At 36.3% G+C, this 115,343-nt stretch carries 121 protein-coding genes and 1 other RNA gene (2 of these 122 running past the window's edge); 28 read left to right on the top strand and 94 right to left on the bottom strand.

The window, feature by feature from the left end; all coding sequences use genetic code 11:
• Nucleotides 1-1,396, top strand: partial view of an alkaline phosphatase family protein gene (locus tag MHH88_RS08765; RefSeq protein WP_339262470.1) — the 3' portion only. It extends 584 nt beyond the left edge of the window; 1,396 of the gene's 1,980 nt are visible here — the last part of the coding sequence; its start codon lies beyond the left edge, outside the window; it ends in the stop codon at nt 1,394-1,396.
• Nucleotides 1,397-1,445: 49 nt separating this feature from the next.
• On the opposite strand, the gene MHH88_RS08760 is transcribed toward MHH88_RS08765, so the two are convergent.
• From MHH88_RS08760 to MHH88_RS08720, 9 genes are all read right to left on the bottom strand, one after another.
• Nucleotides 1,446-2,594 (bottom strand): cyclically-permuted mutarotase family protein, encoded by a 1,149-nt coding sequence (locus MHH88_RS08760; protein WP_339262468.1) that lies wholly within the window; start codon nt 2,592-2,594, stop codon nt 1,446-1,448.
• A gap of 301 nt (nt 2,595-2,895) precedes the next feature.
• Nucleotides 2,896-4,083 (bottom strand): N-acetylglucosamine-6-phosphate deacetylase, encoded by a 1,188-nt coding sequence (nagA, locus tag MHH88_RS08755; protein WP_339263020.1) that lies wholly within the window; start codon nt 4,081-4,083, stop codon nt 2,896-2,898.
• Between the two features lie 52 nt (nt 4,084-4,135).
• Complete coding sequence (locus MHH88_RS08750; protein ID WP_339262467.1) at nt 4,136-4,990, bottom strand: MurR/RpiR family transcriptional regulator; 855 nt, start codon at nt 4,988-4,990, stop codon at nt 4,136-4,138.
• Nucleotides 4,991-5,006: 16 nt separating this feature from the next.
• Entirely contained in the window at nt 5,007-5,900 is an 894-nt protein-coding gene (locus MHH88_RS08745; protein WP_339262465.1) for an ROK family protein, read from the bottom strand.
• 38 nt (nt 5,901-5,938) lie between these two features.
• Nucleotides 5,939-6,628, bottom strand: coding sequence for an N-acetylmannosamine-6-phosphate 2-epimerase (locus MHH88_RS08740; protein WP_339262464.1), 690 nt, complete (start codon nt 6,626-6,628; stop codon nt 5,939-5,941).
• Between the two features lie 26 nt (nt 6,629-6,654).
• Nucleotides 6,655-7,494, bottom strand: a complete 840-nt coding sequence (locus MHH88_RS08735; RefSeq protein WP_069511421.1) for a carbohydrate ABC transporter permease — start codon at nt 7,492-7,494, stop codon at nt 6,655-6,657.
• A gap of 12 nt (nt 7,495-7,506) precedes the next feature.
• Nucleotides 7,507-8,382 (bottom strand): sugar ABC transporter permease, encoded by an 876-nt coding sequence (locus MHH88_RS08730; protein WP_069511423.1) that lies wholly within the window; start codon nt 8,380-8,382, stop codon nt 7,507-7,509.
• Between the two features lie 78 nt (nt 8,383-8,460).
• Nucleotides 8,461-9,858 carry an extracellular solute-binding protein gene (locus MHH88_RS08725; protein WP_339262462.1) on the bottom strand — a complete coding sequence of 466 codons (1,398 nt, stop codon included), beginning with the start codon at nt 9,856-9,858 and terminating at the stop codon, nt 8,461-8,463.
• Nucleotides 9,859-10,005: 147 nt separating this feature from the next.
• Entirely contained in the window at nt 10,006-10,917 is a 912-nt protein-coding gene (locus tag MHH88_RS08720; protein ID WP_339262461.1) for a dihydrodipicolinate synthase family protein, read from the bottom strand.
• Between the two features lie 394 nt (nt 10,918-11,311).
• Between MHH88_RS08720 and MHH88_RS08715 the strand changes: the two genes are divergently transcribed.
• Nucleotides 11,312-12,208 (top strand): helix-turn-helix domain-containing protein, encoded by an 897-nt coding sequence (locus MHH88_RS08715; RefSeq protein WP_339262460.1) that lies wholly within the window; start codon nt 11,312-11,314, stop codon nt 12,206-12,208.
• A gap of 113 nt (nt 12,209-12,321) precedes the next feature.
• Complete coding sequence (gene ugpC / locus MHH88_RS08710) at nt 12,322-13,473, top strand: sn-glycerol-3-phosphate ABC transporter ATP-binding protein UgpC (protein WP_339262459.1); 1,152 nt, start codon at nt 12,322-12,324, stop codon at nt 13,471-13,473.
• Between the two features lie 111 nt (nt 13,474-13,584).
• On the opposite strand, the gene MHH88_RS08705 is transcribed toward ugpC, so the two are convergent.
• The 11 genes from MHH88_RS08705 to MHH88_RS08655 all read right to left on the bottom strand — a co-directional run bounded on the left by MHH88_RS08705 (nt 13,585) and on the right by MHH88_RS08655 (nt 26,264).
• Nucleotides 13,585-14,238, bottom strand: a complete 654-nt coding sequence (locus tag MHH88_RS08705) for a methyltransferase domain-containing protein (protein WP_339262458.1) — start codon at nt 14,236-14,238, stop codon at nt 13,585-13,587.
• Nucleotides 14,239-14,242: 4 nt separating this feature from the next.
• A complete protein-coding gene (locus MHH88_RS08700) occupies nt 14,243-15,355 on the bottom strand; it encodes a hypothetical protein (RefSeq protein WP_103976960.1) in 1,113 nt (370 codons plus the stop codon).
• A 4-nt stretch (nt 15,356-15,359) separates the two neighbouring features.
• The gene (aroA, locus tag MHH88_RS08695; protein WP_339262456.1) at nt 15,360-16,718 is read right to left on the bottom strand and encodes a 3-phosphoshikimate 1-carboxyvinyltransferase; all 1,359 of its coding nucleotides are present in this window, start codon (nt 16,716-16,718) and stop codon (nt 15,360-15,362) included.
• Entirely contained in the window at nt 16,696-17,787 is a 1,092-nt protein-coding gene (locus tag MHH88_RS08690; RefSeq protein WP_339262455.1) for a Gfo/Idh/MocA family oxidoreductase, read from the bottom strand. Before MHH88_RS08690 ends, aroA (MHH88_RS08695) begins: the two co-directional genes overlap by 23 nt.
• A gap of 32 nt (nt 17,788-17,819) precedes the next feature.
• Nucleotides 17,820-18,767, bottom strand: coding sequence for an ROK family protein (locus MHH88_RS08685; RefSeq protein ID WP_103976963.1), 948 nt, complete (start codon nt 18,765-18,767; stop codon nt 17,820-17,822).
• A gap of 10 nt (nt 18,768-18,777) precedes the next feature.
• Nucleotides 18,778-19,431 carry an HAD family hydrolase gene (locus MHH88_RS08680; protein ID WP_339262453.1) on the bottom strand — a complete coding sequence of 218 codons (654 nt, stop codon included), beginning with the start codon at nt 19,429-19,431 and terminating at the stop codon, nt 18,778-18,780.
• A gap of 62 nt (nt 19,432-19,493) precedes the next feature.
• Nucleotides 19,494-20,696, bottom strand: a complete 1,203-nt coding sequence (locus MHH88_RS08675) for a nucleotidyltransferase family protein (protein ID WP_339262452.1) — start codon at nt 20,694-20,696, stop codon at nt 19,494-19,496.
• A gap of 233 nt (nt 20,697-20,929) precedes the next feature.
• Nucleotides 20,930-22,120, bottom strand: a complete 1,191-nt coding sequence (locus MHH88_RS08670) for an MFS transporter (RefSeq protein WP_339262451.1) — start codon at nt 22,118-22,120, stop codon at nt 20,930-20,932.
• Between the two features lie 43 nt (nt 22,121-22,163).
• Nucleotides 22,164-23,330, bottom strand: a complete 1,167-nt coding sequence (locus MHH88_RS08665) for a DegT/DnrJ/EryC1/StrS family aminotransferase (RefSeq protein WP_339262450.1) — start codon at nt 23,328-23,330, stop codon at nt 22,164-22,166.
• A 34-nt stretch (nt 23,331-23,364) separates the two neighbouring features.
• Complete coding sequence (gene aroA, locus MHH88_RS08660; RefSeq protein WP_103976967.1) at nt 23,365-24,726, bottom strand: 3-phosphoshikimate 1-carboxyvinyltransferase; 1,362 nt, start codon at nt 24,724-24,726, stop codon at nt 23,365-23,367.
• Between the two features lie 1,004 nt (nt 24,727-25,730).
• Nucleotides 25,731-26,264: a hypothetical protein gene (locus MHH88_RS08655; protein WP_103976969.1), complete on the bottom strand. Its 534-nt coding sequence runs from the start codon at nt 26,262-26,264 to the stop codon at nt 25,731-25,733.
• A gap of 279 nt (nt 26,265-26,543) precedes the next feature.
• Here MHH88_RS08655 and MHH88_RS08650 point away from each other — a divergent pair, with 279 nt between their 5' ends.
• Nucleotides 26,544-27,032: a flavin reductase family protein gene (locus MHH88_RS08650; protein ID WP_025219215.1), complete on the top strand. Its 489-nt coding sequence runs from the start codon at nt 26,544-26,546 to the stop codon at nt 27,030-27,032.
• A 110-nt stretch (nt 27,033-27,142) separates the two neighbouring features.
• Entirely contained in the window at nt 27,143-27,559 is a 417-nt protein-coding gene (locus MHH88_RS08645) for a hypothetical protein (protein ID WP_339262448.1), read from the top strand.
• 110 nt (nt 27,560-27,669) lie between these two features.
• On the opposite strand, the gene MHH88_RS08640 is transcribed toward MHH88_RS08645, so the two are convergent.
• The 3 genes from MHH88_RS08640 to MHH88_RS08630 all read right to left on the bottom strand — a co-directional run bounded on the left by MHH88_RS08640 (nt 27,670) and on the right by MHH88_RS08630 (nt 29,843).
• Nucleotides 27,670-27,825 carry a YezD family protein gene (locus tag MHH88_RS08640; RefSeq protein ID WP_080653350.1) on the bottom strand — a complete coding sequence of 52 codons (156 nt, stop codon included), beginning with the start codon at nt 27,823-27,825 and terminating at the stop codon, nt 27,670-27,672.
• Between the two features lie 386 nt (nt 27,826-28,211).
• The gene (locus MHH88_RS08635; protein ID WP_107894136.1) at nt 28,212-28,886 is read right to left on the bottom strand and encodes a phosphopantothenoylcysteine decarboxylase; all 675 of its coding nucleotides are present in this window, start codon (nt 28,884-28,886) and stop codon (nt 28,212-28,214) included.
• A gap of 90 nt (nt 28,887-28,976) precedes the next feature.
• Nucleotides 28,977-29,843, bottom strand: a complete 867-nt coding sequence (locus MHH88_RS08630; protein WP_069511442.1) for a LysR family transcriptional regulator — start codon at nt 29,841-29,843, stop codon at nt 28,977-28,979.
• A gap of 131 nt (nt 29,844-29,974) precedes the next feature.
• On the opposite strand from MHH88_RS08630, the gene MHH88_RS08625 reads away from it, so the two are divergent.
• Nucleotides 29,975-30,874, top strand: coding sequence for a DMT family transporter (locus MHH88_RS08625; protein WP_339262445.1), 900 nt, complete (start codon nt 29,975-29,977; stop codon nt 30,872-30,874).
• 118 nt (nt 30,875-30,992) lie between these two features.
• Here the strand turns inward: MHH88_RS08625 and MHH88_RS08620 are convergent, their stop codons facing one another.
• Nucleotides 30,993-31,502, bottom strand: a complete 510-nt coding sequence (locus MHH88_RS08620) for a general stress protein (RefSeq protein WP_339262443.1) — start codon at nt 31,500-31,502, stop codon at nt 30,993-30,995.
• Nucleotides 31,503-31,700: 198 nt separating this feature from the next.
• Nucleotides 31,701-32,150 carry a DNA starvation/stationary phase protection protein gene (locus MHH88_RS08615; RefSeq protein WP_069511448.1) on the bottom strand — a complete coding sequence of 150 codons (450 nt, stop codon included), beginning with the start codon at nt 32,148-32,150 and terminating at the stop codon, nt 31,701-31,703.
• A 275-nt stretch (nt 32,151-32,425) separates the two neighbouring features.
• On the opposite strand from MHH88_RS08615, the gene MHH88_RS08610 reads away from it, so the two are divergent.
• Nucleotides 32,426-32,953 (top strand): GNAT family protein, encoded by a 528-nt coding sequence (locus MHH88_RS08610; protein WP_339262441.1) that lies wholly within the window; start codon nt 32,426-32,428, stop codon nt 32,951-32,953.
• A 181-nt stretch (nt 32,954-33,134) separates the two neighbouring features.
• Here MHH88_RS08610 and MHH88_RS08605 read toward each other — a convergent pair whose 3' ends face one another.
• The 4 genes from MHH88_RS08605 to MHH88_RS08590 all read right to left on the bottom strand — a co-directional run bounded on the left by MHH88_RS08605 (nt 33,135) and on the right by MHH88_RS08590 (nt 35,007).
• Nucleotides 33,135-33,479 carry an IS3 family transposase gene (locus MHH88_RS08605; RefSeq protein ID WP_339262439.1) on the bottom strand — a complete coding sequence of 115 codons (345 nt, stop codon included), beginning with the start codon at nt 33,477-33,479 and terminating at the stop codon, nt 33,135-33,137.
• A 23-nt stretch (nt 33,480-33,502) separates the two neighbouring features.
• On the bottom strand, nt 33,503-33,826 hold the full coding sequence (locus tag MHH88_RS08600; RefSeq protein WP_339262437.1) for a helix-turn-helix domain-containing protein: 324 nt from the start codon (nt 33,824-33,826) through the stop codon (nt 33,503-33,505).
• Between the two features lie 125 nt (nt 33,827-33,951).
• On the bottom strand, nt 33,952-34,476 hold the full coding sequence (locus MHH88_RS08595; protein ID WP_069511456.1) for a general stress protein: 525 nt from the start codon (nt 34,474-34,476) through the stop codon (nt 33,952-33,954).
• A 90-nt stretch (nt 34,477-34,566) separates the two neighbouring features.
• Nucleotides 34,567-35,007 carry a DNA starvation/stationary phase protection protein gene (locus tag MHH88_RS08590; protein ID WP_339262435.1) on the bottom strand — a complete coding sequence of 147 codons (441 nt, stop codon included), beginning with the start codon at nt 35,005-35,007 and terminating at the stop codon, nt 34,567-34,569.
• 229 nt (nt 35,008-35,236) lie between these two features.
• Here MHH88_RS08590 and pepF point away from each other — a divergent pair, with 229 nt between their 5' ends.
• Both pepF and MHH88_RS08580 read left to right on the top strand, forming a co-directional pair.
• Nucleotides 35,237-37,042 (top strand): oligoendopeptidase F, encoded by a 1,806-nt coding sequence (gene pepF / locus MHH88_RS08585; RefSeq protein WP_339262434.1) that lies wholly within the window; start codon nt 35,237-35,239, stop codon nt 37,040-37,042.
• Between the two features lie 224 nt (nt 37,043-37,266).
• The gene (locus tag MHH88_RS08580; protein ID WP_339262433.1) at nt 37,267-38,250 is read left to right on the top strand and encodes an SEC-C domain-containing protein; all 984 of its coding nucleotides are present in this window, start codon (nt 37,267-37,269) and stop codon (nt 38,248-38,250) included.
• A gap of 490 nt (nt 38,251-38,740) precedes the next feature.
• Here the strand turns inward: MHH88_RS08580 and MHH88_RS08575 are convergent, their stop codons facing one another.
• Nucleotides 38,741-38,932: a zinc-finger domain-containing protein gene (locus tag MHH88_RS08575; RefSeq protein ID WP_024363446.1), complete on the bottom strand. Its 192-nt coding sequence runs from the start codon at nt 38,930-38,932 to the stop codon at nt 38,741-38,743.
• A gap of 184 nt (nt 38,933-39,116) precedes the next feature.
• On the opposite strand from MHH88_RS08575, the gene MHH88_RS08570 reads away from it, so the two are divergent.
• Complete coding sequence (locus MHH88_RS08570; RefSeq protein WP_024363445.1) at nt 39,117-39,509, top strand: ribonuclease HI family protein; 393 nt, start codon at nt 39,117-39,119, stop codon at nt 39,507-39,509.
• Nucleotides 39,510-39,583: 74 nt separating this feature from the next.
• On the opposite strand, the gene MHH88_RS08565 is transcribed toward MHH88_RS08570, so the two are convergent.
• From MHH88_RS08565 to MHH88_RS08480, 18 genes are all read right to left on the bottom strand, one after another.
• Entirely contained in the window at nt 39,584-39,784 is a 201-nt protein-coding gene (locus MHH88_RS08565) for a hypothetical protein (RefSeq protein ID WP_339262432.1), read from the bottom strand.
• A gap of 294 nt (nt 39,785-40,078) precedes the next feature.
• On the bottom strand, nt 40,079-40,591 hold the full coding sequence (locus tag MHH88_RS08560; RefSeq protein ID WP_339262431.1) for a hypothetical protein: 513 nt from the start codon (nt 40,589-40,591) through the stop codon (nt 40,079-40,081).
• Between the two features lie 228 nt (nt 40,592-40,819).
• Entirely contained in the window at nt 40,820-41,068 is a 249-nt protein-coding gene (locus tag MHH88_RS08555) for a hypothetical protein (protein WP_339262429.1), read from the bottom strand.
• On the bottom strand, nt 41,050-41,211 hold the full coding sequence (locus MHH88_RS08550) for a hypothetical protein (RefSeq protein WP_339262427.1): 162 nt from the start codon (nt 41,209-41,211) through the stop codon (nt 41,050-41,052). The genes MHH88_RS08555 and MHH88_RS08550 overlap by 19 nt, the downstream gene beginning before the upstream one ends.
• 73 nt (nt 41,212-41,284) lie before the next feature.
• Nucleotides 41,285-41,833 carry a hypothetical protein gene (locus MHH88_RS08545; protein ID WP_339262426.1) on the bottom strand — a complete coding sequence of 183 codons (549 nt, stop codon included), beginning with the start codon at nt 41,831-41,833 and terminating at the stop codon, nt 41,285-41,287.
• 21 nt (nt 41,834-41,854) lie between these two features.
• Complete coding sequence (locus MHH88_RS08540) at nt 41,855-42,808, bottom strand: SAR2788 family putative toxin (protein WP_339262425.1); 954 nt, start codon at nt 42,806-42,808, stop codon at nt 41,855-41,857.
• A gap of 133 nt (nt 42,809-42,941) precedes the next feature.
• Complete coding sequence (locus MHH88_RS08535) at nt 42,942-43,475, bottom strand: hypothetical protein (protein WP_339262423.1); 534 nt, start codon at nt 43,473-43,475, stop codon at nt 42,942-42,944.
• A 19-nt stretch (nt 43,476-43,494) separates the two neighbouring features.
• Complete coding sequence (locus tag MHH88_RS08530; RefSeq protein ID WP_339262421.1) at nt 43,495-44,448, bottom strand: SAR2788 family putative toxin; 954 nt, start codon at nt 44,446-44,448, stop codon at nt 43,495-43,497.
• 18 nt (nt 44,449-44,466) lie between these two features.
• The gene (locus tag MHH88_RS08525) at nt 44,467-45,252 is read right to left on the bottom strand and encodes a S8 family serine peptidase (RefSeq protein WP_339262419.1); all 786 of its coding nucleotides are present in this window, start codon (nt 45,250-45,252) and stop codon (nt 44,467-44,469) included.
• A 347-nt stretch (nt 45,253-45,599) separates the two neighbouring features.
• On the bottom strand, nt 45,600-46,346 hold the full coding sequence (locus MHH88_RS08520) for an amino acid ABC transporter ATP-binding protein (RefSeq protein WP_103976992.1): 747 nt from the start codon (nt 46,344-46,346) through the stop codon (nt 45,600-45,602).
• Nucleotides 46,347-46,358: 12 nt separating this feature from the next.
• Nucleotides 46,359-47,015, bottom strand: a complete 657-nt coding sequence (locus MHH88_RS08515) for an amino acid ABC transporter permease (protein ID WP_025219199.1) — start codon at nt 47,013-47,015, stop codon at nt 46,359-46,361.
• 100 nt (nt 47,016-47,115) lie between these two features.
• The gene (locus MHH88_RS08510) at nt 47,116-47,928 is read right to left on the bottom strand and encodes an amino acid ABC transporter substrate-binding protein (RefSeq protein WP_339262417.1); all 813 of its coding nucleotides are present in this window, start codon (nt 47,926-47,928) and stop codon (nt 47,116-47,118) included.
• 243 nt (nt 47,929-48,171) lie between these two features.
• Nucleotides 48,172-48,381, bottom strand: coding sequence for a M20/M25/M40 family metallo-hydrolase (locus MHH88_RS08505; protein WP_339262416.1), 210 nt, complete (start codon nt 48,379-48,381; stop codon nt 48,172-48,174).
• Nucleotides 48,382-48,392: 11 nt separating this feature from the next.
• Nucleotides 48,393-49,040: a M20/M25/M40 family metallo-hydrolase gene (locus MHH88_RS08500; RefSeq protein WP_339262414.1), complete on the bottom strand. Its 648-nt coding sequence runs from the start codon at nt 49,038-49,040 to the stop codon at nt 48,393-48,395.
• A gap of 234 nt (nt 49,041-49,274) precedes the next feature.
• Nucleotides 49,275-49,922 carry a GntR family transcriptional regulator gene (locus tag MHH88_RS08495; RefSeq protein ID WP_024363433.1) on the bottom strand — a complete coding sequence of 216 codons (648 nt, stop codon included), beginning with the start codon at nt 49,920-49,922 and terminating at the stop codon, nt 49,275-49,277.
• Nucleotides 49,923-50,061: 139 nt separating this feature from the next.
• A complete protein-coding gene (locus MHH88_RS08490; protein WP_339262412.1) occupies nt 50,062-50,781 on the bottom strand; it encodes a metallophosphoesterase family protein in 720 nt (239 codons plus the stop codon).
• Nucleotides 50,782-50,805: 24 nt separating this feature from the next.
• The gene (locus MHH88_RS08485) at nt 50,806-50,964 is read right to left on the bottom strand and encodes a hypothetical protein (protein ID WP_339262410.1); all 159 of its coding nucleotides are present in this window, start codon (nt 50,962-50,964) and stop codon (nt 50,806-50,808) included.
• Between the two features lie 307 nt (nt 50,965-51,271).
• Entirely contained in the window at nt 51,272-51,475 is a 204-nt protein-coding gene (locus MHH88_RS08480; RefSeq protein ID WP_339262409.1) for a transcription initiation factor TFIIIB, read from the bottom strand.
• 348 nt (nt 51,476-51,823) lie between these two features.
• Here MHH88_RS08480 and hmpA point away from each other — a divergent pair, with 348 nt between their 5' ends.
• Both hmpA and MHH88_RS08470 read left to right on the top strand, forming a co-directional pair.
• Nucleotides 51,824-53,032 carry an NO-inducible flavohemoprotein gene (hmpA, locus tag MHH88_RS08475; RefSeq protein WP_339262407.1) on the top strand — a complete coding sequence of 403 codons (1,209 nt, stop codon included), beginning with the start codon at nt 51,824-51,826 and terminating at the stop codon, nt 53,030-53,032.
• A 193-nt stretch (nt 53,033-53,225) separates the two neighbouring features.
• A complete protein-coding gene (locus MHH88_RS08470) occupies nt 53,226-53,852 on the top strand; it encodes an NlpC/P60 family protein (RefSeq protein ID WP_069511486.1) in 627 nt (208 codons plus the stop codon).
• A gap of 128 nt (nt 53,853-53,980) precedes the next feature.
• Here the strand turns inward: MHH88_RS08470 and MHH88_RS08465 are convergent, their stop codons facing one another.
• Nucleotides 53,981-55,171 (bottom strand): MFS transporter, encoded by a 1,191-nt coding sequence (locus MHH88_RS08465; RefSeq protein WP_339262406.1) that lies wholly within the window; start codon nt 55,169-55,171, stop codon nt 53,981-53,983.
• Nucleotides 55,172-55,176: 5 nt separating this feature from the next.
• A complete protein-coding gene (locus MHH88_RS08460; protein WP_339262404.1) occupies nt 55,177-55,575 on the bottom strand; it encodes a MarR family transcriptional regulator in 399 nt (132 codons plus the stop codon).
• A gap of 257 nt (nt 55,576-55,832) precedes the next feature.
• Here MHH88_RS08460 and MHH88_RS08455 point away from each other — a divergent pair, with 257 nt between their 5' ends.
• Nucleotides 55,833-56,387, top strand: a complete 555-nt coding sequence (locus MHH88_RS08455; RefSeq protein ID WP_025219190.1) for a DJ-1/PfpI family protein — start codon at nt 55,833-55,835, stop codon at nt 56,385-56,387.
• Nucleotides 56,388-56,417: 30 nt separating this feature from the next.
• On the opposite strand, the gene MHH88_RS08450 is transcribed toward MHH88_RS08455, so the two are convergent.
• The 3 genes from MHH88_RS08450 to MHH88_RS08440 all read right to left on the bottom strand — a co-directional run bounded on the left by MHH88_RS08450 (nt 56,418) and on the right by MHH88_RS08440 (nt 57,291).
• On the bottom strand, nt 56,418-56,744 hold the full coding sequence (locus MHH88_RS08450; RefSeq protein ID WP_339262403.1) for a DUF3889 domain-containing protein: 327 nt from the start codon (nt 56,742-56,744) through the stop codon (nt 56,418-56,420).
• A gap of 165 nt (nt 56,745-56,909) precedes the next feature.
• Nucleotides 56,910-57,050: a hypothetical protein gene (locus MHH88_RS08445; protein WP_162832722.1), complete on the bottom strand. Its 141-nt coding sequence runs from the start codon at nt 57,048-57,050 to the stop codon at nt 56,910-56,912.
• A gap of 16 nt (nt 57,051-57,066) precedes the next feature.
• The gene (locus MHH88_RS08440) at nt 57,067-57,291 is read right to left on the bottom strand and encodes a hypothetical protein (RefSeq protein WP_081327935.1); all 225 of its coding nucleotides are present in this window, start codon (nt 57,289-57,291) and stop codon (nt 57,067-57,069) included.
• 209 nt (nt 57,292-57,500) lie between these two features.
• On the opposite strand from MHH88_RS08440, the gene MHH88_RS08435 reads away from it, so the two are divergent.
• Nucleotides 57,501-59,981, top strand: a complete 2,481-nt coding sequence (locus tag MHH88_RS08435) for a LuxR C-terminal-related transcriptional regulator (protein WP_339262400.1) — start codon at nt 57,501-57,503, stop codon at nt 59,979-59,981.
• Between the two features lie 61 nt (nt 59,982-60,042).
• Here MHH88_RS08435 and coaW read toward each other — a convergent pair whose 3' ends face one another.
• The gene (gene coaW / locus MHH88_RS08430) at nt 60,043-60,879 is read right to left on the bottom strand and encodes a type II pantothenate kinase (protein ID WP_339262399.1); all 837 of its coding nucleotides are present in this window, start codon (nt 60,877-60,879) and stop codon (nt 60,043-60,045) included.
• 437 nt (nt 60,880-61,316) lie between these two features.
• The gene (locus MHH88_RS08425) at nt 61,317-62,051 is read right to left on the bottom strand and encodes an SDR family oxidoreductase (protein ID WP_339262397.1); all 735 of its coding nucleotides are present in this window, start codon (nt 62,049-62,051) and stop codon (nt 61,317-61,319) included.
• 266 nt (nt 62,052-62,317) lie between these two features.
• On the opposite strand from MHH88_RS08425, the gene MHH88_RS08420 reads away from it, so the two are divergent.
• Nucleotides 62,318-63,139, top strand: a complete 822-nt coding sequence (locus tag MHH88_RS08420) for a squalene/phytoene synthase family protein (RefSeq protein ID WP_258041052.1) — start codon at nt 62,318-62,320, stop codon at nt 63,137-63,139.
• A gap of 96 nt (nt 63,140-63,235) precedes the next feature.
• Here MHH88_RS08420 and MHH88_RS08415 read toward each other — a convergent pair whose 3' ends face one another.
• A complete protein-coding gene (locus MHH88_RS08415) occupies nt 63,236-63,724 on the bottom strand; it encodes a metal-dependent hydrolase (protein ID WP_103977000.1) in 489 nt (162 codons plus the stop codon).
• Between the two features lie 217 nt (nt 63,725-63,941).
• On the opposite strand from MHH88_RS08415, the gene MHH88_RS08410 reads away from it, so the two are divergent.
• On the top strand, nt 63,942-65,186 hold the full coding sequence (locus MHH88_RS08410; RefSeq protein ID WP_339262396.1) for a ferric reductase-like transmembrane domain-containing protein: 1,245 nt from the start codon (nt 63,942-63,944) through the stop codon (nt 65,184-65,186).
• A gap of 59 nt (nt 65,187-65,245) precedes the next feature.
• Here MHH88_RS08410 and MHH88_RS08405 read toward each other — a convergent pair whose 3' ends face one another.
• The gene (locus MHH88_RS08405; RefSeq protein ID WP_339262394.1) at nt 65,246-66,451 is read right to left on the bottom strand and encodes an MFS transporter; all 1,206 of its coding nucleotides are present in this window, start codon (nt 66,449-66,451) and stop codon (nt 65,246-65,248) included.
• A gap of 440 nt (nt 66,452-66,891) precedes the next feature.
• On the opposite strand from MHH88_RS08405, the gene MHH88_RS08400 reads away from it, so the two are divergent.
• Entirely contained in the window at nt 66,892-67,380 is a 489-nt protein-coding gene (locus MHH88_RS08400) for a hypothetical protein (RefSeq protein WP_339262392.1), read from the top strand.
• Between the two features lie 207 nt (nt 67,381-67,587).
• On the top strand, nt 67,588-68,760 hold the full coding sequence (locus MHH88_RS08395) for an alanine--glyoxylate aminotransferase family protein (protein WP_339262390.1): 1,173 nt from the start codon (nt 67,588-67,590) through the stop codon (nt 68,758-68,760).
• Nucleotides 68,761-68,844: 84 nt separating this feature from the next.
• On the opposite strand, the gene MHH88_RS08390 is transcribed toward MHH88_RS08395, so the two are convergent.
• The 4 genes from MHH88_RS08390 to MHH88_RS08375 all read right to left on the bottom strand — a co-directional run bounded on the left by MHH88_RS08390 (nt 68,845) and on the right by MHH88_RS08375 (nt 71,494).
• Nucleotides 68,845-69,249: a DUF1963 domain-containing protein gene (locus tag MHH88_RS08390; RefSeq protein ID WP_339263018.1), complete on the bottom strand. Its 405-nt coding sequence runs from the start codon at nt 69,247-69,249 to the stop codon at nt 68,845-68,847.
• A complete protein-coding gene (locus MHH88_RS08385; RefSeq protein ID WP_339262388.1) occupies nt 69,174-69,545 on the bottom strand; it encodes a DUF1963 domain-containing protein in 372 nt (123 codons plus the stop codon). Before MHH88_RS08385 ends, MHH88_RS08390 begins: the two co-directional genes overlap by 76 nt.
• Before the next feature lie 163 nt (nt 69,546-69,708).
• Entirely contained in the window at nt 69,709-71,031 is a 1,323-nt protein-coding gene (locus MHH88_RS08380) for a D-serine ammonia-lyase (RefSeq protein WP_103977005.1), read from the bottom strand.
• On the bottom strand, nt 71,021-71,494 hold the full coding sequence (locus MHH88_RS08375; protein WP_339262386.1) for a DUF188 domain-containing protein: 474 nt from the start codon (nt 71,492-71,494) through the stop codon (nt 71,021-71,023). Before MHH88_RS08375 ends, MHH88_RS08380 begins: the two co-directional genes overlap by 11 nt.
• Before the next feature lie 187 nt (nt 71,495-71,681).
• On the opposite strand from MHH88_RS08375, the gene gdhA reads away from it, so the two are divergent.
• The 3 genes from gdhA (at nt 71,682) to MHH88_RS08360 (ending at nt 74,810) form a co-directional block, all read left to right on the top strand.
• The gene (gene gdhA, locus MHH88_RS08370; RefSeq protein WP_069511515.1) at nt 71,682-73,055 is read left to right on the top strand and encodes an NADP-specific glutamate dehydrogenase; all 1,374 of its coding nucleotides are present in this window, start codon (nt 71,682-71,684) and stop codon (nt 73,053-73,055) included.
• Between the two features lie 242 nt (nt 73,056-73,297).
• Nucleotides 73,298-73,984, top strand: coding sequence for a phosphoribosylaminoimidazolesuccinocarboxamide synthase (locus MHH88_RS08365; protein ID WP_025219181.1), 687 nt, complete (start codon nt 73,298-73,300; stop codon nt 73,982-73,984).
• Nucleotides 73,985-74,156: 172 nt separating this feature from the next.
• Entirely contained in the window at nt 74,157-74,810 is a 654-nt protein-coding gene (locus tag MHH88_RS08360) for a Yip1 family protein (RefSeq protein WP_339262383.1), read from the top strand.
• 60 nt (nt 74,811-74,870) lie between these two features.
• Here the strand turns inward: MHH88_RS08360 and MHH88_RS08355 are convergent, their stop codons facing one another.
• The 4 genes from MHH88_RS08355 to MHH88_RS08340 all read right to left on the bottom strand — a co-directional run bounded on the left by MHH88_RS08355 (nt 74,871) and on the right by MHH88_RS08340 (nt 81,990).
• Nucleotides 74,871-76,073 (bottom strand): malic enzyme-like NAD(P)-binding protein, encoded by a 1,203-nt coding sequence (locus tag MHH88_RS08355; RefSeq protein ID WP_339262382.1) that lies wholly within the window; start codon nt 76,071-76,073, stop codon nt 74,871-74,873.
• A gap of 500 nt (nt 76,074-76,573) precedes the next feature.
• Nucleotides 76,574-77,398 (bottom strand): MBL fold metallo-hydrolase, encoded by an 825-nt coding sequence (locus tag MHH88_RS08350; protein ID WP_339262380.1) that lies wholly within the window; start codon nt 77,396-77,398, stop codon nt 76,574-76,576.
• 160 nt (nt 77,399-77,558) lie between these two features.
• The gene (locus MHH88_RS08345) at nt 77,559-78,368 is read right to left on the bottom strand and encodes a sulfurtransferase (RefSeq protein WP_339262378.1); all 810 of its coding nucleotides are present in this window, start codon (nt 78,366-78,368) and stop codon (nt 77,559-77,561) included.
• A gap of 10 nt (nt 78,369-78,378) precedes the next feature.
• A complete protein-coding gene (locus MHH88_RS08340; RefSeq protein ID WP_339262377.1) occupies nt 78,379-81,990 on the bottom strand; it encodes a dynamin family protein in 3,612 nt (1,203 codons plus the stop codon).
• Nucleotides 81,991-82,344: 354 nt separating this feature from the next.
• Here MHH88_RS08340 and MHH88_RS08335 point away from each other — a divergent pair, with 354 nt between their 5' ends.
• Together MHH88_RS08335 and MHH88_RS08330 are read left to right on the top strand one after the other, a co-directional pair.
• Entirely contained in the window at nt 82,345-82,770 is a 426-nt protein-coding gene (locus MHH88_RS08335; RefSeq protein ID WP_339262376.1) for a DUF4183 domain-containing protein, read from the top strand.
• A 25-nt stretch (nt 82,771-82,795) separates the two neighbouring features.
• On the top strand, nt 82,796-83,116 hold the full coding sequence (locus MHH88_RS08330) for a DUF4183 domain-containing protein (protein ID WP_024363402.1): 321 nt from the start codon (nt 82,796-82,798) through the stop codon (nt 83,114-83,116).
• 95 nt (nt 83,117-83,211) lie between these two features.
• Here the strand turns inward: MHH88_RS08330 and MHH88_RS08325 are convergent, their stop codons facing one another.
• The 4 genes from MHH88_RS08325 to MHH88_RS08310 are packed head-to-tail and all read right to left on the bottom strand — an operon-like array spanning nt 83,212 to nt 86,104.
• Nucleotides 83,212-83,946 carry a 5-oxoprolinase subunit PxpA gene (locus MHH88_RS08325; RefSeq protein ID WP_339262374.1) on the bottom strand — a complete coding sequence of 245 codons (735 nt, stop codon included), beginning with the start codon at nt 83,944-83,946 and terminating at the stop codon, nt 83,212-83,214.
• On the bottom strand, nt 83,936-84,808 hold the full coding sequence (locus MHH88_RS08320) for an allophanate hydrolase subunit 2 family protein (RefSeq protein ID WP_339262373.1): 873 nt from the start codon (nt 84,806-84,808) through the stop codon (nt 83,936-83,938). The genes MHH88_RS08325 and MHH88_RS08320 overlap by 11 nt, the downstream gene beginning before the upstream one ends.
• A complete protein-coding gene (pxpB, locus tag MHH88_RS08315; RefSeq protein ID WP_339262371.1) occupies nt 84,805-85,506 on the bottom strand; it encodes a 5-oxoprolinase subunit PxpB in 702 nt (233 codons plus the stop codon). Before pxpB ends, MHH88_RS08320 begins: the two co-directional genes overlap by 4 nt.
• The gene (locus tag MHH88_RS08310) at nt 85,490-86,104 is read right to left on the bottom strand and encodes a pyroglutamyl-peptidase I (RefSeq protein ID WP_339262370.1); all 615 of its coding nucleotides are present in this window, start codon (nt 86,102-86,104) and stop codon (nt 85,490-85,492) included. The genes pxpB and MHH88_RS08310 overlap by 17 nt, the downstream gene beginning before the upstream one ends.
• A gap of 381 nt (nt 86,105-86,485) precedes the next feature.
• Between MHH88_RS08310 and MHH88_RS08305 the strand changes: the two genes are divergently transcribed.
• A protein-coding gene (locus MHH88_RS08305) for an IS3 family transposase (RefSeq protein ID WP_339259661.1) occupies nt 86,486-87,636 on the top strand; the annotation gives its coding sequence in 2 pieces (ribosomal slippage) (nt 86,486-86,759 and nt 86,759-87,636; 1,152 coding nt in all).
• Between the two features lie 84 nt (nt 87,637-87,720).
• On the opposite strand, the gene MHH88_RS08300 is transcribed toward MHH88_RS08305, so the two are convergent.
• The gene (locus MHH88_RS08300) at nt 87,721-88,050 is read right to left on the bottom strand and encodes a hypothetical protein (protein ID WP_339262368.1); all 330 of its coding nucleotides are present in this window, start codon (nt 88,048-88,050) and stop codon (nt 87,721-87,723) included.
• 399 nt (nt 88,051-88,449) lie between these two features.
• Between MHH88_RS08300 and MHH88_RS08295 the strand changes: the two genes are divergently transcribed.
• The 4 genes from MHH88_RS08295 (at nt 88,450) to MHH88_RS08280 (ending at nt 91,482) form a co-directional block, all read left to right on the top strand.
• On the top strand, nt 88,450-88,917 hold the full coding sequence (locus MHH88_RS08295) for a chemotaxis protein CheX (RefSeq protein WP_069511537.1): 468 nt from the start codon (nt 88,450-88,452) through the stop codon (nt 88,915-88,917).
• A 239-nt stretch (nt 88,918-89,156) separates the two neighbouring features.
• A complete protein-coding gene (locus tag MHH88_RS08290; RefSeq protein ID WP_255313800.1) occupies nt 89,157-89,279 on the top strand; it encodes a hypothetical protein in 123 nt (40 codons plus the stop codon).
• A gap of 69 nt (nt 89,280-89,348) precedes the next feature.
• Nucleotides 89,349-89,840 carry a cytochrome b5 gene (locus tag MHH88_RS08285; protein ID WP_024363396.1) on the top strand — a complete coding sequence of 164 codons (492 nt, stop codon included), beginning with the start codon at nt 89,349-89,351 and terminating at the stop codon, nt 89,838-89,840.
• Nucleotides 89,827-91,482, top strand: coding sequence for a b(o/a)3-type cytochrome-c oxidase subunit 1 (locus MHH88_RS08280; RefSeq protein ID WP_339262365.1), 1,656 nt, complete (start codon nt 89,827-89,829; stop codon nt 91,480-91,482). Before MHH88_RS08285 ends, MHH88_RS08280 begins: the two co-directional genes overlap by 14 nt.
• A 49-nt stretch (nt 91,483-91,531) precedes the next feature.
• Here MHH88_RS08280 and MHH88_RS08275 read toward each other — a convergent pair whose 3' ends face one another.
• The 24 genes from MHH88_RS08275 to MHH88_RS08160 form a co-directional block, all read right to left on the bottom strand.
• Nucleotides 91,532-93,028 (bottom strand): carboxypeptidase M32, encoded by a 1,497-nt coding sequence (locus MHH88_RS08275; protein ID WP_339262363.1) that lies wholly within the window; start codon nt 93,026-93,028, stop codon nt 91,532-91,534.
• Between the two features lie 314 nt (nt 93,029-93,342).
• On the bottom strand, nt 93,343-94,287 hold the full coding sequence (gene mdh, locus MHH88_RS08270) for a malate dehydrogenase (protein WP_103977016.1): 945 nt from the start codon (nt 94,285-94,287) through the stop codon (nt 93,343-93,345).
• Nucleotides 94,288-94,298: 11 nt separating this feature from the next.
• A complete protein-coding gene (locus tag MHH88_RS08265) occupies nt 94,299-94,646 on the bottom strand; it encodes a BMC domain-containing protein (protein ID WP_103977017.1) in 348 nt (115 codons plus the stop codon).
• A complete protein-coding gene (locus MHH88_RS08260; RefSeq protein WP_024363391.1) occupies nt 94,639-94,923 on the bottom strand; it encodes a EutN/CcmL family microcompartment protein in 285 nt (94 codons plus the stop codon). Before MHH88_RS08260 ends, MHH88_RS08265 begins: the two co-directional genes overlap by 8 nt.
• A gap of 36 nt (nt 94,924-94,959) precedes the next feature.
• A complete protein-coding gene (gene pduL, locus MHH88_RS08255) occupies nt 94,960-95,829 on the bottom strand; it encodes a phosphate propanoyltransferase (RefSeq protein WP_339262360.1) in 870 nt (289 codons plus the stop codon).
• Nucleotides 95,830-95,841: 12 nt separating this feature from the next.
• Complete coding sequence (locus MHH88_RS08250) at nt 95,842-96,432, bottom strand: phosphate propanoyltransferase (RefSeq protein WP_103977019.1); 591 nt, start codon at nt 96,430-96,432, stop codon at nt 95,842-95,844.
• A gap of 100 nt (nt 96,433-96,532) precedes the next feature.
• Nucleotides 96,533-96,811: a BMC domain-containing protein gene (locus MHH88_RS08245; RefSeq protein WP_024363388.1), complete on the bottom strand. Its 279-nt coding sequence runs from the start codon at nt 96,809-96,811 to the stop codon at nt 96,533-96,535.
• A 15-nt stretch (nt 96,812-96,826) separates the two neighbouring features.
• A complete protein-coding gene (locus MHH88_RS08240; RefSeq protein ID WP_339262358.1) occupies nt 96,827-98,317 on the bottom strand; it encodes an aldehyde dehydrogenase family protein in 1,491 nt (496 codons plus the stop codon).
• Between the two features lie 15 nt (nt 98,318-98,332).
• A complete protein-coding gene (eutL, locus tag MHH88_RS08235; protein ID WP_339262357.1) occupies nt 98,333-98,983 on the bottom strand; it encodes an ethanolamine utilization microcompartment protein EutL in 651 nt (216 codons plus the stop codon).
• A 12-nt stretch (nt 98,984-98,995) separates the two neighbouring features.
• On the bottom strand, nt 98,996-100,003 hold the full coding sequence (gene eutC, locus MHH88_RS08230; protein ID WP_339262356.1) for an ethanolamine ammonia-lyase subunit EutC: 1,008 nt from the start codon (nt 100,001-100,003) through the stop codon (nt 98,996-98,998).
• A gap of 9 nt (nt 100,004-100,012) precedes the next feature.
• Nucleotides 100,013-101,383: an ethanolamine ammonia-lyase subunit EutB gene (locus tag MHH88_RS08225; protein WP_069511556.1), complete on the bottom strand. Its 1,371-nt coding sequence runs from the start codon at nt 101,381-101,383 to the stop codon at nt 100,013-100,015.
• 5 nt (nt 101,384-101,388) lie between these two features.
• Entirely contained in the window at nt 101,389-102,810 is a 1,422-nt protein-coding gene (locus tag MHH88_RS08220; RefSeq protein WP_339262354.1) for an ethanolamine ammonia-lyase reactivating factor EutA, read from the bottom strand.
• A 20-nt stretch (nt 102,811-102,830) separates the two neighbouring features.
• Nucleotides 102,831-103,328 carry a EutP/PduV family microcompartment system protein gene (locus MHH88_RS08215; protein WP_339262352.1) on the bottom strand — a complete coding sequence of 166 codons (498 nt, stop codon included), beginning with the start codon at nt 103,326-103,328 and terminating at the stop codon, nt 102,831-102,833.
• Nucleotides 103,329-103,338: 10 nt separating this feature from the next.
• Complete coding sequence (locus MHH88_RS08210; RefSeq protein WP_024363381.1) at nt 103,339-103,680, bottom strand: BMC domain-containing protein; 342 nt, start codon at nt 103,678-103,680, stop codon at nt 103,339-103,341.
• 19 nt (nt 103,681-103,699) lie between these two features.
• Entirely contained in the window at nt 103,700-104,944 is a 1,245-nt protein-coding gene (gene eutH / locus MHH88_RS08205; RefSeq protein WP_339262350.1) for an ethanolamine utilization protein EutH, read from the bottom strand.
• Nucleotides 104,945-105,028: 84 nt separating this feature from the next.
• Nucleotides 105,029-105,607, bottom strand: a complete 579-nt coding sequence (locus MHH88_RS08200) for a response regulator (protein ID WP_069511564.1) — start codon at nt 105,605-105,607, stop codon at nt 105,029-105,031.
• The gene (locus MHH88_RS08195) at nt 105,600-107,006 is read right to left on the bottom strand and encodes a histidine kinase N-terminal domain-containing protein (protein ID WP_339262348.1); all 1,407 of its coding nucleotides are present in this window, start codon (nt 107,004-107,006) and stop codon (nt 105,600-105,602) included. The genes MHH88_RS08200 and MHH88_RS08195 overlap by 8 nt, the downstream gene beginning before the upstream one ends.
• A 279-nt stretch (nt 107,007-107,285) precedes the next feature.
• The gene (locus MHH88_RS08190) at nt 107,286-109,193 is read right to left on the bottom strand and encodes an ATP-dependent DNA helicase (protein ID WP_339262347.1); all 1,908 of its coding nucleotides are present in this window, start codon (nt 109,191-109,193) and stop codon (nt 107,286-107,288) included.
• Between the two features lie 84 nt (nt 109,194-109,277).
• A complete protein-coding gene (locus MHH88_RS08185) occupies nt 109,278-110,414 on the bottom strand; it encodes a class I SAM-dependent RNA methyltransferase (RefSeq protein WP_025219161.1) in 1,137 nt (378 codons plus the stop codon).
• Between the two features lie 3 nt (nt 110,415-110,417).
• Nucleotides 110,418-112,157: an EAL domain-containing protein gene (locus tag MHH88_RS08180; protein ID WP_339262344.1), complete on the bottom strand. Its 1,740-nt coding sequence runs from the start codon at nt 112,155-112,157 to the stop codon at nt 110,418-110,420.
• A 282-nt stretch (nt 112,158-112,439) separates the two neighbouring features.
• Nucleotides 112,440-112,818: RNase P RNA component class B (rnpB, locus tag MHH88_RS08175), an RNA gene on the bottom strand.
• A gap of 59 nt (nt 112,819-112,877) precedes the next feature.
• Nucleotides 112,878-113,177: a cell division regulator GpsB gene (gene gpsB / locus MHH88_RS08170; RefSeq protein ID WP_024363374.1), complete on the bottom strand. Its 300-nt coding sequence runs from the start codon at nt 113,175-113,177 to the stop codon at nt 112,878-112,880.
• Between the two features lie 121 nt (nt 113,178-113,298).
• Nucleotides 113,299-114,546 (bottom strand): ribonuclease H-like domain-containing protein, encoded by a 1,248-nt coding sequence (locus tag MHH88_RS08165; protein ID WP_339262342.1) that lies wholly within the window; start codon nt 114,544-114,546, stop codon nt 113,299-113,301.
• 577 nt (nt 114,547-115,123) lie between these two features.
• Nucleotides 115,124-115,343 carry the end of an InlB B-repeat-containing protein gene (locus MHH88_RS08160; RefSeq protein ID WP_339262340.1) on the bottom strand. 3,086 nt of this gene lie beyond the right edge of the window, so only the last 220 of its 3,306 coding nucleotides appear in the window; its start codon lies beyond the right edge, outside the window; its stop codon occupies nt 115,124-115,126.

Here is a 115,343-nt window from a genome sequence, read left to right as displayed (position 1 = left end):
GTCTATTGACATGAAAAATGAAAAAAATCGTCTTCTCCATATTTTAGCGATTGACTCGTCTAACGATCAAATACAAAACTATGACACCTTTATAGTATCTGCAGATAAAAAGGTAGATGCGGAAGACGTGATGGTAACAGCAAAGGAATGGGGAGCTCTTTCCTTCCAGTTAAAAGACTCTCTATCCGCAGGTTTTTACTTTAAAGTAAAAGCCGAGAAGCAAGACCTTAGCCATCCTGTAAAGTTTTACCGAACGGCCGTAACTTCTAGCTTAATTAGTGGTCCTAAAGGATTTTCCGATGAGATTGAGCAACAATTTGGTTTTTATCCTGTACAAGATGACGACAGTGCCCTAGAAAAAGGATGGATTACAAGAAAAGAATATGAAGAAATCAGTACCCGATCTGTTATGTGGGTTACAAAAGTGGCTCTTTATATAAAACAGCAATACAACCCTGATTTACTTATGTTTTATACGCCCCATATAGATCATGAACAGCATAAGTATTTATTAATTGATCCGCGGCAACCAGACTTTTCAGTTAAAAAGTCTGAAAAATATATGGACTACATCGAATGGGCATATCGTTTAGCGGATCAGGTAGTTGGTGAAACATTGAATTCCTTGCAAGAGAATGATACTTTATTTGTCGTCTCGGATCATGGAATGGAACCAGCCCATACTACTCTTTTCCCTAATAAAGTATTAAAAGATGCTGGGTTATTAACTGTAGATGAAAAAAACAACATAAACTATGCGCAATCAAAAGCTTACGCCATCCCTAGTGGCTCCGCGGCACATGTCTATATTAATTTGAGAAACCGTGAAAAGGAGGGAATTGTAACACCTGAACAATATGAACATGTCCGTAGCCAAATAATGCAAGCTTTTAAAGAGGTAAAAGTTTCGGATAATAAGGAAGCACTTATTCAATATGATATACAAAAAATCAAATCTGCCATTAAAGTAGACAACTTCTCATTCCCTACTATTCAACAACATGTCAAAAATCTTTGGCACCATATTTTGAAACCAAAAATTCATCCGTATGAAAGGGTCATAAAAAATACAGACGACAATAGTACCCTTTTAGAACATCAAAACGCAGGGGATATTCTATTAATTGGCGCTCCTGGCTATGTGATGGGCAGTGACATGGAAAAAAATAGTGCACCACCGATTGAATTAGGGACACATGGAGGAGATGCTGATAGAAAGATGTTACAACCTATTTTTATCGCTACTGGGACAGCTATTGCAAAAGGGAAAGAAATAAACACCACATCTAATTTAGATATTGCGCCAACGATTTATCATGTACTTGGCTTAGATATCCCTTCATTTGTTGAAGGCGAAATTATTGAAGACATTGTTGCCGCCAAAAAAAGGGAATGATTCATGCAATCATTCCCTCAAAGTATGAGCAAGACGCAGCCGTTTTTTCTTAATCGAACAATAGTGTACCCGCATAAATTGCATTTGTTCTTACCCCTGGTTTAATTTCTCCATTTATAGAATAAATGTTGTTATCCATTAACACTAAGCCCTCACCACAAGGTGCATCAAATGGAACCTTGCCTACAGAACGCCAAGTATCCTTTTGCGCATTATAGATGAGTACATCTTTATTCCACTTAAATTCATAAGGATCTGCAGTAAAGTATTTAGTTCTAAATGCCAATAGTTCATCATCTTTTAATGTCCCTAAATTTTTTACTGCATCATCATAAACTTCTTTATTGAAACCGCCAATGACCATCATTTCATTGTTATTTAATTTGACTGAATTAGCGCCAAGTAAAGATAGCTCTTTGTCATCCATTTTTACAGAGGAGGCTTTGGACCATTGATTTTTTTCAATATTATATTGGTAGCCATCTGTATAGGCAACAGATCCGCCGCCACTAAATACATAAAGGTTTCCATTTAATATTTGGGCCACACTTTGGTTTCGAACACTTTCCCCTGGTATCGAAGCTAGCTCTTTTATTTTCAATGTTTTTAAATCATATTCATATAATTTATTACTTTCTTTTGCATTTTGCTTACCAAGTCCAATATACAATTTACCATTCTTTTCAGCCGCTATCCCATCACTAAATGTAAATGGCAAATCCCCTATTTTCTCTACTTTCAATTTTTGATTTTTGTCAACCGTCAATAATGTGATATCATCTGCATATTCTTTGTCAGGACTGCCACCAATATAATAGATTCCCTTTCCTGTCGTGATAGACGCTCCATACCCAATCTCATGATTAAGATTCGTATGTTCTACCAACGTTAACTTGTTGTTATCTTTTTTATAGACATAGACATCGGAGTAATGTTTCTTTGCCCCTCCATTTAAAACTGTATCATAAGGGAAATTAGCACCGCCTCCTACGATTAAATAATCTTTATAAGAGCCAGCTAAGACGCCAGCTGTTCCAATATTCTTGTCAAATCCTTTTTGTGCCTCAAGTTCTCCTGCATATTCCCATGTTATTCTTTCCACTGATTCTCCGCCCTTAGAAGCTTCTACTTTTTTATTTGCCATACCAACACCTAAAACCAACATTGATGCCATAGCTACTACCAAAAATTTTTTCATACGTTCGCCTCCTCATTTGGAAATAATAAATTTCTTATTATGGATATAAAAAATAGTGCGCAAATCACCTCCTTTGGGGGATTGCTTTTATTTCTAAATAGCCTTATAAAAATCTAAATATTCCGAATATTTAAGCGTGAAAAAGATTACTCTTTTAAAGGAAAACGATAAGAGAAAAGAGGTGAAAATATTGAACGACGGACATCGTAACAACATCCAGTTTGAAACTATACTTACTAGTTTTTAAGAAAACAATCCGCTTCTTCGACAACAAAACTCCGTAGATAAATCAATGCTAGTCCTACATTGATAATTCTTTTTGATAAGATAAGACGCCTCTACAAAAAGTCATTAGCACTTCGTAATGATCGTCTAAAACTACTACATCTGCATCCTTCCCTACTGCAATACTTCCTTTTCGATGACTAATATTTAACTGCTTTGCAGGATTCCTTGACGTCATGTTAATAACATCTTCCAGTGTACAGTCATCACAGTAATGCAGCATATTTTTCATTGCATCATCCAGTTTTAACACACTGCCCGCTAATGTGCCATTTTGTAATTCAGCCGTACCATCTTTCACGATGACTAACTGACCGCCTAAATCATAATTGCCATTTTTCAAACATTTTGCACGCATGGAATCTGTAATTAAAATGAGCTTCTCACTTTTTTTACTTTGATATGCTAACTGAATCATTTCAGGACATACGTGAATGCCATCTACAATTAACTCAGCGTATAATTCTTCCAGCAACAAAGCAGCCCCCGCGACGCCCGGCTCTCGGTGATGCAATCCTTTCATTTGATTAAATAAATGCGTCACTTGCGTAGCCCCCGCAGCCATCGCCTTTTGGACTTGCGCAAATGTCGCATTCGAATGGCCGATTGAGATAACAACACCAAGTTGTTTCAGATATTGGATTAGTTCCAAGCCACCTTTTTGCTCAGGGGCCAACGTAACCAGTTTAATGGTTCCTTCGGCTAGCTTTTGCCATTTTTCAAATAGTGAGATCTCTGGCATCACGATAAAATCCACTGGTTGAGCCCCTGCCATGCTAGGGTTCACAAATGGCCCTTCTAAATGAACCCCTAGCACCTCTGCCTGACCTGGTTGTTGATGATTTTTTATAAAATTTGCTGCATTTTTTAACGCCTGTGAAATATGGTCGTCCGATTGTGTCATGGTCGTCGCTAAAAAACTCGTTGTCCCTTCCTGTGGCAATGCTTGGACAATTGTTTTCAGCGATGCAATTTCTCCATCCATTACATCAGCGCCAGACGTACCGTGAATATGAATATCAATGAGGCCAGGTATTACGATATGTCCCTGTAAATCAATGATAACGGCTTGCTCATCCGTTCTATAATTGTGCATCCATCCTATAGCTTGAATTTTCATTCCCATCATCTTTATATATCCATCATCAATAATGCCATTTTCCGCATATATTTTGGCATTCGTTAAAACAATTGATTGTTCCATCAAACTCACTATCCCTCCAATCAATTTACTTGGCCTAATATGTTGCCTCCCTTTATAACATCTTTTCAATAACCGCTTGTGCAGTCAGTTCTTTGTTATGAACGGATTCCTTATTTGTTTGCTTAAAGTATTCTAAATAGAGTAAATCTAAAAGATAGAGCTGTGATATTTTTGCAGATAAACTGCCCCCTTGAAGCGGCCCTTCATTCGCACCGCAAAGCAATGTAATATCAGAGAAACTTGTTAAAGGAGATTTCGCAAATCTCGTGATTGAAATAATTTTTGCCCCTCGTTCTTTTGCTACTTTTGCTACTTCAATGGTATCCTTCGTTGAACCCGAATAAGAGATAAGCACGGCTACATCCTGCTTTGTCATTAAAGCAGCAGACATAATTTGCAGATGTGAATCGAGCGAGCACTCGGTTTTATTCGTAATTCTCATAAACTTGTTTTTGGCTTCCATTGCTGTCATTAAGGACGAGCCGACGCCAAAGAAGTGAATTCTTTGGGCATTAATCATGCTCTCAACAGCTAGTGCAATATCCTGTTCCGATAGTAAATTAAAGGTTTCCGTTAGCGCTTGAACGTTTGAAGATAAAACCTTCGACGATAGTTCCGCAATCGTATCTTGCATCGTAATGGCACTAGAAAGTTGCGGGGTTTCATTATCGAGAGAAATGCTATGAGCTAACATAATTTTAAATTCCTGATAGCCTTTTAGGTCCATTGTTTTACAAAATCGAAATACACTTGATTCTCCTACATGACACGCATCAGCCAAATCGGTAATCGACATGTAAATTACATCTTTAATATTTTCGAGAATATAATCAGCTACCTTTTTTTCCGTGTTAGTAAAAGAATTGTATCTCGAATGAATAAGTGAAAATATATCTTGTTTTGCCATTTTAATACTCCTTCTATTAATCGCCTCGTAAATGAAGTGACACAGCACCTAAAACGCCGGCTTTATTGCCAAGTGAGGCTTGCATAATTTTAACATCTGCGAAACTCTCCATCGTTAACGCTTTCACTTGATGTGCTATAATCTCAACAAGATGATCTTGCTCCATAACACCACCACCTATTATAATCGCTTGAGGATTAAAAATGTGAATGAAGGAAGTTAACCCTAATGCTACTTCTACTATCCAATCTTGAAAAACCTTTTCTAAGCTTTTTTCTCCCTGATGCATTCTTTCGAAAATGACTCTACCATTTATAAAGTCAGCGTTTATTTGCTGTGCTTTTTTGATTAAAGCTGTTGTAGAAGCGTACGTTTCATAACACCCCTCCTTACCACAGTTACACTTATTACCGAAAGGATGCGTAATCACGTGCCCAAATTCTGCTGCTAAGCCATTATGCCCTTTATAAATTTTAGAGTCTATGATAATGGCACCACCAATACCTGTACCATAAGTTAAACAAATAAAATCATGATAGTTCTGTGCTGCACCAAAATACTTTTCGCCTAGTGCAGCTGCATTAACATCATTTTCAACTTTAACAGGCACTTTAAAATGCCTCTCGAGAATTTCCTTTAATTGAGTTCCCGTATAGTTTGGAATATTATCATTAGCATAAATAATAGAACCATCTGCACTATTAACCTGACCTGCCGTACTAATGCCTATTGCTTGAAAGCCTTGAAACTCTTGGATTATCTTAATTAGTTTTTCAACTAAATACTTTCCGCCTTTTTTACTTTCCGTATCATATTCTTTAAATACTTCCAAGCGCCCATCATAATCTGCGATCCCTACTTTTATCGATGTTCCACCAATATCAGCGGCTAATATTTTCACTTGCATCATCCTTTAAAACACTATTCTTCTTCGTCTAGCAATCTTCCCTATTGTATAGCCTGAACAAATCTTTTCGTAATTTCCATCGGTCTAGTGATTGCTGTACCGACCACTGCTGTATGAACACCTAAATCAAAAACGCGTTTCAATTCGTCTGGAGTCCAAATACCACCTTCCGCAATAACAGGAATCGGAAAACTTTGGACTAATCTTTTGATTAACGCTATATCTGGCAATTTTTTATCATTTGTATATTCCGTATAACCGCTTAATGTTGTACCTAAGCAATCAAACCCTAGTTCATAGGCAACTTTTGCTTCTTCATACGTGGAGCAATCAGCCATAAAAATTTGATCTTTAAATGTTTCCCTAATTTTAGGGAAACATTCGCTGATAGTGGTGCCATCAGGTCGTATCCTTTTCGTTGCATCTAACGCAATAATATCTACCCCCTCCTGATAAAGCAATTCAACCTCATGAGCAGTTGGTGTGATCACTACGTCGGACCCATTGCACGTCTTTTTTATAATACCAATAATCGGCAGTTCAACCATATGCTTAATTTCTCTAATATCTTCAATACTATTTGCTCGAATGCCCTTAGCTCCCCCAAGCATAGCAGCATAAGCCATTTTACCCATAATAAAAGGGCTGTGAAGAGGTTCTTCTGGAAGTGCCTGACATGAAACAATCAGTTGTCTTTTAATACTGTCAAATACTTTTTGTTTTTTATTCATTTGCATACATCTCCATGGATAAACATTTACTTATCTGCTCCAATCGTTATTCCTTTTGTAAAGTACTTCTGGAAGAAAATAAATATCAGTAACATCGGAATTGCTGCTACAGTAGCACCAGCCATCTTATAAGCAAAGTTCGGATTTAAATCTTGCATTAAGGTTGCGATTCCTACCATTAATGTTTTGGAATGAACGTCTTGCCCAACAACAAGCTGCCATAAATAGTCGTTCCAAACTTGCACAAAGTTAAGAATAAATAAAGCACCTATACCCGGTTTAACTAATGGCAACATAATCTTAAAAAATATACGGAATTCGCTTGCGCCATCGATTTTGGCCGCTTCTCTCAATGAATCTGGAATTGTATCAAAAAATCCTTTTAGTAAAAATACCCCGAAGGCTGTTGCGACATTAGGCCAAATCATACCACTTAATGTATTGACCATATTCATATCTTGAATAATTCTAAATAGCGGAACAATCATAACCTCTTTAGGTATCATTAAACTTGAAATAAAAATAATGAAAATAATGTTTTTCCCTTTAAATTTCAATTGGGAAAAGGCATACGCCGCAAGTGAACTAACAACAATTAAAGCAAATGTGGACATTAAAGCCACAAACAAACTATTATAAGTCCATATAAAAGCTGGCTGATTGTTAAATACATCTACATAGTTACTAAAGTTTAAGCTTTTAGGAAACCAATCTGGTGGCATTTTTACGACATCCGCACTGTTCTTAAAGGAACTTGTCACAAGCCAATAGAGCGGGAAAAGACTTAAACCAGCAAAAAATAGTACAATGCAATTTGTTATGATTTCTATTTTTTCTCTTTTCCTCTTGTTTTTCTTTCTTCGCATACTCGTTCACCTCTAATTCTTCTTGAGCATTGTTCTTAGCTGTGGAGTAGATAAAACTAATGTAATGAGGAACATAATTACACCTACTGCAGAAGCAATACCAAGCTGATTATACTTAAATGCATTATTGTATAAGTAATACATGAGTGTGGTAGAGGCGTTGTTTGGCCCTCCACCTGTTAATAACTGAATAACGACAAATATTTTAAGTACTGCGATAATATTCATAATAATAATGTAAATCGTCGTCGGTTTAACCATTGGAATAATGATTTTGAATATGATTTTCATGCGACTTGCACCATCGACTTCAGCCGCTTCAAAAAGTTCCTTTTGCACCCCAATCATAGAGGCAATATAAAGGATAATAGCCTGCCCCACATTTGTCGCAAAGGTAACGAAAATAATGACTGGTAATACCCAATTCGTATCCCCTAAAAAGTTGACGGAGGCTAGTTCCATTTTTCTTGCTATAAAAGGAATAAGTCCATTTGCAGGGTTTAGCAAAAAGCTCCATATCATACTCATAACAACCGCCGAGACCATTACCGGAATATAATATGCACCTTGTATAAAAGACACATATTTCGCATTTTTATCAAATACAGTAGAGGCAACGAACAAGGCGAAAAACACCGTCAACGCGACAATACATACTACAAAAATAACGGTGTTGATTGTAGACTGAACGAATACAGGATCACTAAATAATTTTTTATAGTTATCAAAACCAATAAACACTTCATCTTGATAATTTATTTTAAATAAACTTAAACGGATTCCTTCTATAATAGGGTAAACTAAAAATATTAGAAAAAGTAACATTTGAGGTGCGATAAACAAGTATCCTGTCATATTTTCTTTAAACGATTTTTTATTGATTTTCATCGGTATCATTTACCTTTCTACAATTTAAGCCCCAGTATCCAGGGGCTTAAATTGTTGTAAAGTTGTATACACGCCATGCTATTTTTTATAAATTACAGAATCTGCTTTTGATTCTTCAATCACTTCATTGCCTTTTGTTTCATAATCTTTCACAGCCTGCTCCGCCGTTTTCCCACCCGTGTATAGTGCTTGTAATTCTGGATATAAAACTTGTCTTAATTGGCTGTAGCCCGGTACGTTACCTGTGAAGTTAAACATGTAAGGGTCGTTAGCAGAATACGCCTCGAAATAAGGCTTTTCAGATTTGAACTCATTGGCAACTGATGTTCTAACAGGGACACCATTTTTAGAAGCTTTGACAAGTTCAGCATCTGTGGAAATAAATTTCACAAAATCTTTACTAACTTTTATTCTCGTTTCATCTTTTGTGTCAAATACAGTTGCACCTGTTACATACGTGAACGATAATGGATCGCCACTTTCAGAAGGAATGTTTGCTAGTCTTATATCAAACTTAGGAGCTTTTCCACTTTCCATATCAGCCTTTGCGTTATTGAATAATATTGCGTTAGTAAAACTAATCGCAAGCTGTTGATTTTGGAACATTGCATTCACGTCATTTGAAGAAACAGATTCTACCCCTGGATTTGTTAAGCCATCATCGTAAATTTTCTTTAACCAATTGGCTGCTTTCACACCGTTAGCATCATCAATGATTAAATTGCCGTTGTTATCAAAAAATGGATTGCCAAACATTCTTAAATAAGCAAGATTCCAAGTATCTCCTTGATTATTTAACGCATATAATCCCATAGGATACGCATTGGAATATCGATCTTTCGGTATATCCGACTTTAACTTGTTGAGAATTTTTTCATAGTCAGCGAGTGTCCAAGTTTTAATTTCATACTCTCCACCAATGTACTCGTCAATTCCTGCAGCTTTAAACATATCCGCATTGTAAGCTAAAGTACCTGGGTTATGTGAGAACGGGAAGAAGTACACATCTTCACCAAATGTCACACTGTCCCAATAGCCTTGAGCAATATCTTTTTTTGATTGCTCATCCACAATATCATTTAATGGTACTAAAGCTCCTCTATGAGCGTAGTCTCCCATGGCAAATACACTTTCAAAGAATACATCTGGAGGTGTTCCACCATTCAGATTGACATTTAATAGTTCATCTCGTTGCTCCCCTGCAATTACTTCTACATTCACCTTAACGTTATGCTCCTTATACTCAGCAGCAAAACGCTCCCCAGCATGTTTGAAGAAGCTATCATAATCTGCTCCATCTTCAGAAGCATCTAAAACCCCTTTCCATTGCGGAGTTAACCATACTTTTAGCTCTACCACATCAGATGAACTAGAACTAGATTTTGAACTATCAGTAGAATTACTTGTACATCCTGCTAGCACCGAAAGCACAAACAAAATTGCTATTGCAGTTGCGAAATAACGCCTTTGAAACATAAACGACTCCCCCTTATGAATGTCATTAAAATAAAATTGCCTTTATGAAAGACAAGCTACGGTATTAGCTTGTGTCCTCCCCTATGTGAAATTACGCTTGTAATTATCGACAACCTTTATTACTAACGGCTGTCCTTTTCAAGTGGACTACCCTTTATACTTTTGGATGGCGTTGTCGATTAACGCTTTAATACCAGCGATTTTATTTAAATCGTCACCTGATACTGACTCTAATGGACCTCTGACACTGCCTATATAAACCCCCTTTAGTTTTAACACTTCTTTAATCGTGGAATATAAAGAACCATTTAACGAACATAAAGCAACGATAATATCATTAATATCATGTTGAATTTTTCTAGCATTTTCGAAATCCCCTGCTGACACAAATTTTTCTGCCATTAAAAATAGCTCAGGCATCACGCCATATGTTCCACCAATTCCGCTATCGGCACCGATTATTCTACCTGAAACGTATTGCTCATCAGGTCCATTAAAGACGATAAAATCCTCACCAGCAGTGGCCTTAAATCTTTCAATATCCATAACAGGCATAGAAGAATTTTTTACCCCTATCACTTTTTGATTTTCTATTAGTCTCTTAAAAAGATTGATTGAAAGGTCAAAACCTGTCGTTTGTGGGATATTGTAAATAATAAATGGCATTTTCGTTGCATCCATAATTTCCGTCCAATACTTATAAACTGAACTTTCCGAAAATTTAAAGTAAATAGGTGGAATAGCTGAGACAGCATCATAGCCTAATTCTTCTGCATATTTTGCTAAAATTACACTATCTCTTGTTGATGGTGCCCCCACATGTGCGATTAATGTAAGCTTCCCTTTTAGTTGTTGTGCCACATATTTTAGGGTCGCTTTTCTTTCTTCCAAGCTGTGATAAATACATTCTCCTGAACTTCCACCAACGTAAAGCCCTTTAACACCTTTTTTGTATAAATAGTTACACAATTCTTTCGTTCTACTTTCAGATATTTCTCCTAGCTCATCATAACAAGCATAAAAAGCAGGAATGATACCTTTATACCTTTCTAAATTCACCTTTGAACACCACCTAAAAAGTTTTTATATCATTGTCCGTTGACAAAACACCACGAAAATAGCATGGTTCATTGCCTCTATTTTCGAAATGTTAAAGCATGGCATTAACCTCTTCCATTTATCAAATTCCAATCATTACTGTTAACGCTTACAAGTAATATTATAACAAGTCAAAAAAGTTGTAAATAATTTTCTTTATTTTTTATATTTACGGAGAAAAATTCCACCTACGTAAACAATAATAAAAAATGCCCCCATATAGACACGACTGAAAACTATTTAGAAAGTCCGATATAAAGGGCTCCAGACTAGCCTACTTCATGTCTAGGAGTATTTAAATTGTTTTACAGATGGAGATACAATTGTTTACAATCAGTCTAAAAAGGAGAAACCAATGCTTAAGAAATTAGAAAATTATTTTCAGACTGCCTTTACAACTACATATAATGCACAAGACAACAGTAAATATTGGTTTATAACAGAGGATAATTGTAAATTCGGCATCGTCAAAACAGCCCTTTCAGATGCCGAACGTAATCTCTTACTGACTTTATTTCTTCCCATAGATAATACGATAAATGGACAAAATAACTCTAGCGTTCAACAAAAATGGTATGATTTTTTAAACAACGATGGAAAAGAGCTACCCTTTTTACAAGATGTAAAAACTTTGCGTTTTTGCTATTTCTATCTCAAACAACCTATTGATGATTTATATAATTTTAAAGAGGCCATTACAGGAGGATTTCAGCAACCGGTAATATTTATGATGGACGATACACATGGCATTATCGTAGATGAAAAGCCCCAAGTCGTTTTTGATAAAGAGGCGTTTAGCCAACTAAGTGATACATTAACGAGTGATTTTTTTGTTAAAATTTATAGTTATATCGGTCAACTGCATCAAGCTGATTTATTCGTAAAAGAAAAGTTTAGCTATGAATACCAATGTTTCAAAGCAATCCATCGATTCGCTGATCGGGAAAAATCACTCACATTTCACGAAGCATTGCCTTTACTACTCATTCATGCTCCATCACTCGTTAACAAAAACATACTTTCCAATTTGTTTGTTGAAAATATGCAAGGGCAGGAGATGCTTGATACAATTCAAGTCTTTTTACAATGTAATTTAAACGCGTCTTTGACTGCAAAAAAACTTTATATTCATCGCAATAGCCTACAGTATCGATTGGATAAGTTTATAGAAAATACAGGAATCGATATTCGTTCCTTTGCCAATGCTACATTTGTTTCACTTGCTATGTTGTTAATAAAATCAGAAAATTAATAATAGTTGTTCAATATGCCCAATGACATTTTGTGTAATGTATACATATACATTTTGCATAATTTTCTCTTATACTCTAAAAAAACCATTACATTTTAAGGGAGATGAACCAAATGGCAGAACTAAAATTACAACATATTTATAAAATCTATGATAAAAACGTCACGGCAGTAAAAGATTTTAATTTGGATATTGAAGATAAGGAATTCATTGTTTTCGTAGGTCCTTCAGGTTGCGGTAAATCTACCACATTACGTATGGTCGCGGGTCTCGAAGAAATTTCTCAGGGAGATTTAATCATTGATGGGAAACGCATGAATGATGTTGCACCAAAAGATCGTGATATCGCCATGGTATTCCAAAACTACGCCCTTTACCCACATATGAGCGTATATGAAAATATGGCATTTGGATTAAAACTGCGCAAATTACCGAAGGATGAAATTAATCGTCGTGTCAACGAAGCCGCACGCACTCTAGGTCTTGAGGAATACTTAAATCGTAAACCGAAAGCACTTTCGGGCGGTCAACGGCAACGTGTGGCATTGGGACGTGCCATTGTTCGGGATGCGAAAGTATTTTTAATGGATGAGCCTTTATCGAACTTAGATGCCAAACTACGCGTTCAAATGCGTGCAGAAATTACTAAACTTCATCAACGTCTACAAACGACAACGATCTATGTTACCCATGACCAAACGGAAGCTATGACGATGGCAACGCGCCTCGTTGTAATGAAAGATGGCGTTATTCAACAAGTGGGTGCACCAAAAGAAGTTTATGAACAACCTAAAAATGTTTTTGTTGGCGGTTTTATCGGCTCCCCTGCCATGAACTTCTTTACAGGTACGCTTACCGATGGCAAACTCAACATTGGCAGTACTTCTATTGCCATTCCACAAGAAAGAATGAAATACTTACTAGCGCAAGGTTACAACCATAAAGAAATTATAATGGGCATACGTCCAGAAGATTTCCACGATGAACAGGCGTTTATTGAATCATCGCCAGGGTCTAGAATCGAGGTAACGATTGAAGTGGCGGAATTAATGGGGGCTGAAATCATGCTCTATTCACAGGTCGAAGGGCAGCAATTTATTGCACGTGTGGATTCACATGCCAATGTTAAACCTGGTCAAGTTATCCCACTAGCACTCGATATGAACAAAGTCCACTTCTTCGATAAAGACACTGAAAACCGAATTATTCCAGGTGATAACAAACATAACGAAGACAATGAGGGCAATGAAAACCACTTGTTGTAAACTAAAAGAAGGCAACTATTCTATCAGTATTGAATGAATAGTCGCCTTTCATTATGATATGATTTACTTTATCTACCATTGCAAAATGATATCTATTGCCCAAATTTTTATTTATTTTTGAGCAAAAATATACCAATGCCATCTATCTTTAAAAAGTTTTCCCCCAACCTCCTCTTCATCTTCCGATAAACATAACACTTTAAAGTTTCTTAATAATCTATCTACTTCACCTTTATCTGAATAATGATGTGGGTGTTCTCCGTCTAACTTCTTTTGATTAATAAAGGTATTTCTCTCTATTTCTATACCTTTTCCATAATGAATATTATTTGTTGAATTTAAAGTTAGTAGTAATTTTCCACCAGTCACTAAAATTCTATAAAACTCCTTCAAAGCATCCTCTAGTTCGGATAAAGTATTATGATATATTACATTCCAACTTACAACTAAATCAAATGAATTATCTTCTACTGACTTTAGCCATGTTAAATCTCCTTGAAATATCTGTACAGGAAAATTTTCATCAATACTTTTTTGTTGCAAGTAGTTAATCGCAGTAAGGCTTGGATCTACAGCAGTTACGATGAATCCCTTTTTAGCTAAATACTCACTATGTCTCCCAATTCCACATCCCATATCTAACGCTTTTAACTGATTAAAATTATTTTCCACTTCCATTATATAATCTGTAAAATGATAATCAGGGATTGACCACCTTTTTATTTTATCTGAATTTTTCCATAATTCATCCCACTTTTGCGGCATAGATTTATTCCTTTCTATAATATAAATAATTATCCTTTTCTCTAAAAACAAAAATTTTTTTAGAATAATCCACTAGTCTTTTCTTTAGATTTTCCATATTAATTTTATAAAGATTACTATTAATATTTATAGCACCTGACCACTCACGCCTACAAATATCATCGTAATTAATAATATTATTATGAATAATCTTATTTGAATTCACTTTGTTGTCTGGAGAGGAAAGCAGCGGAAATACAATCTCATTTAATGTCCCTTCTTGGACTGCCTCACAACCAAAAACTTTACAAATTTCTTTATAATGGGATTTAATTTTATCTCTAGGTTGGCAATTTTCATCATATAATTTTCCAACTTCTATTTCACATTCAGGCAAAACAGATAGAATTTCAGGAAAATTTCTAAAAGAAATTGGACGAATATAGATACTTTCAGGAGTACCTAAAACGAGTAAGTTTTCTTTGATAGGCTTTAGATATACCCTGCCATTAGAAACTAAATTATATTTTTGTTTGAGATAATCAAATAATATTGTCGTTTTTCCACTATTTGAATTTCCACATATTATATTTACTTTGCCTTGAGAATTAGCGACAGCACTAGCATGGACTTCAACAAAGCCTTCATTTATTAACCCTATATTTAAAATATCCCTTATTAAAACCCTTATATCTTCTAATTGACTTATTAAACTAGAACCTGTAATTAAAAAGCTATTTGATTCCTTGTCAAAAACGATAATATTCTTAGATTTTTTCATGATAAATATATTAAATCTTTTCAATGCTAACTTCCTGCACTGAATACTTTTTCTATTATCTTTTTCATTTTTCACTATATCTACGTCTTCAAAAGCGAACTTACAATCTAAGTCTATTGGTGCACAATTCAAATAAATGCTAAATGCTTTTACATTGAAGCTATCTGCAGATAAGGAACCCTCTTTTACTATTGTGTAAGGGATAAATTTATAGCTAAAGAAATCTAACACCTCTACATCTGAATACAAAATAAATTCTATTGTTCTTCTTTGAACTACACAACTACAAATGTAAGCTTTGTTAAAGTATTTTTTTGAGTACTCTAGTAGTTTATCTTCAAACCCCTTTACAATCATTTTATTACATGTCCCCCTCCCTAATGTATTGCACATCAATCCCTGTTTTGCTTAGTATTTCAAAAAATTCAGGACATGTTTTAGATACGCAACTAGGGTTCTCTATCACAATGTTTGGAATAACACTACCTAACAATGCAAATGCCATTGCAACTCTATGATCATTATACGGATTAATTATTCCATCTGTAGGAGTCCCAGGATAAACTGTAAATCCGTCATCATTCTCTTCCACTTTAATACCAATATTCTTTAAATTAGTGGACAAAGCCATAATTCGATCTGATTCATGCCTTCGTATGTGTGCGACTCCTGTTATTGTAATTGGCAAGGTTGAGAAAACAGATAATATTCCTATTGTTAATGCTTGATCTGATATTTCTTTAAAGTTAAAGGTGAAGCCACCTTTTAATTGTTTTGGTCCTCTAACTTCAACTTGCTGTTGAGTATGTAAAATGTCGACTCCACAGCCCATTTCCTTTAAAAAATCTAAAAACTTTAAATCCGGTTGTAAAGTATTACAATTAACATTATTTACAACAACTTTTCCTCCAGTAAGAGCTGCTAATGCAAAAAAGTAACAAGCTGTTGAAATATCAGATTCTAATACAATATTTTGTGATGTATAAGGTTTATTGTTTACAATGATTTTTGTCAGATGTTCATCATATTGTAAAGAAGCTCCAAACTGTTCCATCATGTTCAACGTAATCTTTATATAAGATATTTGTACAACTTCATCAACAACCTTTATGGTTGTTTTCTCTTTAGCATAAGGAGATGCAATTAATAACCCACTAATAAATTGACTAGAAATCTTTCCAGAAGCAATAATCTCGCCTCCTCTAAGACCCCTTCCCTTTACTTTCAGTGGGAAATGACCATCCATATTTAAAAAACTGACTTCCCCACCCAAAGCATTCAAGTAATTGACAATATCTTTAATAGGTCTTTTGCTCAACTGTTCATCTGCATATACTTCCCATTCACCAATAGCCGCTTGTGCTAAAGCGCCTGGTAAAAATCTACCGACAGTCCCAGCGGCTCCAATAAATAATTGTGAATTCTTTTTCACCCATTTGCCATTCATACCTTCTACGTAGACCTTGTCATCAACCAAATCTATTTTTACTCCTAATTCTCTTAATGCCTCGATACACCAATAAGAATCATCACTTTTTAAAATTCCAGCTATTTCTGATTTTCCATCTGCCAATGCAGCAATAATTAATGCCCGATTTGTCATACTTTTACTTCCTGGTACAAATAGATTGCTATCAACTTTATATTTTGAAGGCTTTATTTTAACATGACTATATTCAATATTATTTGACCAACCACTATATTGATGACTTTTTGACATTCTTAATAATCTCCATTCCATTATAAATTTGCATAATCAATTTCATGGCAATTAATGCTGAATTAACATCGTTATCAATGTCATTTTCATCAGGTGATTCGATAAGACTGATATAGCAATTTAGCATATTCATATAAGGTTTTAAACGTTCCATATTATTAAAGACATATTTTTCACTGTTTTCTTCTTTATTATAGTAAAGTAATGAATGCTTGTTTTTTGAATTTTCACTAAAGCCAAATAAAGTATCTAATTTCACGAAGCCTTTGTCACCATAAAACTCCAACACAGTCTCATCATTCATTTGATTTCCAGCCCAACCAATTTCTAGATACCACGAAGTAAAATTATCTAGCTCAATTAACGCTGTAACGTTGTCTTCTACATTAATTAATTCAGTACATCTGTCAAACTCTCCTTTATGCCAAGTTGCATATTTGTCTTTTTTTCCTGTGAAAATATTATGTCTCTTTGAGCCTAAAACTTTAAATTTCTTTGCTTTCACCAACCACAAGACTAAATCTACAATATGTGGTCCTAAATCAATTAAAGTACCTCCTCCAGATTTTTGACTATCCAAAAACCATGAACTGCTAGGAATTCCATTACGTCTTATCCATTTGCTTTTTATTTTATATATATTCCCTATCGAGGAAATTTTACTACTCAGATTTTGAACATCTTCTCTAAATCTATTTTGTAATCCAATAAACAGCTTTCTTGAATATTTTTCAATGATGCATTGTAATTTTTCACATTCGTCAATTGTTATACATAATGGCTTCTCACAAAGTACATACTTTCCTGCTGATAAGCATTTTATGGTTTGCTCATAGTGGAGGTAATTAGGAGTTGCAATAATTATCAAGTCAATTTCTTCACATTTCAATAGAGCCTCGATAGAATCAAAAATCCAACGAACGGGCTTTTCTTTACAGAATTCTGTAATTTTTTCTTTATCTGAATCATAAATCCCGATATTTAAATGCTTATTCATAGATTTAAAAATTGGATAATAAACTTGTGTTGTAATCCATCCTACACCCAAAAAAGCTATATTATTGAGCATCTACTTTTCATCCTTTTGTAACTCATTTCACTTTATATTTTCTTACTTCTCGAATTTATTAGTTTTATTATGGATTTTAAAGGATTTTGCTGATACTTCGGTAAATGATTATATCCTGAAGCAATTAGTATGCCCCCTACTAAAGAGGGGTTTCTTAAAACATTTAATTGTATATTTAACTTTCTATTGAGAAACTTAGATTCATTTTCGTATAAGACATTAAGAAGACTATTAGTATAATAAGGATTATTTATTACACTTCCTCCAAAATGTAAATTCGTTATATCCATTATATTTATTAAATTTGACATTGTTATTCCCAATAATTCACCTCCCTCTTTCAATACTACTAAAAGGTGTTGATCATACTTTGGAATTTCACTTAATGTTTTATATCGCCTGTAGTATTTATCTATTTCCAACAATCTATCCAACATTCCCTTACCAGATGAAAACAGCTGTAAACAATTAATCTTCCCGCAGCTACAATTTATCGTTTTTGAACTTTGTACTTGAGTATGACCCAGCTCTCCTGCATAGTTATTATTTCCTAAGTAAAGTTGTTGATTTAATAATAGTCCCAATCCAATTCCTGTTCCCACATTTATATATATTGAATTTTCAGAATTATCAAAAATATAAAAATTAGAAATAGCTCCCATGTTAGAATCTTCAAATATTTCTACCGGATTACTTATATAATCATGTATCGATGATTTTAAATCATATCCTTCCCAATATGGTTTATTTGGCCATTTTTTTATTATGCCTTCTTCTATTAAACCTGGGAAAGAAATTGTGATTTTTGTAACATTACTCCTAATTTTAGGAATTATAAATTTAATCAATATTTCTAAATCTGAATGAAAATTTTTCGAATTAGGTGTTTTCATAATATCTGTTTTATATGTTAAATTATCAAAAATGTAAATGGATTCAATTTTGGTCCCACCTATATCTATTACAAAAATATCTTGCATCTTATTCACCTTAACATTTAAATAGCTCTAATGGGGTACTACAAATGTATTTAGGCTTTAATTGTTGAACTTGTCCCATACTTTTTTTCCATGTTACTAAAACACTATCAATCTTTGCAGCGTTTGAAGAATAGACATCATAAGCACTATCTCCAATAAATAATGTCTTTGATGGTGAAACATCAAATTTCTTAATAATCTGAAATATACCTTGAGGATCAGGCTTTGGATACTCTACTTTGTCCGATGTAAGTATATAATCAAAATAATGATCAATTTCTAAATAGCTTAGTATCTTTTTAGCTCTTTGCCAATCCTTTCCTGTGTATATCGTAATGATTTTGTTTTCATTAGCTAAAAATTCAATAACTTTTAATGTATCCTGAAAAACTTTTATTTCGTTAATATTTTCATCAGAAATTTTCTTATATAATGTTATTAGTTCTAGTGGCAAATCTAATTTATTAAAAATATTTATTATAGAATCACCCATCATTGAAAAAAATAAATCAAAATCTGGATCTTTATCTACTATTCTATAACACTGTCCTATACACTTTTTCATTAAATCATGACTGTCTATAATAGTTCCGTCTAAATCAAAAATATACAAATCATATTTTTTTCCTAGCAAATAAGACCCTCCTACTAATACAGCTAACATATCAATACATATTTGATTCTATTTTCCTAATCTATTCAGTCCAGGTCCATTAACAATTAAAATTATTCATTTCTTTCTTTATACTTCTCACTAAAAATTTTATTTATTTCATCTAATTCATCTTCATAAATACCAAAGATTGTTCCAAGAAAAACTCCTAATGGTGTGCCAATTAAAAGATAATTATTTTCTTCCCATACTTCAAACTCTACTTTTAATAAACTATTTAAGTAGACCGTATTAATGATTCCTCCTGATTCAAATTTAATCCTAGGCTTAAATACCCTTTGCGATTTCAAAAAAAAGTCTATTATTTTATCATTCTCCAAAAGAGAATCTGCTATGCTTTCAAGTAAAATAAAAAAAATTAATTTTAATCTTCTTGGATGCTTAATAACATGTATCATATCGTGGTAAAAAAACCTGTAAATATTCCTTTTTCTTTCCCAAGATGACAGGTTACGAATTTTACTTTTATTATTAAATGACTCTAATTTTAAATATAAAGTTTTCAAATCTTTATAATCTTTTTTTAGATGTAATCTTTTTATATGATACCTAAACAAATTCCAATCTATATTTGTATTTAACAAATACCTATAATCTATGAAATCCCTTACTCTTAATTTATGGTTTCCCCCAGCTTCAGCTACTAAAATTAACAAATTCATAGTATCAGAGGGCATGTAAAAATTTAAACCTTCAAATGAATAGTGTTGTTTTTGTTCCCAAAGATGCTTAAAATTTAACCAACTATAATAGCTTACAGGAAATCCACCACAGTTCAGTTCTATAAAATTTTTTATGTTATCATTTAATTCTTTATATACTTCAACTACTCCAAATATTTCATTCTCCCTTTGACATATAGCAGGAGTAAACTTATATTTATAACCCAACTCAAGTAATATTTTTAAAATATCACAAAATTCATCGAACTCTTTAACTACAATATCAAGATCATGAAATTGCCTTTTTATATTATTTGGGTAATATTTTTGTATTGAAATACCTTTTATTATTATAAATTTTCGTTCTTGTTTATTTAAAACTCTTATTACATTTTTTATTTCTTTTAAACGTAGCTCCCTCTTTTTTATTAAATATTTCCTATTTTCATTATCAAGATCCTTTATGTTATAGCTCGAATAAATTAATTGATCAATAAGTTTATTTTCTGAAATGCAATTAAAAGAAAACTTTTTGTTTAAGCCTGTTGTTTCATTAATGCACGCTTTATATAAATCTATTTTTTCCTTTAACATTACTCTCACCTATATTTAAAATTTAAAGTAAAAAGGAGAAAAAACGTTTCTCCTTTTTACTAAAACCCTTGCTCTCAAAACTACCAATCATTTTTTCGTTGGACGAATTCGAGTCAATTTACGAGTCGTTTTGATTAATGACATCCGCCTCACCTCCTTTAAAATTTTCAACCGATTAATATTAGGAAATATATAATTATACTTTGATATAAAAAATCGATGTGTTATGCAAATTAGTAAATTCTAACACTTATTTTTATATAAAGATTTACTAAAATTAAAAACAAACCAACGAGTAGAAAAATATACTTTACTTCAATATTGCTAGCAAGAAAACCTGATATTAAATATGCAATAGGTACCGTAACTTTCATTAACATAGAAGAAGTTCCTGTTACTCTCCCTAATAAATGTTCTGGTGTACTAGACTGTCTAAGCGTTAAATAGTTAATGCTAAAAATTGCTACGGCAAATTCAAATATAATGATACCTATACACAGAAAATACCAAGAATTAAAAATAAAAAGTATGAAAGGTGCTATTGTCGCCAATGTAATTGAATATTTAAATATTTCATTTTGTGTAAATAATTTTGCAATATATCCCGAAAATACAGATGCTATGACTCCTCCCAATGCTAAAACTGCTAGTATTAAACCTATGCTGCCTTTGTAAATTGATAAATCATTTAATAAATAGAAGATTAAAATTCCTCCAATTAATGAGGAAGCAAAATTAAAAGCCATAACTATCAACGTAATAGTCCAAAGTCTATTATTTTGAACTAAGGCTAGCCACCCTTCTTTTATATCCAATTTGAAAGATTTAGATTTTTTGATTGATTTAGCTTTAGGAATCTTCAAAGCTAAAACATTAATAAATAAAAATAAATAACCTAAGATAGGGATTAATAAGCTATTTTTAATCCCCAAATATACTATTAACATACCTGCTATCGAAGGACCTACGATATCAACTATAATACTCATAAAACTAATAGCAGCATTTGCTGATCGAAGGTGATCATTTGAAACAATAAACTTTAATGTCACATGATAAGAGTTTCTAAAAATATAGATACATAGATAAAATATAAAACCTAAAATATATACAATCATTACCGAATTGTTAATAAAATACATTATATTAATCAAAACCAATAGTTGAGTTAATATGGAGAAAATCATAATATTTTTTTTACTATACCTATCTATTATCACACCGATTAACATACCAAATAAAATAGTTGGGAGTATTTCAATTGCCTTCATCAGACTCATATAAACTGAAGATTTAGTTTTTTCATAAATATAGATTGGTAATACTAAGGAATATGTTCTTAAAGTAAGATTTGCAATTGTATTACCCAACCATAAATGCAAAAATTGTTTATTATTCCAAATAGAATCGCTTTTAACTACCATTATTCGGTATAATATCTCCCTTTATATTATATGAAATTCAAATTTAATGGCTTGAACTAACTTTTGAATCAGTATAAGTCTGGTAAATTAGGTCGATAAATTTATCAATGGTTTTTTGATCTGATAGTAAAAATGTATGTGGCAACCATAAAACCTTCGATGATATCAAATCAGAAGATTCATAATGAAGTTTTGAATAATCAATTTTATTTTGAATGAATTGGAATTGTTTGTTGTTTTTATATAAATTCTCAAACATTTTTGTCTTATAAAAAACTGGATAAGTAGTGCGTACCGGAAACCCAGCAGTATTCATTTTTTCTATAAATAGTTGTTTAGAATACCCATTAAAAGTATCTTCACAGAACTTGAACATATACATTGAATACCCTTGAATACTCGCATATTCTTTTCTACCTTGTGGGGATATACCAGGTAAGCCTTTTAACTTTTCATTCAAGTATTTTACAATATTAGATCTGATAGTTATGTCATTTTCTAATCTATTTATTTGCCCGATAAGTAAGGCTGCTTGTATCTCAGACATCCTATAATTTGAAGCAATACTTTTATGTTCATATGGATTTCCAAAAACAGTTCTACCACAATTAAAATAACTGTACGCTTTTTCATACAATTTTTTACTACTAGTTACTATCATGCCCCCTTCTCCCGCTGTCATTGTCTTTATTGCTTGAAAACTAAAAGTTCCTATATCCCCTATAGAACCTAATGCTTTATCTTTATAAAAACTTCCATGTGCATGAGCACAATCTTCAATAACAGCAATGCTATTTTCTTTTGCAATTTTCATTATTTCATCCATCTCGCAGGCATGACCGGCTATATGTACCACAATAAGTGCTTTTGTATGATTAGTAATTTTCTCATTTATTGATTTAGGATTAATACAATATGTTTCTCTATCAACTTCTATGGGAACTGGTAATGCATTCCTCATCAATACCGCACTTGCAGTAGCAATAAAAGTATAGGCGGGTATTAATACTTCATCTCCAAAACTAATATCTAAGGCGGCTAATGCAATTTCAAGTGCATGCGTTCCATTCGTTACAGCTAGAGAATATTTACTTTGATGCAAATTACTAAAAGCTTCTTCAAATTCAAAAAGATATTTCCCGTTACCTCTCCATAAATTTCCTGATTCTAGACACTCTAAAACTCTTTGTTTATCTTCATCTGTAATCATTGTTTTTATATTGTTCATGCATTTAATCCCTACTTTATTCAAAATTAATAATGCTTTCTTTCCCACATATATTTATTATCTCATCCCAAATTTTCGGATAAGAAGTACGAGCTACAGGTAGAATATTTTCAACTTTTGTAACTCCTTCCGCCACCAAACCAGCCATTATTAGACTATTGCCAGTTCTATGATCCCCATGGCTTGTACAAACATTTCCATTTAAATATTTAACTCCTTCAAAAATCATTCCATCTTCTGTTTTGTACACTATTGCTCCTAATTTAGAGAATTCTTCAACAATACTTTTGATTCGATTAGTCTTTTTATTCTTTAAATCTGTTGCTCCTTTGATAATTGTTACTCCTTCTGCTAATGAAGCAGCAAGCGCGAATCCCGGAAATTCATCAACCATACGCGGATACAAACTCTCTTCAATGATAACTCCTTTTAACTTAGATGAAGAAACCTTAATGTCACCCACAGGTTCATTAGACTCTTCTCTGTAGTTAAGAATTTTAATATTTGCCCCCATCTTTTCTAAAATATCAATTAATCCCGTTCGGGTTGGGTTAACTCCTACATTTTTAATTAATAAATCGCTATCTGGATGTACTAAACCTAAAACTATCCAATAAACTGCTACACTTATTTCATTTGGAATTTTAAAATCACAGGGTCTTAACGGAGAACTTAAAGGATTTATTTTAATACATTTCCCCTCGTTACTAACTTCTAGATTTTTTCCCATTATTGTTAGCATCCGTTCTGTATGATCTCTTGAAGCAAGCCGACTTTTAATAGTTGTTTTTCCCTTAGCTTTAAGAGCTGCTAAAATAAGAGCTGTTTTTACTTCACCACTAGGAAAATCATTACTATAGTCTATACCCTGCAAATCCTTACCTCTTATAGCTAATGGGGCTAGTGTATTATTTTGTTTTCCTAATATTTGAGCACCCATCATAGTCAAGGGCGATATAATTCTGTCCATAGGTCTATATATAGTTCTATTAGTTCCAGTAATTATAGTTAAAAAAGATTCTGGTGCTACTAAACCACTTAAAAATCTCATAGTAGTAGCTGAAGTACCTACATTTAAAATATCATTACTTTCTTTCAGTGATTTCCCCCCTAATCCTTCAATGATTATTTTTTCTTTGTCTTTATGTACTTTGACACCTAATTGTTTCAAACATTCTAAAGTATTAATAGTATCTTTTCCGTCTAAATAATTGTAAATATAAGAGTCTCCATCAGCTAGTGTCGCTAGAAATGCTGCTCTATGCGATATTGACTTATCAGGAGCAATGTTCACACTCCCCCTTATTTTTCGAGGAGAACGTAGAGTGACACTATTCGCTTTATACAATTTCTCTAAAGTATTTTGATTGTCAATCATAAATGATTATCCCCTTTCATCAAATGGTTTATAAACAGAATTTTCAGTTTTTAATTGATGTTATTTAGCTATAAATGAAATGTTTATAAATTGAGTAGTCTTCAGAAAATCGTTTATAGCAATAGTAAAATTACGGGGCATTAAGATAATTAAAGTCAGTAAAGAAATAAATAATGGTTCTATAATGATTGAATACTTTTGAAATCAATAGTTCAGTAACTCAGACACTTTTGATAAGTAAACGAAATTCATTATTCCGAAAATTTAAAAAATATTAATTGTTGCGCAAATTCTATCACATCACATTAAAACAGTCAACATTTTTTGATAACAATATTTTATATGCTATCCTTATTATTCTCTTAAGAGCCACTAGTAAAATAGTAAACTACATTTTGGAACTGAATCCATCTATCGTTGGAAACAGGCATCTACAGCTGCAAATTCGCGTCAAACAACAGAGAGACGTATTGAAGGACTTTATTGTGCCCATAAATTTCGCTATGGCTACCGAAAAATTACAGCTCTATTACGTCAAGAAATGCGGGTCAATCATAAAGTCGTCCATATCATTCCAAAATATGGTTGGCAATGTCACGTGAAAATGAAAAAACGGAAATGAACAGGACAACCTTACGCTACCGCAGCGAATTTATTGAATCGTAATTTTGAAGCAACCGCATATCAAAAGACATTACCATGAGCATGTCCCGTAACGCCGCTGATAATGCCACCAGTTCAATACCGACAACTGTGTTGGTTGATCTTTTTGTTCACTGTCTTATATACAGGGGTCAGTCCCCGCAATCAATCTAACACTTTTAACATGGTCATTGCTGTTTGCTACGGCGGTGCATTCCACGGTCTATTCTTATTTGAAATGAAAAAAGACTGTAGAACCGATTTTTATCGGTTCTACTTTATAAATTATATTAATATCAATACTTTATTTTTAATCTTAACTACTTTTCTCTCTTGTCATAATCCCATGCTTTTAAATTGATTTATATACGGATTTTTAATTTTTGAATTTTTTCAATTTGGTAGCTGTATCCAGTCAAATCAAGTTCTTTTACAAGAACATTAAAAAAGACTTCAGCACGATTCAAAAAGATTCCTAATAACATTTTTTGTTCAAATTCTAACACATGATCGTCGTTATCAAATAAAAATTGTATTTTTTTATTTTTTAATTGCTTTAATTGAATTCTAACTGGTTGATCGGGAAAATAACATTTCCCAATTCCTTCTTCTAAGTATTCTTCAATAACATTTAAAATATATGCCCATAGCTCCGGAAGATAATCCCAATATCGAACACCTAAAATCTCTTTATTATATTTTTTAATAGATAACCCCCCATCAAGTGTAAGAAGGCCGTCTTCTATATATTTACTCCGATTATTATTGATAAAAGAAACAAATTCATCCCAGTTATCATCTATGCTTATCGTGTACTTATCAGGATTATTTACCGCATCTTCCAAATCGTTTATAGTTCTTTTTACAATAAATTCGTTAATTGTTACGATTCCCATTATATAATTACCTCACATTCATTCATTTAATCTGTCCCTTTAATATCTCCATCTAGCACTATAACTGCTACTGAAACTATTGACTAAAATAGAATAACGTAGAAGCCCGGATACCCCATCAGCATTAAAAAATCCTTTCAATTGGTTTTTTAAATTAATTGAAATTAACGACCTTTACAGTTGCTAGATTATTTTGTAGGCTTATCCATAATAGAACGAAGAAAATGCTACAAGAACAAACAAACGGATTTCTCCATAACATAACAAGAGGTGATGTGTATGACGGACAAAGTAACTGCATTTAAACAGGCATTAGGGAATTATCCAACAGGTGTCACAGTTGTTACAGCTTGCAATAATCTAAATGAACCGATTGGCTTAACGGTCAATTCCTTTGCATCGGTTTCCATAGATCCGCTTCTCATTCTATGGTCATTGGACAAAAAATCACAACTACATCCATTTTTTAGTACTACGGAAAAATTTGCGGTCAATATTTTAGCGCATGAGCAAACACATTTATGTACGGTATTTTCAAGTAAAATCGCTGACAGATTTGCGCAAGTTCATTGGTCTACTTCAGCACACGGCTTACCTATTTTGCATGATACGTTAGCTACGCTACAATGCGAAACATATAATAAAATTGATGCAGGTGACCATACGATTTTCATCGGGCAAGTTTTACAAATTGATAATAGACAGAAAGAACCTTTGCTCTATCACCGTAGACATCTTGGACAAATTCCAACGAGCTTTTACGAATAATCTGGTTTAAGTAGGTATTTCAAATTTCCCCTTTGAGATACCTTTTTTTAACGTTTTAAAATCACAGCTCATCGCATTATTACTATTGGAAAAGGAGTGAAACAAATATCATGCCCTATTATAGAAATGTCCTTGTCCTTTTATTAGTTGTTTTCATTATTGTAGGATGTACAAGCTTAGAAAGGCAAAAAATTGAAGTTCAAAAAATGGCAGAAGACGGAGCTTATGAAGATTTCAAGGAAATTACCCATTCCAAAGAGGTAAAAGCGGTTAAACAAATACTACATCATGCTGACTGGGAGAAACGAAAAGTCGATATGGCAAGATTGCCAGACTATGAGTTTATATTTCAATTTGTTAATTCCAATACCAACGCTAAAGCCATCACTTATGCCGTTTGGATTGCTCCAAACAAAAACACACTAGAAGTCGTGCAAGGTGAACAGCAGTATGTTCATTTGAACGAAAAGGATTCTAGCACTTTGTTCGAAGCATTAACAGATAGTAAACTAGTAGATATCAAATAAAGAAACATTTATTGAGTTCGTTAGCGGTTTTTAGTGTAAGACTACCTATGTGGCGTCAAAGGGCGCTTTTAAGGTAGTCTTTTGTTAATTATTCCCATTCTAATAACACTTTACTTTTTCTGTGGAAATCTTTGCTTTTCAAGTCGATTAATTTGTACAATCACACCATCTTGAATGGTAATTTGCACTTCACCAAATTCTAAATTTTGAATGGCCTTCGCAATCACTTCTAATTTTTTATCATCAATCTTAGACAGTTGAGACATACGATACACCCCTTCTTTTTTCACTTTTTGTATAGAAACATTCAAACATCAAGATGATTGGTTTGTTCTCTTATCTCTAAAAATTGCACTGAATTTTGCCAAAGAGCGTTTGAACATCTCCCCTAGCATCAGTACTACGTTTCTTGGAAATAATTCTATAATTCAGAAAACCTATTGTCAATATAAATATTACAAAACCTAGCTGAATACTTTGTAATTAAGTAAAAAGTTTCATTTTTCCCTTACAATTCCATATTTTTAATAACTTATTTCATCAATAGTGTTAGTGGCAAGTGGTAAATAGTCTTTACTTTATACATATTTTGGAACGGAATGATGTATGACAACAAAAAAGCTGTGCAGAATGTTTTCTACACAGCTTGTGGTTATACGTTTTGTAAGTAATTCATCAATACTTTTGCCGTTTCTTGTTTGCCAATTACTTTGATGGGATCACCTTGTGCAGGTACAATCCAATGAGGCTCTTGACCACCGTACAGCGATTGCGAGCTATTGGCAACCATACATTGTGCGTTCGCCGTTTCCATACGAAGACGTGCACGCGATAGTAAGAACTGTTCATCCTCTGTTGCCTCTAGCTTAAAGCCTACTAACGTGACATTTGGTTGCCAGCCCTTTATTTGTCCTAACACTTTTGGTGCTTTTTTAAAGTGAATAATAGGAGGCTCGTCCGATGGCATTTTGCCCGCACCTTCCATGAGATTGCCCGATTGATCGTAAACTTTATCAATTACCCAATCAGAGCCGGCCGCTGCCATGATTACAATATCTACTTGTTCTTCCTGTACCGCATGGCGCACCTTGTCACCTAAATCTTCAATACCCTCAAAACGTACAGTACGCATTTTATCTTGGTTAACCGGAAGTTGTGCAAAATAGCCATGCATATAGATAACATCTGCCCCAGCTTCTAATGCTGCTTCAGCCAAATAGCAGCCCATCGTGCCCTTCGATAAATTCGTATGCCCGCGCACACGATCCCATTTTTCAAGTGTTCCCCCACTTGTAATGAGTACGGTTTTTCCTTGTAATGTCCCCACTCACACTCACCTTTTCTTTTCAAACTATCATGAATTAATAAGCATTCTTCATGTTCTATTTTAACGTAAAAAGATAAAATAACCTATTTCTTATTTTTCTTTCAACCATGCACTTAAAATTTCCGCAAATTTTTTCGTCACTGGTGAGGCTTGGTGTTTCATTGCAAGCCCAATTGTTCGATAACCACCTTGTTTTAACGGGATGGCCTTTAATGAAGACGGCAAACGATTAATAACTAAGCGAGGTAAAATACTAATTCCTAAATGATGTGAAATCATTGAAATAATCCCTACTTCCTCTGACAGCTCAAAGCGGATATTTGGTTTCACATGATACTGCTCTAAAAGGACTTTTACATCATTGGTACCTCGATACGATGTCATAATAAAGGGCATATCCTCTAATTCAGCAATATCAATTTCTGCTCGATTATAGAGAGAGCTTTGATTGGAAACGATACATAAAAGGGGGTCTTGTACTAACTCGATAAATTGGAATTGTTCCGATTTTTGACCATTTAAAAATCCAGCATCCACTACACCACTTTGCAACCACTGTTCGATTTCATAATAATCCCCTTCGCGCAATTCTACTTGTATGCCAGGAAACTGATTGTCCATAATACGAATAATTTCTGGCATCCAATTGGATGAAATACTAGAAATAACACCGATTCGCAATTTCCCTCGGGTCACACCAAGAATATGTGCCGCTTCTTGCTGTAATAATTCATTTGCATCGAGAACTTGACGCATCGCACGCAGCATCGTTTGTCCCTCACTCGTTAAGGTTACACCTGTTCGACTTCGATGGATTAGTGCAAATCCACATTCTTTCTCTAAGCTTGAAACAGCATGACTAACAGCCGATTGGGTTAATCCAAGTGCCTCCGCTGCTTTTGTAAAGCTCGATACTTCAGCAACTTTATTCAAAATCTCGTATTTGACTAAACTCATTCACTTTCCCTCTTATACATGAATTTTTTTAATATTAATCATTATAAACATTCGTTTTACTAATCACAATACAAGATATATAGTAAATTTTAGTATAAAACTGTTTTAGTACACAGATTGAAGGTGGCATAATGAGTAATCAAGGAAAAGCAAATTTACTAATGGTAATTGTAACAATGTTTTGGGGATTGTCTTATACGTTTATGGTAATGGGGCTTGAAACATTGGCTGTTTATAATGTGGTAGCATTGCGTTGTATTATCGCATTTTTTGCAGCAGGCATAGTCTTTTATAAACGCATGATCAAAGTCGATTTCAAAACATTAAAATACGCAGCTATTCAAGGTTTGCTTTTATTCATTGTGTTTGCACTTAGCTTATTCGGACTGGAGACTACTTCTGTTTCCAACGCAGGATTTATTTTAAGTCTAACAGTTGTGCTAGTGCCTATATTCAGTAGCTTTATCGACAAAAAATTGCCTTCAAAAGCTGTTAGTTTTGCGATTGTTAGCACAATGATTGGTATTACTGTATTAACTGTACAACATTCTTTTACGTTCCAAACCGGCGATATTTTAGTCGCTATTGCTGCGTTAAGCTATTCAATTTATCTGCTGTTAAACGGTAGATTTACGCGCAACGTAGAGTCGATTTCATACGGCATCTATCAACTCGGTTTCGCTGGCTTGTATGCACTTGTTTTAACGCTACTTTTTGAAACACCAACACTCCCAAATTCCACTACTTCATGGATTGCCATTTTAGGGCTAGGTATTATTTGTAGCGCATTTTGCTTTGTTGGCCAAACTGTTGCACAACAGTATACATCTGCTACACATACAGGGCTTATCTTTTCATTGGAGCCTATTTTTGCCGCGATGTTTGCCATGATGTTTATCGGGGAGGGACTTACGGTTAAATTAATGATTGGCGGTAGCTTTATTTTAATCGGCAATCTTGTTGCTCAATTGGAACATCTTCACAGTTTACGCTTTGTAAGAAAACATGAACAGGAAAAAGTGATGCATTAATAAATACGAAAAGAGTGAGATTGACCATAACCAATCCCACTCTTTTCTACTATTTGCTTCTATGCCCACTCAGTGAGCGCTTTCCGCAATAATAATCAATTACTAGTATTATAGTTAACTACAAATATCTTCTCATTTGTTCAGCATCATTCATACGCTCTTCAGCCTTTAAGCGTTCCTCACGTTGAGCTGGTGTCTCATCCCCAATCAATTCAGGTGGCGTTACACGTGTATCCAGCGCATCCAGTTGTGCGCGTTGTGATTTGGCGCCAAGTGTAGTTGATGTAGGATTGATGTTGTCATCATGTTCGGCATATAATACAATGGCCCCTTCTTCCACAAGCTGTGCGTAATATGCTGTCTGACCCTCTGTCAAATCAAAACGTTTTAATCCTTCTGTGACCGCTGTTTCGCCAGTAAACCATGATTTAATTTGGTCAAACCAATTTCCAGCTTCGTGGGTTTTCACATCAGCGTTCCATTTGACATCTTCCAAATCCCTAGCTTCTCTTGCAATAATATGGATTTCATCCGTGTGGTAACCTTCCATGCGCATACATTTTAAAATATGAAACATCTCTTCTCTCGTATGTGCAACTTCAATTTTTGGGTTTTGTTCATTCATCATGTTCAATTCCTCCTAATTTGTAAGGCTTACTATGTATGTACCCCGACACTTTAAGAAAAAACCCTTTTTATGCATCCTTTATATAACTGTAATAAATGTCATCTCAATTATTATTCTGTTGCCTATTTGTCATATTGCTTGTCCCCAAAAAATTAAAAAGCACTTGGAGCTTTAACTAAACTCCAAGTGCTCTGTATTTTAAGCGCTTTTTTTATCAAGAAAGGCTTTTAACATCCAAGTATGTTTTTCAAGGGATTGATACATCGCATTCAGCAAATCTTCTGTACGGTCATCCCCTTCTTCTGCAGCAAGCTGCATCGTATTATGGATAGCTTGCATTTGCTTTTCGAAGTCAGAAATCGTAGTTGCGACCATTTCATCTGCTGTCTCTTTTCCCGTTGCTTCTTCTACATAGGATAGTTCAAGGTATTCTTTTAAAGTAGCGACAGGCTCGCCACCTTTGGATAGAATACGTTCAGCCGTATCATCAAAATTTAATGTAACCTCATTGTATAATTCTTCAAATTTTGCATGGAGTGTAAAAAAGGCATTCCCGGTTACATACCAATGATAGTTATGTAGTTTCGTATACAGTACCGACCATGTTGCTACGAGTTTATTCAATTCCTTGTTTAAATCTTGTGGCATAATTACCCCTCCAAATTATTGTTATTTATATAATTCAGTATGCAATATACTGTCGAACCCTGTCAAGTAGACACCATAAATAAAATAAAAAAATAACAAAAAGGGTAAAAATCTTAATACGCTATGTACGATTAGCATCCAAATAAAAAGAACGCTACATTGAGTACTTGAAAAAGCATTCTTTATAGAATACAGTTCGTTAAAGCACTATGTCCTTAAATTATATATAATGAAATAAAAAACGTTGAATACATCTTGCCAAAAAAGGAGACCCTATGAATATTACATTAAGCCAATTGACATACGTTGATATGGAAAGTTTATATACATTCGAGCTTACTAATCGGGCTTATTTCGAAAAATTGGTACCTAGTCGTGGTGATGATTATTATGATTTTAATAATTTTAAAAAGCAAAATCTTATGCTAATAAATGAACAAGAGCAAGAACGATCTTATTTCTATTTAATCAAAAATGAACTTGGACAAATCGTTGGGCGCATCAATTTAACCGATATAGATAAAAAACAACAGTTAGGTTATATCGGTTATCGAGTTGGCTATGAACATAGCGGCAAGGGCATTGCTAATAAAGCGTTAAAGTTATTATTAACAATCGCGAGCAATAAAGGCATTCGACAAATTGCTGCGAAAACAACAACAAACAATATAGCCTCGCAAAAAGTATTAGAGAAAAATGGATTTATATACACTGGCACAAGTTCTGAAGAATTTGCAATGAATGGACAAAAATTAAATTTTATTTATTATAATTGGAGCGATTCGGAGGCAAGCCGTTCGTAACAATACGAATTTATTTAATCATAGTATCACTTAAAATAGAAACTACTTCAACGAAGGGTTATAGCCAAAATATAGTAGATAGACAAAAACCGAATGCAAATTGTAGGTACTACAAGCGTCCTTCATTTTAGCATTCGGTTTATTGATTTAGTTTATATATTTTTAGCAGTATTCCGCAATTCTATTCCTCATTTAACAGATCTCCAGCAGGATTTTTTAGAGTTGGGGTAGGCTGTGGTGCGTCCATTTGCATACTTTGTGATGGCGAAGCAGCAAGTTTCATCAATCGATAAATTCGTTTATGATTAAATTGTTTATTGTATTTATAGTTTAGATGGAGCTTCATTTTGCGATAGCCAAAGTTTGCTTGTCCCTTTTCATGTAGCGCGCTTATTTCTTTTAAAATTTCGTCATTTTCAAGCTGCCTTTTTGTTGGTACGCGCTGTATCCATTTATAGTAAGCAGAGCGTGCAATTCCTGCGCATTCGCATAGTAGCGAGATAGAGTAGTTGTCGTTGTGATGCAATGCTTGAATGGCTGTATATTTATTTACATAACTCTCCTCCCTTCGATTTCCTCTAGCTTTTTTAGCAAAGCATTTTCTGTACGTAGACGTTCATTTTCGCGTTCAAGACTTTTCATTTCTTCTTTAAATTGGTCTTCTATTGTACGCTCCTGTTCTTCTTTAGTTCGCCCGCGTTTATCTTGTAGCGATGCTTCGTCACCTGCTTCATATTTTTTAACCCATTGGTAAACTTGTTGGTACGATACTTGAAACCTCTCTGCAGTAAGTTGGTAGTTTTTATCGTGCTTTAAACAAAAGTAAACGATTTGAACTCGTTCCTCTAATGTCGTTTTTCTTCCCTTTGGCATCAGTTCGGCTATCCTTTCAGCAATTCCTTTTTTATACTATTATAATGGTTAGAACAATAAACGAGAACAGAATAGTAAAGCAATATATAGTAAAAACCCCCTTCTTTAACAGAAGAGGGTTTTACTTACGTATTGTCTTTATTCAATTGTTCCGCTTCTTCCAAACTTTCTTCTGCTCTTAACCGATGCTCTCTTTGCTCAGGCGTCTCGACATGATCAATCGTATCAATAAATGGTTCAGGCGCAGTAACGCGAGGTTCAAGTGGATTATGCCAATAGCGATTTTCCTCTTGATCAATCGCTATTGTTACTGGGGCATCTGTGTTTGCCTTCTCGCCAAACACAACAATAGCACCATGCTCTACAAGTTGTGCATAATAGGCCGTTTGCCCCTCACTTAAATGAAAACGTTTGACACCTTCTTTTACAGCAGATTCACCTGTAAACCATGATTTAAACTGATCGAGCCAATTGCCTGCCTCATGCGTGTGTACATCTGTTTCCCATTTAATGTCCGCAAACGGCGTAGCGTCCTTCGCAATAATATGAATATCATTCGTGTGAAAACCTCGGCTATGCATTTGTTTTAATATTTCTAGCATTTCCTCTTTCGAGTGTGCCACTTCAATATATGGATTTTGTTCATTCATGCAATATATGTCCTCCTATTTTTAATGGCCACTCCATACTTATTCGTATCAGAGGAACTGCCTTTACCGTTTTTTGTCTTCCTTTTAATGTTATTCGTTCAGGAATGCTTTTAACATCCATGCATGTTTTTCAAGGGACTGGTACATAGCGTTTAATAAGTCTTCCGTTCGGTCGTCGCCCTCTTCTGCCGCAAGCTCCATTGTTGTATTTAAAGCTTTCATCAACTTTTGGAAATCAGAAATTGTTGTAGCAACCATTTCTTCCGTTGTTTCTTTACCTGTTGCTTCTTCTATATAAGAAAGCTCCAGATGCTCTTTTAAAGTAGCTACTGGTTTGCCATCTTTGGATAGAATACGCTCTGCGATTTCATCTAAATTTAATGTTGTTTCATTATATAATTCTTCAAATTTTTCATGCAGTGTAAAAAAGGCACTGCCTGTTACATACCAATGGTAGTTATGCAATTTTGTATACAGTACAGAGTATGTTGCTACTAGCTTATTGAGTTGCTTGTTTAAATTTTGTGACATAATATCTCCTCCAATAATTCATACTAGCCTTTAGTATGCGTTGCTTTGTACTCTGGCTATACTTCATTTTTCCCTACTGACACAATTTCAAACATGTTCTGCTTCTTTTTTTAAAAAATTCATGATTTCGCTAGGCTACTAAAATCTTATTCTTCCCCCTGTAATTATTTCACTTTTCGAAATAGTTTCGTTATAATGGAATCACTTACGTTAAAAGGGGTGTTCTGACATGGAAGTATTACCATTACGGAAAGATGTTGCAGTGGAAGAAACGTGGAATTTACAGGATTTACTTGAAAATGACGCTGATTTTGAACCTGCATTAGCTCAGTTTGTAGAAGATGCAGTAAAATTCGAAAGCACCTATAAAGGGAGCATTACGGATGCACACAAGGTAATTGAGGTACTGACAGCCTTTGAAGCATTACAAGTAGGTATTATCCCTCTTGGAACCTATGCGAGCTTAAATATACAGGCTGATCGTACGGATGACGTTGCACAAATGCGCGCAGCAAAATTTAGCACGGCAATTGGAAAAATTAGCAGTTCCATCGCATTCGTGAATAGCGAATTGCTTGCATTAGACGAAACCATTTTAGAGCAAGCTGCAGCGTTAAGTCCCCTATATAAGCGCTATATCACACAACTATTAAAGCAAAAGCCTCATCAACTACATCCTGAAGTAGAAAAAACGCTTGCTGCTTTGCGTTCGACATTCGACGCACCTTATGAAATTTACAACACGACAAAGCTCGTGGATATGCATTTCGGGGAGTTTGAGGCAAATGGCAAAAATCATCCGCTTAGCTATGTGTTATTCGAAAATGATTGGGAACTTGAAAGCGATCCAACGATTCGTCGAGCGGCATTCAATGCCTTTTCTAACAAGCTTCGTGAGTATCAACATACTACGGCTAAAGTATATAACACGCATATCCAGCAAGAGAAAACAATAGCTGATTTACGGGGCTTCGACTCTGTCATTGATTTTTTACTGTTTGACCAAGATGTCGATCGTTCACTTTATAATCGTCAAATTGACCTTATTACAAAAGAGCTTGCTCCACATATGCGTCGTTATGCCAAGCTTGTACAAAAAGCGCATGGCTTAGATAAAATGACGTTTGCTGATTTAAAAATAGCGCTCGATCCAAGCTATGATCCAAAATTAACAATGGCAGAAGCAAAAGATTATGTTGAAAAATCATTAGCTGTGATGGGTAAAGATTATGAGGAAATGATTGAAAGAGCGTTCAACGAGCGCTGGATTGATTATGCACCAAATAAAGGAAAATCTACAGGCGCATTTTGCTCAAGTCCTTACGGTAGCCATCCATACATTTTAATGTCATGGAATGAGCGAATGAACGAGGTTTTCACACTAATCCATGAGCTTGGTCACGCTGGTCATTTTGTTAATGCACATGCCCATCAATCATATTTAAATAATCGCCCTTCCCTCTACTTTATTGAGGCGCCATCTACAATGAATGAGATGCTACTAGCAAACTATTTATTGACACATAATGATGATAAACGCTTTAAACGTTGGGTTATATCAAACATCGTATCGAAAACATATTATCATAACTTCGTCACACATTTACTAGAGGCAGCATACCAACGTAAAGTATATGAACTAGTAGACGCTGGCGAATCAGTGAATGCTACAGTATTGAATCAATTAAAACGTACTGTTTTAGAAGATTTCTGGGGCGATACTGTCCATATTTCAGAAGGCGCAGAATTGACTTGGATGCGTCAGCCTCATTACTATATGGGCTTGTATCCATACACATATAGTGCTGGTTTAACGATTTCTACACAAGTATCGCAACGTATTTTAAAAGAAGGTAGTCAGGCTGTAGACGAATGGTTAAAAGTACTGCAAGCAGGTGGTACGAAATCGCCTGTAGAACTTGCCCAAATGGCAGGTGTTGATGTCACGACAGATCAACCGCTGCGAGAAACAATTGCTTACATTGGTCATTTAATTGACGAGCTTGAAAGACTAACAGCAGAGATTGAAGTCTAATAGTATTACCATCTACGCTCGATTCAAGTGCGTAGATGGTTTTCTTTTTTTAGTTCTAAGCTAGAAAATACATACATATAATAGAATTAGGGCGTCCCTCTAATTTTTTGATATTTCAAAATAGATAATCATTTTTCTTCATACAAAAGTACCGTTATTATTAAGTGTACGCAATTTATTTAGCAAAAATCGACTAACAATTTTCAAAGGAAGTGTTTCTAATTATGGTAAAACGTAATGATCCATGCACATGCGGTAGCGGCAAAAAATACAAAAAATGTTGTGAAGGTAAACAGCAAGTTACAGTTGAAGCTGTAGCAATCGAAGAACTAGAGCGTGTACTACAAACATTTTATTTAGAATATCCAGAACGCAAAGATGTTCGTGCTTATATCGAGCATGTTGGCACATGGCAGCCTAAATTAGAGAGCGTACTACAACGTGAGCTTATTGAAGCGATTGCGTTAGACGACTTCTTCTTCCATCAAGAGCCATCTATTTGGAAAGGTTATTTAAAGAAAACGAAGAAAAAGACGGTAAGACCTTCAACTTTAAAAGTGCTTGAAGGCTGGTCTCAACCTACACTCTTTATTGGTACGGTAACTGTTGTAGAGGAAAAATATTTTAAAGCTAGTCATGTTCTTTCAAATGAAGAAATTTACATCCGTCGCGAAAATGATAAGCCAATTCCTGAGGGAATGCATGTCTTTGCGTTTATCTTGCCAGATGGCACAAAGCAGGAAGCGCATTATTTAGCGGTATCAACGCTTATATTCTTCCCACATGACCATGAACAGGTATTTGTGAAGTTAAAAGAAAACTTCGAGGCTTCGAATAAGAAGGTTCAAACATTCTTAAAAGAAGATCATCTAACATTCTGGGAGCTACTTGTGTCTAATGGCTACAAGGGCGAAGAATTCACAAACTTCGAGAATGGTGTTATTACACAAGTTAAGGAATTCCTTGAGCAAAATGAGCGTGAAACAGCACCGATGCTTGAACTATTAGAGGATTACTTAATCGAAGGACAACCATCTGCACGTAAAGAAGCGGCAATCGCAGCAGGTGCTATTCGCTACGGTCAGGAAAAAGAGCTATTTGAATCACTTTCTATGACAGTCAAAGAAATTGCAGCGACTTTCGATATTTCTCCTTCCTCTTTAACAAAATACTACCAAGATTTAAGTCAATACGCTTCAACAAAATAAAAAACAGAAAAAGTGTTAGATTGAGTTGCATTCAATCTAACACTTTTTTGCTAAGGTAGTACTTGCCAAGGTTTAGTAGCGATTGGATAGGCTTCTATCCACGATTTACACTGTTTTACCCTCGTTTGATGGACTTCTATCCGCGATTTATATTGTTTTACCCGCGTTTGATGGACTTCTATCCGCGATTTATACTGTTTTACCCGCGTTTGATGGACTTCTATCCGCGATTTATACTGTTTTACCCGCGTTTGATAGGCTTCTATCCGCGATTTCTTCTGTTTTACCCGCGTTCCAATAAATAAATAGAAAAAAGCTACGTTCGTTATCTGCATAACAGACAACAAGGTAGCTTTTTCTATGGTAACCAACCAATTTTATTATTTCCGAACATATAGTTATTTATGCAAGAAAAGCACTACATATGCTTAATTTCATGCATAAAAATTTCTTATTGGATATTTTTATGTGAGTTCTCACAATCAGCGCCTTATTTGCTATACACTTTCATTAGCTCTTCCCCTAAAAACTGCAATCGCTCCCCTACTGTACACGCCTCAATACAAAAACGATGGGCCCCTTGTTTCCCACGTTCTTTCCGCAGTTGCTTAATGACTAAGCAATCAGCACAGTACATATCATGTAGTTCATCAATATCTTTCATAACCGTCACTTTATCCATTAAGAACATTCGCCCCTTTCACGTCCAAAATTTCATGTCTTTCTATTATGAAGTCAACATTGTATTCAAGCAACTATTTTGTTCATCCTAATTTAACAAAAATTGTTTCAATCATTTGGAGGTTGTCAAACAGCCCCATTGCTGTACAATAAAATGGAAGTCTAATCGCAAAGTAGGGATTTTCATGTTAGAGGTCTATATCGATGCGGCAAGTGCAGGTAATCCTGGCCCTAGCGGCATTGGCATTTTTATTAAAGGAGAAGGCCATCACGTACAAATTAGTGAGTACATCGGTCATACTAATAATCATATCGCCGAATTCACCGCATTAGTACGGGGCTTAGAAGAAGCACAAAAACTAGGTACAAGCATTGTCTCCGTCCGTTCCGATTCAAAAGTGGTCGTTACATCTATAGAAAAAGAATATGTCAAAAACGAAGAATTTAAACCTTTTCTTGAACAAGCATTAACACTTGCAAATAATTTTGATTTATTTTTCATCAAATGGATTCCAGATGGGCAAAATAAAGCGGCAGATGCACTAGCACGCAACGCTATTCAAAAAGAAAAAAATTAATAATAATATAGTGGGGATTGCTCGCTAAACACAAGCAATCCCCTATTCGCTTAATTTTAGTTCATTGTATGTTTCTAAAAGCCCTCGATAAGAACTTTCTTCAGAAAACCAAAGTTTTCATTTTTACAAAACTCTACAAATTTAAAAAATTCTTTTTTCAGCTCTTCTTTAAAAGGTTCAATCGGCACAAGAAAAGACTGATAACGATCAAGTTGAATTTCATAATATTGCCCATTTTCTTGAATTGTAGTATCGATATATGGATAATTATCCAAAAAAAATTATATGATGATTGCTTCCATCATATCTACTTTCTAAAAGATAACTAAAAGTACTCCACGTATCTAACAAACATTCCGTTATTTGCTCTTCACCAAAAATGACCACATCATTATAAATTAAGCTGACAAAGCCATAGGAACAGCATCAGTTATTACTTCTGGAAAATTGCTATCATATTGTCGACCAATGAATGTATTTTTTTTAGCGCATTCATAAAAGCACCCCGCTTCCATGATGAGTCTTCTGTTATAAGTAATGCTACTAAAAAATCTTTTTGTAGGGGCAGCTCAAAAAAGTAATTCATCATATGTTTCTAATAGTGCTCGATATAAACTGTCTTCGGCAAACTGTAATTTTTCATTTTTACAAAACTCCACAAATTTAAAAAATTCCTTTTTCAGTTCATTTTTGAATGATTCTTTTGGCAAGAGGAATTGGCTTGAACTATTAAGTTCAATTTGATAAAACTGTCCTATTTCTTGAATTACTGTATCATCATAAGAAGCATTATCTAAAAAAACTATCCCATGCCTTCTTCCATCATAATGATTATCAAAAATATAAATTAAATCACACCACGTATCTAATAAATCTTCCGTTATTTGCTCTTCACCAAAAATAACCACATCATTATAAATTAAGCTGACAAAGCCACATAGGTAATCACCTTCGTTTTCTTCTAAAATCTTCTGTGCCTTTTCTACCGCTAAAGGATTGGTAATGGGGCAACTTTCAATTTTATAAACAGGAGCAGTTATATCTTCTTCCCCTATAAAGGTTTCAATTTTAAGTTTATTCATACGACACTTCACACTTATGAGTAATCCAAAAAACATTGTGGGGACTACTTGCTAAAAACAAGTAGTCTCCCATCTATATTTTAAATTTTAGCCTTCTAAGTTTTTTCCTCTTCATTTTGAAGTAATTCATCATATGTTTCTAAAAGTCCACGATAAGAACTCTCCTCGGAAAACTGTAATTTCTCATTTTTACAAAACTCCACAAATTTAATAAATTCCTTTTTCACTTCATTTTTGAAAAGCTCGATAGGAACTAGAAAACGTGTGTACTAGTTGTATTCCATAAAACTCACCAACTTCTTGAATTACTGTATCATTATAGGGAGCATTATCTAAAAAAACAATTCCATGACTTCTTCCATCATAGTGATTATTAAAAATATAAATTAAATCACTCCACGTTTCTAATAATCTTTCCGTTAATTGTTCTTCACCAAAAATCACCGTCTCATTATAAATCAAGCTGACAAAGCCCATAAGTAATCTCCCTCGTTTTCTTCTAATATCTTCTGTGCCTTTTCCACTGCTAATGGATTGGTAATAGAAAAACTTTCAATTTTATAAACAGGAGCAGTTATATCTTCTTCCCCTATAAAGGTTTCAATTTTAAGTTTATTCATACGACACCTCACACTTATGAGTAATCCAAAAAACATTGTGGGGACTACTTGCTAAAAACAAATAGTCTCCCATCTATAATTTAAACTTTAGCCCTCTAAGTTTTTTTTCTTCATGTTGAAGTAATTCATCATACGTTTCTAAAATTCCCCGATATAAACTGTCTTCGGCGAACTGTAGTTTTTCATTTTTACAAAACTCCACAAAATTAAGAAATTCCTTCTTTACCTCATTCCGGAATAGCTCTATAGGTACGAGAAAACGCTGTAAATGATTTAGTTGAATTTCATAAAAATGGCCGATTTCTTGAACTAATGCATTGCCCTTGTAATTATCTAAAAAAGTAATATCAATACTTCTTCCATCATATCTATGGTTTAAAATATAGATTAAATCACACCACGTATCTAATAAATCTTCCGTTAATTGTTCTTCACTAAAAATCACCATCTCATTATAAATCAAGCTTACAAACCCACTTAAGTAATCTCCTTCGTTTTCCTCTAAAATGTTCTGCGCCTTTTCTACTGCTAATGGAGAGGTAATAGGAAAACTTTCAATTTTATAAACAGGAGCAGTTATATCTTCTTCCCCTATAAATGTTTCGATTTTTAGTTTACTCATACAAAGAACCACACTTTCTCATCATTTTCCAACTGGAAAAGCTGAATTTACATGACCATACTTATTAAGCCTAACTTCATATTCAATTCCGTTTACTTTCGCTCGCACATTTATACCTTGAATATCATTTAATCTTTTAGATATCGCAGATTTATTATTATTAATTACTGTAGTAACAATATTACGGATATCATTAACAGATAAATCCGGATCAAAAAATGTCTTTTTCTCTTTTCCAGTCCAATAATTCGGATGATGTCTTTCCAAAATATGTCTCATGTTAGCCTTCGTAAAATAAACTCTCTTACCAGCACCGACATCAATCGTTACATCTGTAAAGTTTACTACAGCCTTTTTCGCCGCATCTTTTGATTTACTAAAAAATGTACGTTTGCCAATTTTCAGAACCTGTTTAAAACCGAATTTTAGTACTGTATATCTAACAACTTCACCACCGATTAAGTATACCAATGGTGGTATTACGTGAGGCTGTAATATTACAGGATTGCTTTCATACGTTTCCTGCGTTTCTAAATCCGTAAAGATTGTACTGTAATGGTCATCTTCCAGTTGTTGCATCGTCACACGATATTGGTTTTGCTCTACAGTGCCGTTTTCTTCGATAACACTATCGATCAATATTTCTTCGCTTTCACTATCAAACTTGATGTCTAAATCGGCTTTCAAATCCTCGGACTCAAAAGTTGTTTGGACAAATAATTCGTTATCGTATATTTCAATATTCCGAATATTTATCGTACTATCATCTGAATAAATAAGATTTTTATTTAATTCTTCGTATAGTTCTTGTTGGTATTCTTCTGTATTAACGTCTTGTATATCATCTACAGAAATCATCACAATAGGCTCATCAGACACCACATCATCTTCCTGTGCAGCAATCAAATTGGGCCCAATATTTGCAAATAGCAACGCTGCAATAATAATAGATATGAAGGATTTTTTAAATTTCATCTTTTCATCCCCCTTTTTATTATTCCATTTTTAGTTTATTCATACTACTCCTCACACTTATGAGTAATAAAAGAAAAATAGATTGTGGGTGACTGCTCACTAAAAACCAGTCTCCCGTTTATATTTTTTCCTTCTAAATTTTTTTCTCTTCATTTTGTATTAATTCTTCATACGTTTCTAAAAGCCCGCGATAAGAACTTTCTTCGGAAAACTGTAGTTTTTCATTCTTGCAAAACTCCACAAATTCAAAAAACTTCTTCTTCAGTTCATTCAAGAATTCCTCTTTTGGCAAGAGGAATTCCTGGGAAGAATCAAGTTGAATTCGATAATACTGTCCCGTATTTTCAATTACAGTATCAAAATATTTACCATTATCTAAAAAAACAATCCGATGACCCCTTCCATCATATCTGCTTTCTAAAACATAACTTAAAGTACTCCAAGTATCTAATAAACATTCAGTTAATTGCTCTTCACAAAATATAATCTCATCATTAAAAATCAATGAAACAAATCCACTTAAATAATCGCCCTCGTTCTCTTCTAAAATTTTCTGTGCCCTTTCAACAGCTAATGGGTCCTTAATAGAAACACTGTCAACTGTGAAAACTGGAAAAGTACAATGATTTTGTTGCCCAATAAACGTTTCGATTTTTATCTTGTCCATATAAACAGCTCTCCTTTATTTATCTTCCAATAGGGTATGCAGAACTTACGTACCCTTGTTTTTTAATAAAAACTCTATATTCAATTCCATTTACTTTAGCTAGAGCCTCTACACCTTTTCTATCTTTTAAGCCTTTAGAAATAGCAACTTTATTCTTATTTATTACCGTTGTGACAATATTTTTAATATCATTAACAGATAAATCAGGATCAAAAAACGACTTTCCTTCATTTCCAGTCCAATAATTTGGATGATGATTTTCTAGAATATGTCTCATTTTCGCTTTCGTAAAAATAACCTTTTTACCACCGCCTACATCCAAAGTGATATCTGTAAAGTTTGCTACAGCTTTTTTCGCTGCATCTTTTGACTTGCTGTAAAATGAGCGTTTGCCAATTTTCAGGATTTTCTTAGTCCCGATTTTTGTTATTGTATATTGAATAATCGCACTACCAATTCTGTATACAATGGCAGGTATAATGGATGCCTGCAACCTTACAGGATTGCTTTCAAAGGTTTCATCCGTTTCTAAATTCGTAAAGATTGTACTGTAATGGTCATCTTCCAATTGTTGCATCGTCACACGATATTGGTTTTGCTCTACAGTGCCGTTTTCTTCGATGACACTATCGATTAATATGTCTTCGCTTTCACTATCAAACTTGATGTCTAAATCCGCTTTCAAATCCTCGGACTCAAAAGTTGTTTGGACAAATAATTCGTTATCATATATTTCAATATTCCGAATATTTATCGTACTATCGTCTGAATAAATAAGATTTTTATTTAATTCATCGTATAGTTCTTGTTGGTATTCTTCTGTATTCACATCCTGTATTTCATCTATGGAAACCATTACAATAGGCTCTTCAGACACTACATCATATCCCTGTGCAGAAATCAAATTGGGTGCAATATTTGCAAATAGCAACGCTGCAATAATAATAGATATAAAGTGTTTTTTCCATTTCATCGTTTCATTTCCCCTTTATTATTGTATAAATATCGTACCTTTTCCATATTCAGCTGCATTCCAAAAATCTTTTGTCACAGTATATTGTTGTAAGATAGCGTTAAAATTTTCTTTTGGCTCAACCTCCTTATATATTTCTTTCAACTGAATGAATAGATGTGTTGCATAGGCAGCTGCAAAAGAGGTTCCCGTAAAGACAGATGCTTGCCCATTATGATGAATACTTTGTACATTCTCCCCGTTAAAAACATAATCAATTTTTCCAATAGCTGAAAAAGAGGATCGTTTATTTTTTTCATTAATAGAACCTATTGACAATACACCATCCAATTTTGCTGGATAGTCCGTTGCTAAACCATATGTATTACCAGCTGCGGCGACTATAGTAATTCCTTGTTCTACTGCTTTTTCAATAATAGATTCTAGTTCAGAATTGGGCGTTTGAAAGCCAAAACTAATATTAATGAAATCTACCTGTCTATCTATGCACCATGTAATAGCTTCTACTAAATGATCAATTGAGCCATTGCCTTGTGCATCTAAAAGTTTAATATCGTATATTTTTAATTTAGCTTTTGCTTCTCCTACAATAATTCCCGCGACTGGCGTACCATGATTAAAATCATCTTTAATTTTTTCCCCAGGATGCGTTAAATTGACTTCTTCAAATGCGACACCTTGAAAGACATCCAAATCTTTATTTATACCACTGTCCAGTACAGCAACTTTTATATATTCGCCGTCACTTTTTATTGCCAATTGTCCGAAGGCAAAATAACAAAGAATGCAAATAATCAATGACAACAATACACTAAATTTTTTATTGATAGTGTTCGCCACCTTGTTATGTAGTTGTTAAAAAATATTTCCAACATGGATTTCGTAAAGAGAGTTATTCTGTAGGGTTTTTCGAAGACAAATGAAGTTTTTCAATCATTTTTTGATTATTCTAAATTATCTCGATAAAGGTTGTCAATCAATTTAATGTAGATTTCCATGCCAATTTTAATGGCGTTTCCTATTAGTTTAGTGGCGTTTTCTGTAGGTTTTGTGGCGATTCCCGAGGGTTTCGTGGCGTTACCTGAAGTTTTACTAGCGATTTCCTTATGACTCTATCAAAAAAAGCTATCTCAAATGAGACAGCTTCTCTATTATTTTAAATTCCTTTGTAAAAATGCTTTTGTCCGTTCGTGTTGTGGATTCGTAAAGAACGCTTCTGGATGGTTAGCCTCGATAACATCGCCGCCGTCCATAAAAACTACTTTGTTTGCGACCTCTCGTGCAAACCCCATTTCATGTGTCACAACAATCATTGTCATCTGGTCTTCCGCTAAATCTTTCATGACTTTTAATACTTCACCTGTCAGTTCTGGATCAAGGGCAGAAGTGGGCTCATCAAATAATAAAATTTGTGGATTCATCATAAGCGCTCGTGCAATGGCCACACGCTGTTTTTGTCCACCAGACAAATTTGCTGGGTAGGCCTGTGCCTTATCAGCAAGACCAATTTTTTGTAGTAAGTCTTGACAACGTTTTTTAATAGCATCTGATGACTCCGTTTTTAGTAAGCCTGGTGCAATTTCAAGGTTTTGTTGTACTGTTAAATGAGGGAATAGATTAAAATGTTGAAATACCATGCCCATTTTTGCCGTAATTTTTTTAATGTCTTGTTGCTTGGCATATGTTCCGTTTTGTACTAAATAATCACCATCTACACAAATGCTGCCGCCATTAATTTCTTCTAAATGGATTAAGCTTCGAAGCATTGTACTTTTACCCGATCCAGAAGGACCAATAACAGCCACGACATCATTTTTCTCTATGTTCAATGTGATGGTCTTTAGCACCTCTAACTTGCCAAAGGATTTCTTCAAATTCGATACTTCAAGCAATGCCATCTGTGTCCACCTCTATTCAAATTTAAAACGTTTTTCTAGCCACTTAAAGAATACCGTTAAGACAAGCGTCATAACCAAATAAATAGCACCCGCAATAAAGAACGGCACAATGGTAAAGTCACGGTTGACAGCTGTTTGTGCAAAATGCAGCAGTTCAGGTACAGCTACCGCATAAAGAAGTGCTGTGTCTTTAATTAATGTAACGGATTCATTCGATAAAGCAGGCAACGCTACACGGAACATTTGTGGCAATATAATGCGTGTTGTTGTTTGCCATTTTGACAGACCTAATACTTGCGCAGCTTCGTATTGGCCCTTATCAATTGCTAATAAGCCACCACGGAATATTTCTGCAAAGTAGGCAGCATAATTTAAAATAAAGCCAAGACATGCGGCAACAAAGCGGTCAAGTACGAGATATTCACCGATTACCGGCACCATCGGTAAACCGAAGCAAATTAATAACAATTGTAGTAATAGCGGTGTACCGCGCATGACATAAATATACGTATTTGCTAGCCAAGACAGTGGTTTAATACGGCTTTTCACAGCTAATGTAAGCAAAAAACCTAGTGGAATCGATACCAAAATGGCAATAATGAACAGCAACACCGTCATTTTTGCGCCTTCAAGCATCGGCAAAATCATTGTTTGCCAGTAGTCCGCCATAATCATTTTCCCTCCAAAAAGATAAGAGTTTCACGAGGAAACTCTTATCGACTGATAACATTCAATTAAAATGTGCGCGTAAATACACGATTTCTTTACATTATTTTAAAACCTTGTTTTCACCAAACCATTTTGTTGAAATTTCTGCGGCTGTGCCATCTTCATTCATTTTATCTAAAGCGGCTTGCAGTTTTTCTAATAATGCTTCGTTACCTGGTTTGACACCAATTCCGTATTGTTCTGGTGCTAATGATTCATCTAATAATTTGAATGTGTTAGGCTCTTGCGTCATGTAATATTCTGCTACAACAGCATCAATAATGACTGCATCTACACGCCCCGTTTTTAAATCTGTTAAAGCTAATACATTGTCTGCAAATTCTGTTACGTTTTTCACTTCTTTGTGAATTGGATTTGAATTCAGTGCTTCAGCAGCAGATGATTGTGATTGAATACCGATTTCTTTTCCTGCTAAATCACTTAATTTTTTAATAGACGATTTATTTAATACCATTACAGCTTGTGAGTTTTCTAGGTATGGTTTTGAGAATAAAACCTTTTCTTTACGCTCATCTGTAATTGTGTAACCATTCCAAATTACATCGATACGACCGCTAATCAATTCAGCTTCTTTCGTTTTCCAATCGATTGGTTGGAATTGAGCTTCCATTCCCATATGTTCGGCAGCAGCACGTGCTAAGTCAATATCAAAGCCAACGATTTCGTTTTTATCATCACGGAATCCCATTGGTGCAAACTTGTCATCGATTCCAATAATAATAGTATCTTTGTCTGTTGTTTTCGTTGTCTCCTTCGAGCTATCCGTCGTACTCGATTTATCTCCAGAAGTACCACAAGCTGCTAAAGCAAATATAGCTGTAAGCATAAAAAGTAGTGTAAAAATACGCTTCATAATCTAATATCCCCTAACATTGTAATTTGTTTAATACCAAAACTCCGCTTTCTCTTGCTAAACTACTAATGTGTTAAAGAATATCAAACTGGCGCATTATTGTCAATATCCTGATTGAATTATTAGAATATTATTCAATAAAAATTTCTCTATTATGAACGATTGAATATAACAGAAGCGTAACTTGTTCCAACAAAAAAACAGTTCAACTACTCAACTTAGCTGAACTGTTTTTTCAAGAAATTATTTATGCTGTTGTTTTAGCCATTCTATTGCCACATTTGCATGTAAAGCAGCGCCATATTTAAAAATCTCTTCATTTTGGCGCATACGCGGGTTGTGCACTGGAGCCTCGCCTTCTTTGCCAGTTCCTAACACAACAAATGCAGAAGGTACTTCCTGTGAAATGTAAGAAAAGTCTTCCGAGCCTCCGAGGTATCCATTATCCACCACATTTTCAGCCCCTATAGGGCACGTATCGTTAAACGTAAATCCCCTTTCGAAGCTGCGATACCAAAAGCATTTTCTCCAACATCAATATGTACAACTGTACAAAGGACAAGCCCATTATGGCGTTCTGGAGCTGTAAAATCAGGAATTGCTCGGACAATGTTCGCAATCGCAAATGCTGGATTAATGCCCTTTTCCGGCTGACTGGCATGGGTAGGTGAACCTTCCATATGGATGGTCATCCCCTTAGAAGCACATAATGCTGTACCATCAATAATTCCGACGGTTTTATAAGCGAGCCCACTCATATTATGGTAGGCGAAAATTTCGTCGATATTATGTTCTTTAATAAAATCTACACATTGAATGGCTCCATCGCCCGTTTCTTCCGCAGGCTGAAAGAGGAAAAAGATATTTTTATCGGCGCCCATTTGATCGACCTCCAGTGCAAAACCCGCTAAAGTCGCTGCATGACCATCATGTCCACATTTATGTGCTTTACCTGGAAATTGAGAAGCCCAAGGAAGATCAATTACTTCATCCATCGGAAGGGCATCAAAATCTGCACGGAACGCGATATTTTGCGTAGCTGATTTGGCATAGTAAATGGCATAAAACCGCTTTCCTTTAACTACAATTTCTAGATTTGTATACGTTTTCAAAAAATTAACTAAATGTTGCTTTGTCCAAACTTCCTCGTTCGAAAGTTCCGGATGTTGATGCAATTCGTGTCGCAATTGTTTTGCTTAATCGAAATTTAAACTTTTCACTGTGTAATTCCCTCCTAAAAATAACCTGATTTTTTAATCCCTAACGCTTTCAATTTATACAAATTCGTATAATGTATATTGTATATTATATTTTATTTTTTTGTGTATAAGCGAGCATTTTTCATCCTAAAGTGGGATAAGCTCTGCTTTATCAATATTCCAATGTACTTCTTTCATGTATCTCTCTAGTTCAGCTAGCTCACCTTTTTTAAATAATTCCATCATTTTTCGATGTTCATTATTAGTTTGAGACAATCTTTTCTTTGTCAGTTCTGCCTCACCAGAATGAGCGAAGTTTTTCAAAAACTTTTTTTGTAATTGTAAAAGAAGATTTACAAGACTTTTATTTGGGCAGACAGAAAGATAGACGCCGTGAAAAGCTTCCTGCATTTTATGATACATCGAGAAATTGCCAGTATTTATGGCTAAATCAATACTTTGAATATAAAACTCCATTTCATTCATATGTTTCTCGGTTAAAAAAGGGGCTGCTAATGAAGCAGCTAAACCATCTAATGCCCCAATAATAAAATACGTTTCTTTCGCTTCTTCTGTTGTTAGATTTTTAATTACAAACCCTTTTCTTGGCACATTTTCTAATAACCCTTCAGAAGACAATTGTATTAATGCCTCTCTAACTGGTGTCCTGCTAACATTTAAGCTTTCACTAATCGCACTTTCATTGACCTTTTTTCCAGCAATCAGATTCCCGTTGTTGATTTGATCTACGATATAATTATAAACATGGTCTTTTAACGATAAATAATTATTCATAAAGTAACCTCTATTTAATAATATTTTTACAATCCTTTTTATCTACTATACACTATACACTTTTTTCAAGTATCTTAGCCATAGTCATGAAATGGATTTTTATTTGTTAAATCGCTTTCCCTCTTATATAAAAAAACCATTATGTATTGCGATATTTCGCTAACATAATTTCATCATAGTATTTATCGAATTGAGGTAAACCCAACGCTTGTGCAATCTGAAGCTCAGCCTCTCTATCATACTTTACCCTAATAAATTGAATAGCATTGTTTGCATAGGTTCCATCTAGTATTGCATAGGAAGCTGAAGTTAAATCCAGTGAATTGCCTACACTCCCCACGTTACACAAAATACCATTTGTATATGTATGTAAAAAAGTTGTATGAATATCGCCGTAGAATACAATATCAGGAATTTTATTGGTATGGTTTGGATCTGTTATTGTACTATTGTCAAACATAGATAATCGCTTTTCAAGTGGATGACTATCCAAAATACGCTCAAATTCACTTCTTGGAGACGCATGGAAAAACCTTATCAATTGTCCATTTAATTCGAGATCAATATGAAATGGTAACGATTTTAAATACTGATAATCTTTTATTGTTAATCTATATTTGAACCACTGAATAAAATCATTGTCTGTAGGCGATTGAATAAATACGTCCCAATTGCCTCGCACGACTCGTTCGCAATTCTTTTGGATAAGTTCTATACATTCAGATCCACGTGGACCTTTGCCAATTAAATCACCTAAACAAAAAATTCTTTCAATTTTTCTTAAGCGAATATCTTTTAAAACTGCTTCCAATGCCGTTTTATTTCCATGGATATCCGAGATAATTGCAATTTTCGTCACAAAGCTCCCTCCTCTTGCCCCCACCTAACCAGTATTACCTATTACGGGAAAAACAAACAAAATGTCTTCTAATTCCTTTACTAATCTTTGCAAATAGGATTGATCAGATTTAAATTCAAATCTTAACACCGCTCCGTTTCCTACTGGATAACATGTTTGACCTGACCACAATAGTTGCCACATCTTGTTCATTTGACATTCAAGTTGTATATAATCTTCCATATTTAATAGCATTGCTTTACCACTTAAATCACTACTTATCATAGTTAATTCAGCAAGAAAATCCCTTAATTCGTCTGTTCTTAAATCTGCAGTAAATTGAACTAAGTAACCTGGGATTTCGATTTTTATCGTTGATGTAATCCAATTGGCATCCCAATAATCTGTGCTATTGGGGTAACTTCTTACTAATACTTCAATTTCTATTTGTTCATTTTTTCCCCCAGTATATGAAATTTCATTTAAATCACCTCCTCAATCAAAATAAACCTTAAAGCGTCCCTTTAAATTTCTCGGGCTTTTTGACATAGCTTTCGATAATAAAACCGCAGTCTGTACAAAGAATATATTCAACTTCTGAGCCAAAGCTCATCTTGTTCACTGGGTGCATTAATGCATATCCACTATGTTTTCCCTTCCCTAATTCTAGTCCACCACATTTTGGACATTCCGTTATTGTCGGATTCTGATTCACGCGAAAACCTCCTTATTTGATCTATGTAAAAGTTCAATAGATACCATATTATTGATGGTTAAAAAATGTATGCTTTTTCTAACTATATTTACGACCGAATAATTATTTCGTTTCATTTCAAAGTAATCGTTCACATTTACTAATAGTTTTTCAGCAAACAATCTCTATAAATATCTCCTTTTATCGTAATTCTACTATATTTATCTTAATGCCAAACAGCACGAAGAACTTTTAAACAAAAGAAGTATTATATATACATGTTTGTGTCTATTTTGTTAAAGATGTATTTTATATATTGCTTTAAAGATTGTTTAAGCATATAGTAAAGCACGAAAGGACGTGTTCAACATGTTAGATCAACATACAATTAACGTGATTAAATCCACAGTACCGGTTTTGGAGGTACACGGTGTAGCCATTACAAAAACTTTCTATCACAATTTATTTAAAGATAATCCATCACTTTTAAATATTTTCAACCATACTAATCAAACAAAAGGTCGCCAACAGGGCGCTTTAGCAAATACAGTGTATGCCGCTGCACAACATATCGATAACTTAGAACCGATCGTACCAGTTGTCGTACAAATTGCACATAAACATGTCAGTCTTGGCGTCTTACCTGAGCATTATCCAATTGTCGGTCAATACTTGCTTGCAGCTATTAAAGAAGTTTTAGGTGATGCAGCAACTGATGAAATCATCGAAGCTTGGGGCAAAGCGTATGGCGTGATTGCAGATATCTTTATTTCAGTGGAAGAAGATTTATATAAAACGGCAGAACATAATAATGGCTGGCGCGCATTTAAACAATTCAAACTTACGCGCACTGTCAAAGAAAGCGATGATGTTACATCCTTTTACCTGCAACCAATAGACGGCTCAAAAGTACCTGCGTACAAACCGGGCCAATATGTTTCTATTCGTGTAACAATTCCAGGTGAAGATTATTTATTAAATCGTCAATATACATTATCCCAAGCAAGTAATGGGCAAGAATTCCGAATTTCTGTGAAACGAGAAAGTGCACACAGTCCAAAAGGGAAAGTTTCCAACTTCTTACATGATGCTGCACTTGGAACAATTATTGATGTTAGTGCACCAGCCGGTGTATTCACATATGAGCCAACAAGTGCTCCCGTACTATTCATTAGTGGTGGCATTGGTGTAACACCGTTAAATGCGATGTTACAAACGATTGAAAATAAAGAAAATGTTACGTTCCTCCAATGTGCACGGAATGAACATGTCCTTGCTTTCCATGAAGATATTCAAAATAAAATGAATGCTTTAAATGGTCCTACTGGTTTAAGCAAGCTGTTCCGCGTATTCAAAAAAGACAGCAATGCCCATCATAAAGTGTTGTATTCTGATAATAAGGAGTACATTAATGCAAACGTGCTTCGACCTCTTTTAACACAAGATACACAAGTATACATTTGCGGCCCAACTCCGTTTATGGAAGCAGCAGTAAATGCTTTACACGAATGCAATATCGCAGACAGTCAAATCCATTACGAATTTTTCGGTCCCGCACTACAATTAAATACAAAGTAACAATGGACTAGCCCTGTATGCGCAGGGCTAGTTTTTTCTATTGCTTAAGTTATAAGCTTAATTAGCGTTTCTCCATTATTATATAAATTGTATCCTTAATGTTATTTTGTTGACATAGAACTGTAATATTGGCATGTTAATATCATTATTGTACCAAGTAATACGTTTTAATGTTTTTAGGAGGATACATATCATGAAAAAGAATAAACGAAATAAGTGGGGGATGAAATTAGCAGTATTAGCGTTAGGCTCTTCTGTACTTTTTTCAACAATTGACACAGCATCTGCTGCAACATATACAGTGAAATCTGGGGATTCCCTATGGAAAATTGCCAGTCAAAACGGCATTTCTTATCAAACATTGATGAGATGGAATAACTTAACTTCTTCAAATATTCGTGTTGGACAAAAATTAACGCTGAATAGCACGCCTGCAAAAGCTCCAGCAACCCCGAGCGCACCGAAAAGCCTTGTTCAAGTTGCCAAACAGCAATTAGGTGTAAAGTATACATTTGGTGGTAGCAAACCGAGCACAGGATTTGATTGCTCGGGCTACATTACTTATGTTTATAATAATGCTGGTATTTCGACAAGTCGCAAATCAGCAGCAGGCTTTTATTATGCTGCAAAAAAAATAACATCACCACAAGTTGGGGATTTAGTATTTTTCGCCAATACTTATAAAGCAGGCATTTCACATGCAGGTATTTATATTGGCAATAACCAAATGATTAATGCTAGTGATGGCGGTGTTAGCATTGCCAACATTCACAGCTCCTACTGGAAGAAACATTTTGTAGGTTATGGACGCTTATCATGATTTATAAAACAGTTAGGCATGCCCTAACTGTTTTTCTTTTTTTATTGCATTCAGGCTAATCCCAAAATAAAATCGCCCTTTACAATCGTAATGGGCGATTTCTAGGTTTATCAGCAATCTCAAAAATGTTATGTGTGTGCTACTTTCTTGGCTTTTAATTTTGCTAAGCGAAGCAAATAGATAATAAAGACAACACCAAGTACAGCTGCACCTGTCAAATAGACAGAAGCGTACCCTACTTGCACCGCGATCATACCTAAAATATATGATCCAAGGGCAATACCAAGATCGAACATTGTAAAATATGTTGCTGTTGCATAGCCACTACGAGTATGGGCGGTTGATTGAACTGCTAGTGCTTGCAAGCTTGTCGTTACAGCACCGTAACCAAAGCCAATAAAAACGGCCGAAATTAAAAAGAGTGCTGCTCCTGAAACATTAGCAAGGAGGATTAGTCCAATTGCGAAAGAAATAATACCGGGGATAATAACAAACTGCGGTCCTTTCGTATCATAAAGCTTGCCAGTATAAGGTCGTGTAATTAACATAGCGGCTGCAAACACAGCATAAAAAAGACTTGCCACAGCCATTAAATCTTTTTGCTGTGCGTATACTGACAAAAATGATAAAACACTTGCATAAGAAAACGCGACCATACTTGCAATAGCAGCTACTGGCAATGCTTTCCGTTCAAATAAATCATCAAATTTAAATGTCAATTTCCCCGTATGTTCAGGCTTCGGTAAATCCTCTGTATCAACTGTTACAGCTAGTATACCCCCTACTAAAATACAGATACTCATAACGATAAACAAAACATTAAAACTACTATATTGAATTAGTAGTAAACCGATAAAAGGACCAATGACTACGGCTAAATTTGTGGACATTGTAAAATAGCCTAGACCTGCTCCTTTACGACTTGCTGGCACAATATCAGCCGCTAAAGAACCGGCTGCTGTCGTAATAATACTAAAGAAAATCCCTTGCACAAATCGCAAAGTTAATAAAAGACCAAATGGGTGAATAAATAAATATAAAATCGTACAAAAAAAATAGCCTGCAATTGCGATCACTAATAGCTTTTTCTTACCGAACACATCCAATAACTTACCAGAAAACGGGCGTACTATAATGGCAGATAACAAGAACCCCGATAGTAATAATCCCGCTTCTTTATCAGTTTGGTGCAGTTCACCAATCGCATATAAAGGTAAAGTTGTGACTAGACCATAAAAAACAAAAAATACTGCTATATTTGTTAAAAATAAACTAATAAACCGCTTCGTCCATATTTGTGTGTTTTCCTCTTGTTGCATATCAATCAACCTTTCATTTTTTGCAATAGATTTATAAATTGTAACTGTTCTTCTTCAGTCAGGGAACCAACCATTTCGGCTTCAAATGCTAATATCGTTTTTGTAATGATCGGTAAACGTTCTTCCGCCATGGCTGACAACGTCACAATTTTTTCGCGCTTATCTTCTCCTTCAACTCTTTCCACCCAGCCTAAATCTTCAAGCCGCGATATAGCTCTTGTTATACTTGGCGCCTCGACATTTAAATACTTCCAAATTTGTGTCAAAGTCATTGAACCGTGCTTATGTAAACAATATAAAATGGTCCATTGCGAACTATACAACTGATGTTGTTTTAAAACCTCATTTAAACAATTCGTTAAATAACGACTTTTTTGAAATAATGCATGGAAAATCGGATTCATTGTATCTCTCCCTCATTTATTTACCTAGCTAAATAAATACTATACGCCTCATTTTTTATGTTGTAAAGTAAGATATTTTTATTGACGTTGCGCATGCATTTAATGACGTTTTTCTTAAGGTTTGTGGCGATTCTCAAGAGTTTAGTGGCGATTTCTTTTAGTTTAGTGGCGATATGGCCTGTTTTATCCCAAAAAGCAGGAAATTTATAGTAAATGTCGAATAAAGCTACTAGACACTAAAAAAGGGAGATGGAAACATGGGGAAAAACATACTAATTATCGCAGGTGATGCGGTAGAAGCTTTAGAGATTTACTATCCATATTACCGCTGTTTAGAGGCAGGCTATCATGTTACAATTGCCGCTCCGTCAGTAAAAAAGATGCAAACGGTTTGTCATGATTTTGTGGATGGTGTCGATACGTATATCGAGCGTCCAGCATATGGCATAGAAGCAAATGCAGCCTTCGCGGATATCGATCCAGCACAATTTGATGGTTTAATTATTCCTGGTGGGCGTGCCCCTGAATACATCCGCTTAAATGAGCATGTACCGGCGCTTGTAAGTCATTTCTTTGAAGCAAACAAACCAATCGCAGCGGTTTGCCATGCAGCACAAATTTTCGCGACAATACCAGAAGTCCTAAAAGGTCGCGAACTAACAGCTTATATCGCCTGCAAACCGGAAGTCCAAGTCGCAGGCGGTACGTATATCGACGCAAATCTGCACTCCGATGGGAACCTTGTCAGTGGTCATGCATGGCCAGATTTACCTGGATTAATGCGTGAGTTTATCAAAAAAATAGAAGCATAAGGAAGAAGAGGATACCAAAAAAGGTATCCTCTATTTCGACGTTTCCTGAAGCTCGATATCAACTACTTGTTGTGTTTTGGTCGTATATTTTATTGTTACATAAACACCAAATTCTTTGTCACCCTCTTGTAACCACAGTTTAAATTTTTCAATCGTCGCCTCTTCTTTTATTTCACTGCCTTCATGCAAATAGTCAATAATTTTTGAATTAGGATAGGATGACTGTGTTTTTTCAATCGCAAGCTTTCCCCATTTTGCATAAGCAGGTGTTTGTTGTTGAGCATGGGTATCTGGCATTTGTTGTGGAAGCGCCAAAACTGTCATCATAATCCCGAGTGCCGCAAGTATTTTTCGCATGTTGTAAGCCCCTTTCTTTTTTATAGAATGTGCAACATCCTTAGAATCATTATGCCTTAAGCAAAAATAAAGAAAATCGTCTTGTTAAAATGTATGTATTTGTTTAGCCCTGCTGAAACTAAAAATGCTCCAAATGGTAACTTGGAGCATTCCACATAAATTGACTTAACGACTTTTTTTGCTTGGTTGTTGGGGATTATTATGAATAACTTGATTAAATTCGGCTGAATATTCTTCCCGATCATTTCTTTTATGTGTATCTTCTTTCTTTTTCTTTTTGAAGCTTGTTTTACTTTTCTTTGCCATTGCTAACGCCCCCTATTTAGCTCTTTTTATTGGATTGTTGATTTTTATCATGGTTCGTTTTATTGTTTTTATTTTTCGCTTTGGCATCAAATTCCGCACTGAATTCTTCGTTTAAATTATCATTTGGGTTGTTGTTGTTACTATTACTATCATCAAGGTCTTTACTTTTATACGTTCCAAAAGGATTATGTGTTCTTTTATTCATTGTTTTATTATTATTTTTGTTATTTCTATTTCCCACAGATATTCACCTCCTACTTGTAATGTGCGCACGCGTGAAGGTTTTATGCTATGGTGAAAACTTCAATGGAAAAATTCCAACTACTGCAAGACTTGCCATATTGACAAATAGTAATAAACAATCTAGCAAACTTCATATATTATTAAGAAGATATACTACATAATACTTTCACTGTACGTCATAACTTAAATCATAAAAGGAGACATACCATGTCAAGTTCTCTATCATCCGCTAAATTAAATGTGCCTTATAGTACGACCGAAACAATAGAAAGACCTAGATTATATGATTTCTTTCGTGAAAATGAACAAAAAAGGGTTACTATCCTTCGCGCGCCAGCAGGCTACGGCAAAACAACACTGTTAAGTCAATGGCTTAACCATTCACAACACCCCATTGCTTGGGTCGCAATAGACCAAGCAGATAATGATCCTAGTAGATATTGGACTTTTGTCTTTCAGGCAGTCGCGAAAGCCTGTGAAACAGATGTCGATCAAGTGCTCGCATCACTATTACAAGGGCAAGATGTTTCCACTTTCGATTTTCTGATAGAGTCGTTTATCCACGAACTAAATATGGTTGAAAAATGCTTGCATCTTGTTATGGACGATTACCATTTAATAGAAAACGAAACAATCCACCGTACGATGATTAAACTAATCGAACAACTCCCCTCGCATGTTCATATATATTTGACTACTCGAACAGCTCTTGCATTACCGATTGCGATATGGCGAGTAAAACAATGGGTCCTTGAATGCAATACCGAACATTTACGCTTTACTAACCAAGAAACAAAGCAGTTTTTTTCGTTAAAAAATTCAATCTCATTAAACGAACAACAATTACAAACAATACAAAATAAAACAGAAGGATGGATCGCAGGATTACTATTAACGAGTTTAACTAATTTTAATGAAGTACAACCATTTATTTCTAATTTTTTGTGGCAAGGCATTATTCATAAACTCCCAAAAACAATACAAAATTTTCTGTTGAGAACCTCTTTTTTACATGAATTAGAGCCTGCTATATGTGACCAATTAATAGAGGGGACGAATAGTGCAGAACTATTAGCTTATTTAGAAGAAAATGGTCTGTTCACAGTTTGTCTTCAATCATCAAAACTTGTGTTCCGCTATCACCATTTATTTGCTGAAGCATTACAAGAAGAACTGATGAAACAATATACCGCACAAGAAATAAAGTCCCTTGTCGAAAAAACGGTTCAATTAATTTATGCAAAAGGTGATTACACTTCAGCGATTGAATTAGCATTAAAACATCAATTGTATGAGCAAGCCCAACAATGGATTTCTCATCATCTTGTTCAACTTTTTTTATCAGGTCAAACAGCAACTTTTATGCGCTGGCTACAACAGCTAAGAGACAATCAACAAACAGTTCCCTATGAAATGCTTATTGTGGGCTATGAACGGGCAATTTCAATATTAGAGATGACAACCGCTACCTCTATAATGGAAGAGCTTGAACAGCGTCAACTCACTGAACAATGGATGGAACAAAAAGAAAATATAGCTATCGCGAATATTTACGAACGAACCAAAGCATATGCCTTAGTTGCCTCGGGTGGAAAATTACAAACGGTGAAAGAATTATTAGAAAGGCAGCTTACTACACAACAAGCTCCGTGTCGTTGGGATAAAGTACGAATGCCCTACAACAATTTTGAATATAAACTTTCGCGCACAAATTTAGCTTCAAAAGGCAAATTACCTGCAATGGATGAAGTTCCAAAAATTACACAGCTATTTCGGAATACAAATTTTAAAACATTATATGTGACCGCCTATATATCTGGCATTGCTGCTGAGGTGTACTATGAGAGAAATTTACTAGAAGATGCGCAAAAGGAGCTTGATATTGCAATCCAATTAACTCAACAACAGCCAGATCCTAATTTATTTGTTCCTATGTATTTGCTAAAGGCTAACATTTACACGCATCAACAGCAAACCAATACTGCGCGCGCTATGCTGACACAACTGTTAGAAGATGTTGTTGAAAAACATTGGCGAAATACTATCCAAATTATGATTGCTTTTTGTTACATTGTGGAGGGTGATGGCGAGCGTGCAGAGTCTATCCTACAAGCAACAAAAACGAAACAGCCGTTTTGGATGCTAGTGTATGCTAGGTTATTATTAGTAAAGAAACAACCAAATGATGCATTATCTATCGTCGTACAAGTTAAAACAAAAGCACAACAAGACGAGCAAGTTGGGACAATTATTGAAGCAACCGTTCTTGAAGCGGTTTGTCAACTTCGTTTAGACAACCATGATATTGCTTTAGATACTTTACACGAGGCGCTACAATTGGCAGCAAAGTTTTACTACGTCCGTACTCTATTAGACGAAAAAGAAATACTGCCCCTTCTCAACCAGTATTTCCAATTAGAGTCCCTACCATCTAAATGGAATCCTGTCCCTAAAAGTTATTTTGACTATTTACAAAAAAATTGTACAGTGAGTAAGGAACCGAATGATTTACTTACCCCGCGCGAACAAGAACTCTTGGATTTATTAACAAAAGGGCTGAGCAATCAAGAAATAGCCAAACAGCTGCATCTATCTAATGGTACAGTTCGCGTTTATTTATCTACTATTTATAGTAAGCTCGGTGTCAATTCAAGAGCGAAAGTAATTGCACTTAAAAACCAACGATAGCAATTCGTAAAAAAAATGTACATCACTAAAAACGTTAGTGATGTACATTTTTATTTGTCCTTTAGACAATTGTATATTCAGTTATGTTAAGTAAGGCACCGACTGCACCGGAAAAACCGTGGTCATTGATAAAAACAGGTGTATGCTTTTTCGTGCGTGTATAATTAGCAATGACTTGTGCAAGATGTTCATTATAACTTAGGGTAGAGCCAATATATACAATATGTTGGGCATTTTTTTCCTCGGCATATTGTATACTAAGCGTCGTAATAACCTCACCAACGAGACCTTGAACAGTGGCAATAATATCCTCTGCTGGTTGTTTCAATTCTTCGGTAATACTGACTTTACCAAAATTACTTGCCGTTAAATGCCCGTCAATAGGTGTATCCATACCTTGATAAATATCTTTGACAAGTAAGTCTACCCCTTCGCGATTACCCTTTGTAGCCATCTCTCGGATTTCATTGTAATCTGTAATCCCTGTTGTAAGCGCTGACAATCCAATCAAGGTTCCGCCGCCAACGCCTGTCCCTCCTACACGTATATGGGTGTTCCCCTCCATATAATGGATTGACGTTCCCGTACCAATATTGGTAATCATACTACGCTCGAAAAAGTATCCTTCTTTATTCAGTAAAAAACGAACTCCCTTCAATGTAGCTTCAAACTCTACTATATAATGAATCGATTTCATTGTTTTGATGACATCAAGTAATTGTTCTGTACGTCCCCCCGTAACACCAATATCCTCAATATCTGGATTATTTCGAATCCACTCCATTACAGACTGCAAATCATTGGACGGAAAAGTTGTTAAAATAAGCTCATTGTGCTCGTCTAAATAAGCAACTTTCGTCAATGTGCCACCTGTATCAATACCTATAGCCTTTGGCATACCATTCTCCTTTAACTTTATTCAGCAGAAATTTTTCTACCTAAATAGATGGTTAGTTGAATATGAATACTAGTTTACTCTTTTATTCAGCGTGTGTCTAAACACTAACTGATAAAAGTTCATGCCTCCGGCGATTGTCACGGATTTCAAAAGGAGTTTTTGTGTATGCACAATTCAAAATCCTGACGCACTTTATTTTGCGTGAAAGCGAAAGGTCAGCGATCATTACGCAAGAGGCAAAATTGAATATTCGCTCTCCCTAAACTTTACCGCTGTTGAAATGATTGTGCAATAACTTGGCGAACTTTCATATAAAATAACATGAAAAATAGCACGTTAAATAGATAAATTAAACAAATTATTGAATTTTATGTAAAAAAAGAGCCACTGTCAAAACAGTCGACTCTTTTTGTAAATCGTATAACAAGCTAACATAATTATTGTGCAGAATATCCGCCATCAATTACTAGTTCGCCACCTGTAATATAAGAAGCTTCATCAGATGCTAAGAATAAAATAGCATTGGCAACTTCTTCTGGTTGGCCAAGACGACCCATTGGAGTAGCACGAACTAACATATCCATTGCTTCTTTAAATTGACCGATGTTCGCAGTCATTGGTGTTTCAATTACACCAGGGAATACTGTGTTTACCCGAATGTTAGATTTTCCTAATTCAGCAGCCGCAGCACGTGCAATGGCGCGTAAAGAACCTTTTGATGCTGTATATGAGTTTAAGCCCGAACCGATGATAGCTGTGTATGAAGATGTATTAACGATGGAGCCTTTACCTGCCTCTTTCATGTATTTAGAAACGTGTTTAATTCCTAAAAACGGACCGAATGAGTTAATTTTGTGCATAATGGCCCAATCTTGGTCTGTAATATCTTGTGGAGATTTTTGTGAAGAAATACCAGCATTGTTGATTAAAATATCAATTCGACCGTATTTATCAATAACTGCTTTTGTAAATGCAGCCCAGTTTTCATCAGATGAAACATCTAATTTCATACCTTCTACATTGTCTAATTCAGAAATTTTAGCTAAATTTTCTTCGTTAATATCCGCAGCGATGACGATTGCGCCCTCTTTAGTGAATAATTCTGCCATTGAAGCACCCATACCTGATGCGCCACCTGTAATAATTGCAATTTTGTTGTCTAAACGACCCATGAATAAAAACTTCCTCTCTGTTCTATTTCGCCTAAGCGTCTTAAGCGCTGTAACGTATCTTTTTATACCAACAGTCACCAAGTACTTTAAAACTATTACCAATATTCAAATACTGTATAGCTTTAAATAGTTTACTATTAAACTTTATCATATATTTGCAATGTTTTCAAAGATTATGACTGGAATTTAAACAATCTGTTTTATCTTTCTCCTGTTTTGCGATACGATATAGATAGAGGCTTGACCATTTGAACGGAGGAATACAAGTGAAAGATCAAAAAACACTTTATAAAGAAGCGATGCATGTTTTAAAAGAAACGAGTCGCACATTTTATATACCTATTACTTTTTTAAAAAATGATTTAAAAATGTCTGTTGCCGCTGCTTATTTAGCGATGCGTGCCATTGACGAAATTGAAGACCATGAAAAGCTATCGAATGATGTGAAGTTTGATTTACTTTCAGCAATAAGTGAATTATTAAAAAATGAATTCGATGCTGTAGCATATCAAACCTTAGTAGCTCCATATGCTGATCAACTGCCTGAAGTTTCCCTTCGCCTAGCAGATTGGCTAACATTTTGTCCAGATGGCTCTCGAAAAATTGTCCAAGCTTCTACAAGTGAAATGGCTTATGGTATGGGAAAATGGGCAAAAGCCAACTGGCAAGTGCATACACGTGAAGATTTAGACGACTATACATACTATGTGGCAGGACTCGTTGGAACGATGCTGTCAGAGTTATGGGCGTGGGGTGCTGACATTCAAACAGATCGTGATTTAGCGATTGGCTATGGTCGCGGACTACAAGCCGTCAATATTTTACGTAACCAGCATGAAGATTTAGATGAGCGTGGTGTCAGCTTCGTGCCGGACGGTTGGACACGAGAAGATTTATTTGCCTATGCAGAGGAGAATTTAGCCAAAGCAGATCTTTATATGGAGGCTATTAATAAGCGTACCATTTTGTTGTTCTGCCGACTTCCACTTGCGCTAGCGCACAAAACATTGAAAGCGATGCAAGAAGGTCGTGAAAAAATGACACGCGCAGAAGTGGAGCAAACAGTAGAAGAAGTGCAAGGAGAATAGAGGTGCCTGACACCCAAACAATTCAGACAATTCACTTCAATTTATAAAAATGCATAGGCCCTTGTCTTAAGTAAGCTTAAGACAAGGGCTTTGCTTTTATATTTCGCTAATGAATCGACTAATTAGCTCATAGCTCAAGTATAGCGAAAGTACAGATAATAATGTAAATACAATCTTTTCTACTTTTCCACCTGTTCTTGTTGTTAGTGGAAAACGAACCGACATGTTGAATGGAAAGAAAAGCTTCACTCCCTGTTTCGTTCCCATATCCAATATAATGTGACTCGACATCCCTATTAAAAGTCCCGCAACAATCGACGGATATGGAATAATTGTCTGTAACAATATCGCTACCAAAAACACAAACAATAAACTATGTGTAAAAGAGCGATGTCCAAATAGTTTGTTTACCATTTTTGAAATAAGAGGAAAGGTTCTCCCGATTTTACTTCCTCCGTGGCAAATATCTGGAAGTAATGCACCGAGTACACCCGCTCCTACTAATACAAATGGATTATCATTCGAAATTTGTGCAAAAGCAAGGCTAGCTGTGATGCCTCCAACAATATGTGTATTCCCTTGCATGATATCTCCCTCACTTTATATGTATTAAACGTGTTACTTTTCTACTGTACCATATTCCTCATTAAAATAGAACATACATTCCAAACATATGTTTTTATTTTACAACGTGCTATCTTTTTAATAATTTATTACACGAACATCAAAATATCAGAAATAATTCAGTAACTTAGTGTATATCTAGTATGTCGAGAGAGAAAAATGATTACTGGAGGTTACTATGAAATCGTATAAAGGGATGCTATTTATTTTAATAACAATGTGTGGCAGCGGCTTACTCTGGTATTTTGCCACTCCGATTGAATCGATACATGTGTTAAATAAGCTTAGTCACATCGTTGGAGGATTGGCACTTACTGGATTTTTTCTAGTATTTTTATTAGCAACAAGAGTGAAAATCCTTGAAAAATGGTTTCACGGATTAGAATATGTTTATATGTACCACAAATATTTGGCGATTTTGTCATTAGGGTTAGTCATTCTACACAGTCAATTACAGGATTTGGTTCCACATGGAGATAACGCGATTGAAACGCCGCTGAGTGAATTTGCAAAAGAACTTGGAGAGCTTGCGCAAAATGGCTTTATCGGACTTATAGTGATAGCATTATTTGCTAAATTTCTAAAATATGAGCATTGGCGCTATATCCACCGCCTATTGTTAATTCCTTATGCATTAGGTCTTTACCATGCATACTTCTCAAGTAGATATGATTTGTTTCAACCGACACCTTTAGGGATATTTACAGCAATTACTGCTATTGTCGGGACTATGTCCGCTCTGTACATGCTGACAATGTATCAAGACATGCGGTTTAAACATACGGGTAAAGTTTCGGGCATTCGAAAATTAGGTAACAGTGCTGTTGAATTAGAATTAACTTTAGATCGCAAACTGAGTTATCAAAACGGCCAATATATCTTTTTAAAAATTTTCCAAACGGGGCTAGAAAAAGCGCCACATCCCTTCTCTATTTCAGGTGGAGATGGGCAAAAAATATATGTAACGATTAAGGCACTTGGAGATTTTACTAAAAAGGTCAACGCACTGATACAAGTAGATTCAAAAGTAGCTGTTGAAGGCCCCTATGGTCATCTAGATTTTGACAAAGGTTATCAGCAACAAATTTGGATAGCTGGCGGTGTAGGTATAACACCTTTTTTATCGTATTTACAATCTAATCCTACCAATCGAGATATTGAGTTATTTTACACTTACCGTGGACACAACGATGCGATCCACAAAGATTTTTTACAAAAGTATGCAGAAAACAATAAACATTTCAAAGTGAATTTTATTGATACGACTACTATGGACAGGCTTACATTTGATGATGTTTCAGTGCCAGCCCATACGAGTATCTTTATGTGTGGGCCTGAAAAAATGGTAAAACGTTTTACAAAACAGTTTAAATCTAGCGCTAACGATATCGATATCAACTTTGAAGCTTTTAAATTTAAATAATAGCCTTATTTCCAAATAAAAGAGGCTTCCATCCCGTAGAAGAGATGGAAGCCTCTTTATTATTGATTTATTTTGATTACAAATAACTGTCTATTTTTACTGATTAAGATACTTACTATTGCTAGTAATAGACCCGAAATCAAAAATACTATTCTTATGCCGAATACATCGGCTATTATGCCCATTACTAAAGAGGCAATGCCAAATCCCCCTGTTAAGATAGCGCTTAAAGCCGTATAAACAGCAGATAATTCATTTCTTGAAACACTTGTTTGAATAACGGTATGCTGTGGGATGCTCTTTATTTGCCCAAAAAGCCCTACACAAAAAGTTAAAAATAATGCAATCATCGGCATGCTGTTGACACTGAAAAAAATGGTGGCAATACACGTAAATAATGACCCCATCACCATCACTTGCGCTATGTTCTTTTCAATGGATGCGCTATATTTCACACAATAAATGCTGCCCACTATTAATCCCACAAAATACGTGCCATTGATAAAGCCCCACCATCGCTTGTCAACATGCAAAGCATCATGGACAAATACCAATATAATGGCTGCAATCCATACCGTACCCGCAATGGTTTCAAGAATATCAATCCATACGATTTGACGTAACAAAGGGGTATTCCACAATGTTTTCCAGCCTTTAACAACCTGATCTATTTTCCCTTGTTGTTCGAGTGATTGTTGGTCTATATTTTCTAATAAAGATAATACCAAACTCGCTATGGCGAACAAACATCCCACAACCCAAATAAGTTGCTGAGAGCTGAGAACAAGCAAAAATAGGCTACCGACGAACCACATAATTGATTGAATAAATTGCGTGACTCCTTCATCTATGCCATTTGCTTTCAATAATTGTTCATCCTTCACATAATAAGGAACCAATGTCTGTCTTATAGGATTGGCACAGCCATCAAGAAATGCAATCATACTGATGGCAATAAACAACAAGTAATAATTCGTTGCGGAGATCCCTAATAACAGTAGCCCTAAGCCAAATAATAAACACGTTTTTCCGATTTGCGACCCCGCCATTAACCACTTTAAATTCACCTTCTCGAACAGAAGCGGCGTCAATATACTGGACATAAACATCGATGTTGCAATCGTAAATGGCACAAAGGATGCGGCAATAGCTGATCCTGTTAAAAGATAAATGGTATGAATAACACTTACGATATATAAAACGTCACCTATATTGGCAAGTGACTGCCCTACAAGTAATAACAAAAAATTCCTACCCAATTTCATAAACTATCCCCCATTTTTTAAGAAAATAAATTCATTGAAATGGGCGATTTTAAATTGGACGATTCATGCAACTTGCCTCCCCCATTTTTAACGAAATACCATTCATTAAAATGAGCGATTTTTAAATTGGACAATTCATACAAACGGTCTCCTTCTGCTAGCTGATAAATCAGGGGGATTAAGATTTATCAAATTTTTATAGTGAATAACTTATTTTTCTATATTTTTATTTTCCATACAATAAATTTCACTTACAATTATACCGATATTTATAAAAAATAGTTGCTTTTTTATTTAATTACAGAGCATGTTGAACTGGATGATATCATAAAGTGATGTAATGTTGCCTAAAGTAATTAGTCCATTTTTATAGGACTTTTCTCGGGAAATGATGTGGATTTTATGTGCTCAAATAAACGTGTTGAAAGGGGAGAGTTTTAATGAATTATTATGATCCGTATTATAGTGATTATGATGCAGTCTTTGGTGGTTTCATGGTGGTTTTCTTTTTCGTATTATTGGGCATGTTAATTATTGGGTACGTTGTGAATGCACTTATTTATTTTATGGCTTCGAAAACAAATGGTTTTAGCGATGTAGCTTATATTGCATGGATTCCGATTATCAATATTTATAGTTTATTTCTACTTACCGCCAATGGTGATGATGATGCGACAATACGTGCAGCAGCGAAAAAAACAACATTCATTTATGCAGCATTATTTATCATTTCGTTCGTCCCATTAGTTGGATTTATTGCTTCACTTGTTATGTTCGGCTATTGGGTTTACTACACATATCGTCTTCTATTCCGATGGACTGGTGAGTCTGGAAAAGCAGTTCTCTACATTATTTTATCTATTATTACATGTGGCTTATTCTATGCTATCTACGGCTTAATCCGTATGAAACGACCATTTATCGTATAGTTGTAGTGTAAAGAGCCTCTTTAAATCCCTTTTCGTCCAGCAAAACGGAAAGCGGATTTTTTTGTGCTTATACCCTATCGTTTCTGTTCATTCCCCCTCCTATTTCCAATATTTTTTCCAAAATGAAGCCAGCGTTCACGCTGAATATGCTATATTATAGTTAGAAAATTTAGAATTTCTAATTTTTAAACAAAGGGGATTTTATTTATGTATGAAAATATTTTAAGACATCCAGGACCTACACCGATTCCTAAAAAAGTGCAACTTGCAATGAACCGAGATATCTTCAGCCATCGAAGCAATGAATTTGTTGAGCTATATCGTGAAACGACAGAGCTAGTGAAAGCTGTTTTCGGCACGAAGCAGGACATATTATTGCTTCCATCTGGTGGCACAGCGGCACTGGAGGCTGCAGCTGTCAATACCGTTAATGCGGGCGATGATGTTGTTGTTATTACCGTAGGGGCTTTTGGAGATTATTTCGTTTCAATTTGCGAAAAATATGGCTTTAACGTACATAAGCTGGCAAAACAATGGGGACAAGCATGCACAGCTGAAGAGTTGCGTACTTTTTTACAACCTTTACAACATATTAAAGCTGTTTTTATTACGTACAACGAAACGTCAACAGGTATTTTAAATCCCATTGCAGCGTTAGCACAAGTCGTGCGTGAAGAAAGCGATGCGTTAGTTATCGTTGATGGCGTAAGCTGTATTGGTGGAGCTCCTGCTGAGATGGATGCATGGGGAATTGATATCCTCGTAACAGGCTCGCAAAAGGCGATGATGCTTCCACCTGGGCTTTCTCTCGTTAGCGTTAGTGACAGAGCTTGGAAAGTTATCGAAGACAATACTATGCCCTCTTATTACTTAAATTTATTGAGCTATCGTGATTGGGCTCACAAAGGGATGACACCTAATACCCCTACCATCACACTTATTTATGGATTACGTGAAGTATGTAAACTCATTGAAGAAGAAGGTGGCTTTGCTCACACTGTTGCACGCCATGATTTGATGAAAAATATGGTGCGCAGTGCAATGACAGCTCTTCACATGGAATTATTGACAACGGATGAGTTCGCTTCACCAACGATTACTGCTATCATGGCGCCAAAAGGAATTGCATTAGATGCATTTTTACATCACCTTAAACAACACTATCATTTAGATTTTGCTGGTGGTCTCGGGCCTTTGCAAGGGGAAATTTTTAGATTTGGGCATATGGGCTACTGCTTCCCTAGCGATATTTTACAAGCCGTTTCTTTAATGGAAGCGGCATTGCAAGACTTTGCCTATGACTTTGAGCCAGGTGCAGGTGTCAGCGCAGCACATAAAGTGTTTTTAGCCGCACAGGCGAATACGATTACAAGCCCCTAATTAGCTGACCTATGAGGACAGAAGAGAAAAAATGTTAGATTGACTAAAGTCGTTCTAACATTTTTTCTTATCTAGACAATTTTCTTACAGACTATAAAGATAATAATAAAGTTGAGTAAAATCCTTTGCAATTAACGAATCTCGTTCTATAAAAAATTGTAATGTACCCGAGTCTGCTATCATAGCATATGTTTTTTTAGCATTGCCTTCCATATCTAATTGAAATAGTAACTCAGCATTGCTATTTTTTTCATCAAAGCTATTTTTATCCATAAATGCATAGCCACCTATTTTCGTTCCACTACCATCTGTTTCATCAAAGTACTTTGAATAAGAAGGATTCTCTATTGGTAAGTCATAATGAACGGAGCGAGGATCCGTATACGGGACTAGCTCTTGAAGTAATGTTGCCTTCAATGCATAAGGACCCCCAAAAATAATGGGTTCACATAGCTCATACTCCATTTCTTCATCTGAAAATGGCTCGATATCATGGGAGGGATCAAAGTCCGAATAATACCGACAATAGTAGCCATCCTTGTAAACACCATACTCTTCATCCGCCAACACAAAAACTGTAGAAGCCCTTGCTGTGGATAATCTTCTAGCTTAGGTAGCTTTGCAAAATTTAGCTGTGCTATAAACATATACGGTATGCCACTACTATGTACTGGGAAGTCATCACCTAATTTACAATATGGTCTTCCACCTAATTTACTATCTGTATAAGTAACTGACTCCTCTACTGCTTGTAAAATAATCGCCTGCTTTAAAGAATCCTTCAATATCGTTCAATCCTTTCTTATTAACTAAAAATAATTTGCTAATTAACATCCTGTAAAAGAGTTTCTAAATAAAAAGACAGATACCACTCTAACAACGCATATCTGTCTTTTTTTGACTTTACTCAACATGTTATCATTAACTGTGTTTCATTATTTATTTTTGCTACATGTTCACCTTCGCCATGTACTCTTCCCGCATCTCTTGTGGCACCATACTTCCCCCTGTTGCCCATACAAGATGTGTAGCTTGTTCCATTTTATCCTGTAAATGATGCTTCTCTATATAATCTTGCCCGTTCTTTAACAAATGAATGGGGCCAAACATGCCTGCATGTGCAGAAGGCTCTAAAAATACCCCTTCACTTTCCATGGCTAAAGCAAGGGACATAAACAATTCTTCATCTTTTACGGTATAGCAACCGCTAATATACGATTCCATCACTTTCCCTACAAATTTAGAAGCACGCCCTACAGCAAGACCATCTGCCTCTGTTTGATTGTCCAAGCCAATATCTTCTACACTGATTGCGTCATGTAAGCCTGTCATAAGCCCAATTGTCATGCAAGGTGAGGCAGTTGGCTCGGCAAAAAATATATGAACATGCTCCCCGAATATTTCACGTAAACCATAAGCTACCCCACCAGGGCCACCTCCTACCCCACATGGTAAATAAACGAACAATGGATGTGCTTGGTCCACTTGAATGTTTGTCTTTTCTAACTGGACTTTTAAACGTTTTGCTGCTACTGCATAGCCAGCAAATAAATCTTTTGAATTTTCATCATCAATAAAATGACACATGGGATCTTGTGAAGCTTCCAGACGCCCCTGTTCTACAGCAACACTATAGTCTGCTTTATATTCAATAACCGTTGCACCTTTTTCTCTTAACAACGCTTTCTTCCACTCTTTTGCGTCACTCGACATATGTACAACGACATTGAACCCTAATTTTGTGGCCATTATGCCGATACTGAGCCCTAAATTACCGGTTGAACCTACCGCAATCGTATACTGCTGAAAAAACGTCCTTAGTTCTTCAGTGGCGAACACCGCATAATCATCTTCTACTGTTAACTTACCATTAGCAATTGCCAAACGCTCTGCGTGCTTTAAAACTTCATAGATTCCACCACGAGCTTTGATGGAGCCAGAGATAGGCAATAAGTGATCACATTTTAAAACGAAATTACCTGGAATAGATAGTGCGAACATTTTCTCGAGTGCCTTCTTCATTTGTGCAATTTGTTGAATAGGCGATTCAATCAGTCCTTTACTCTCTAATAGCTCAGGATAAGCAATAATTAAATAGGAAGAAAAGCGTTGCAGCGTTTCTTCCGCCTCTTTAACCTCCTCCTTAGAAAAGAGCGTCGTTTTTGCCTTTTTCATCCATTTTGTATTCTTCCAAAATACAGTCTCCCGATTTTTTATCTTTTCTAATAGTGGATATTGGTGAAATAATTCGTGTTTTAGGTCATTTTCCATCTGTTGATTCCTCCATTTTTTGCGCTAAAATTGCTCGTTCACAAATTTGTCGAAATTTCATTTCAAACAGCATATTATTTTCTTTCGTTCTTTTTTTCGGTCCCTTGGTTCGTCCTCCAGCTCGTCTAATCTTCTGCCCAACATGGCGCATATCGAGCAAACGTTCGATATTTTCACTAGACATTTCCCTGCCATTTTGATCGATTGGATAACCTCCACGTGCCAACACCATGGCCGCTAAACCGTAATCCTGTGTAATGACAATATCATGTTTTGAAAGCGCATTCACTAGCGTGAAATCAACCGAATCTGGACCCTTTGGTACAATAATTGTTATTACATTATCACGTTCAATACGGTGGGATGTATCGCAAAACAAGATAGTTTCAATCTCAAACCCAGATGATATAGATAGCGCTAAATCCACGACTGGACAGGCATCAGCGTCAATTAATACCTTCACAATAAGGCATCATTCCCTTCTCATTATTAGATTAATCAAGCACTTTGATATTATTTTAATATAGTATTTTCTCGACCCTATTTGCTCATTTTTTCACAAACTTAACCAACTTGGAAAAAGTATTTTATTGAATAGTGTGAAAAATAGATATACGATACACCTATCAACCAATTTGGAGGTTTTCATTATGACAACAACAACTTTAAGCAATGAACAATTAGCACAAGAATACGTTGACGGCGTGTTCGAGCAACTTAAACAACAAAATAGCCATCAAGCGGAGTTTTTACAAGCAGCTGAAGAAATTTTCCTTTCATTAGTGCCTGTATTTGCACAACACCCTGAATATATTAAAGCAAATATTCTTTCTCGTATCGTTGAGCCGGATCGCATCATTTCATTCCGTGTCGCTTGGCAAGATGATAACAACCAAGTACAAGTGAACCGTGGTTATCGCGTTCAATACAGCAATGTAATGGGTCCTTACAAAGGTGGACTTCGTTTCCACCCTTCAGTAAACGAATCGATTATTAAGTTTTTAGGTTTTGAGCAAATCTTTAAAAATGCTTTAACTGGTCAACCAATCGGTGGTGGTAAAGGTGGATCTAACTTTAATCCAAAAGGTAAATCCGATTCAGAAATCATGCGTTTCTGCCAAGCATTCATGACTGAATTATACCGTCATATTGGGCCAGATGTCGATGTTCCTGCTGGTGATATCGGTGTAGGTGCTCGTGAAGTGGGTTATCTATGGGGTCAATATAAACGTTTAACAAAAGCAAATGAATCTGGCGTATTAACAGGTAAAACTCCTGGTTATGGTGGTTCATTAGCTCGTAAAGAAGCAACTGGTTACGGTACAGTATACTTTGTAAAAGAAATGTTAAAAGATGCAAATGATTCTTTCGAAGGTAAAACAGTTGTCGTTTCTGGTTCAGGTAATGTATCGACTTACGCAATTGAAAAAGCTCAAGCCTACGGTGCAAAAGTAGTTGCTTGCTCTGACTCTTCAGGCTATATCTATGATCCAGAAGGTTTAGATCTTGATGCTGTTAAAGAAATTAAAGAAGTAAAAGGTGACCGTATATCAACTTACGTTAATTACCGTCCAAATGCTACATTTACAGAAGGTTGTACAGGAATTTGGTCAATTCCATGTGATATTGCGCTTCCATGTGCTACACAAAACGAAATCAATGGCGACGCTGCTCGTACATTAATCTCAAACGGTGTAAAAGCAATTGGTGAAGGTGCTAACATGCCATCTGACCTTGAAGCAATTAACGAATTTTTAAATGCTGGCGTATTATTTGGCCCTGCTAAAGCAGCAAATGCTGGCGGTGTGGCTGTCTCTGCACTAGAAATGGCACAAGATTCAAGCCGTGTATTCTGGTCATTTGAAGAAGTAGATGCGAAGTTACACCAAATTATGAAAAATATCTATGCAGATAGTAAAGCTGCTGCTGATAAATACGGTTACCCAGGCAACTTAGTTGTTGGTGCAAACATCGCTGGCTTTATTAAAGTTGCTGATGGTATGCTGTCTGAAGGCGTATATTAATAAAATCCTTTTATAATTTATTCAATCTTTCTAGCATCTAGTAACTAGAACCTATTGATTAAATTTAGAATCTTCTTAATTTCACTTGAGATGATAACGAACATTCGTTATCATCTTATTTTTTTGTAGAATATAGGTGAAAAAATAAGTATAATAAAGATTAAAACGAACATTATTTATATTAAATAATTAAAACATTCGTGTTATAATTACAGTGTACTATGAATATTGGAGGGTTTTTTGTGGAATTATTGTATACAGGTAAAACGAAAAATGTGTTCAAATTAGAAGATGGTCATTATTTATTAAAATTTAAAGATGATGTAACTGGTGAAAATGGCGTATTCGATCCAGGCGCAAATACTGTTGGTTTAACAATTGATGGTGCAGGTCTTGCAGGTCTTCGCCTAACTTCTTATTTCTACTCAAAACTAAACGAACAAGGTGTCCCTACTCACTACGTAGACGCAAACTTCGATGATGCTACAATGACTGTAAAGCCCGCAACGGTTTTTGGAAAAGGGTTAGAAGTTATTTGCCGATTTAAAGCTGTTGGTTCTTTCCTACGTCGCTATGGTGCTTACGTACAAGAAGGACAACCTTTAGATTCTTTCGTAGAAGTAACAATCAAAGATGATGATCGTCTAGATCCTCCAATTTCTGAAGATGCTTTAGCGATGTTAAACCTGTTAACACATGAAGAATATGCTATTTTAAAACAACGCACAATTGAAATTTCTAAATTTGTTGGTGCAGAGCTTGCGAAAAAAGGCTTAACACTTTACGATATTAAATTAGAATTTGGGCGTGACGCTCAAACAAATGAAATATTATTAATTGATGAAATTTCTGGCGGCAATATGCGCGCTTACAAAGGTGAACAATATATTGAGCCATTAGAGCTTGAAAAAATTATGTTAGCTGACTAATCACTAACCCCTTCATGCAACCAATGCATGGAGGGGTTTTCTTTATTGTTTAGTAGTAATGTTTTTACATTCAATCCAAAATCCCCAATCTATCAAAAATTTTTTGAAACCTTTTACCACTTCACTCGTATATTGAATAGAAACATATATTATCATCTTTGGAGGTACTTTAATGGAAAACTATAATGAAACACCACAACAAGAAAGGTCTAAAGTGAATCCGTTTCTGTCTACTTGGATGCATCCAAAGCAAACTGCTCGCTATATGATTGATGCCAAATCAATCGGTTATGCAATTCTTATTATGTCCATTGCCTATATTGGTGCTATGCTTACTGGTCTTATAGATAGTGATTTTTTACTTAATGTATCCCCTTGGATTATCGTGCTATTCTGTGTGATTTTAGCACCGATTTCAGCAATTATTGGTACAGCGTTTTCTACCCTAATTTTTTGGTTAGTCGGTAAATTATTTAAAGGTAGTGCAACGTTTTCCGAAATGTTTAAAGGATTGAGCTTAGCGGGTGTACCATTTATTGCGCTTATTCCATTCTACTTAATATGGCTATTTACATCACCTGAGTCTTTAATGGATGCTAACTATATAGAATCAGCCCCTTGGATTTTTTGGCCGTCGCTACTCATGACAGCTGTTACTAGCATTTGGTCTATAGTTATTACAGTTGGGGTTGTAGCAGAAGCACATCGATTTTCAAATTGGAAGGCATTCTTTACAGTTCTTATTCCTTCAATTGTTGGTGTAATCATACTATTTATCCTTCTTATTATCATATTCATCGGAATAATCGGTATCAGTATGATTTAAAAAAATCTCCCCTCTCAATTTATTGAGAGTGGGAGATTTTTTGGTATATAACAATTTACACTATACCGAAAGGACAGTTTGTTGTTGGAATAACTCAGATACACCAGATGCAACGGCTGCTCCACTCACTGCACGTGAAACAATTTCAACAACACGCTCATCTAATGATTTAGGTACAATATATTCCTCTGTTAATTCTTCATCACTCACAAGAGAAGCAATCGCCTCTACTGCTGCTAACTTCATATCTTCGTTAATATCTGTTGCGCGTACATCTAATGCTCCGCGGAAAATTCCTGGGAAAGCTAGGACATTATTAATTTGATTTGGATAGTCAGAACGACCAGTCCCCATAATACGAACACCCCACGCTTTCGCATTTTCATACGTAATTTCTGGATTTGGATTTGCAAGTGCAAAGACAACTGGATTTTCATTCATCGATGCAATATGTGCCTCTGTTAGTAAATTGGCAACAGATACGCCAATAAAGACATCTGCACCTACGAGAGCATCATCCAACGTACCATGTAATTTTTCTGGATTTGTTAAATGCGCCACCGCATCTTTTATTGGATTCATGCCTTCCGCACGGCCTTCATAAATAATTCCTTTTGTATCACACATATAAATATTTTTATAGCCCATTTGGACAAGGATACGTAAAATGGCAATACCAGCCGCACCAGCTCCGTTAATGACTACTTTCATCGTTGCTACATCCTTCTGCACAATACGATTTGCGTTTATCATCCCCGCACCTACAACGATTGCCGTACCATGCTGATCATCATGAAACACCGGAATATCACATTCTTGACGTAGACGATCTTCGATCTCAAAGCAACGTGGTGCTGAAATATCTTCCAAATTAACACCACCGAATGTTGGCGCAAGCGCCTTCACAATGCTGACGATTTCATCCGTACTTTTTGTATCTAAACATAGTGGAAAAGCATCAACATTGGCAAAACGCTTTAATAAAATTGCTTTACCTTCCATTACAGGTAGTGCTGCTTTCGGTCCAATATCCCCCAGCCCCAACACCGCAGTGCCATCAGATACAATAGCTACCATATTGCCCTTCATTGTATAGTCATAAACAAGCGATGGATTTTTTTCAATTTCAATACAAGGTGCCGCTACACCAGGCGAATACGCAAGGCTAAGATCATAAGAGTCTTGCACAGGCACCTTTGAAATCACCTCTAATTTCCCACTATATTGTGCATGCATATCTAACGCTTTTTTCATAATATCCATTCAATCCGCCCCTTTTTCTTCTGTTTTATTGTATGTCAGTATCATAATACTTTGTGAAATTGTAGTCAACGAAAAAACTTTAAAAAGCATTATTTTCTTTGATAAATAGATGTTTCTTGTCGATTATAACGTTTTGTTGTATTGTTATTAATTTCACAATTAATTATCTTGATATAATAAATATTTTTTTCAGCTTGGTAAAAACGTAGTCATAACAGCAATCAACCTGTTCAGTTTTTCACATAGTATTTTACTGCAGTAAATGAGAAAAATTTCACAAACTCATGTAAGCGCATCCATTGTGACATCTAACTTCGCCACATTTTATTCACATTTTTTCACAAACTTTTTTAACAACAGAAAAAAGAGTCCTTAGCAGAAGGACTCTCAGAGCGAGGACTAACTCATATTAAAAAGGAACATACTTGCCAAGTAGTGTAGTTTACCCGCGGATTGAGCTAAAATACCCGCGAAGTAGCACACTTTACCCGCGGTGTATTTTAGGACTCTTGCTTAAATTGCTGAGTAAAAGCTGTAATAATATGTTTGGATGACCATTGCTCCCCGGACACCTTAGTGATTGGATACTCTCGGCGAAAAATGGCTTTCGTTATGGCATCGTCTGTGTAGCCTTGAGAATAGAGCTTTCGCACCTCTTCCTCCAACTCTTCTAAATAAGCAATTTTTTCGCTTATTTTCGCCCGACCATCCGCAAGAAAACCTGCATGGCAACAATAGACCTGTTCAAAATCAAAATGTAATAGTTTCTTTAACGATGCCAAAGTATGTACGATGTTTTCCTCATCAAGCACAACCTTTGTCTTCGTTTGAATATATAAATCTCCTGTAAACATGGCACCTGTTGCCCGATTGTAAAACGACAGATGGTCTGTTGTATGTCCTGGTGTCGCAATAATGTCCCAAGTGGTAGATTTCGTTTCGAGCGTGTCCCCAAATGGCTGTGCAATAAATGCTGGTCGCTGTCCCCAGAGCGCCTGACGATAGAATGGATAGTTTCCGTCTTCCGCACAATTCGCAATGGACTCATGATGAACGTAAATCGGGATATTCTGTTGTTGCTGAATCCAAGCAGCGTTGCCCGAATGGTCTTCATGTGCATGAGTCAATGCAACTTGTTCAACCGACAGCTCGCGAAAAAAAGATTGAAACTCCTCTGCAAGCGAATTAGAACCTGTATCAATCAGTAGTCCATCCACATAAAAGCTATAGACACTCATTCCTATACCTTGCACAGCTACTTTACCATGTGCACATTGCACGTTCCCATGTTGTTCGATTTCTATACTTTTCTCTAATTTATACATACGTTTCCCCCTTCCCCTTTGTAAAAAAAGTGTAGCATAAAATGAATGATGAGTCATTTTTAGCGTAAATTTCCATTTAATGCACCATAAGCGATATATTTTAATCTAGCCCCTATTTCTTAAGAAAAAAACGCCCACCAAGGTGAGCGTCTTCTCCTAATTATTCATTTGTTCCAGTTTCTATATCGTATGCTGTAATCCAATCACTATAGCTACCTGTATAGAGCTGAATATTTTTATAACCTTCATCTGCAAGTACTGCGTAGAGCGGTGATGCTGTGACACCACTGCCACAATAAACCACTATGTGTTCATCTTGTGCAACCTTTGCACGAAGCGCATCATTAGCTTGCAGTGTTCCTTCAACTTTTAACTGCTCCCAATCAAAGTTTTTAGCAGTTGGAATATGACCCGCTACATTATCAAGCGGTTCAACTTCACCACGGTAACGGGCAGCAGCTCGTGCATCTAATAGCGTTGCTGACTGTTCTCCATCGACAATTGCCTTTACTGCTTCACGCGGCGCATACAGATGATCTTGCCAATTCAAATCAAGCGTTGTCGGCGCATATTTCACAATATCCTTTGTGAATGTCACTTTTTCTTCCAATGCTGTCGCTCCACCATTGACAATCACAACATTCGGAAAGCCTGCATACGTTAACATCCACCAAGCGCGGGGTGCAAACGGTGATGCACCTTGGTCATAAACGACAATTTGATCTTCGTAGCGCAGACCTAATTCTTGAAAGACAGACGTAAGCTTTTCCTTACTCGGCATCGGATGACGGCCGTTTTCACTTTCCATATCCGATAAATCCTGCTCTAAATCAATATATACCGCTCCTGGTGCATGTCCTGCTTCAAATGCTTGCTTTCCAAATTGTTTGTTTTGTAAATCATAGCGAGCATCCACAAAACGGACACCGTCAACTTGAATTTCCTCAACAGTTTTGAATATTTTTCCCATGTGCATCACCTCATGCGTATTGTAGTTGTGCGTAAATTGATTTCCACGAAGCTAATCGACTTTCCTCTTGTAACACCAGTCGTTCAGTTGCAATTTGCTCTAGTGCTTGATGGTAAATATGCAAGCGTAATCTTTCCGCCTCTTCACCAATATAAGCAATGGCCCAAGTCATGAGTGCTACTTTTTGTCCATCTAAATAATTTTGAGCATCTGGCTTTGTTAATGATTCTAACGCTTCACTTAGCTTAATTTTTTCATTTTTCTCAAAGAATGCTTTTTGATTGCGGAAATGCGATTTCACACTTGCATATTTTGTAACATCTGCAAATGGACTTTCAAATGCTAATAAATCTGGTTCGGATGATTCAAAAGCTAAAAACGAGAAGCTACGGTTCATTTCTTTCAGCTCACGGACTTCATCTTTAAAACGAAGCTGCATTTTTTTACTAATAAATTGTGATAAGCGGAAGTTTGTAACACGCATTTCCTGTGTAAAGTCAAATCGTAAGCTTTGCAAGACTTCTTTCAACGCATGCTCTAATGCTTGCTGTGCAGGCATAGCTGCAAAGGTTGAAGGGTTATATCCTTCTTTAAAGAATTCAGGGTAGCGATAAAAGACGCGTTGTAAAACATAATACAATAATTCATCTAATTCCTGTTTTGTTTCACTTTCCATCATACTTGTATTTAAGGCATTAAACTTCGATTTAATGTGCTGTTCAAGCGTAGTCAACTCAGCTAAACGCTCATCTTTACGTTTTAAGTTTTCCTCTGTTTGAGCAATTAAATCCCCTAAACGTTGCTCTGTTTTGTCCACTTCTTCGGCAAGTGCCTGCACCGCTAATGCACTTAACTCATCATTTAAAAATGTATGGAAAGCATCCTCAAACGGCGGCATGCCTGATGCAAATGAAGCGCCCTCTACTTTTTCTTTTAATGCCATTAAGCTGGATACCCCGTATAAACGTGGGAAACGAATACCAAAGCGTTGTAATTCTGAACGAACATACCCCTTTACATCTTCCTGTTCTTCTTCTGTCGTTGCCAAATCAATCGCATTAACGATAAAGAACATTTTATCAAGTTCAAAGGCATCCTTTACACGACCTAATTGAATTAAAAACTCTCGATCAGCTTTAGCAAATGCGTGGTTATAGTACGTAATAAATAAAATGGCATCCGCATTACGAATATATTCAAAGGCAACCCCTGTATGACGCGCATTGATGGAATCTGCTCCTGGCGTATCGACAAGCGTTACACCCATACGCGTTAACGGACTATCATAATAAAAGTCAATATTATCGACGAAGCATGACTTATTTTCTTGTGCTACAAATTTTTCAAATTCTTCACGCTCTACACGTAACACTTGTCCAAGTTCCGTTTTAAATGATGGATAGCCTTCTTTATATGCACGGATAAATGATTTATGTACATTTAATCGTTCATCAGTGAGCTGTACCGCTAGTCCTTCATCTGCACGGTTGAATGCCTCTTCTAAAGACGATACCGTTAAACCAATCGCCGCATAGGAACCTTGGATATCCTCTAGCATTTGTGCGGACGTTTTTAACTGAACATCTGCTGTTTCGTGAGGATGCTCTGGTGTCACTGGACGAATTTTATTAATAGCCGCTGTTGTTGGATTAGGTGATACTGGTAGCACCTTCGCACCCATTAATGCATTCGAGAAGGAAGATTTCCCTGCACTAAACGCCCCGAACAATGCAATCGTAAAGTCTTTTTTCTGTAATCGCTCTACTTTGTTTTCTAAATAGCTTGCTACTTCTGCAAAACCTTGTACCTCTTTCACCGCATCGGCTGTATGAAGTGCCCGTTTAATAACACCTTCAATAGGTAAACTAGATGCACTCACTGCGTGCTGCGCTTCCTCTTGCTGTATAACCTCTTCTTTTGGCTTGAGCATTGACTCGTCAAATAATCGAATGTCTGCTAAATCCTGCTCAAACGCTTTTTCCCAAAGTGTGAGTTGATAATTTGCTTCTTTTCGAATTTCATTGCTTGCTTGATGCATAACACCTGCACTATATTGCTGATAACCTTCGATTTCGAGCACAGCTTGAATGGCATCAACTTTCGCCTGCATACCAGCCATTTTCAATTTAGATGGTGCGGCCGTTTCAGTTGCAACAGCTTGTAATGTTGTTGCTTGGGCATCTTTCCACACATCTGTTTCCTGTATAAAATAGCGTTTTGTTGCTTCTGCAACACGGTTGGCAAAATTAAGAACCGCATCCCCCGTTAATATAGCACCAACTTGTACTTGCTGTTCAATTAACGAAAATGGTAAATCAAATACATAGGCATCCACTGCTTGCGCACGTTCCTCACTTAACGCCCCTACATCTTTTAATGCCTTTTTCATTAGTGCCTTTAAATGACCCGTAATTTGAGCGTGTACAACGGTTTGATAGGCACCGAATGCATCCTCTTTACGGCGATTACGTTCTTCCGCTGTTTTTTTCTTCGCTGAAAATAAACCGCCTACTTTAAACCCTTCCTGCTTGCTCTCTAAATAAAGACGTAATTTATCTCGCACATCGGCTGGCATAATTACTGCATTGGCAAGTAACTCTTTACGTTCTTCTTCGAATGTTTCATTCCAAGCTTCCACCGAGAATAATTCTACTTGACGATTTAACTTATTATACTGCTCTAAAATATCCTGATGATGTGCCCAATCATCCGCACTTAAAATATCTTCATCAATATCTAAACGATCTTGCTTTTCTTCCATTAAGTAGTTATCATGCTCACTTTGCAATAGACGGAGCGTATTGGTTGCTGTCTGTACAAGCTGATCTTGCCAATCGTTCATGCTATCCATCACAATTTTTTTCACTGTTTCAAAGTCATTATTTGGATGTTCTGGCTCTCGTAAAGATGTGAAAAATACACCCTTTGGCACAACGCCCCATGCTGAAAATGAATTGTGGACAGTCGCCTTAAAGTCTTCAAAGCTTAATTCGTTTTCCTTATGCTTATCAATCATATTAACAATTAAATAAACATTCGGATTGTATTTCATTAATTGTTTTGTAAATTGAAAGTTCAACTCCGATTGAACATGATTATAGTCCATTGTATAGAATACAATATCTGCAATATGAAGCGCTGATTCTGTAGACATACGGTGTGCGTCATCTGTCGAGTCAACACCAGGTGTATCCATCACTGTTACGCCAAGAGGTAATGTAGAGGCGCTATGACCAATTTCAATTTGTGATACAAGATCCCCATTTTTACTAAGTTCTTTAACGGTTTTAAAATCATATCCCGCTTCAAACTTAACAGGTTTTTCATCATGCATATACACAATGGCGAAATCTTCTTCCGACTTATGCACCTTCACGATATTTGCACTCGTTGGTATCGGGCTTGACGCCAGTAAATTCTCACCAGATAAGGCATTAATCATACTTGATTTACCAGCAGAGAAATGGCCGGCAAAACCGATGACATACTCTTTCTGTTGTAATTTACGTGCAAATAGCGAGGTTTTATCCATACGCTCTGTATCACCGTTATGCTGATAGATTATGTATTGTAATGAAGCTTGCTTTAAAAGCCCCTCTAGTTGTTGCTCAAATTCTTTCATAAAACTGTAACCCCTTTATCCTTTTAATTACTCACAATTAGTATTCTACCTTATTAGATATGCAAAGTATAACACTAATTTACTTTAAAAAGCATATATATCAAGGTTTCAGACGTAATATTCGTCAACATAGTCATGTTTATCCAAAATGAAGTAGCATAATCCTTGTAGAAAATCTACTATTTTTATCTGCAAAATGGATAGTTAACTAAGCAATTCTTCTTTTTTTTCATATTTTAAATAAGAGTGAAGGTTAAAAAGCGGTTACAAAATAACGATTTGAGGTTCAGTACTAAAGAAATCTGATACAACTATAGGGGCATAAAAATCAAAATAAAAGGAGTGATTATATAGATGGTAAAGCAAAAACATTGTTTTCAGATTACACCGTTATGCGATTGTGAAAATCAATTTAGATGGCCTCGTATTATAGCTCGTGATGTCCCTATTCCCCAACCCCCTTCCATTATTGTTCCTGATGGGAGGGTTATTCCTAAAGTAAATAGATATTTCTATATAGTAACATCCGATATTCAATTGACAAATGGGGCCACTTTAGCAGCGAATCTATTTTCAGATGATAATGGCGTCAATGTACAAGAATTTATAATTACCTATCCAAATGGCTATGTAAATCTCTATATTAACGCCGTTATGCAGGAAGGTGGCATTTATTCCGTAACACCAAATGCGCTTATCTTAAATGCTGATAACGCAACTATTTATAGAGGGACGCCCATTATTATTGAATCTCTCGGCTTTTTTAACGAAATTCACTAGCACTATTGAAAGGAGGTGAATGCACGTGGCACTTTCCATTATTAACATCAATGTCAATGTTTCTGGCACATCCACGAAATTTTTTAATATTTTAGCGACACCACTTGCCATTACAGATGGAACAACACTTGCTGCAACAACGTTTTTGACTGACAGTGGTACTGCAGCAACTGCTTTCCCAGTCGTAATTAATGGGTACTATAATTTATATATCAATGGTGTGCTTCAAGAAGGTGATGCCTATACAGTTTCCGCAACAGAAATAACATTTAACACGGTAACAGCGACTATCTCGGCAGGCACTCCAATTATTATTGAAGCTGTAGAATTAGTGACAACTATTTAATAACATCAGAATTAAGTATTTTGCTATTAAATCGAGTCATTAAATGTGCTTTTTAGCTGTATGGATGCTCCTTTGTTGAGCATCCATACATTTTGTTATCCCAATTGTTTTCTTAACGCAAAAATCTTCTTTGCAAAAGTCAATGCATGTGGGCCATCTCCGTGTATACATAATGTTTGAGCAGAAAGTTGTATTTTCTTTTGTTGGATAGACATCACTTCATTAGCAGTTAAAATACCTTTGACATGTACAAGCATTTCTTCTTCTGTTTGGATTAACGCATTCGGGTCTTCTCTACTAACTAATGTCCCATCATCATTGTAATGACGATCCGAAAAAACTTCCTCATAGACTTGTAAGCCCTTTTCCTTCGCAATGTGCACGATTTTGCTACCAGCTAAACAATATAAAACATACGCTGGGTTTAAATCATATACAGCATTGACTACGGCTGTTGCTTTTTCTATATCATTGGCACTTTGATTATACAGTGCGCCATGTGGCTTCACATGATGAAGAATGCCTTTTTCCACCGAGACAAATGCTTGCAAAGCACCGACTTGATAGACCATCATATTATAAATTTCTTCCGCACTAACATCCATATTTCGACGGCCAAATCCTTGAAGATCAGGATAGCCCGGATGCGCGCCAATACGAATATTTTTACGAATAGCATTTTGTACAGTCCTATGCATGATTGTATGATTCCCTGCATGATACCCACAGGCTATATTAATCGACGTTACATAGTCTAAAATTTCTTCATCTTTGTCGAGTGTCAAAACATCCATACCTTCGCCCATATCACAATTAATATCAATTGGCATACGATTCCTCCGTTAATACAAATCTTATTGTGTTAAACATACGCATTTGGGCAACTTTATGTAAATCATCTTCATGGATGGTAGCAATGATTGGATAGCCGCCGACTGTTTGGGCATCGGCCATTAAAACAATAGGCTGACCGCTTTGAGGCACTTGAATTGTCCCAAATTGGGTCGCTTCTGAAAGTATATCTTTCCTCGTTTTCAAATCGAGGGCGTTCCCTTTTAAATAGTAGCCCATACGATTCCCGCCAGAAAATTGATAGGAGCTAGCTAAAAATTGTTGTCTACTTTCTTCTGTAAATAATTGAAAATGAGGCCCTTTAAAAACCCTTACTGTAATAGCCGTATGAAAATAAGGGCGGTAAGGTGCATACAGCCCTCTTGTCCATGATAATGGCGTTGCATGTTGCCCATACAATACACTGCCCACACCTGGAGTACGACCTACCATTGGTAAGCTGGCTTTACTACCAAGTATAAGGTCTGTTTGAAATCCACCTTTAGGTGTGAGATAAACAATGGAGCCGTTATTTACGCTTTTGATAGATAAAATATCTCCCTTAAATAATTGAAAGGTTTTCCACATTTCAATGGGACGACCATTTAATAAACACAGACAAGTTGCACCAGTCAATACATACGTTCCATTATTTAACGCTTGAAATTCAAAACCTCCTATAAACATTTCAAACGACGTTTGGTCTGCTGTCGCATTATCAAAAATAGTATGTGCTACTTGAAATGATACGCTATCCATCGGTCCTGACCGAGGGACCCCAAATGCTCGGTAGCCCTCTCTCCCTTGATCTTGTAAGCTACCATATACACCTTGTTTTTTAACTATAAGAAGTGGCTTCAATTGCTACACTCCTTTTCTTTTATTTCTAAAAACGCCTGTTTGGTTATTTCGTAAAATTGCACTTGACTTCCAAGAGTAAAGAGAAAAGGGACCTTCCGATGAATATCAAATAATGTGAATGGTGTCTTACCAATAATATTCCATCCCCCTGGTGAATCGAGCGGATATATCCCTGTTTGTACCCCGCCAATACCGACAGAGCCCGCGGACACAAGCGAGCGTGGTTTCGTTAAACGCGGGACAAATAATTGGCTATGTAAGTCTCCTAAATAAGGAAATCCAGGTAAAAAGCCGATTAAATAAACACTATATACTTTATCCATATGCAATTTTTTTATGGTCTCAAACGATAAAGCTGTCACGTCCATCACACGCTGCATATCCAAAGCAAATTCTTCATCATAACAAATTGGTATTTGTACTGGTTGGCTTGTTGCTTCACCAACATGGGCGTTCCTTTGCATTGTAAGCCATTGTTCTTGTAAGAAGGCTATATCCACTTGATGTTTTACATATGCTGTAACCGTATGATAACTAGCAACACTTTCAATAAGATTGGTATGTAGCATTTTTTTCAAAAAGCGATTAAACTGTTGGACTAGCTGAAAATTTTCTTGCGAAATGACTTCATCGAAGGCAAAACGGATTGTGTATTGACTAATCCACATTGTATGAGGGAACTCAATGATTTGTTTCACGAATGGTTTCCTCGATACAAAGCTTAATGCACGTCATTAAATCTTGCATATTCCACCCTGGTATTTTGCCGTGCTGAATCGCTAATTCAAAAGATGCCGGAATATGAATAAAGCCAGCACGAATCCCTGTATGTTGCTTAGCATAAGCTAGCCCTTCGTACATAATATTATTGCATAGATAGGTACCTGCCGTATTTGAAATTTCTGCAGGATAACCTTCTTTACATAATCGTTCAACCATTTTCCGAATAGGTAAATTGGTCATATAGGCATCCTGCCCCCCGTCATCAATGCTTTCATCAACAGGCAGATAGCCATTGTTATCAGGCTCTCCATCTTTCACATTAATCGCTATGCGCTCTGGTGTGATTTTAAATCGGCCACCAGCTAACCCTAAGGACATAATAATTTCAGGCTGTATTTCCGCAATATATCCCTTTAACTGCTGCGCGGATAGCTGAAAATCAACGGATAGTGTGCGCCCAACAATTTCATAGCCGTCCATTATACTCCCATTTAAACTTTCTACAATTTGCATCGTAGGATTGATTGTGTAATCTAAAAATGGGACAAAGCCCGTTAATAGTATTTTTTTCATATTCTTCACCTAATTTCGATCGAACGTTGCTTCATCGTACGACCCTTTCATTTTGTTTTTAATGAATACTGCAAAGTTAGTTCTCCTATTCTCCGAAATCTATAACTTGCTCCCATTTTATCAAATATAAATAAGAAATGCCTTTGATCGCTATTAAATTATGCTATTATTCTAAATTTTTCGCCCTATATATTAAACTTTTGATGGTTCTTATCCAAGTTGAAATCCGAACGATACAATTCCATAAGCGTCTGGAACAAAAGAAAAAAGTGTTAGATTGAATCCGGAACTGACCCCAATAGGTAAAGACAAATAAAAAAAGCATCTTCGATTGAAATTCGGGTATAGATACTTAAATTTCAATTTGGAGGTGTTTTTTCTATGGGAACAAGAGTGAGTTATCCATATGAAGTAAAAATGAAAGCGATTGAGATGCGATTAGCGGGGGTACCTGTCAAACAGATTCTATTGGAATTAAATATACGCCATAAAACACAGGTCGAAACATGGGTGCGTTGGTATAGAAATGGTGAAGTCAATCGTTTGAAACAACCTGTAGGCAAACAATATATCTTTAATAAAGGTCCTGAACCGGACAATGAACAAACGAAATTAGCATTGGAAAACCGTTATTTAAAGCAACAAATTGAGGTGCTAAAAAAGTACGCAGAGTTGGAGAGGAAGTGGTTGGAGAAGTAGCTGTACAGTTAGTTGCGTCACTAAGAAGCATGATGTCTGTAAAGGACATTTGTAAACACTTTGGGATTGCACGATCTACCTACTATCGTTGGAAACAGGCATCTACCGATGCAAGGTCTCGTCAAGCAATAGAGAGACGTATCGGTGAACTCTGTCGTGCAAATAAATTTCGCTATGGCTACAGAAAAATTACAGCACTCTTACGTCAAGAAATGTGCGTCAATCATAAAGTTGTTCAACGTATCATGCAAAAATATGGTTGGCAATGTCGCGTGAAAGTGAAAAAACGGAAACGAACAGGACAACCATATGCAATCGCAGCAAATTTATTAAATCGTGATTTTGAAGCCACAGCACCGTTACAGAAGCTCGTAACTGATATTACTTACTTGCCATTTGGTCAAAAACAGTTGTATCTTTCAAGTATTCAAGATTTATATAATGGTGAAATTATTGCCTATTCGATTGGAGACTGTCAAGATACTGATTTTGTGCTGGATACATTAGCTCAACTTCACCATTTGCCCGAAGGGTGTACGTTGCACAGTGACCAAGGGGCGGTATACACATCGTATGATTATCAACAGGCCGTAAAAGCAAAAGGCATTACCATGAGCATGTCCCGTAAAGGTACGCCCGCTGATAATGCCCCAATCGAATCGTTTCATTCTGTGTTAAAGTCTGAAACATTCTACTTAGACAATTTGAACAGTACTACGACGGCCATCGTAGAACAAACTGTCAAAGACTATATAAACTATTATAACAATAACCGAATTCAAACGAAACTAAACAACCAGTCGCCGGTTCAATACCGACAACTGGTTGAGTGATGCTTTTTTGATTACTGTCTTATATATCGGGGTCAGTCCCTTAAATGAACAAGTACTTTTTTCATTTAGAGTATTCCTTTCTATTTAATTACTATTCAAAAACATTGAAGAAGGTTGAAAAACAATTTTTTTATTTTTTATTTCACTCATCACTTTTTCCGTTAATCTTAGTCCTATTTCATTATGTTGTTTTTCTAGATTTTCCCCTCCAACAATTAAGCTATCAGAGTCCACATTTATCCATGCTCCATAATCATTTATCCATGATCTTAACTGTATCTTTAAAGAATCAGAAATCTCCATTTTATCGATATCCAAATTAAAGCCACAAACCTTACACCATAATGGATCAGCACCAATATCTGCTTCCACTTTTATTTGCACAAGTTCCTTGCAATTACATAATGAACCCATAAATTCCACTCCCGAAAAATTGTGCATAAAATATATTATCTAAAGATTCAAGAGTATGACACAAGTCATACTCTTGAATTAAATATTAATGTACTATAAAAACGATTGAAAATCAGTACCACAAACTATAGTACTATTAATTTAAATGTGCAGTCGCCTGCTTCATAACGTATTTCCCTACTCCAATATAAATAGCTACTGTTGCTCCAATGAAAACGAATGTCATTGCTGACCGCTCCTTTTCTTCTTATTATGTACACTATAGCACAAATTCGTTGATTTTGAAAATCATTCTCATTAATATAATATAAATTTCATCCGATTTCGTCAAGACATACTTTCATCTTACCCTTTGAGCATGGTAAGATGTAGAAAAGTCGGAAAAAGGATGCGGTAATGATGAGTAATTCGAAGTACTTTCAAACTATTTTAAACGGGACAATCCATGCATTAAAAACAATCCTACCTATGGACATCCAAGTGAAAGCGCCAAGTATTATTTCTGAGCCCTTTCAACAACAGCAAATGGGTGTATTAATTGGCCTAATTGGAGATGTAAAGGGACGTGTAATTATAGATTCCTCCCCTGAAGTATTTAGCGGTATCGGCAGTACAATGTTTGGTATGCCATTAGAAGGAGAAATGCTAGAATCATTCACTGGTGAATTCGGCAATATGATTGCAGGAAATTTATGTACAGCAGTAGGACAGGAAAGTTTAGAAATTGATATTACACCACCAACTGTTATGGTCGGAAATACAAAACTTTATGGCTTTGAAAAAGCATTTGTACTACCCGTTATGATTCCTAACATTGGTGCACTTACGGTATTACTGACAATTGAAGAAGAAGTCATAACGAGTTAACTGTGGCTCATTCAAACCATACATTCTATGTAACTACAGCTAGTATTTATGAATACGCTTTGTTATTCGCATAAAAGGGAGTTGGCTTATGTTAGAGCCAACTCCTTTTGCATTTCAATATTTCACATTTTTTTCACACATTCTACTTGGATGTGTGATTTTTTTCACATCAAATTGAAGTGAATTTTAATATTATGACTTTAAGAAAGCCACTATGAAAGCTTAGGAGGGAGTAAAAAATGGCTAATAATAAAAAACCAGAAGATAATCTAAAAGGTTCACTTTATGGCGTGTTCGGAGTAGGCTTTATCATTATTTTAATTTGGATTTACTGCTTCAATTTATTTATGGATCGCTTTTAATATTCTTAGTAAAAGGCACTATTTCATTAACATGATGTAAGTAATACAACAGAGGAGGACAACAGAGATATGCATATACATAAATATGAGAAGTACTGGCTGGTATTTGGCGTAGCTACGTTAGTTGCATTTCTTATTATTCTTGGTATCGGTGCATTCCATCAAGGATCACATCCGAACAGTAATAAGAAAACCATCGATTATGAAAAAGTAAAAGAAATTGCACCATTTACGAATCCAGGTGTACACAAAGTGGAAGGAAAGGATTGGGATTATGAGGTTGTTATTTTAGCATCTGCTTTCTTTTACAATCCACCAGAAATTGAAGTGCCACTTGGTTCAAAAGTAAAATTTATCGCAACAAGTGAAGACGTGATTCATGGGTTTGAAATTGCAGGTACTAATATTAATATGATGCTTGAACCTGGATATATTTCAGAATATGTAGCTGAAATCAATCAAACTGGTGAGTTTTTAATAGTATGTAATGAATACTGCGGTACAGGACATACGCTAATGCATTCTATGCTAAAGGTGGTGGATCCAAATGAGTCTAAATAACGCTATGACAAAGGTGGATCGTCGTGATGCGAAACTAGCCCTTGCCCATGTGTATGTGGCATTTATCGCATTATTATTAGGTGGTCTCGCTGGTTTATTACAAGTATTTGTACGTTCAGGTCAATTCAAATTGCCAGCTGGTATTGGCTATTATCAAGTATTAACAGTTCATGGTGTATTACTCGGTCTTATTTTAACAACGTTCTTTATATTCGGTTTTCAAATCGCAGGTGTTAGTCGTACCTCTGGTACTTTTACAGATAAACAGCGCTTACTTGGATGGATCGGTTTTTGGTTAATGACTATCGGTACAGTTGCTGCTGCAGTCATGGTGTTATTAAATAAAGCAACTGTCCTTTATACATTTTACGCACCATTGCAAGCGCACTGGATTTTTTATCTCGGTTTAACACTCGTAGTAGTTGGCTCTTGGATTGGTTCGGCAGGACAAATTTTACGCTATGTTCAGTGGCGTAAAGAACATAAAGGCCAAACGTCTCCCCTATTAGCTTTTATGGTAGTAGTCAATAATTTACTGTGGTTCGTTGCTTCTTTAGGCGTAGCCGTTTCTGTTTTATTCCAACTATTACCATGGTCACTTGGTCTTATTGAACGTGTAGATGTATTACTTTCTCGTACACTATTCTGGTATTTCGGCCATGCGCTCGTTTACTTCTGGTTATTGCCAGCCTATATGGTGTGGTATGTAGTCATTCCAAAAGTCATTGGCGGAAAAGTTTTTTCTGATTCATTAGCTCGCTTATCATTCATGCTGTTTTTAATTTTCTCAGTACCGGTTGGTTTACATCACCAATTAACAGAGCCTGGTATTGATACAACATGGAAGTTTATTCAAGTAGTATTAACAATGGCAGTTGTTGTGCCTTCCTTAATGACTGCATTCTCTTTATTCGCAACATTTGAATTACGTGGTCGTGAGCTTGGTGGTAAAGGGCTTTTCGGTTGGTTTAAAAAATTACCTTGGAAAGATGCACGTTTTATCGTTCCATTTATCGGTATGCTTGCTTTCATCCCTGGTGGTGCAGGTGGTATTGTCAATGCATCTTACCAGATGAACCAACTTATTCATAATACTATTTGGGTTCCAGGACACTTTCATTTAACATTTGCAAGTGCAGTTGTTTTAACATACTTTGGAGCTGCCTTTTGGTTAATCCCTCATTTAACAGGTCGTAAACTGACAAAGTCATTAAATACACTTGGTATTGTTTCTGGCGTGTTATGGGCAGTCGGTATGACGATCATGTCAACAGCCATGCATATTGCAGGATTACTTGGTGCTCCACGTCGCTCTGACTATTCAGAATATGGCGGTGCACAACAAGCATATGATTGGATTCCCTATCAAATTGCGCAAGCGGTTGGTGGTACCATTTTATTTATTGCGATTTTAGTTATTACGTATGTCGTGATTAAGCTAGCTTGGTTTGCCCCAAAAGGCGAAGAGGAATTCCCAATTGCTTCAATCCATGAAAGTAGTGGTCCAACACCACCTATGCTTGAAAACTTTAAAGTATGGCTGGTCATTTTAGTAGCGTTAATAATTTTTGCTTACACAATTCCAATCTTTGATATTATTTCAAATTCACCTGCAGGCTCAAAAGGCTTTAAGTTCTGGTAATCTATTTTAAAAACAAGCGATTTCTCATGATTGAGAAATCGCTTGTTGTTTATAGCTGATACAATTTTGTATATTTTTCTTGTAAGTAGTTTGCAAGATACTTGGCATTTAAGCCTTCTCCTGTCGCCTCTTGTAGTAGCTCGAACGGCTTTTTCAGTGCACCGTATTGATGTACGTTCTCTGTTAGCCACTCGCGAATTGGCAGAAGCTCGCCATTTGCCAGTAAGTCATCAAAGTTTGGAAGATCTTTATCCATTGCGTGCTTCCATTGCGCCGCATAAATCATCCCTAATGCGTAAGATGGGAAGTAACCAAACATGCCCCCTGCCCAGTGCACGTCTTGTAAAACGCCTTTGGCATCATTGTCTGGTCGAATACCTAAGTACTCTTCGTACTTTGCATTCCACACTTCTGGAAGGTCTTTTGCTTGCAGGTCCCCATTGAACAAATCACGTTCAATTTCGTAACGAATCATAATATGCAATGGATATGTTAGCTCATCTGCTTCAATACGAATTAGTGATGGCTCTACCATATTAATAGCACGTAGAAAATCATTTAACGGAACATCTCCAAACTGTGCTGGCGAATGTTTTTGCAAACGTTCATAGTTATGCTCCCAAAACTTTTCATTTCGACCAACCAGATTTTCATAGAATAGTGATTGCGATTCATGGATGCCTGTCGATGTCCCAGTTGCCAATAGTGTACCGGCAAGCTTGGCATCAATATTTTGCTCATACATCGCATGCCCACATTCATGAATCGTGCCAAAGATAGCAGAACGGAAATCATGCTCATCATATTTTGTTGTGATACGCGCATCGCCATGATTAATGCCAATCATAAATGGATGGACACTTTCATCTAAGCGACCTGCGTCAAAATCATAGCCAAGCTGCGTTAGCAACTCTAATGACAATGCTCGTTGTGCCTCTCTCGGAAATTGTTTAAATAACATCGTTGTATCTGGCTTATTTGGAGAAGCTGCGATTTTTTGGATAAGCGCCACAATCGTTTCACGTAATTCGCCAAATACTTGATCTAACACATCCGTCGTCATATCTGGTTCATATAAATCGAGTAACGTATTGTATGTAGAACCGTTTTTAACGCCCCAATATTGAATAAATTTCTTTTGCCATTCAATGATTTGCTCTAGATAAGGTAAAAATTGAGCAAAATCATTTGTCGCTTTTGCTTCTTCCCAAATTGTTTCCGCTTTCGCTTGTAAAATAACATATTCTTTATATTCTTCAGCGGGAATTTTCTTATTTTGATCGTAATTTTTGCGTACTTCCTCGACTAAACGGCGTGTTACATAGTCCAGTTCTGCGTTTTGTGCCTCTAAAGCCGTCAGTAGTTCCCCTAATTGTTCACTCGTCTGCATGTCAAACAAGGAGGCCGATAATGTGCCAACTACCTCTGAACGCTGCGCTACCCCTTTCTTAGGTGCACCAGTACGCATATCCCAATAGATTACCCCCAATGCTTCCTGATAGTGCTGCATTTTTTTCACATAGTCTGTAAATTGCTGTACAGTCATATCCAATCATCCTCCTTTTTTACGTTACTAGTTTAGCATATTTCCGAAAATTTTGTATATTCGAGTGCCAGTCACTAAAAATATTTAGATTATTCAAAATATTAATACTACCAATAGTGGACTGCTGTTGGCACGCACATCTCCCATCCATCATCAGTAATTTTTTTTAAAAGCAAAGAACTCCCTTCTATTTGAAGGGAGCATTTATTTTAAAATGGGGTTTTCAACTAGTTTTATGCTCGGTTTCCAATCAAACATATTTACAAACTATTCATATAGCATTGGGGAAATATTATATGAATTATCAATACTAGTTAAATGTTTTGGCAAATTTGTAAAACTTGCTTAACGGCTTGTGCTGATTGATGGAGCGCCGTTTGTTCTTCCTGTGTAAGGTGCAATTCAATGACCGATTCAATGCCATTACCGCCTAAAATCGTCGGTACACCTAAAAATAATTCATGGTAGCCGTACTCTCCTTCTAACAGAGCAATGGATGGAATAATTTTTCGTTGATCTTTCATTATGATTTCCACCATGTGCGCACAGGCAGCAGCTGGCGCATAGTAAGCACTACCATTGCCCAATAAGCCTACAATTTCACCGCCGCCTTTACGTGTACGTTCGACAATTTGTTGTAGTCTATCTTGGGGAATAAGCTTTTCTAACGGGATGCCTCCTGCATAGGAATAACGGATTAATGGTACCATTTCATCACCATGTCCACCTAATACAAATCCCGATACATCTTCGGGTGCAATTTGTAACTCTTGTGCTACAAATGCATTAAAGCGTGCGGTATCTAATACACCGGATTGCCCGATAATACGATTTTTAGGAAATCCTGTTTCTTTATAACATACATACGTCATCGCATCTACTGGATTGCTTAATACAACAACAATGCTATCAGGTGCATAGTGTTTAATTTGTCTCGAAACTTGTTGAATAATTTTCGCATTGGTTGTCACTAAATCATCTCTGCTCATCCCAGGTTTACGCGGAATGCCAGCTGTAATAATAACGATAGATGCGCCTGCAATATCTTCATAATTACTTGTTCCTTGGATAGACACATTAAATTTTTCAATCGGTCCTGTTTGTAATAAATCCAGTGCTTTCCCTTTTGTTGGATTTTCAGCTTCTGGAATATCTAGCAACACAACATCGCCTAATTCCTTCTGTGCGAGGAATAAACTCAATGTTGCACCCGTGTGACCGGCTCCAATAACAGCAATTTTATTTTTGCGAAATGCCATTATGCTTCACCTCAATTGTCCGTAGTTGCTGCTTCTGTTGTTTTTTTAGCACGTACCGGTGTTGAGACCGGTTTTTTCTTTGGTGTTTCTGGTCCTTTAATCATATTGAAAACATCTTCGTCTGGTCTAGGAATAACGTGTGCGCCTAATAATTCTCCAACGCGTTTTGCCGCCTCTTTACCAGCATCAACTGCTGCTTGTACTGAGCCAACATCACCTGTTACGACGACTGTTACAATACCGCCATCGACAAATTCTTGTTTAACAATCGTGACATCAGATGCTTTAATCATCGCATCTGCCGCCTCGTAAGACCCCACCAATCCCTTTGTTTCAATCATGCCAATTGCGCTACTCATTGTCTTCACCTCGCATTACATCTGTAGAGTCTATAATTCCGATTACAACTGCATCAATAGGGAGGGGATTGTCCTTCATAATATAACGAGAAGACCCTCCACTCGTAATGAGTACATCATCACCAATCCCTGCACCGATGCGATCAGCTGCTACTATTTCCGTACGAATTGGCTGTTGGTTGGAATCAATTGGTTGGATAATTAATAGTTTTAAGCCATTTAACCCTTCTTCCTTACGTGTTGCCCATACGCTGCCAATCACTCTTCCCATCTGCATAAACTCACCCTCTTTAGGTTGCCTGGATAATACTTATTATTCAGAGCGAATCGTTATTTTTTTATTCAGCTCTCGTATTTTGTCATAAGCTAATGCTGTCACGATGGTTCTTTTGGGCACGACAATTTCTTGAGCTTCGATTTCCAGCACATCTACCTGCGAAAGTAGCTTTTTTTCAAAGTGATAAATAGATTGGTTTGCAGAAGCTTGCTTTGCGACTAGTGGCATTTCCTTTACAGTCAAAGGTTCCATCACTTGTCCATTGACGATTTCTGCAAAAGCACCTTGCTGAATTAAGCCTGCATTTGCTTCATCCGTATCAATATGCATTTCCAAACGATAGCGCTCAGATACACGAATCATCACATTGGATAAAATAATCGGTCGTAGTCCTTGCACTTTGATTTGTACCGACTGCCCATCTACTACTTGAAATCTTTCGCTATCGGCAGGAGACATATGAATATGCGCTTGTGCAATAATAAGACCTTCTGGCAAAACAACACTACCTTTTGGACCAATTAACGTCACAGGGCTAGAGTCTTTAATATCCCCAGATATTCTTAATGGCGGCTTGACGCCGAGTTTCATCGCATCTGTCCAACTCACTTCTACTTGTGTTAATGTACGAGCTGGACCTAATATACGAACTCTGTCAATAGAGCCTTTTGGTCCTGCAATGACGACTGTTTCTTCAGCAGCAAATTGTCCTGGCTGCGAAAGCTCAAACTTCGGTGTTAATTGATAGTTTTCTCCAAAAAGCTGCTCCACTTCTGCCTGTGCAAGATGTACATGTCGCGCTGATACACCGATTGGAATTTTACCGTCATCTGGGCGGGAAGGCTGATTTTTTAATACTTGCTGTAAAACTTCTTCGACGATTTTTTGCACTAATTGTTCTTGCATCAAACCTCCTCCTTACGAACATGATTTCACAATTCTTCCTTGTGCTTGTTGTGCAATAAAGCCTGCATTTGCCTCATCGGTATCAATATGCATTTCTAAGCTAAAATCATTTGAGACACGTACTACTACAGCACGAAATGTTACAGGTCTTTCACTGTCAACTTCGACAGAAACGATTTCATTATTGTGTACTTCCAAGGCTTTCGCATCTTCTTCTGTCATATGAATATGGGCCTGTGCAATAATGACTCCCTGCTCGATCAAAACTTCTCGTTGTTGATGGATAAGTTTAATGCTAGCTGAATTTTCGATATCTCCCGATTGTCTTAGGGGAGGGTTTAAACCTAGTTTCATCGCATCTGTTCGACTTATTTCCACTTGCGTTGCTGCCCTTACAGGTCCTAATACACGCACATTGTGAATGACTCCTTTTGGTCCCTCAATGGAGACACGCTCTTTTGCTGCAAACTGTCCTGGTTGTGAAAGGTCAAAATCCTTTGTCAACGTTGCGTTTGGACCAAAAAGTGCTTGTAAATCTTTTTCACTTACATGTATATGACGGGCTGAAATGGCAACTGGAAATGCTTGTGATTTTATATTCAAGTTAGCCACCTCTAAATCTAGTAACTGATTTTTTTACTGTTGATAGTAGGCATTCATCACATCAAATTTACAAGCGATGAATGCCTCTTCAGTCGTGTAATTAAGCTTCTGCTTTTGGTAAAATTAATTCTAATTCGTTATGAGGACGTGGAATTACATGCACAGATAGCAATTCTCCAACACGTTGAGCTGCTGCTGCACCTGCATCCGTTGCTGCTTTTACTGCACCTACATCGCCACGAACCAAGACAGTAACAATACCGCCACCAACATGGACTTTCCCTACTAAATTAACACTTGCCGCTTTAACCATTGCATCCGCCGCTTCAATTGCTCCTACAAGACCTTTTGTTTCTACCATTCCTAATGCTGTACTCATTTGTCATTCCTCCAATTATTTAGTTTGTAATGTAATTTGCTTTAAAACTTGATCAACAATTTGTTGCACCACTTCTGTATCCAATGATGGTGCTTGTGCCTTTATATTTTCTACCACCGGATGTAAATCAAATTCCGGAGCTGGCACCTCTACATCTTTAATGCCATAAGCCATGCGCTTAATATTCAATAAATGTCTAGCTGTAATGTTATCGGACGTAATATTACCACCAAATGTCCCACAACCTAATGTAAAGGATGGTGCTAATCCAGTCGTACCACCAACCGCACCAATCGAAGATAGCGTGTTCACAACAATACGCGACACTGGTAAATCAAGCGAAAACTGCTCTGCTAACGCAGCATTTTCCGTATGAATTGAACAAGAATGTCCCCGTCCTCCAATATTCAGTAGATCAACCATCACTTGTTTGGCCTCTGTGCTATCCTCTACTGTGTAGAAAGCAAATATTGGTGATAGCTTCTCTAGTGAAAATGGAATATTTTTTCCAATCATCGTCTCCAACCCAATAAGTACTTTCGTCTCTTCTGGCACCATAATGCCGATAGAATGTGCTAAACTCACCGCTGATTTTCCAACAATTTGTGGATTCACTTTGCCTGGAACAGGAGAGATTAACTTTTCCATCTTTAATTTTTCTTCAGCATTCAATATATAAGCATGCTGTTTCTTTAATTCTGCTAATACTTGTTCAGCTATCGCTTTATCCACAATAATGGCCTGCTCTGTCGCACAAATGGTGCCATTATCAAAGGATTTACTTTGCACTAGCTGCCGAGCGGCTTTTTGAATATTGGCTGATTTTTCGATGTAAGCTGGTACATTGCCAGGACCTACCCCATAGGCTGGTTTTCCAGAGCTATATGCCGCTTTGACCAACGCCCCACCGCCCGTTGCTAAAATTAAGTGAATCTGTGGATGTTTCATTAATTGTTGTGTCGCTTCCATTGAAGACATTGTTAAACATTGTAACAACCCTTCTGGCGCACCAGCATTTTCTGCCGCAACTCTACAAATATCTAAAGCTTCCTTTGTACATTTAACGGCATATGGATGCGGGCTTAACACAAGGCCATTTCTCGTTTTTAAAGAAATAAGCGTTTTAAAAATGGCTGTAGATGTAGGATTTGTTGTTGGCACAATTCCTGCGATAACGCCAAATGGACTAGCAATCTCTGTTACTTTCTTTAGTCGATCTGTGCCAATCACGCCAACTGTCTTTAAATCTTTAATATCTTCATATACATCTCTAGACGCTACTTCATTTTTCATTTTTTTATGATTTTGGATACCCATCCCTGTTTCTTCGACAGCCATTTTTCCTAATCGTTCTGCCTCTTTAAATGCGGCATCCGCAACAGCCTTCACAATACTATCCACTTGTTGTTGGGAATATTGCATATAGGCCGCTTGTGCTGCATTTGCTTGACTCACAGCGTCTCTCATTTCCTGAATGGCTAATAAGTCTTTATCTAATGTCGCCATAAAGCCGCCTCCTTTCTAAATAACCGGATTTCTCGCAACATGTTCAATTGCTTCTCTAAATGCATCTGCAGCAGCTTGACAGGAAGACTGACTGCCACTAACTATGCCACCACCAAAGTTGGTTTCGGAAGGTGGCCCAAAAAATTGCTTTAGCTCTACGTCCGCTGCCTTTAAAGCGGCATCTAAACCGACAACCGCCTCAAGTGGTGGTGCAATTAAATAAGCGAGCGCAGTGCCAATCTTAACGTCTGCTAACTGTGCTAAATAGCTGCCACAGCTTGCCACAGTATGCGCAAAAAGTGCATGGTTTTCATTATTATTAATGGCTTCGAAATACGTATCAAATTGCACTTTTTGCTCAATTGCTTCCAGCCCACTGCGAATTTCATCTGGGGAGCTACCCGCTATAATGCCAATCATTTCACCAGATAATGGTCCTGACGCATGAGCCGCTCCTGCATAGAAGCTTTTTGCATAAACCACTTCCACATCTGCTTTTTTTGTCGCTTCATCTAAAGCCACATATCCGACATCATCAATGGTTAGTGTGACTAGCCCAATGCTATGCTGATTTGGCTTCAACGCAAGCTGTGTTGCCAAGTCTCTATTCACTCTAGGAATCATCTGCATAGCCAAAATATCAGCCATAATTTTATGAGGATGCATTGCTTGTTCCCCCTAACCTTCTTTTGCGACAAGGTTTACGCCACTTGCCTTGTATTGCAATATTTTTTGCACGACAGTACCTAAATAAGCTCCTGCCTCTAATGGAGGAATACCACCTTTATGAATGTTCGAAATAACCATTCGATCTGCTTCAACGGTACCTATTCGCGGCTGATAACATAAATACGCACTCATCGACTCTGCTGACACTAGACCAGGACGTTCACCAATTAAGTAAACAATGACCTCTGCTTGCAATAGCTCGCCAATTTCATCCATCAGCGCTACACGCCCTTTATCGATGTAAAAAGTAGTGCCTATTTCAATATTTAAATTGTTAAGACTTTGTTGTAATGCTAAATATACATCTTGGACATTTTCTTCAATCGCACTCGCACTTAAGCCGTTGGAAATAATAATTTGCACGGTTGGCCGTGCTTTACATGTTGATTGAATACGTGTCTTCGCTTCATCAGATAAGCGGCGACCTAAATCCGGTCTCGTAATGTATTCTTCTTTATCCGTTACTTTTGTTGTTACTTGGAAGACATTCAGTTTTTGTAATAGTGCTTCTGTCACTTCTCCATACACAGCATCTACTGCAGCCGCATGATCGAGTCGGAATTTCAACCAAGTTTTTGTTTTTGGTCTTGTCCCCGCTCTACCCACACCAATTCTTGCAGGTGTATGCTTTTTAGCTGCTTGCACACTTTCTGATACATTTTGCTCTTCAAATTGAAAAGCCTTCGCCGTTTCTACAGTTGTAGATCCATCATAATTAGTAGTATTGTGCGAATAATCCTTTGTAGAAGATGCTTGGTAAAGCTTAATTAACGATTGATCTGATGTTGCCTGTGGACTTGGTAGTTCTTCTGTATGCTTAGCCGCACTATCATAAATTTTAATTAATGGTTGTTGTGGTTCTTCAATTGGTGTAGCTGTTTTTGAAGAAGTGCCCGATGTATTCGTCATTTTCTCCATCACAAGTTGTGTAATCATGGATACTAGCTGTTCATTCAATGGTCTCACCTACCTTTCAAATATCGATAAATCGCCAGCTCTAGCTGAAAGACGACCATTTTCGTAAATGCCCATTTTTTCTAACCAAGCTAAATATTCAGGTGCTGGTGTTTTACCAAATGTTTGGAGTAATGTTGCCACATCATGGAAGCTCATAGACTGATAGTTCAACATAATATCGTCTCCCATCGGTGCGGCAATAATAAAGTTCACACCTGCTGCAGTGAGTAACACACTTAAATCTTCCACATCATTTTGGTCAGCCTTAATATGATTGGTATAACAAATATCAACGCCCATTGGAATGCCGTGCATTTTACCCATAAAATGATCTTCTAACCCTGCCCGAATAACTTGCTTGTTGTTATATAAATATTCAGGGCCAATAAAGCCAACAACTGTGTTGACTATGTACGGATTAAAATGTCTAGCAAATCCATAGTTGCGTGATTCCAGTGTTACTTGGTCTATGCCCATATGTGCTTCAGCCGAAAGCTCGGAACCTTGCCCAGTTTCAAAGTAAAATAAATTTGGGCCTGTTCCCGTTCCCTGTTTCTTCACCAGTTCCTCTGCTTCTCGAATTAAGTCAGCAGAAATCCCAAACGAACGGTTTGCAATTTCTGTCCCCGCAATACTTTGGAAAATCATATCGGCAGGAGCTCCTTGCTTAATGGCCTTCATTTGTGTTGTAATATGAGCCAATACACAGTTCTGCGTTGGAATCGACCAATCAGTGATAAATTCTTTTGTCGCATGTAACACCTTTTTAACACTTTCGACCGAATCATCTACTGGGTTAATGCCGATAACTGCATCACCAATTCCATAGGACAATCCCTCTTTTAATGAGGCAATAATGCCATCAATATTATCTGTTGGGTGGTTCGGCTGTAGTCTTGAAGACAGCGTGCCCTTTTGCCCTATCGTAATATTGCAAGTTGATAGTATTTCTACTTTATTGGCTGCATGAACAAGGTCCAAGTTCGACATCAATTTCGTAACGGCTGCAATAACTTCTGAATTCATGCCTTTGCTTAAACGTTTTAACTCTCGATCACCTGTATCATTCGATAAAATGTATTCTCGAAGCTGTTCAATACTCCAGTTTTTTATTTCGCTATATATTTGTTCGTTAATATCGCCTTCAATAATGCGTGTCACTTCATCATTTTCAGCTGGAACTAGCGGATTCTCACGTATATCTTTGACTAACAACTCACTTAAAACAGCTTTTGCTGCAATTCGTTGTTGAACAGATTCAGCAGCAATCCCTGCTAGCTGATCTCCAGATTTTTCTTCATTGGCTTTAGCCATCACATCTTTTAATGAATGAAAATTATATTTTTCTCCACCAAATATCACCGATAGATTCACGTTCATCCTCCTTACTTTGAGTGGAAAGCAAGTGTTTTCACTACAATGGGGACAACACCAGAAGGTAGCACTTCCCCAATGTCAATGTAATCGCCTGTTTCTACTTTAATTTGATCGATGCATAGGATAGGAACTGCTGGATTAATGGCTTGTAGCGTTTGCCCTATGACCTTTGCATAATCTGATTGAATGACTATGATAATTGGTATGTCCTTGGCGCTTCTTGTTCCTAAGTATCGTAAAATGGCCTCGCACAATGCATGGACATCATCAAAACTTAAATACGGTAACTCACTAAAATAAAGTGCAAAGGGAGAGCGGTGATCATCCAGTGAAAAAAGGGCGTCTGCTCTGTCCACTGCTGTCTTTACTATTTGATCAAACGCCTTCGTTGCTACATTTGCGCAATTAAATACAGGAATATTTTTCAACGGTAATACGTCCGCATCAACTTGTATCGTTGCACCACTAATTTCTGTTGTTTGAGTTCCTGCTCCAGTCACTGTAGCGCGAGCAGTTTCCTGCGGCTGTAGCCATAAAAATGATTGAAGTTGCTCATGTTGTAGAAGCATGTTCGCTAGTTTTTCACCAATATCATCATATTGGCGCTGCGAACAATCATAATCATAAATGCAAGAAGCAACACCACCTGAAAAAACGATTGCATCCACAGGCTTATGCCAATTTGGTAAATGGCCTAACAGTAATGGATGTTGTGCATCTTGTAGTTGTCCGCTTAACGTGTTAGCTAAAAAATCCACCATTTCTTCAATCAATTGCACAACACGCGCGTCTTCTGCCAAGTCACCTACTTGTAATGGATTAGACCAATGCTTCATTAATTGCTTTATAGGCGGTGAGATGGAATAGACTTTGCCATGTTGGAATTCAATTAATCTACCGCCAACATGCAAGGTGCATGAACCGATCACTTCACCGAACTGCATCACTGCAATATTCGCCGTACCGCCACCAATATCAATATTGGCGATTACTTTAGCTGTGTTTTTGGACTGTTGGACAGTCCCTGCCCCTTTTGCAGCAATAATCCCTTCTAAATCAGGACCCGCAGTGGCAACTAAAAACTGACCAGCTGCATCTGCAATAGTATGGACAACCTCTCTAGCATTTTCTTTCGTAGCGGATTCACCTGTAATAATAATGGCGCCTGTTGAAATATCCGCTGGTGAAATTTGAGCCAATTGATATTGCTGAAATATAAATTTTTCTATTTGTTCCATATCAATAATGTCTTTCGTAAGAAACGGTGTTTTAATAATGGGACTTTGATGCAACACCGTTTTTTCAATAATTTCTATTCGTGGCACATGGGTCACCCCAGCAACGTTTTTCAACAGAAAACTACTGACAACCATCTTTGTTGTACTTGTCCCAATATCAATGCCTGCACTATAAATTTTTTCTGTCTTCAACCTATACCTCCTCTATGCCACTATGGGCAATATATGAGATAGGGACTATTACGGTCCTTGACAAACTGGCGAATTTCTTCATCTGACCGAAGTTGAATAAGTGGTGCAATCAACTCAATGCCAAGCTTTTGCCATGCTGATGTTTTCACAATTGGACCGTGCGTCATCACATTTTTCAACAATGCTGTTGCTCTTTCTACATCTGCAAGGGGTGCATCAATTTTGGTAATGACACCAATTTGAATTTTGGGTATGCCCAAGCTAAACTGTGGAGGAAAAACACTCCTTGATGACGTGGCATCTTGCAAATAAATCACATGTGTTACTTCAAGTGATGTTGCCATAATATTTCTGTAGTACATTGGATTTTCTATATATTCTCCAGGTGTATCAACAATCCAGTCATCAAATACGAGTGCTTGGGTTTTAATAGCTTGTCTATCTTTGCCTAATAACGCATTCATTAGCGTTGATTTACCAGCTTGCACACCACCTATTATCATTACTCGATTTTTCATTTGACACATCCTATGACTTCGTTATTTTAGATGGCGTATAACCGAGCATTTCCGATAAAAAACGATTGATTTCCAACATCGCCATTTCTACTTCAGATACACTGCCAACAATAACGAGACTACCTGTAAAACGGTCTAAAAAACCTAATTTTACATTGGCTGCCTTTGTCGCTAAATCCCCAGCAATAATAACTGTTTCGCTCGGTGTACAAGTCATAATGCCGAGTGCACCCGCTTCTTGAATGCCAAGCTTTTGAAACATATCTGGATCGGGATTTGCAATTAGATGACTCAATGTTAGTTGCTTACCCGGCACAAACTCCTGAATAAAACGTTTCTTTTCCTCACTCACATATCATCACCTCTTTCTATCAAGACTTTTGATCTGTTAAATATTCTCCCTCTTTAATAATGCCTGCCTTACGATCCTCTTGTTCTAGTTTCAATGCGGTCGGTACTGATAGCTTGTAAGCTAAAATAATGGCAAGCACCCCTGCTAACAGCTTTCCTGCAATAACAGGTAATATAATCGTTGGTTGGAAATTAGCCGTAAAGGATAAATGGTCGCCTAACAGGAATGCTGAACAAACCCCGAAAGCAATGTTGATTACTTTATCTTTTGGTGGCATCTGACGAACAAGTGTAAACATGGCCAAAATATTAGCACTTGTCGCTAAAATCCCTGCGCTTCCTACTGAAGAAAGACCTAATTTCTTCCCTGCTGTTTCAAGCGGTTTAGAAGCATATTTTCTTATTAAGTACACCATTGGGAATGCACCCGCTAACATAATACCGATATAACCAGCCGTTTCTAATGCGCGGAATTGGTCGACACTATCTGCCATGATGGGATCAAAGCCCCATGTCCCAAAAATCTTAGTAAAAATGCCTGTAAAAATTTCTACAATAGAGAATACAAGCACAAGCTTAATACCTGCATCCATCACACGACCGAAAATCATAAACCCTTTGATCATGCCATTCGGGATAAGCTTTAGCCCTAATGCAATTAAAATAACGAAAATAAATAACGGTAATAAATTAAGTAATATTTGTAAAATAGAAATGGCAAACACATAAGTTGGTGCAGATGTTGTACTAATCACTTCACGAACCTCTGTGTTAAACATCACAATCATAATCGACGAAATAAATGCACCAATCGGAATAGTTAATACGCCTGCCATAATGCCTAATGCCATATACTTATGATCACGCTTGTCTAACATCGCAAGCCCCATTGGAATCGAGAATACAATGGTTGCACCTGACATAAACCCAACGACAAGCGCCATCACCCATCCTTCATACGACTCTTTTAAAGCATTTGCTAATTGATAGCCCCCCATGTCCGACGCTAAAATTGCTGTAGCTGCAATTGCTGGGTCAGCTCCAATCAATTCAAAAATCGGACTAATAAAATGACTAATAAACCACGTTAAGTAAGGTATAGCTGCCATGATTCCTGCCGCTGGTACAAAAATATGACCTACTGTATGGAGTCCATTCATAAATTCTTTACCAATTCCATACTCTGCATCTCGAATCGCTCCGATTGCCCCTAAAACTGCACAAATCATAATAATATAAACGATGATCGTTCCTATCATTGCCATCCTACTTATCCCCCCTTTGATTTTGATAAATATATATAAAAAAAAGACGCATTAAAGAAAAATTTTCTTTAAAGCGTCTTTGCTTCATCTATTTACTTGTAATGTATTTATAATTCGTTTTGCAATTGTTACCATTTCCTGTTGACTTTGCATACTCTCATTGCGAATTTTTTTATAAGCCTCGTCTTCACTAAGATTTTCTGCTTGCATCAGTAAACCTTTCGCTCGTTCGATGACTTTTCGCTTTTCTATTTCGCTTTGCTTATGCAATAATTCTCCGTTTAATCGGTTAAATTTATCGATTTGATGAAACGCCACTTCCAACGCTGGTAGGACATTTTTCTCAGAAAACGGTTTCATAACATACCCTAAAATATTATCCTGTTTCATGTACAATAACAATTCTTTTTCACTATAAGCAGATATAAAAAGCACTGGTATACCGAGCTGTTGTTCAATAATTTTACTCGCCTTTAGTCCATCTAGCTTCGGCATTTTGATGTCCATTAGTATTAGCTGAGGCTTATGTGTATAAGCTAGTTCAATTGCAGATTCGCCATTATTTGCCTGCGCTACTACTTCGTAACCATTATCTTCTAGCATAAACTTCAAATCAATTGCAATAAGTGATTCATCTTCGACAATCATAACTTTCCTAGTCATTTAGGATAAATACCTCCTCACTTACAGGAAACTGAATTTGAGTATGTGTACCTTGTTCACTAGGGATAATTGTAAATGTGCCAGCTAAATCATATTCAACAAGTCTTGTAATAATCTCCATCCCAAAAGATGCCTTCACCTCTTGCATCCCAACGCCGTTGTCGGAAATATGAAGTGAAATAAAAGATGCATCCTGAAGAAATTTTATATCAATGGTTCCTTCCTCACGATCGATAAAAGCATACTTTAAAGCATTTTGTAATAACTCACAAATAATTAATGCGAGTGAAACCGCCTTTTTAGCATGACAATATAGCTGTAGTTCATCATGATGGAAGATTAATTGAATGGCTGCTGTATGAGAAGTGCCAACCATTTTATACCCAATCTTTTTAGACAAAGCGATAACATCCACTTTTTCTTCCGCATTATCCTCATTTTCTAAAATAAGTTCGTAAACAGAAGAAATACTATAAATGCGGTTTAATGCTTCCTGAAAAGCACTTGCATTTGAAGCTGCTAGGTCATTGCGCATTTGCAGTCGCAATAAGCTTGTAACCGTTTGTAAATTATTTTTTACACGATGGTGAATTTCCCGTATAGCAAATGTTTTCATCATCAGTTCATTTTCTTTCAGCTTTAGCTCTGTTAGATCATGAATAATAAGCAGTGTCACTTTATCATTTTGACTGCGGATTGGAATCTTTTTCACAATAAAAGATTTACAATCAATCGTAATTTCTAAGAAAAAGACATCGTCGCCTTTATCGTAGACCTCTTGTAAAAAAGGCAATATTTTATCCAAAGCAATATTATCAAAATTTTCTAGTCCTGAAAGTTCCGTTATAAATCGGTATCCTGCAGGATTACTATAAATGACCTTATTTTCATGATTTGTCAGAATAATTGACTCTACTAATAAATCAGATACAACTGGAATTGGCTGCGCGTTGGGTTCGACGATATGCTCAATTAATGCAAAAGGCATATTTTGAAAATCATCCTTTGGTGCAGTTTGCATCTTAACCTTTTTTTCTTGAATCAACACGGCGATAACCTGTCCATCATCATTAAAGAGGGGGACAACGTTTTGTTCTACAGTTAGACCTTCCTGTGTGATTGCTCTCGAAATGGATGATCTTTCTTTATGCTTAAAAGCTGCAAATACTGCTGGCTCGAAGCTTTCAAAGACAAATTTTCCAATCACTGATTTTTCGTATAAGCCAATTTCTTTTGTAGGGAATGCCTCTGCTACAACAATTGCATGTGGTAAATTTTCCATCATACAATCTATAAACATATAGCAATCTGTCAACTCAGCATAATAAGATAGAGTAGTTTCTATTTCTACTAACTTCTCGATATCCTTACCTGATAAGCTTGTATATTTACTACACAACGATTGAATGCTCGACAGGTCCACCCCCTATCATAGAATACTCAACAGTGATTGTGACTATTCCTTAAAATTTCTTGTCATCATTATAAACCTTTTGCAAAATTATTTTCAAGAAGAAAAATTTTTATATTTAATAAAATTCATTGCATTACAAAGAACTATATAGTTTAAAACAGAAATATTCAACACTTTTTTTCGACAATCTCTAAAAGCGACACAATAATTATTATTTTGAAATAACAAAAAGCGAGTTTGCACCAATGGCAAACTCGCTTTTTGTTACTTTATTTCTGGTGTCACTGCTAAAATATTTTCAAATGTTTTCTGCTGTGTCGCTTCTTCCTCATTTAACAATATATGAATATCGCCATGATCATTCGATGTGCGAATTAATCGTCCCATTCCTTGTTGCAAACGCAATTGCATAAATGGTAACTCTACTTCTTCATACGGATTTTCAGCAAACGTCCGTTTTGCGTCAAATAATGGATCATGTGGTGGGAAAGGCAAGTCATAAATGATAACACGTGTTAGCGCCTCTTCTGGCAAATCTAAACCTTCCCATAAATGGTAGGAGCATAGCGTTTTGACAGTACCTTCTTGGAAATCACGAACAATAGCTGATAATTCACGATCTCCTTCAAACGCCACATACATGCGCTCCATTAGCGGTAATTCTGCTTTAAAGTTTAACATCGCTTGTTTTGATTTGAATAATATTAATGTTTTCTCACCATCTCGCAACAATTGTTGGACACGGGCTGTTTTATTATTTTGAGATAGCTCATGTAAATAAATTCTCATCACTGCTTCATAATCAAATGGTGATGGAACTGAGAAAGATTGGTAATTATGGATACCAAGACTATAAGCAATATATGAGAAATCCTTATTGACAGATAATGTTGCAGAAGAAAATACGATTGGAAGCTTTTTAGAGAATAACTTTTCTTCTAAAACTTCTGTAATCAGTCGTGGCATAATAACCAGTGTTTCTTCACCATCTGTTTCCTCTAACCAGTCAACAGCATCACCTTGTGCCGTAAAAATGCGAAGTGACGCTTGATATTGCTCCAAATATTCTTCTGCCATATTTAACTCATACTCTGGAATCATATACATTTCTGATTCAAAAACAAATTCTTCTAGAAGTACATCTACATCGGCAATCAATTGTTTACCATACTTTAAAAGTGTTGCAGATTTATTAATACGCTTCCGTTCTTCCTCAGACGCCACAATATCATCACGTAACTGATCGAAAAATAGTTCGTGATCGTCTTGCAATTTTTCCATTGCATACAAAGTTCGTTCACGTACCCCATCTACCATTAAACGCTCTAACAGAGGAACAATCGTCGTTGCCTGCACCTTATATGTCATTGCCTTTTGCGCCGCATATTCCAATAAATGCCCTTCATCTAGCACCATCATTGATACTTCAGGAAGTAACGCTAATTGCCCTTCACGTTCACGGGACTCTTTCGTTGCTAAATGCTCCATTAAAAAGTCTTGCGAACAAATAATCAAATCCGTTGATTTACGGTAATGTGCGCGATGTAATGTTTGACCACAGCGATTACGCAAATCACATACTGAACATTGCATGATTGCATTATAATTTACTTTATGCCAATCTTCATCACTAACCGTCGGATAATCACTGCGATCACCATATGGTTGCACTGCAATCATTGAACCTTGTGCATATACACCATCGGGAATTGAAAAAGCAATATCATCGATCCACTCATCCGTTTCGACTTTTTCTGCTTCTTCGAAACGCTTTAAGCATAAATATTGATCACGTGATTTTGCTAAACGGACATCAATTTCTAAACCGAGTGTTTTTTGTAATTTATAAATATCGCCGCCCTCTTTCACGAGCTGGTCGATTAATGTTTCATCTGCACAGGCAATGAGCGCTGGCTTACCTGTATAGCGTGCATAGGATACAGCCGGCAGTAAATAAGCAATCGTTTTTCCTGTTCCTACTCCAGCTTCAGCAAATAACACATTTTTTTCTTTTAGCGCCTGTTCAATTTGATAGGCCATGAAAATTTGCTCATCACGGCATTCAAATCCTTTTTCTGGTAATTCATCATAAAGGACATCGCCCATCCAGTCACCTAATGACTCGAAAAATGAGCGATCCTTCGTTAATGCAAATGGTAAAGATTTACGCAATTGACGTTCCCCCTCATACAATCTGTTCCTATTATACGCGACGAAACGGAAGATAAGAAAAAATCTTATCTTCCGTTATTCTAGTTAGTCTCTCTTGGACTTTTGTCCCCAATATTGATAATAATTCGTTTCAATAAAACCATTGAATAATTTACGTTTTTTCGTTGTTTGACGACCGTATAATTCTTCGAAGTTTTTCATGGAGGATAGCATGTATACCGACCAAGTTGGGTAGTTTTTCATGACTTGTCCTAAATCACGAATTACTTGTTCCACAACTTCTACATCGCCTATACGCTCTCCATATGGAGGGTTCCCAATCATTACACCATCTGTTAGCTGTGTTGTAAAATCACGAGCTTGCATTTGTTTAAACGTAATAATATCCCCAAATCCTGCTTCTAGCGCATTTTCTTGTGCAATACTTACCATGCGGTGGTCAATATCTGATCCAATTATTTCAAGTGGTTGGTCATAGTTAGCTATACTATCCGCTTCATCTCGCACAGCATCCCAAATTTTCGCTTTCATCCACGGCCAACTTTCAGAAATAAATTCTCGATTATAACCTGGTGCAATATTTTGTCCATACATTGCTGCTTCTAGGGCAATTGTACCTGAACCACAAAATGGATCGACAAACGGACGGTTCGGATTCCATTTAGAAATCTGAACAAGTGCAGCGGCTAATGTTTCTTTTAGCGGTGCTTCCCCTTGTGCTTGTCGGTAGCCCCGCTTATGTAAGCCAGCGCCAGAAGTATCAATAGTAAGTGTAGCCACATCTTTTAAGATTGAAACTTCGATTTTGTATGTTGCCCCTGATTCATCTAAAAAACCAAGGCGTTTGTAATGCTGTTTCATGCGTTCTACGATTGCTTTTTTGGTAATCGCTTGGCAATCTGGCACACTAAATAATTTAGATTTTACTGATTTCCCTGAAACGGGGAAAGATGCATCCACCGGTAAATATTTTTCCCATGGTAATGCCTTTACACTTTCAAACAATTGTTCAAAAGACTTTGCAGGAAATTGTCCTACAACAATTTTTACTCGATCTGCTACACGTAACCATAAGTTGGCACGAGCAATGGCCGTTTCATCACCCTCAAAATAAACTTTGCCATTTTCGACTGTCGTTGTATAACCGAGTGCCTGTACTTCTTGTGCTACAATCGCTTCTAAGCCCATTGCAGCCGTTGCGACTAATTTATAGTTTGCCATACATTATTTCCTTCCTTGATGTTCAATTTCCCAATACTCAATATACTCCAGCAATTCGGGAAGTGGTAATGGTTTGCTGTAATAATAGCCTTGGATAATATCACAGTTCATTTTCCGTAGTATATCCACTTGTTGCGCTTGTTCTACACCTTCTGCTACAACTTTCATTTTTAGACGATGCGACATTTGAATAATAGCATCTACAACTGCCTGTTTTTCATCGAGCGAGCAAATATGTTGAATAAAGCTACGGTCGATTTTTAAACAATCGAGTGGGAATCGAACTAAATAGCTCAATGATGAATAACCTGTACCAAAGTCATCAATGGAGATTTTAAAGCCAAGCTGCTTTAAACGCACAAGCTTGCTTACCGTTTCCGTTGCACTATTCATAACAGTGCGTTCTGTAACCTCTATTTCAAAATTATTGGCAGACGTATTATAACGTTCTAATATTGTTTGAATCGACTCTAAAAAGTTTTGCTGTTTAAAATGAATGCTCGAAATATTGATAGCAATTGGTATTTTGCGACCAAATTGTTGTAACTTGATTGCAGCTTCACATGCTTTCTCAATAATTACTTCGCTTAAAGGAATGATAAGGCCCGTTTCTTCCGCATAAGGAATAAATTCTGCAGGCGATACAAAGCCAAGTCGCTCATTATTCCAGCGAACAAGCGCCTCTAGTCCTTGTATATGTTCGTTTTCCAACATAATTTTAGGTTGGAAATGCAACTCAAATTCACGATTTTCAATCGCTCTACGCAATTCAGAATCTAACAAAAGAACGCGCTGCGTGTCTGTTTGTAATTCATCAAAATAAAACGAATAGCCGTTAAGACCATTCTTTTTGGAATAGGTCATCGCCTTATCTGCACAAGTAATAAGTTGCTCGGATGTTTCGCCATCAGCCGGATACATACTCACGCCAATGCTTGTTGAAACAAAAATTTCTTGTCCATTAATGTTCATTGGCTGTTCCATAATACCAATAATTTGCTCTGCAAATGTTGCTGCCTCACGAACATTTTTTACATTCGTCAATGTGACGATAAATTCATCTCCACCGTATCTTGCAATGATATCTTTGTTTTTGAGCAATGTTTGAATACGTCTTGCTGCTTCTATCAGAATCGTATCTCCCACCGCATGCCCTAAAGTATCATTTATTTGTTTAAATCTGTCCAAATCCAAGAAATAGACAGCATGCTGTACTGAATGAGAAATAGTAGAAGACGATTCCAGTAAACTATCCATTCTCTCAATATAAGCAAATCGATTCGATACATCTGTTAATGAATCAGTTAACAAACGTTTTTCTAGTTCATTTTCTACTATTTTTCTTTCAGATAAATCTGAGAAAATGCCACAATAGTTAGTAATTTCTCCACTATCATTCGTTATGCTAACAATTGTTAACCATTCAGGATACACGTCTCCTGTTTTACGACGATTCCAAATTTCCCCTTGCCATATTCCTTCTTGTCGTATCTTTTCCCACATTGTCAAATAGAAGGATAACTCATGTACACCTGACTGCAATACCGCGGGCGTTTTTCCTATCACTTCATCGCGTTTATAGCCTGTAACGAATTCAAATGCTGGATTAACCATCTCTATTTTTTTATGTTTATCCGTAATCATAATGCCTTCAGATACATTTTCAAAAATTTTCTTCAGTAAGGAAGTGGGGTATTTAGAAATCGAATTAATCTTCTCCAGATTAGTAATTACTCCGCCCATATTTCCGCTCCATCCTATTTATCGATACTACCCTTATTTTTAGAAAAGCGCGTTTCTACTCTTATTAGTAGGTATGTATGTCGCGTTCATACGATAACGGTGATGTTATAACTTAGAAGCGTATCGACAGAGGCACAATCACATGGTATTCACATTACCTCAGGCCTATATCGCGTATGACTAGACATCGTTAAGTAACAGATACTTCTTTTATTAGTTCAAAAGAAAAGCTCTCCACCGAATTGGAGAGCGCTTGTTATTTCGTAGATAAGCATCAAAAAATTCAATAAGCCATGTTTTGTTCCCGAGTACTCAAACAGCTTACGCCTCGTACGACCGGGTAGTAATCATCTATCTACAGAGCGAACTCTGTCCCTCTATCCGTTCAATTCCTTCAAGAGAGTGCCCCTACCATAATTTGGGTTTCTCACTCGTGGGGTTTACCTCGTTCCACCTTGTATGTTTCCAAACAAGCTTCGTCACTGTGGCACTTTCAGGAAGTGTCGACCATATCCAATAGACTTAGGTCTTCCTTCCGCCGTCAGCTTTAAGCTGCCTTACCTTATTTTTTCAGTAAGCACGAACACTACGGCCATCGCAGAACCGTGTGAGCATGGACTTTCCTCTACGACGTCTAGCGCCGCAGCGATTACTCGAATTTCATGATGATACAAAGATTATACTAGACTTTTATGATAAATACAATGTAAATGATAAAAATTATTCGTAAAGTTTACTACCAAATACATGTTTTTCTAAATTTGAAAGACGTTTTAGAATATCAAAGTTGGTTGTTCCCGCTGCGGATGCGGCTGGTTGTGGTTGTCTCTTTGGTGTATTCTCAATTTCTTCTTTTAGTTGTCTGTTCTCTTCTCTTAATTGAGCAACTACTTTTTCAAACGATTCATAATCTTGAATAATTTCATCCAGAAAAGAATCGACCTCTTCTACATTATAGCCTTTAAAATTTTTCTTAAATTCCTTTTCAAGAATCATTTTTGAAGTTAATTTAATGTCCATACACATCGCCCTTCCTCGCACTACATACACGAATTCATTATAGCATATTTCATAACATTATATCGTCTGAAAACATTAATTGTAAGGCTAAACTTGTCGTTTCTTGCGCTTCCCCGGGAAATTATTGCTTATTTCCTAATCTGTGCAATCTCTTTTCCCAAGAAATTTCCCATTTTTGTTTTTGTTCCATCCGCCAATCCTCAGTCGAAGTAATCAGTTGTATGCCTTCTAATGTATAAACAAGGGCCTGTTTCATATCTTTTATGTGATGCTCATAGATTATGGCTAGTTGTTCTAGTGCCTGCAACTTTTTTCGTGGCTCTATAAAATGGAGTGAAGCAACGAAGGCATCAATTGCTTCGCTATACTGCTTATTTTTTTTTAGTTGCATGGCTAGATAAAATTGGGCATTTCCCGCTTCACGCGCATCAAATTGTGCTGTTACCTTTTCTAAAACGTTAACACTTTGTGGACGTTTCTTTAAATCAGCATACCATTTCCCGATATTCGTGTAGGTATTGGCTGATTCGTCACTCGATTGTTCAAATAATAAGTAAGTAGAATGAACATACAAGGTAATGAGCGACAGCAAATCCCACTCGTTATGCACAAGTACCTTCATAAGCGCATCTGGCACACCACTTTTCACTGCATCTAAGTAAATGATTGGCGCTAAATGGCCCGGTATATCCCCAACGCGTGAGAAACCAAGCTTTTCTTCTTCTACTGATTTTAATTTCAACCGCTCCATATCATTTTTCCATAATCGCTTCGAGCTATGCAATAAATCGATTTGGCGCTGGGTACGAAGTTTAGGTAGAACTTTTTGGTTGAGTGTCCAACGTGTTTCTAGCTGTGGCCAGTCAAAGCTTTTGCCATTATACGTAATAATCGTCGCTGTTTTTTGCCAAAGCCTTGATTCAAATAGCAAGGCTGCTTCATGTGCTGGATCAGCTAAGACATATTGTGTTAATACAAAATCGTGTTTGGTCACTTCTAAAAAACCAAGAAGAAAAATTTGTGTTCCAACACCTTTTAACCCTGTCGTTTCTGTATCAAAAAACAGGACATTTTCATCCACATCTAATGCATAAGGATGATCAAAATCAGCAGATTGCCATTTAGTGAGCGCATCAAAAAATGACTGTAATGGATAATGACCATGCTGATAATGGAATGGATAATGCACTTGTCGCTTAAAAACAATACCAAACTCATTATCAATACGCGTAAGACCAGCTTTCTCCCACTGATGAACATAGTTTGGTATAATCGGCTTTTGATACGTTGATTGCTCATTAGCGACTGGTTTTTGCACCTTTTTTCCAAGCATTTTTTTCATCTGTAGTATTTTATTTTCGTAAGACATCGACTTCACTCATTTTCTGACTGTAAAATTTTTCAATACTTTGTAGCAAGCCATCCATTCCCTGCTATCAATTAAGGTGGAAAGCCTGTTGCCTAAAGAAACTTATTAAAATATATCAACTGTATAACCTTATAGATTACCTAGAATCTCTTATGCTACATACTATCATACCAAATCTAAACAACATAAAGGCGCATCGCACAATACTGAACCGATCATTGCCTCAAGCCGTTAGTCAAAAATGGTGTACGTAATCACATTACATTTTAGATATGGTGAAGAAAGCCAATGTTATCATACGTACCATAATGAATTGTTATGCAACGATTGTTGGCAAATGAATATCTTCATTTACAAAAGCGTCCATACATTAATTTTTATACAAGCCTCTATTCTAGGTAGTTTCATAATGACAAAGCACTGTTTCAATTGTTTAACAATTATTCCAACCAAAAACGCTTTTAAGCCACTACTTCCCTCAATAATTAGATCCTCTAACACTATCATATTCAATCTTAATCATTAGTAAAGCACATCTTCTCACTTATGTAAAAAGAGAGAAGATGTGCTTCTTCTGTTAGCGATTCATCGCACGGGACATCAATGCAACAAATTGTGCCCGTGTCATAGGATCATTTGGTTTAAAGTAGCCATCATCCCCTAATGCAATTCCTTCTTGTTGTAAGGTCGCTATATAGTTGTAACTCCAATGTGTCGGTGGCACGTCTTTAAAATGACTTGTACCATCTGGTGTTAGCTGTAACGCTTCTACAAGTACTTTAGCCATTTGGGCACGA

It is taken from the genome of Lysinibacillus sp. FSL K6-3209, assembly GCF_037976175.1.
Taxonomy (GTDB): domain Bacteria; phylum Bacillota; class Bacilli; order Bacillales_A; family Planococcaceae; genus Lysinibacillus; species Lysinibacillus sphaericus_D.
Note: the sequence above shows the minus strand (reverse complement) of the source record. Positions and strands in the feature narration are given on the sequence as shown.

Coding starts and splice junctions, on each gene's coding strand:
- MHH88_RS08325 (WP_339262374.1), bottom strand. CDS start 83,946: ATGCCAATTGATATTAATTGTGATATGGGCGAAGGTATGGATGTTTTG.
- aroA (WP_339262456.1), bottom strand. CDS start 16,718: ATGTCAAAAAGTCATCAATATAGTGGTTGGTCAAATAATATTGAATAT.
- MHH88_RS08265 (WP_103977017.1), bottom strand. CDS start 94,646: ATGAGTAGCGCAATTGGCATGATTGAAACAAAGGGATTGGTGGGGTCT.
- MHH88_RS08745 (WP_339262465.1), bottom strand. CDS start 5,900: ATGATGCAAGTGAAAATATTAGCCGCTGATATTGGTGGAACATCGATA.
- MHH88_RS08400 (WP_339262392.1), top strand. CDS start 66,892: ATGAATTATTATGATCCGTATTATAGTGATTATGATGCAGTCTTTGGT.
- MHH88_RS08290 (WP_255313800.1), top strand. CDS start 89,157: ATGGCTAATAATAAAAAACCAGAAGATAATCTAAAAGGTTCACTTTAT.
- MHH88_RS08535 (WP_339262423.1), bottom strand. CDS start 43,475: ATGGACAAGATAAAAATCGAAACGTTTATTGGGCAACAAAATCATTGT.
- eutH (WP_339262350.1), bottom strand. CDS start 104,944: ATGGCAATGATAGGAACGATCATCGTTTATATTATTATGATTTGTGCA.
- MHH88_RS08435 (WP_339262400.1), top strand. CDS start 57,501: ATGTCAAGTTCTCTATCATCCGCTAAATTAAATGTGCCTTATAGTACG.
- MHH88_RS08740 (WP_339262464.1), bottom strand. CDS start 6,628: ATGAATAAAAAACAAAAAGTATTTGACAGTATTAAAAGACAACTGATT.
- gdhA (WP_069511515.1), top strand. CDS start 71,682: ATGACAACAACAACTTTAAGCAATGAACAATTAGCACAAGAATACGTT.
- MHH88_RS08555 (WP_339262429.1), bottom strand. CDS start 41,068: ATGGGCTTTGTCAGCTTGATTTATAATGAGACGGTGATTTTTGGTGAA.
- aroA (WP_103976967.1), bottom strand. CDS start 24,726: ATGATTGACAATCAAAATACTTTAGAGAAATTGTATAAAGCGAATAGT.
- MHH88_RS08445 (WP_162832722.1), bottom strand. CDS start 57,050: ATGGCAAAGAAAAGTAAAACAAGCTTCAAAAAGAAAAAGAAAGAAGAT.
- gpsB (WP_024363374.1), bottom strand. CDS start 113,177: ATGGACATTAAATTAACTTCAAAAATGATTCTTGAAAAGGAATTTAAG.
- MHH88_RS08545 (WP_339262426.1), bottom strand. CDS start 41,833: ATGAGTAAACTAAAAATCGAAACATTTATAGGGGAAGAAGATATAACT.
- MHH88_RS08630 (WP_069511442.1), bottom strand. CDS start 29,843: ATGAGTTTAGTCAAATACGAGATTTTGAATAAAGTTGCTGAAGTATCG.
- MHH88_RS08260 (WP_024363391.1), bottom strand. CDS start 94,923: ATGCAGATGGGAAGAGTGATTGGCAGCGTATGGGCAACACGTAAGGAA.
- MHH88_RS08610 (WP_339262441.1), top strand. CDS start 32,426: ATGAATATTACATTAAGCCAATTGACATACGTTGATATGGAAAGTTTA.
- MHH88_RS08345 (WP_339262378.1), bottom strand. CDS start 78,368: ATGGGAAAAATATTCAAAACTGTTGAGGAAATTCAAGTTGACGGTGTC.
- MHH88_RS08685 (WP_103976963.1), bottom strand. CDS start 18,767: ATGCAAGATATTTTTGTAATAGATATAGGTGGGACCAAAATTGAATCC.
- MHH88_RS08680 (WP_339262453.1), bottom strand. CDS start 19,431: ATGTTAGCTGTATTAGTAGGAGGGTCTTATTTGCTAGGAAAAAAATAT.
- MHH88_RS08395 (WP_339262390.1), top strand. CDS start 67,588: ATGTATGAAAATATTTTAAGACATCCAGGACCTACACCGATTCCTAAA.
- MHH88_RS08560 (WP_339262431.1), bottom strand. CDS start 40,591: ATGAATAAACTTAAAATTGAAACCTTTATAGGGGAAGAAGATATAACT.
- MHH88_RS08715 (WP_339262460.1), top strand. CDS start 11,312: ATGCTTAAGAAATTAGAAAATTATTTTCAGACTGCCTTTACAACTACA.
- MHH88_RS08655 (WP_103976969.1), bottom strand. CDS start 26,264: ATGGGAATCGTAACAATTAACGAATTTATTGTAAAAAGAACTATAAAC.
- MHH88_RS08540 (WP_339262425.1), bottom strand. CDS start 42,808: ATGAAATTTAAAAAATCCTTCATATCTATTATTATTGCAGCGTTGCTA.
- MHH88_RS08750 (WP_339262467.1), bottom strand. CDS start 4,990: ATGGCAAAACAAGATATATTTTCACTTATTCATTCGAGATACAATTCT.
- MHH88_RS08285 (WP_024363396.1), top strand. CDS start 89,349: ATGCATATACATAAATATGAGAAGTACTGGCTGGTATTTGGCGTAGCT.
- MHH88_RS08580 (WP_339262433.1), top strand. CDS start 37,267: ATGGTAAAACGTAATGATCCATGCACATGCGGTAGCGGCAAAAAATAC.
- MHH88_RS08495 (WP_024363433.1), bottom strand. CDS start 49,922: ATGAATAATTATTTATCGTTAAAAGACCATGTTTATAATTATATCGTA.
- MHH88_RS08650 (WP_025219215.1), top strand. CDS start 26,544: ATGACGGACAAAGTAACTGCATTTAAACAGGCATTAGGGAATTATCCA.
- MHH88_RS08470 (WP_069511486.1), top strand. CDS start 53,226: ATGAAAAAGAATAAACGAAATAAGTGGGGGATGAAATTAGCAGTATTA.
- MHH88_RS08730 (WP_069511423.1), bottom strand. CDS start 8,382: ATGAAAATCAATAAAAAATCGTTTAAAGAAAATATGACAGGATACTTG.
- MHH88_RS08225 (WP_069511556.1), bottom strand. CDS start 101,383: ATGAACGTGAATCTATCGGTGATATTTGGTGGAGAAAAATATAATTTT.
- MHH88_RS08465 (WP_339262406.1), bottom strand. CDS start 55,171: ATGCAACAAGAGGAAAACACACAAATATGGACGAAGCGGTTTATTAGT.
- pepF (WP_339262434.1), top strand. CDS start 35,237: ATGGAAGTATTACCATTACGGAAAGATGTTGCAGTGGAAGAAACGTGG.
- MHH88_RS08485 (WP_339262410.1), bottom strand. CDS start 50,964: ATGTGGCAACTATTGTGGTCAGGTCAAACATGTTATCCAGTAGGAAAC.
- MHH88_RS08215 (WP_339262352.1), bottom strand. CDS start 103,328: ATGAAAAATCGAGTAATGATAATAGGTGGTGTGCAAGCTGGTAAATCA.
- MHH88_RS08280 (WP_339262365.1), top strand. CDS start 89,827: ATGAGTCTAAATAACGCTATGACAAAGGTGGATCGTCGTGATGCGAAA.
- MHH88_RS08275 (WP_339262363.1), bottom strand. CDS start 93,028: ATGACTGTACAGCAATTTACAGACTATGTGAAAAAAATGCAGCACTAT.
- MHH88_RS08530 (WP_339262421.1), bottom strand. CDS start 44,448: ATGAAATGGAAAAAACACTTTATATCTATTATTATTGCAGCGTTGCTA.
- MHH88_RS08700 (WP_103976960.1), bottom strand. CDS start 15,355: ATGATTGTAAAGGGGTTTGAAGATAAACTACTAGAGTACTCAAAAAAA.
- MHH88_RS08575 (WP_024363446.1), bottom strand. CDS start 38,932: ATGGATAAAGTGACGGTTATGAAAGATATTGATGAACTACATGATATG.
- MHH88_RS08350 (WP_339262380.1), bottom strand. CDS start 77,398: ATGTATAAATTAGAGAAAAGTATAGAAATCGAACAACATGGGAACGTG.
- MHH88_RS08705 (WP_339262458.1), bottom strand. CDS start 14,238: ATGCCGCAAAAGTGGGATGAATTATGGAAAAATTCAGATAAAATAAAA.
- hmpA (WP_339262407.1), top strand. CDS start 51,824: ATGTTAGATCAACATACAATTAACGTGATTAAATCCACAGTACCGGTT.
- MHH88_RS08615 (WP_069511448.1), bottom strand. CDS start 32,150: ATGCCACAAGATTTAAACAAGGAATTGAATAAACTCGTAGCAACATGG.
- MHH88_RS08570 (WP_024363445.1), top strand. CDS start 39,117: ATGTTAGAGGTCTATATCGATGCGGCAAGTGCAGGTAATCCTGGCCCT.
- nagA (WP_339263020.1), bottom strand. CDS start 4,083: ATGGAACAATCAATTGTTTTAACGAATGCCAAAATATATGCGGAAAAT.
- MHH88_RS08625 (WP_339262445.1), top strand. CDS start 29,975: ATGAGTAATCAAGGAAAAGCAAATTTACTAATGGTAATTGTAACAATG.
- MHH88_RS08665 (WP_339262450.1), bottom strand. CDS start 23,330: ATGATTACAGATGAAGATAAACAAAGAGTTTTAGAGTGTCTAGAATCA.
- MHH88_RS08640 (WP_080653350.1), bottom strand. CDS start 27,825: ATGTCTCAACTGTCTAAGATTGATGATAAAAAATTAGAAGTGATTGCG.
- MHH88_RS08735 (WP_069511421.1), bottom strand. CDS start 7,494: ATGCGAAGAAAGAAAAACAAGAGGAAAAGAGAAAAAATAGAAATCATA.
- MHH88_RS08200 (WP_069511564.1), bottom strand. CDS start 105,607: ATGACTAGGAAAGTTATGATTGTCGAAGATGAATCACTTATTGCAATT.
- MHH88_RS08760 (WP_339262468.1), bottom strand. CDS start 2,594: ATGAAAAAATTTTTGGTAGTAGCTATGGCATCAATGTTGGTTTTAGGT.
- MHH88_RS08675 (WP_339262452.1), bottom strand. CDS start 20,696: ATGTTAAAGGAAAAAATAGATTTATATAAAGCGTGCATTAATGAAACA.
- MHH88_RS08240 (WP_339262358.1), bottom strand. CDS start 98,317: ATGGCGACATTAGATAAAGACTTATTAGCCATTCAGGAAATGAGAGAC.
- eutL (WP_339262357.1), bottom strand. CDS start 98,983: ATGCATCCTCATAAAATTATGGCTGATATTTTGGCTATGCAGATGATT.
- MHH88_RS08520 (WP_103976992.1), bottom strand. CDS start 46,346: ATGGCATTGCTTGAAGTATCGAATTTGAAGAAATCCTTTGGCAAGTTA.
- MHH88_RS08245 (WP_024363388.1), bottom strand. CDS start 96,811: ATGAGTACAGCATTAGGAATGGTAGAAACAAAAGGTCTTGTAGGAGCA.
- MHH88_RS08620 (WP_339262443.1), bottom strand. CDS start 31,502: ATGATGAATGAACAAAACCCAAAAATTGAAGTTGCACATACGAGAGAA.
- MHH88_RS08310 (WP_339262370.1), bottom strand. CDS start 86,104: ATGAAAAAAATACTATTAACGGGCTTTGTCCCATTTTTAGATTACACA.
- ugpC (WP_339262459.1), top strand. CDS start 12,322: ATGGCAGAACTAAAATTACAACATATTTATAAAATCTATGATAAAAAC.
- MHH88_RS08425 (WP_339262397.1), bottom strand. CDS start 62,051: ATGGGTCGTTTAGACAACAAAATTGCAATTATTACAGGTGGCGCATCA.
- pduL (WP_339262360.1), bottom strand. CDS start 95,829: ATGCAAGAACAATTAGTGCAAAAAATCGTCGAAGAAGTTTTACAGCAA.
- MHH88_RS08355 (WP_339262382.1), bottom strand. CDS start 76,073: ATGGATATTATGAAAAAAGCGTTAGATATGCATGCACAATATAGTGGG.
- mdh (WP_103977016.1), bottom strand. CDS start 94,287: ATGGCATTTCGCAAAAATAAAATTGCTGTTATTGGAGCCGGTCACACG.
- coaW (WP_339262399.1), bottom strand. CDS start 60,879: ATGCCAAAGGCTATAGGTATTGATACAGGTGGCACATTGACGAAAGTT.
- MHH88_RS08405 (WP_339262394.1), bottom strand. CDS start 66,451: ATGAAATTGGGTAGGAATTTTTTGTTATTACTTGTAGGGCAGTCACTT.
- MHH88_RS08380 (WP_103977005.1), bottom strand. CDS start 71,031: ATGGAAAATGACCTAAAACACGAATTATTTCACCAATATCCACTATTA.
- MHH88_RS08165 (WP_339262342.1), bottom strand. CDS start 114,546: ATGTCTTACGAAAATAAAATACTACAGATGAAAAAAATGCTTGGAAAA.
- MHH88_RS08595 (WP_069511456.1), bottom strand. CDS start 34,476: ATGAATGAACAAAATCCATATATTGAAGTGGCACACTCGAAAGAGGAA.
- MHH88_RS08335 (WP_339262376.1), top strand. CDS start 82,345: ATGGTAAAGCAAAAACATTGTTTTCAGATTACACCGTTATGCGATTGT.
- MHH88_RS08360 (WP_339262383.1), top strand. CDS start 74,157: ATGGAAAACTATAATGAAACACCACAACAAGAAAGGTCTAAAGTGAAT.
- MHH88_RS08690 (WP_339262455.1), bottom strand. CDS start 17,787: ATGCTCAATAATATAGCTTTTTTGGGTGTAGGATGGATTACAACACAA.
- MHH88_RS08550 (WP_339262427.1), bottom strand. CDS start 41,211: ATGAATAAACTTAAAATTGAAACCTTTATAGGGGAAGAAGATATAACT.
- MHH88_RS08180 (WP_339262344.1), bottom strand. CDS start 112,157: ATGGGCGGAGTAATTACTAATCTGGAGAAGATTAATTCGATTTCTAAA.
- MHH88_RS08300 (WP_339262368.1), bottom strand. CDS start 88,050: ATGGGTTCATTATGTAATTGCAAGGAACTTGTGCAAATAAAAGTGGAA.
- MHH88_RS08410 (WP_339262396.1), top strand. CDS start 63,942: ATGAAATCGTATAAAGGGATGCTATTTATTTTAATAACAATGTGTGGC.
- MHH88_RS08415 (WP_103977000.1), bottom strand. CDS start 63,724: ATGCAAGGGAATACACATATTGTTGGAGGCATCACAGCTAGCCTTGCT.
- MHH88_RS08725 (WP_339262462.1), bottom strand. CDS start 9,858: ATGTTTCAAAGGCGTTATTTCGCAACTGCAATAGCAATTTTGTTTGTG.
- MHH88_RS08460 (WP_339262404.1), bottom strand. CDS start 55,575: ATGAATCCGATTTTCCATGCATTATTTCAAAAAAGTCGTTATTTAACG.
- MHH88_RS08450 (WP_339262403.1), bottom strand. CDS start 56,744: ATGCGAAAAATACTTGCGGCACTCGGGATTATGATGACAGTTTTGGCG.
- MHH88_RS08645 (WP_339262448.1), top strand. CDS start 27,143: ATGCCCTATTATAGAAATGTCCTTGTCCTTTTATTAGTTGTTTTCATT.
- MHH88_RS08590 (WP_339262435.1), bottom strand. CDS start 35,007: ATGTCACAAAATTTAAACAAGCAACTCAATAAGCTAGTAGCAACATAC.
- MHH88_RS08295 (WP_069511537.1), top strand. CDS start 88,450: ATGAGTAATTCGAAGTACTTTCAAACTATTTTAAACGGGACAATCCAT.
- MHH88_RS08670 (WP_339262451.1), bottom strand. CDS start 22,120: ATGGTAGTTAAAAGCGATTCTATTTGGAATAATAAACAATTTTTGCAT.
- MHH88_RS08510 (WP_339262417.1), bottom strand. CDS start 47,928: ATGAAGCGTATTTTTACACTACTTTTTATGCTTACAGCTATATTTGCT.
- MHH88_RS08455 (WP_025219190.1), top strand. CDS start 55,833: ATGGGGAAAAACATACTAATTATCGCAGGTGATGCGGTAGAAGCTTTA.
- MHH88_RS08185 (WP_025219161.1), bottom strand. CDS start 110,414: ATGGCAAACTATAAATTAGTCGCAACGGCTGCAATGGGCTTAGAAGCG.
- MHH88_RS08600 (WP_339262437.1), bottom strand. CDS start 33,826: ATGCCAAAGGGAAGAAAAACGACATTAGAGGAACGAGTTCAAATCGTT.
- MHH88_RS08515 (WP_025219199.1), bottom strand. CDS start 47,015: ATGGCGGACTACTGGCAAACAATGATTTTGCCGATGCTTGAAGGCGCA.
- MHH88_RS08340 (WP_339262377.1), bottom strand. CDS start 81,990: ATGAAAGAATTTGAGCAACAACTAGAGGGGCTTTTAAAGCAAGCTTCA.